This is a genomic window from Bacillus sp. FJAT-29790, from assembly GCF_019039215.1.
Taxonomy (GTDB): Bacteria; Bacillota; Bacilli; order Bacillales; family Cytobacillaceae; genus Cytobacillus.
On record NZ_JAHNZZ010000001.1, the window covers coordinates 108,432 to 211,514 of the forward strand.

Genomic DNA, 103,083 nt, shown 5'->3' on the forward strand with positions numbered 1-103,083 from the left:
TAGCGGAAATCAACGGGCAAACTTTGAAGGCTAAAAACAACAATATATGCGAAAACAGCCTATTTAATAGATTGCCTGTAGTAAATATTTGTTTAATTGAAAAGGCTTTTTAGAAATACATATTCCAAAATTGACTTTTATGGTGTATAATAAGTAATATAAATTACTTTATAAAAGTAATTTTAATCTAGAATCAGCCTTAATGCTCATTATTAAACAAATAACAATCTAAAATATGGGCTTTGAATGTCAAAATTTAGGGGAGTGAATTTGTAAAATGGTCACATTATACACTTCACCAAGTTGTACATCTTGCAGAAAAGCAAAATCATGGTTAGAAGAACATGAAATTGGATATAAAGAAAGAAACATTTTTTCGGAGCCTCTTTCTATCGATGAGATTAAAGAAATCCTTCGAATGACAGAAGAGGGTACAGATGAAATTATTTCAACCCGATCAAAAACATTTCAGAAGCTTGATGTTAATCTAGAGGCAATGCCTTTACAGAATTTGTTCGAGTTGATCAAAGAAAATCCAGGTTTGCTTCGCCGGCCTATTATTATTGATGAAAAGCGATTGCAAGTTGGATATAATGAAGATGAGATTAGACGTTTTCTTCCAAGAAAAGTTCGTACATTTCAGCTAAGAGAAGCACAGCGCTTAGTAAATTAATATAGAAAGACCTTCTCTCTCCGGAAAGAGGGTCTTTTTTAATGTTAAACTGACATCTACGTTATAAGTTTGAGAAAGATAATGAACTCTGATAAAATACAATGAACTTATTAATAACATTAATCAGTCTACTTTCAAATAAGTCGACAATCCGATCTTATATAGATGCACTTTTGCTCTATTTCATAGGGAAGGAAATTCATGCTCAGAGCTGTGTTTGAGAAAAGAAAATTAGCTGTTTCGCAATTTCACCCTTAAGCTCTACCTCTGAAATCTAGGCATTCAATGGTTTTTCAAAAGAAGTGACATTTTAATTCCCTTTATGATCATTTTGTCATAAAATAAAAGTACAAGGTGCAATATCATTTACCTTCTAACTGATAAAGCATAAACCATGTTGAATATGGATAAAGGGATAACACAAACGACTTTACGGGGGTATTTTGTCCCTTCAAGTGCTTCTACAAGGACCAACGTGTACTTTATCGGAATTTGTGTAGATCAGAGGCGCTAACCAAATCAAGAAGGGAGAGTTGCAAAATGGAAATTGAACGCATAAATGATCATACAGTAAAGTTTTATATTTCTTATGTTGATATAGAAGAAAGAGGCTTTGAGCGCGACGAGATCTGGTATAATCGCGAACGGAGTGAAGAATTGTTTTGGGAAATGATGGATGAAGTCCATCAAGAAGAAGAGTTTTCAGTAGAGGGTCCGCTCTGGATACAAGTTCAAGCTTTGGATAAAGGCTTAGAAATTTTAGTAACGAAAGCCCAGCTTTCGAAGGACGGCCAGAAATTTGAACTTCCTGTTCAAGATGAAAGGCTTAGGGATCTTCCTGTAGATGAACGGATTGAAGAATTACTAGATCAGCATTTTAACCCTCATCCTATTGATGAAGATGATGCTGAATATGAGCTAAATCTTGAGTTTCTTTTAACATTTAAAGATTTTGAAGATCTTATTTCCCTCGCTAAACGCGGTGGTTTAGATTCAATTCCGACGAAATTATTTTCTTTTGAAGGAAGATACTATTTATTCGTCGAATTTCCTGAAGATGTATTTGAAGAAGAGGAAATCGACAATATGTTAGCCTTATTACTTGAATATGGATATGAAACCAATATTACTATTCACCGAGTAGAAGAATACGGCAAAAAGATCATCGCTGAAGATGTATTTGAACAATTAAGAACGTATTTTAAATAAAAATGCCGATTTCAGTTATGAAATCGGCATTTTTTTATGGCTCTGTTCAACAATAATAATGCTGCTTGCAAGGCCCTTCAGCATTAGAATTAATTTCGCAAATAATTTTGTCGTTAATGAAATAATTAAGGGATGCCGTTTTGGCAGGTGAAATAGTGAAAAATACAGTCAGGATTTTCTTGTTTATCTGTATATTAGCTGGACTTGTTTATATTTATGACTATTATATTCATTTAAATAGTGAGTATTTTGGATATGCCAGCATTTTAATGACAACGTCTGTTATGTTTATTGCATTTGTAATCTTCCTTGAAAATCGCCATCCTGCTCAAACACTGACGTGGTTAGTTGTATTAGGCAGCTTTCCGTTAATCGGCTTTATTTTTTATCTTTTTTTTGGTCGAAATTATAAAAAGGAAAAGCTGTATCGAAGGAAATATTTTCTTGATAAACAGGCTTTTTTAAGATATGAAGGAGAGTTTGATCCTTCCAATGGGGAGAAAATGAAGCAAATGGGTGACCATCAAAGGAAGCTGTTTAATTTGGCGCAGAATCTCGGAAATAGCCCGATTTCGTTTGCGACAAGGACCAAGGTTTTGACAAACGGTGAAGAGACTTTCCGTCATGTTTTGGAATCTTTAAAGGAAGCAACTCACCATATCCACATTGAGTACTATATTGTACGCCATGATGAGATTGGCCAAGAGATGAAGGAAATATTAATTACAAAGGCAAAGGAAGGGGTAAAGGTACGGTTCCTATATGATGCTGTTGGGTCCTGGGAATTGTCGAAGAGATACATTTCAGACCTTAGACATGCAGGTGTGGAAATAATTCCGTTTGGCCCTGTTAGGCTGCCTTTCCTTAATAGTAAAATTAATTTCCGAAATCACCGCAAAATTATTGTCATTGACGGAAGTATTGGGTTCGTTGGGGGGCTAAACATCGGGGATGAATATTTAGGGCGCGATGAAAGCTTTGGTTTTTGGCGGGATACCCATTTGATGTTGAAAGGGGAGGCTGTCCGAAGCCTTCAACTTATTTTCCTGCAGGATTGGTATTATATGACGAATAATAGTATTTTATCTGCCGAATATTTTTCTCCAAATCTCGAAGAAAACATTTATGGCGGGGTGCAATTGATTGCTGGCGGGCCTGACAATGAGTGGAGCGTAATTAAAAACATTTTTTTCTCGATGATTACATCGGCGGAAAAGTCAGTCTGGATTGCGTCGCCGTATTTTATTCCTGATGAAGATATTTTCTCGGCGCTAAAGATAGCGGCTTTGAGTGGAATTGATGTCAGACTGCTCGTACCGCAAAATCCGGACAAGAAAATCGTCTTTCATGCCTCCCGATCTTATTTTCCTGAACTGTTAGAGGCCGGCGTAAAAATATACGAATATGAAAAAGGATTTATGCATAGTAAAATTATCATCGTTGACGGTGAATTGGCGTCAATCGGGACCTCTAACATGGATATGAGGAGCTTTCACTTGAATTTCGAGGTAAATGTGTTTTTGTATCGGACAAGAAGCACCCAAAAGCTTGTTAAGGAATATGAAAATGATCTCCGTAATTCAAAGGAAATTGAAATAGACAAATTTAAGAACAGGCACATCGGCTACCGAATCATTGAATCAACGTCAAGGTTGTTATCACCCTTATTATAGCTTCAGAATCCCAGCCTTTTGGTTGGGGTTTTTTGTACATATAAGAAGGATAATTATAAAACATGTCGAATTAAGTCAATTAAAAAGAGAGGAGATGATGACGATTTGCTAGTTTCAAAAACAAAGCAGGGGGAATGGTTCAGTTTAGCTGAAAATCGCAATCAAGGGCACTTAAAAGCGATTAGACAAAAAGAAAACTTTTATTGTCCGGAGTGCGGGGAACAAGTTATTTTAAAAATTGGTACAAAGAGAATGACCCATTTTGCGCATCAAAAAGGGGCAGCATGTCATGAAAGCTATGAACGGGAGTCGGAATATCATTTAAAAGGGAAAATCACCTTATATGAATGGCTAGAATCAAAGGGGCTGTTACCTGTTCTGGAACCTTACTATAAAGAGATTGCCCAACGTCCAGATATTGGTTTTAACTATAATGGCGTTCAATTTGCGCTCGAATATCAGTGTTCCGTCATTCCCGAAGAATTATTTATCAAACGCACAGAAACCTATTTGAAAGCGAATATTACACCCATTTGGCTTATGGCGGGAAAAAATATCAAACGAAAAGGTAATACTCGAGCAGCACTATCTGGGTTTGATTATTTATTTTTAGTAAAAGACGCTTTCGGAAATTGGAGACTTCCCGCATTTTGTCCCGTTACAAACACCTTCATAACGATGCACCATATTATCCCCGTATCTGTTAAAAATGTATTAACTCAATTCACAATTACAAATCTGAAATCAGCCAAACTATCCATCCTGCTTGATCCCATATGCAAAACATCTCTACAAGCTGAAGATTGGCTAAGGGAAATAAGAAAAGTGAAACTCTACATTACTCATAGTCAGCAATCACTGCGAAATAAATATCTCCAAGAACTATACGCTCATTCCATTATCCCATCTTTTCTTCCACCAGAAATCGGTTTGCCTGTTCCCCATGCACCTTATATTGAAACACCAGCTGTTCAGTGGCAAAGCTATTTATTTATGGATATTTTAAATCAGCAGGAGTGGATTTCCATGGAGCAAATCCTTATCTCCTTTAGAAGAAGAGTACGGAATAAAGATGTGAGATTGAGGAAATTACCACTAAATTCAAATGTTAATCCACTTATAGCCGTTAAGGAATATATCAATCTGCTTGTCAAAGTAAATATTCTTCAAGAAGTAGGTACAAACCGTTTTAGAAAAATTAATTCGATGATTTTAGCTGAAAATCAGACTCAACAGATGGAATTGGAGAAGGCGTTTTACGGAAAGTACGGTAAGTTCATATTCAAAAGCCTGTTTAAAGACCAATCATAATGAAATAGTTCTTTTGAACATAATATAAGGTGTAGAGAAGGAATTTAGATGTTAGGATAGAAATAACAATTAAGACGATTTCTTCGGAAGTTTGGGTAATCGCTGAATGGAGGATGGATTGATGACAAATGAACAAGCAGTAAAAAAGCTTCCAAGCAGAAGTGAAATAACAGTGGAAGATACATGGCGGCTGGAAGATATTTATCCGAATGATGACGCATGGGAAAAAGAATATAATGATGTTAATGGGCTAGTACCAGGTGCCAGCAAGTTTCAAGGGAAACTCGGGAAAAGTGCTGATTTGCTTTACGAAGCATTACAATATCAAGATCATCTATTAGAACGTCTTGCAAAGCTATATACATACGCACATATGCGTTATGACCAAGATACAACGAATTCTTTTTATCAAGGGATGGATGATCGAATTAAGAATTTGTATTCACAGGCTGGAAGTGCGCTTGCCTATATTGTCCCCGAAATTTTGGCTGTTGATGAACAGAAAATAATTGAGTTTTTAGATGAAAAGGAAGAGCTGCAGCTATATAAGCATTCTCTTGAGGAAATTAATTTGCAACGGCCGCACGTCCTTTCTGCGGAATCGGAGGCACTGCTAGCCCAAGCATCTGAAGTATTGGGAGCTTCCGGAAATACGTTTGGCATGCTGAATAATGCTGATCTGGAATTCCCATCCATTAAAGATGAAAATGGCGAAGAAGTGGAGATTACCCACGGGCGCTATATTCGTTTTCTTGAAAGTGACGATCAGCGGGTAAGGCATGATGCGTTCAAGGCCGTTTACGAAACATACGGGAAATTCCGCAACACGTTTGCAAGTACATTAAGCGGGAATGTGAAAAAGGATAATTTTAATGCGAAAATAAGAAATTATGATTCTGCCCGCCATGCGGCATTAGCGAGTGATAATATCCCTGAAAGTGTGTATGATAATCTCGTTAAAACGGTTAATGATCATTTGCATTTATTGCATCGCTATGTAAAACTGCGCAAAAAAGTATTGGGTGTTGAAGAGCTTCATATGTATGATCTTTATACACCTCTAGTAAAAGAAGTAAAAATGGAAGTCAAGTATGAAGAAGCGAAGGATTTGATATTAAAAGGATTGACACCGCTCGGAGAAGATTACTTAGATGTATTAAAAGAGGGCTTTGAAAATCGCTGGGTGGATGTTCATGAAAACAAAGGGAAGCGGAGCGGGGCGTACTCTTCAGGGGCCTATGGGACAAATCCGTATATTTTGATGAACTGGCAGGATAATGTCAATACTCTGTTTACGCTTGCCCATGAATTCGGGCATTCCGTGCATAGTTATTACACGCGCAAAACTCAGCCGTATCCATATGGAAGTTATTCGATTTTCGTTGCAGAGGTTGCCTCTACATGTAATGAAGCGCTTCTAGGTGATTATTTGCTGAAGACGATTGATGATGATAAAAAACGGTTATTCCTCTTAAATCATTATCTTGAAGGTTTCAGGGGCACCGTATTCCGTCAGACGATGTTTGCTGAGTTTGAACATATTATCCACCAGAAAGCACAAAACGGTGAACCATTAACAGCTGATTCATTAACAAAAGAGTATTACGAGCTAAATAAAAAATACTTCGGTGAAGAAGAGCTTATTATTGACGAGGAAATTGGACTAGAATGGTCCCGGATTCCACATTTCTATTACAATTACTATGTATACCAATATGCAACAGGATTTAGTGCAGCTACTGCATTAAGCAAGCAAATTTTAGAAGAAGGGCAGCCGGCTGTTGAGCGGTATATTGAGTTCTTGAAATCCGGAAGCTCCGATTATCCAATTGAAGTACTAAAGAAAGCTGGAGTAGATATGACGGGTTCCAAACCAATTGAGGATGCTTGTAAAGTATTCGAAGAAAAACTGATTGAAATGGAAAATTTATTAGCTTAATTTTTGAGGGAGGATGGACTTGGGTCTGTTCTCCTTGTTTCTTTTACTTAAAAATTTGGGGGTTGAAGTTTCCGCTTTCAACGATCAACCTGTTGCAATAAATTGAGTACTTCGAAATCGCGTCTGAAATTAATAACCTCTAAATTTTTTCCGCTCATTAATAGATAATATAAAGATAAACAGAGAAATAAAAAGGAGAGGTGAGGTAATAACAACAGGAATTAATTTCATAAGGCCCAATATATTTAGAACAAAGGAAAATACTATAAATAGGAGCATTAAAACAATCTTCATATTGACTTTCCTCCAATCTCACTTCTCATCTCTAGAATATTCAGTTGTCCTTTAGTATATGACAATATTGTGAAGAAACACACAAACTTATTGTTGCTGAAATAGATTCATGATATATTACAGACATGAAGTTAATCACACACAAACATCTACCCCTTTGTTTGAATCGTGAAGAATTTCTCTCATCCCCTTTGTTCGTATATAAGTGAAAAAGACCATGCTAACTTTCACGTTTGCATGGTCTTTTCCATATCCTAGAACTAACATTCATCTTTAGCGAAATCATTATACTTCCAAAACATCCCATACTTTACCGGAATTTGTTCAACAATCTGTTTTAATTGTAGCTTTTTCATTTCCCGTTCTACTTCATTGATGGTCATGTTATAAACAACGGCGATTTCTTTCGAGGCTACAAATTTAAAACATTGTAAAAATTTCTCGACTGAAGGAGGAGTGGAACGCGCTGGTTTTTCCATCAGCATTTCCTCTAAAATTTGTTCATATACCTCATAATCATAATACCCGGCAATCTTGATCCCTTCATCCTCAATATTTTCGTTAAAGAAAACGAGCGTCGGGATTTCTTGAACTTCCATTTCGGAAGTGATTTTTAAATCACATTGAAAAGCCCTGGCCGCACTATCGGAATGAATATCAGAGATAAATTCTGCTACATCAAGACCTACACTTTTCGCACATTCCTTTAACACGTCAAAACTCGAAACATTTTGTTTCTCCAAAAACAATACTTCTTGTAATTTGCGCAAAAACCGAATTCCAGCTCTTCTGCCTTGCAGTTCCGCTGCTTTAATCGCAATGGAGGCAAGATGAGGAGAGGAAATCGGATTCTCAAGCCAAAGACTTCCATCACAAGACATTCCAGAACGACTAGCTGTTTTTTCCCATAGATCAGCCATATTTTCATAGTTCTGCCTTTTGCCGATATTTAAAGTTGCCAGTCTACCGCTTAATACATGTTTAATGGAAAAATAACGGCCATATTCTATCATGAGTTTCTTAATTATGGGTTCAAGTGCCCAGCACTCCGGACAAAGAGGATCGACGAACAAGTACAATTCAAGCGGCTTTTTCTCATTGTTATTACAATGAGGTGATGTCGACTTTAATTCGAATGATTCCTGATTGCTCACAAGTTCTCACCTTTCATCGTATCATTTTCAGCTGTATTGATCATATGCTGTGCAGTTAAAAAGAGTCTGGCAAAAAAGTCTTCTCTGATCGGTTCCTCAAGATTGACTTCGTCCATAGCTTCCTTCATGCACGACAGCCATGCCTTTGCTCTTGTTTCCGTTATTTTAAAAGGCATATGACGGGCCCGAAGCATTGGATGGCCATGTTCAGATGTATATAAGGGCGGGCCTCCCAAATACTGAGTTAAAAATTGCTTTTGTTTTCTTGCAGTCTCTGTAAGATCATTAGGAAAAATAGGGGCAAGATCGGGATGTTGTCCAACCCGGTTGTAAAAAGCCTGCACAAGAAGGTGGAGTTTTTCCTCGCCGATCGCGTCGAACGGTGTATGCATTTTCTCGACCATATGAAAACTCCCTTTATTAGTTGTCATGTAAAATAGCGCTCCAGCTTAACCTATCGGGCTAGAATCTCTCTTTATTCTATCAATGAGTAATTTATATCTCAAACAAACAGCTTCTAAAATAAATTCCTAATTTTCTCCAAGGATATTCTGCTCGCGAAATGGGGGAATTTAATCATATTTTTCATAACGTAATATCAAAAAAAACGCCTATTGGCAAGCAATAGACGGAAAGGGAATTCAGGCGAAGAATGAGCTTGTAATTTTTTGTACATACCTTTGGGTTTCCTTAAAAGGTGGAATCCCTCCATGTTTATCTACATTTCCTGGACCTGCGTTATAGGCGGCAAGAGCTAGTTCGATATTGTCATTATATTTGTTCAGCATTTGGCGCAAATACTTCGCTCCGCCGAAAATGTTTTCCTTCGGATCAAAAATATTTTCAACACCAAGGCCCCTAGCTGTTGCTGGCATCAACTGCATCAAGCCCGATGCACCTGCATGGCTAATGGCGTTCGGATTAAAGTTCGACTCCTGCTTAATGACAGATTTGAGAAGTTTCACCGGTATTTTATACCGTTCCGAAGCTTTTTCAATAATTTCATCAAAATCATTCTTATTGGTTCCTGAAAGTTTTGTTAAATTTACAGGAGGCAGGGATGGGCCTGTTAAAGCTGTAATTGGTTTGTTAAAATAAGGGTCTATGGAAGCAAGCGACCCGGGCTGCTCGAATGGCTGTAAAAATGTTTCTAGTTTATTATCTGATAATAAATTTGTAAGAAGCTCCTGAAATAAAGAGTTTTGACTCGAGTTTGATTGGGAACTGTTGAAATTTTGCAGTGCCTGTAATTCCAGCATGACTTTTATTTGACTAACATCCATCGCTTGTGTCTCCTTTTAAAAGCGGCCTTGCTGATTTTTTTTCTCGTTATAAAAACGTTTAATTTTATTTTCTGTTTCTCGAATCGGAATTTCTAATTGTAAAAGCAAGGCTGCGAATATGGACTGGCCCTTTTTTCGGTTACTTACTTCATATTCTATCTCAAAGTCTTCTTTATTTAAATAGAAACTATTGTCCAGAACGACTAAGCCTTGTTTATATTCAATTTCAGCTCTTTTTGTTGTTAAAGAGCCGAAATATTGAATCGCATTTGGATTAATGTGCATTTTTTCAATGAGGGTCCGTATAGTCTCATTGGATAGCTTTCCGTTTTGGAACATTTCCTCTGCAGATCCCGCATTTAGTGCTTCATTCGTTTCTAGCAAGCCATCCTGATGCGGCTGTTTTAAAGTCAACTCATAATTGTCATTTTTTTGTCTAATTCGGAGGGCGCAGCCGTTTTCTTTTAAGGAAAAGTCAGCAGTATCAAAATAATGGTTTTCTTGTATGAAGAAATCATTGTCGTTTAATTGGAAATGATCGATCAGTTTTATAAATTCATGTTTTGTAATGATATTTTTAAACTCGATTTCAATATTTTGAGCCAATGAATATTCATCCTTTCAAGCATCATTATCCTATTATCTCTTTCATCTATCTTTCCCGCAATTTATTTTAGATTATTGGGATATATATGTATGTTAAATTGGAACTTCCATCAGTGGGTGTTTTTTCATCTGATGGTTAGTGCCGGCCCACGGGATATGCCGCTTTAGTCTGTGTTCCTTAATCGGGCCTTTAAGGGAAGTTAACCCTTCACTTTAGCATCTAAGATTCTACAAATTTACAAGTAGGGGTTTTACTGCCCGTTAATCTGCGATAAAATAGGAACAGAGTTTGGAGGTAGAAGTGATGAAAAATAAAATGACAATTATTAACGCAGATTTTAATGAAATTGAGAAGAAATTATTAATAAGTGCCGGAGAAGAATTCTCCATTTCAGAATTGAAGCCAATGGAGCAAATGCTCGTTGATTCAGATAACCTATCTTTTATTTACATAACAGATCGTAACGATGAGTATACTTATGTAGCCATTCCTGATACATTTTGGCCAGAGGTAAAAAAAGCGCATGAAATGAATGCGCCTGTTTACTTGATCAATCGTATGGAGCAATTGCTTCTTCCTGGTTTCAACGATGAATTGAGCTATTTAATCGAAAATATTAAAGGGAACAGTAATTACGGTGAGGAAATGGTTAAGAAAGTAGAAAGTACATTTTAACTTTATTCAGCTGAAGTCTCTCCCACTTCTATAAGTGGCGAGATGAATGCAAACAGGTATCCAATTTAGTGTGGGTTCAACCCAAGCTGAATAAAGTTAAGCCTTCGGCAAGCCTTTCAATTTTTTAAAGGAATTTATCGAGCAACCTAAGGTGAAAATCTGGGCGCAAAAACGACAAGGCGAATTTGATCAAGTTATTTTCATCCGCCAATGCATTATCTGGCCCGAATATACTTATTAAGGGTTAGGCTGTTCTAATAAAAATCGGATGAGGTGATGTCTATCGTGAAGCATTGGGATCAATTTTTAAGGCCATATCAACAGGCTGTAGAAGAATTAAAGGTTAAGCTTAAAGGCATGAGGAGACAATTTGAACAAGATTCTACCCATTCGCCGATCGAATTTGTTACGGGAAGGGTTAAGCCGATTGCAAGTATTTTAGATAAGGCGAACGAAAAGGGAATTGCCTTAGAAAAACTTGAAACGGAAATGCAGGATATTGCTGGATTAAGAATGATGTGTCAGTTTGTCGATGATATTATGAAGGTCGTTGAATTGCTTAGAAATAGAAATGACTTTGAAATCGTGGAGGAAAGAGATTATATTTCGCATAAGAAATTTAGCGGTTACCGTTCTTACCATGTTGTCATCCGTTATCCCGTTCAAACGATAAAAGGTGAAAAGAAGATTCTTGTAGAAATCCAGATTCGGACGCTGGCAATGAATTTTTGGGCAACGATTGAGCATTCTTTAAATTATAAATATAAAGGGCAATTCCCTAAGGATATCCAAATGAGACTGCAAAGAGCAGCAGAAGCGGCCTTCAGGCTGGATGAAGAAATGTCGCTAATTCGCGGAGAAATCCAGGAGGCGCAGGCTTTTTTTACAAGAAATAAAGAACAATAACAACTATACATAAGTGCACGCCCATTAGGCAACTAACCATCGGTGGGGGATGAAGGCTTACTAAGAACGCCACTTCCTGTGGCAACGTCGGCACTAGAATGTTCTGTACGTCGAAAACTCCCACTGATGGAAGTTTCACTTTATCCCCCTCTAAGTTTGTCTTTATTTTTGACTTATTTCAACTTTATTCAGCAGAAGTCTGTAAACGATATAAGTGGCGAGATGAATGCAAAAGGTATCCAATTCAGTGGGGTTCAAACCCCGGCTGAATAAAGTTAAGCCTCCGGCGGATGCCTCAGATTTTTTAAAGGAATTTATCGAGCAAGCCCGATAAAATCTGGGCGCAAATCCGCCAAGGCGAATATGATATGAAGGAGCTTGAACCCGATGAAATTTGCGATTACTTCAAAAGGGGATGCGAAATCAAATACGCTCATGCATAAAATGAGAACGTACCTATTGGATTTCGACCTTACATATGATGAAGATCAGCCGGATATCGTCGTCTCTGTCGGCGGAGATGGCACATTGCTTTACGCGTTTCATCGCTATACCGGCCGCTTGGACAAAACGGCTTTTGTCGGCATTCATACAGGCCATCTTGGGTTTTATGCGGATTGGGTACCGGAGGAGATCGAAAAGCTTGTCATTGCCATTGCGAAAACGCCATATCAGGTCAGTGAATATCCGTTACTTGAGGTCATAATCCGCTATCAGCATGGCGGTCGGGAAACAAGGTATCTTGCATTAAATGAATCAACCGTTAAAGCGGTTGAAGGCACGCTTGTGATGGATGTGGAAATTCGCGGGCAGCATTTTGAACGATTCCGGGGAGACGGGCTATGTGTTTCAACACCTTCAGGGAGCACAGCTTATAATAAGGCGTTGGGAGGGGCGATACTGCACCCGTCCTTGCCGGCTATCCAGCTTGCTGAAATGGCCTCAATTAATAATAAAGTTTTCCGGACGGTTGGTTCTCCACTCGTTCTTCCAGCTCACCATACATGTATGCTTAAACCTGTGAATGAGCCGGATTTCCAGATCACGATCGATCATTTAACACTGCTTCATAAAGATGTGAAATCTATTCAATTCCGCGTTGCCAATGAGAAAATCCGTTTTGCCCGCTTCCGTCCATTTCCGTTTTGGAAACGGGTTCACGATTCGTTCGTAGCTGATTAAGGTGAAAAGTAGAGGTTTAAAAGAACCTCGAGCTGGTTATCGCTGACCGGTAAACATCTATGGCATCCATTTTGCGGCGGAGCTTGACAACTTAGGAATAGGGGCAAGAAACAGCATGTCGCGATTTCAATTGCAATGGCAGATAACTGATATTGATGAGAAAAAATTCATCATAGACTTTTTAAAAGAAAAAGAGATATCGAAAACAGCTTTGACAGATATCAAATTTAAAGGCGGCTTCATCACAGTAAACGGCGAGGAAGAAACGGTCCGCTATATACTGAAGCAAGGTGACTTGTTACATGTGGAATTTCCTGAAGAAAGTCCGAGTGCAGGGATAAAAGGAGAAGCTTTGCTATTAGATATTTTATATGAAGATGATTTTGTCATAGTTGTAAACAAGCAAGCAGGAATGAGCACAATTCCTTCAAGGGAGCACCCAGCCGGCAGCCTTGCTAGTGCTTTAATTCACTATTATGAACAAATTGGTTTAACTTCAACTTCTCATATTGTAACAAGATTGGACAGAGATACGTCTGGAATCGTGCTAATTGCCAAACATCGGCATGTCCATCACTTATTGAGCAAACAGCAAAAAGCCGGCGAGATTAAACGGTTTTACGAAGCATTTGCAGAAGGACTTTTGACGACTGACAGCGGTGTCATCGAAAAACCGATTGCACGGAAACAGAACAGCATTATTGAAAGAGAAGTCAGCCCTGATGGACAATATGCTTGTACTCGTTATGAAGTCATCCGCAGCTCTGCTGCCTTTACACATTTACAGCTGCAATTAGAAACAGGACGGACACATCAGATTCGTGTTCATTTATCATATTTAGGTCATCCACTCGTAGGTGACGACCTTTACGGAGGAAAAACAGCTTTGCTTAGCAGACAGGCGCTGCATTGCTGCGAACTTTCATTTTTTCATCCATTTTTAGAAAAAAATTTAACTTTCAAGCAAGAATTGCCTGAAGATATGAAACGACTGCTTGAATAGAAAAAAGCCGATATCTCGGCTTTTTTTCTATTCAAGCCTAATATCTGCAAAAAGAGAGCAGTTTTTACAAGATTTAGGTTCTCTTTTAGAAATTTCCTCTGTTAATTAGTAAGTTTAGTCCGCTTAATTGCAAGTTTCCACTGTCTATTAGCAAGTTTTCAGTTTTTATTTGCAAAGCTCACAATTTCCGTTTCATTCATACTATATTTTCTTGAACTTCTCCTCAACTAGCGGCATGGTGGAAGGAACGGATAAAACGTCCAGCTCAGGGTACTTGAGGGCTGTCAGCTTGTTGCCAAAAACGGCTCCAGTGTCAATGTTGTATGTGTTGTTTACTTTGCGCACTTCTTTAACCGGGGTATGCCCATAAACAATCACAGCATCTCCCTTATAGTGCTGTGCCCAGTCACGGCGAATAGGGGAGCCGTCCGGATTTTTTTCCCCCGTAATGTCTCCGTATAGTACGAAGGTTTTGACTCTCTCGGAATGCTGCCCGATATAATCTTGGCGAATACCGGCATGAGCGATGATAAGCTTGCCGCTATCAAGGACTTTGTATAATGGTGCTTTTTCATAAAGTTCGATAAATTTTTGGCGAATATTCCTTTTGCCTTTTTCGTCAAGGGCTTCATACTCTGCAGCTGTCGTTTCTAAGCCATGAGTGAGCTGCACTTTATTGCCTAAAAAATATCGATATAGCTTATTGCAGTGATTTCCCGGAACATAATGCGCGAGCCCCTTATTCACAAGCGTCCATACCGTATCTGCAACCTTTAATGATTGAGGCCCTCGATCTGTTAAATCACCGACAAAAGCTAACTTTCTTCCACTCCGATGAATAGGAAAGCCTTCCACCCATTCATACCCAAGTTTAACCGTCAGCTCCTTGAATTCGTCAAAGCAACCATGAATATCTCCGATAATGTCTAGTTTCATGCGAGACTCCTTTTTTACTATTATCATACCAAAACTTATGTATTATTACATTCATTGGACAATAGGCTCTTTTATTAAAAGCGAAGTTTTGCTAGTATAGTGGAGTATTATAATTGGAAGGGAAAGGAGGAAATCACGATTTGGAGTTATCAAATGAAAAGGCAGACCATCATATGAATAGGGAATTACTAATCGAATCTTTACAAAATGAAGAAATAGAAAAATTCCGCGATGAATTTCTGGAATTGCACCCTTATGATCAGGCTTCATTTTTTAAGGAATTGGATGAAGAAACGAGAGAAAAGATGTATCATTATCTCTCACCCGAAGAGATGGCAACATTATTCGAGAATCTTGAAATAAACGATAATAATTATAAAGAAGTACTCGCAGAAATGAGTCCGAATTATGCGGCAGATATGATCTCAAAAATGTATGTAGATGATGCAGTTGATGTCTTAAATGAGCTCGAAAAAGACCAGGTCGTAAGCTATTTAACGATCATGGATGAAGAGGCAGCACAGGAAATTAAGGATCTGCTTCATTATGAGGAATATACTGCCGGAAGTATAATGACAACAGATTTCATTTCGATTGCCGCAAACCAGACGGTCCGCTCGGCGATGTATATTATAAAAAATGAAGCACCTAAGGCCGAGACCATTTATTATGTCTATGTTATAGATGAGGAGAAGAGGTTAGTTGGTGTCATTTCTTTAAGGGATTTAATTGTCAATGATGATGACACAATGATTGCTGAAATTACGAATGATCGGATTGTTACTGTTTCTGTCGGGGATGATCAAGAAGAAGTTGCTCGAAAAATAAAGGATTATAATTTTTTGGCCCTGCCTGTCGTTGATTTTCAAAATCATTTATTAGGAATCATAACGGTTGATGATATCATGGACGTCATGGATGAAGAAGCGTCAGATGATTATTCGAAACTGGCTGCCGTTTCAGATATGGATACAATTGACAAGAGTCCACTATCAGCCGCAAGAAAAAGGCTACCATGGCTCATCATATTGCTGTTTCTTGGCATGTTAACAGCAAGCATGATCGAACGTTTTGAAGATACATTAAAGGAAGTGGCAATTCTTGCAGTTTTCATCCCTCTCATTGCCGGGATGGCCGGAAATACAGGGACACAGGCACTTGCCGTTGCTGTTCGCGGAATTGCTACAGGTGATTTAGAAAATGAAGACAAAAAGAAGTTAATAATAAGGGAAGCAGGAACTGGACTGATTACAGGTGCAATCTGTGGGGCGCTTGTGTCACTGATTGTATTTATTTGGCAAAATAATTTGTTTTTAGGAATCCTCGTTGGTATTTCAATTTTATGTACGCTCATTGTTGCCACATTGGCTGGTGCTCTCATTCCACTGATTATGCACAAGTTTAAAATAGATCCCGCTGTAGCTTCCGGCCCATTTATTACAACGATTAATGATATTATCAGCATTTTGATTTATTTTGGTATGGCTACAATGTTTATGGAGTATTTAATAAAATAAAGCCTAAAAAACGAGGGAGGAATTGGATGGAAGAGCATGGAGTGTCAGCTGCTTCGCTAGTTACTGTCATTCTGATTGCGTTTTTGACACCAATCCTGCTGCATCGTCTAAAACTAAATTTTATTCCTGTTGTCGTTGCGGAATTTCTGATGGGCTTAGTGATTGGGAAAAGCGGCCTTGATGTTGTACATCCAGATATGTGGCTTGAAACCCTCTCAACATTAGGCTTTATTTTTTTGGTAAAAATCTGGGCGCAAATTCGCCTTGGCGAATTTGATCTAGATTTCTTTTCTTTTTATAACAATTGTAGTAAAATTAGTACTAGGTACTAATAACATGTAATAATATTCAGGAGGATAAAGGAATGACTCTTTCTTTACAAGGAAAAACATTTGTTGTAATGGGTGTTGCGAATAAGCGTAGTATTGCATGGGGAATTGCAAGATCGCTTCACGATGCTGGTGCCCGTTTAATTTTTACTTATGCAGGAGAAAGACTTGAGAAAAGCGTACACGAACTGGCTGAATCGCTTGAAAATGCAAATTCGCTTGTGTTGCCATGTGATGTGACAAGTGATGAAGATATTGCAAAGTGCTTCGCGTCAATTAAAGAGCAAGTTGGAACAATTCATGGGATTGCCCACTGTATAGCATTTGCTAATCGGGAAGAGCTTCAAGGTGATTATATGAACACAACGCGTGACGGATTTTTGCTTGCCCATAATATTAGCTCTTATTCGTTAACAGCTGTTGCGAAAGAAGCAAAGGATTTAATGACAGAAGGCGGAAGCATCGTGACATTAACCTATATTGGCGGAGAGCGTGCGATGCCAAACTATAATGTTATGGGTGTTGCAAAAGCTTCACTAGATGCTAGTGTGAAGTACCTAGCTAGTGATCTTGGAAAAGTTGGCATTCGTGTCAATTCTATTTCCGCAGGACCGATTCGGACTCTTTCTGCAAAAGGAATTAGTGACTTTAACTTAATCTTAAAAGAAATCGAAGAGCGTGCACCTCTCCGCAGAGCAACGACACCTGAAGAGGTTGGCGATACAGCCGTATTCCTGTTCAGCCACCTATCTCGCGGGATTACTGGCGAAAATATACATGTTGATTCTGGATATCATATTTTGTAAAAATCTCAACCTGCTTCCACTAGTGAAGCGGGTTTTTTCTTTGCAACGTAATCCTATGTTTCGCATACACATATAAGGTGAACCCATATGTTTATGGAGGTGACCGAAATGACAGGCATAAAAAAGAAAAACCCAAATGTTTTTATAAATCAACCCGCAATGATATTCCCGAATGCAAAAATGCAAGAATTCTATTCAAGTAAAAAAAACGACATGGAAAAGGAAAAGCAACCCATTTTTCCGATAGAAAAATCAAAGATAGATGAGGAAAGTAGATTGGCAAATTTGGATTTTTTTGAAACAAAAGTGAATTTAAGCTCAAAAGAACAAAAGAAAGTTTCGATAGCATTAAAAGCTAAGGATCCTGAATTAGAACTGCGTGAAAAGGTTCAAGAAGTGATTGAGGCATATGAAAGCCAACAGGTAGAAAAAGAACAAACGTCTACTTTTGCGTTTCGGTCTAAGAGTAAATTAGTTTCTTCTTTTCAAAGAATAAAAAGCTTTAATGAAATGAATACGGTGGAGCGACTTGATTATTTAATTCATTTTCCGAAGCAGCTGCCTCCTATTCCATGTATTTTTGAAACAGAAGGGAATACCTTAATCGGGTTTCTTATTTCCAAAAAAGAGGAAATAATTGAAGTGAAGCTTTTTGATGGGAAAACGGAAGAAATGAAAATTCAAGCATTAAAGGAAGTAAGAATGGTTGGGATAAGAAAAAAAGGATGAACAAACAAATGAGCCAGCCGTATTAAACGACTGGCTCATTAATTTAATCTTTATGAATGGCTAAATCTACATCGGCAATACATTGGACAGCGCAGAAGGAATGTAATTCAACTGTGATGAAGTCATCTGTACTGCGGAAGGAGTCTACCTCACAGATTTTTTCTAAATCAATGGAGTATTCATTTGCTATGTTTACCGTTTCTCCACCTTGTTTCATATTTATAGGTTCAAGGACACGAAGAACCGCACAGCCATTGTTAAATACTTCTTCAACGCGGAAAAAGATTGAAACACAGGCACTGTCATTTCCTGTAAAGAATGCGTGAAATGACGCCCCATCGGCAGTCTTTAATACAAAAACACGTGAATCAGGGGTGACATTTTTACTTTTTGAAGGAGAAATAGCTCCAAGCTGCCGGAGAAAGCTTGTGGCTGGGTATTCATAAACTTCCTCATTGTCTTGAATATTTTTTATCGCTCGGAGGATATCGAATACACAGCCGTTAAAGTTGTCTTTTTCTCTGTAACCCATTTTTACAATACCTCCTTATTGATTCTTATGTTACCTTCCTAATAACATATTGGCATAATGCCTAATGGGATACGGACAAATGCCTTGGTTTTAAAAGTTTTAAAAAAAGGCTGTTTTCGCATATATTGTTGTTTTAGCCTTGAAAGCTTGCCCGTTGATTTCCGCTGCGGGCACTTGCTTTCCGCGGGGAGTGACGGGAGCCTCCTCGGCGTAAAGCCTGCGGGGTCTCCCGCTTCCCTCTATTCCCGCAGGAGTCAAGTGCCCTCCGCTCCAATCAACTCAGATTATTAAATAAAAATTACATTTTAAAAGCAACAAACTTTACAAAACAGCCTAAAAAAATGTTTGGGGGATAGAAGATGGATATATCATTTATGGAACTACTAATATTAGCTTTAGCAAGCTTTCGTCTAACTCGGCTGTTACTCTATGATAAAATTACTGAATTCATGAGGAATCCATTTTTTGATGAAATACAAGAAACAAATGAGAAAGGTGAAACAGAAGTTTATTTAATTCCTAAAAAAGGAGGAATTCGCGGATTTCTCGGTAAACTACTCAGTTGCCATTGGTGCACGGGTATATGGTCATCCCTTCTGCTAAGTATCCTGTATTTGCTAACTCCTTTTATTATTAATCCCGTCCTTCTCGTATTGGCAGTTGCTGGTTTAGCAGCGATCGGAGAAACGCTAATCCAGCATTTTATAAAAGAGTAAAATGGGTGTATTCCCACCAATACCATCCAAAACATAGGCTTTCCATTTACACAAGATTCATAATTCTCCATAGAATATTATAAATTGAACAATACTTGAAAGGGGAATATGGATGAATAAAGATGCTCAACCGGTAAAAATTTATCCACAACAATCCAAGAAAAAGAAAAAAGGATGTGGATGCGGAAAAAAGGGTAAGAAAAATGCTTAAAATCAGCCGGTCATTGCCGGCTGATTTTTGTTTTTTACATTACTTGGAATAATGCTCTGTGGGAATTCATTCATAAATTTACTTTTTTTCGAGGACAATATAGGTAAATGATTTTACGTTAGGAAGGGACCGATTATGAGAACTAAACTTTTGTTGATTATTGCTTTATTACTAGCCGGATTAGCTGGATGTGCTAAGGATGATTCAAAGAAAAGCGGGCTGGCGTTAATAAAAACGACAAATCCGAGCCCAGCATTAATTGAGAAAAACACAGAAGAGAAGCTGGATTTAGTCGAGAATATTAAACAAGACATTGATTCCATGAAGGAAATATATGATGTTGCAATTGTCAAAGGCAAAAAACATACTTTGGTCGCTTATAAAGTAAAGCATTTATCCCGTTTTCAAATGAAAAATATCGAGAAAAGAATGAAGAATATGTTAGAAAAAAAATACCCGGATGTAAAATTTACTGTTTCTAGTGATTATAAAATTTTTCTGGAGGCTGTTAAGTTAAATGAAAAAATGAAGGACCACGATTTTTCTCAAGAAAAAGCAAATAAAAAATTGAATGAAATTATTAAATTGAAACAAGAAACAGCGTAGAAAGGAGATTAAGATGGGGAAGAAACAGAAGAAATTGACACCCGAGCAACAAAAATATCAGCAGCTTGAAAAGAAGCATGAACGAAAGCGTCCAGTTGGAATGAATTGCTTAAGGGCATTCGTTGTTGGAGGCTTAATATGTACAGTTGGACAGGCAATCACTTATTTTTACATTTACTGTTTCAACTTTACTGAACAAACAGCTGGAAATCCAACAGTTGCAACGATGGTTTTTATTTCCATGCTACTTACTGGATTCGGAATCTATGACCATATCGGACAATTCGGGGGTGCTGGAAGCGCCGTCCCTGTAACCGGCTTTGGGAATGCAGTTATTTCAGCAGCAATTGAACATCGAACAGAAGGATTTGTTCTTGGTGTAGGTGGAAATATGTTTAAATTGGCAGGTTCCGTTATTTTATTCGGTGTTTTCTCGGCTTTCGTCGTTGCTTTAATCAAAACAATTTTAGTTCTTTGGGGGGTTTTGTAGTGCTGAAAGGGAATCAATCCTGGGTATTCCAAAATCGTCCTGCCATCGCTGCAACCGGTGTTTCGGGCGGTCCTTTTGAAGCAAATGGAAAATTGGCAGCTGATTTTGATATCCTTCATGATGATTTATGGATGGGGCAAGAGTCTTATGAAAAAGCGCATCGAATTCTGCTTGAGGAAGCTTACCAAGCCGCCCTTGATAAAGGAAAGCTTTTAAAGGAAGATATTCAGTTTTTTATTGCCGGAGATTTAATTAATCAGATTACGCCAACCAGCTTGACTGCAAGAACGAATCAAATCCCTTACTTCGGTATTTTTGGGGCTTGCTCGACCTCGATGGAAGGACTTGCTCTAGCTTCTTTTATCATCAATTACCAAGGTGCAAAACATGTGCTAACAGGTGCATCAAGTCATAATGCTGCCGTTGAAAGGCAGTTCAGATATCCAACTGAATATGGCGGTCAGAAGCCGCCGACTGCACAATGGACAGTAACGGGGGCTGGGGTTGCCCTAGTTACAGCGAATCAAGGAGATCAAACATTGCCGGTAACGACTTCAGCAACAATCGGGAAAGTAATAGATATGGGTTTAACAGATCCATTAAATATGGGCGGGGCAATGGCTCCAGCGGCAGCGGACACAATTATCGCTCACTTTAGGGATATGCAAATGGATCCATCTGAATATGATCTGATCGTGACAGGTGATTTAGGAAGAATCGGACAGAATACAACTTATGAGTTATTAATAAATGCTGGTTTGAAAATGGACAGGGAAAAGTTTCAGGATTGCGGCTTATTGATTTATCAGGAAGATCAGCCTGTCCATTCAGGAGCAAGTGGTGCAGGATGTTCAGCAACCGTACTCTACGGTCATTTGTTAAATCAAATGAGACAAGGTGTTTATAAAAAAATTCTTGCTGTTGCCACGGGCGCTCTTTTATCACCGCTAACCTTTCAGCAGAATGAAACCATTCCTTGTATTGCTCACGCTGTTTCAATCGAAATGGATGAATAAGGTTTTTTTTCATGAATAATGGAGGGAAATATACATGATACCAATGTTTTTTTGGGCTTTTGTCGTAGGAGGTTTCATTTGTGTCATTGGTCAATTATTATTTGATGTTGCCAAATTAACTCCGGGGCATACGTTAAGCCTGCTTGTTGTGATTGGTGCAGTGCTTCAGGGTTTTGGGCTATATGAAAAACTGATCGACTTTGCTGGAGCGGGTGCGACCATACCAATTACAAGTTTTGGGAATGCCCTTGTCCACGGTGCCATGAATGAAGCAGAAAGGCATGGCCTCGTTGGCGTTTTGACTGGTATGTTTGAAGTAACGAGCTCTGGAATTTCGGCGGCGATCATTTTTGGTTTTATTGGTGCACTTATCTTTAAGCCAAAAGGGTGATTATTGTTGGTGTAAGCCTCTAATCTTTACGCACAATTTCCGCCCTTCTTCATACTATATAAAGTAGTTTAAGAAGGAGCGTGACGTTAGACCATGGATAATAATTTTTTTAAAAACATTGAAAAGAAAACTGGCGTCAATATGAAGGATGTATTTGAATTGGCGGCTTCCTTGCAAAATGCGAACTTTAAAGACGAACAAACCGTAAGGAGCGTCATTAAAAGGGTATCAGAAATCGCAAATAAACCAGTCTCAAAAGAAACAGAAGATAAAATTATTCAATCGATCGTTACAGATGGCAAACAGCTTGATTTCACTACACTTTCCAAGATGATTAATAATAAAAATTAATAAGAAAGGACCTGGGGGAACAAAGCCAGGTCCTATTTCTTGATTATATATGCATGGGAGTGTGAATTGGCAAATATATTCGATTTTCCCAACTGCTGAATTTAACTTTTCTCTCCGAATTCGCCATTTTTCTTTATTGGCGAGAGAAATCTTGACGGATAGGCTTTTTTGCCGCGTCTTTTTTCTGGAACCGAGATGTATAAATGCTTCATTGCTCTTGTAATGGCGACATACAAAAGTCTGCGCTCCTCTTCAATAGGGGCAAAATCACCATTTCGATAGGCTTCGAGCGCATGATCGTGAGGCAGGCTGCCATCTACTGCACCGACAATATAGACGGCCTTATATTCCAATCCTTTAGCACGATGGATCGTGCTAAGTGTAATTGCATTTACATTTTTTTTACTGAATTGCTTCATCTCTTTGTTCATGGCTTTCATATGTTCAGCATGGTCCAAAAACTCCTGGATGGATGTGAAGTTTTTTGCCGCCACTTTCAAATCCTTAAGATCATCAGAGCCTTTTTCCAGTTTATTGCCTTCATTGCCTCGTTTTTTTATGAAATCCTGATAGCCAAGTTCCTTTTCGATCGTCTCAATGGCTGCCAGCGGAGACATTTTTGCTAATGAACGGGTGACGGGAATGACCTTTTTTAATTTACTTTCCTGAAAAGAAAAGCCTGTTTTTATATACTTTAAGCATTCAAGAAGGGAGCAGTCTTTTAAAATACTCTCAGCCATTAAATCTTTTAAGACAGATTGCTTTACAAACAAAGCGGGGAGAATATTTCTAATCGCTCCCTGATCCTCTTCATTTAAAGATAATTGTAAAAATGACAGCATACTTTTTACAATAAACCGCTCGTAAAAGGATTCAGCATCCTGGTCAATTTTAAAAGGAAGGCTCGAATTGGCAAGTCGCTCGAACACGGCCCTGCTGCCTGTATGAGTTCGGAACAGAATCGCAAAATCCCTCGGTTCATAACCCTCAGATATTTTCTCCTGAATATCGGTTACAATCGAAGTGGCTTCCTCTTCCTCATCATATGGATAAAATAAGACGGGTGCATTTTCGCTTGTAAATTGCGCGTGCATTTTTTTTGTGCGTCTCTGTTTATTTTGGACAATTATCTGATTGGCTGTTGCAACAATTTCGTGTGCAGACCGATAATTTCGATTTAGAATGACGACTTCTGCGCCTGGAAAATCTTTTTCAAACATAAGCAGGTATTGAGGGTCACTCCCTCGAAATGCATAGATAGATTGATCGTCATCCCCGACTGCACAAACATTTTTTGTTTTGGCAGACAGCATTTTTATTAGTTCATACTGAACCTTATTAATATCTTGAAATTCGTCTATTAAAAAGTGTTGAAAGCGATTTTGATAGACTTCGAGGATTGAAGGCTCGTTCTGAAAAAAAGTATAGCAACCTGTCAACATATCATCGAAGTCAAATAACCCATCATTTTCTTTGGCTTGTTCATAATGCATATACAAATTCGCCACACGTTCCTCCCATGCTGATTCCGGTTTTACTCTTGAAGGGGGAACAAGGGAATTCTTCCAGAACCCAATCTGCTGAAGCGCAAGATCGTAGGCAAATTCTTTTTCGTCTAAATGTAAATCACGGCCAGCTTGTTTAACGATTTGCTCCCGCTGCCAACCTTGGCTTAACAATTTATTTGAATTCCATTTCTCTGGAGAATGAAAGGTTAATATTCGGTAAAAAAGACTATGAAAAGTCCCTGACACAATTTGCTGGATTTTTCCGCGTTCCATATTTGGATACGTGGTGAGCCTCTCTTTCATTTCAGCAGCCGCTTTCGCTGTAAATGTAACGAGCATAATGGATTTCGGATCGATCTCTTTTTCATGAATCATGAAAGCCGTTCGTGTCGTTAATACTCTTGTTTTTCCGCTGCCGGCACCGGCGAGTACGAGAAGCGGGCCATCTGTACGGGAAACAGCATCAGCTTGCGCTTGATCAAGATTCACACCGGATTTTACCAATGTGTGTAAATAGTTGAAAGGATAATGTATTTCATTTTGACTTACTGGAATGTATGGAGGAATGTTCTTCACTGACTGTGCCTTTTTAAAAATGATTACAGGCTCTTTAACCGCAGTGATGGAGCGAGATTTGGGGATTCTGAACCCATTGTGTTCCTCATAAACCGCTGTCTCTACTGGTATAGAAAAAGGACCGTTGCTGGTGGTATCCTTACATGTTTGATTAGGATTCAGAATATGATAAAAGTGCGGTTCTTTATTGATTCCTAAGTATAAACGAACGGTTTCGCCACATTCCGGACATTGCAATCTTCCTTTTTTTCCATCCTCGTAAAGGGACTGAAATCGCTCCCTGTTTACTTTTTCAATATGAATCATTTTATTTTCCAGCATAGCTGTTCTCATCATTGATTCCTCATCTTTGTCCAAATTGATTAATCCCCTAAACGTTTTAATAGAAGAAGGGGCGATGTAATTTTGGCGGATCTTCAATCGTATATAACGTTGCCGCCTTCTTCTGCATTTTAAGTTAGACAAAGTCTATCATATCAAAACCTGGGAAAATACGAAAGAAAATATCAAAAGGTACATAAAGCATAAAATCATAACGTATGTCTATATTAATGAACATTAGGAAAACCAGTAAAAGTAACGCCAAATTGCCTCTAATCTCACTTCTTGCCCTGAGAAGATCAAAACCATTCCAGTTTCCGTTAGCTAAGAATTAAACTTGTGAAAATCAACTCTTATCTAAATAGGAGGGCGTTAACGATGGGCTATATCGCACCAATTACAAATTACCAATATAATCAGTACGCGGAGAGGGAAATTGGCAATGTGTATGATCCTTATCGGTTTGTGCCTGTAAGTAGGATTAAACCGTCAATAAACCCGCCGAAAGAGGAGCAGCCTAACCTACTGCTTAATTTAGGCCGACCAATTAACTCAAAAAAAGGAATTAACCGAGATAATAGAAATAATAGGAATCAAATCGAAAAGCTATACAGTGAAATAACGGGCAAAGGCTGCAATTACAATGAGTGTATTTAATATAGGAAGGGAGGGGTAGCAGAGCGAAATAGCTTACTGGACTCCTTTCTTTTTTTACTTAGAAATGAATTCCTTCTTTAACGCACATAAAAAAACTTCTGCCATTGTGACAGAAGTTTTTTAAAATCAAATTGTTTTTCTCATTGTCCGATGTGGAATGCCGGCATCTAAAAACTCTTCAGAAATGATTTCATAGCCTAATCTGCTGTAAAACGGGATCGCCTGTGTTTGTGCATTTAGTTTCACCAATGAAAATCCTTCGTTTTTAGCATATTCTTCAATTTTCTTCATAATTATTTTTCCGGCTCCGGTTTTGCGATGCTCTTTTAGCACACAGATTCTTTCTACCTTCCCAGTGCCATCAACCGTGCGGAATCTGCCTGCTCCTACTGGGGTATCCTTATCATAAAGGACAAAATGAACAGCATGATCATCGTGCTGGTCGATTTCCTCTTCCTCTGGAACATGCTGCTCCTGAACGAATACTGTTGTGCGGATCGAAAAAGCATCTTTCAATTCTTGTTCATTTGAAACGATTTTTACTTCCATTTATGCACTATTCCCTTCCAAGACGAAATGTTTCGTAAACTGTCCAAGATCCATTATCAAGCTGATAAACAAGGTGGAATCGATCTACTATTTCCTCATTGTCGAAACGATTCATTCGTAAGGAGCCATATACATCTGAATGCTCATCATCGGAAAGCTTTTGACCCACTGTAATATGCGGGACAAATGCATACTCTGGTTTTTCCGAAACAATGACTCGATTTAATTCTTGGTGCAGCTCATTAAGTTCATTTGATTCTTCTACTTTTAAATAAATAACGTTATTGACTGGCTTGAATGAGCTGATTTTTGTCGTTTTAATTGAAAAAGGCTGATATTTGTTTGCAATCTCATCCAACGTTACGGTTAATTGCTCAATCTGATCTTCAGCTAAGTAAAATGCTTCCTTTAAAGTAAGATGTGGAGGAACTAAAGAATAATTTGGATCATACCTTTTTCGATAAGAGTTAGCGAGGTCCTGTAAATTTTTCGATGGGAAAATAACAATACCTAATTTCATAAAATACCCTCCATTTTTCATATTTTGTTTTATTTCGCATTGCATATAAAAATTGGCTGTTTTCGCATATATTTTTGTTTTAGCCTACAAAGGTTACCCGTTGATTTCCGCTGCGGACACTTGCTTCCGCGGGGAGGGACGGGAGCCTCCTCGGCGTTAACTGCCTGTGGGGTCTCCCGCTTCCCTCTATTCCCGCAGGAGTCAAGTGCCCTCCGCTCCAATCAACTCAGATTTATTTATAAAATCACAATAATAAAGCAACAAAGTTTATGGGAACAGCCTAAAAATTAGAAAAATGACAATAAAATTTTCTATATTAAACCATTATAACAAATTATCTTAATTTTTAATATAATAATCAAGGAATAAACAGTAACTATAAATGTGAACTTTTTTGCGTAAATATGGGCTCAAGAAAGAATTAAGAAAACATTTGTTTTAGAGCTCTTTTTAGGTCAGGTTGCCAGTATGTCCAAGTATGGTCTCCATCGAACTCTTCATAAAAGCATGGAAAACCTTTTTCCGAAAACAGCTTCGATAATTCCCGGTTAGGCGTTAGAAAATCTTTCTGTATGCCATCAGTTGTTTGAACCTCAGTTTCCTTTTTGCCTATGACATGATAAACGCTTAGAAGATGTGGCTGTTCCATCTCGTTAACAGCTTCCAATACTTCCTTATTAACATAAGGGGATTGTAGCAGGACTTTACCAAATGTATGAGGATATTGGACTGCCGCCATTAATGAGACTGTGGCAGCGAGTGAATCACCCATTAGTGCTCTCCCCATCCCCATTTGATAGGTTGGAAACTCTGAATCTAAAAATGGGACAAGCTCATGGGCAAGGAAGCGGATATAAGCATGATGCTGTTCCCCATCTGGATGATACTTCCTTCTTCGATCCTCCACATTTTTATATGGAATTCCTACAATAATAATATTTTCTATCTCCCTATTTTTTAAAAGCTCATCCGTCGTTCGGCCAATTCTTCCGAGCTGAAAATAGTCTTTCCCATCCTGAACGATGACGACTGAATATTTATATAAAGTCGAAAAATTAGCAGGCAAGAAAACAAGAAGCTCCACATCCTCTCCCAACTCTTTACTTGTGAATGTTAAATCTTTTATTGTTCCTTTAGGAATATCCATAGTTGATTCCTCCGTATGTTGATATGTAAGGCTTTTCATGACATTTTAACATAAATAGATAAAAACTAAAAAGTGAAAGGGATAAATACTTGAAAGTAAATAAAACAAAGCTAAAAAGGTTTAGTATCATTAAAATATTAAAAATTTTTCCAAAATAATGTTTACTATTTTGGGAATGAATTGTAATATGGTTTAAGAACATGTCAAATGATTGTTTTCTGAAAAGGTAGTTTATCAGATAAGTAAATAACCTTATTGACAGGTCAAAGTACATATTAAAAAAGGATACGTAATGGAGGAATGGCATGATTCGATTTGCATCTGTTAACAAGTATTATGGAGACTTTCATGTACTTAAAGATATTAACCTTGAAATAAATAAAGGTGAAGTAGTCGTTGTAATCGGGCCCTCTGGTTCAGGGAAAAGTACAATGCTTCGCTGTATTAATCGGCTGGAAACAATTACGGATGGAGAATTAATTGTTAATAGCGTAAAAGTAAATGACAAAAAAACGAATATGAATCAATTAAGGCGGAATATTGGAATGGTATTTCAACATTTTCACTTATACCCGCATAAAACGGTTCTTGAAAACATTACGATCGCTCCAACTATGGTATTAAAACAATCCAAAGAAGAAGCAGAGAAAATAGCAAGGTATTATCTCGAAAAAGTCGGAATACCTGATAAGGCAAACTCCTATCCATCTCAATTATCAGGAGGGCAGCAACAAAGGGTTGCAATTGCAAGGGGACTTGCCATGAAGCCTGAAATAATGCTGTTTGATGAGCCTACATCTGCGTTAGACCCTGAAATGGTTGGGGAAGTGTTAGATGTAATGAAAGCGCTCGCAAAAGAAGGGATGACCATGGTCGTCGTAACTCATGAAATGGGTTTTGCAAAAGAAGTAGCTGACCGAATTATTTTCATGGACCAAGGGCAAATTGTTGAGCAGGGAATACCGGCTGAATTTTACGCGAATCCAAAGGAAGAACGAGCTCGCGTGTTTCTTAGCCGTATATTAAATCATTAAAAACTAAGGGGGATTTTTATGTTTAAAGGTAAAAAGAGAAAACTTGCAGGGGCTCTTCTTCTAACTGCATCAATGCTTCTTGCTGCATGCGGAAGCAAAGAAAAAGATGCTGGGTCAGGAGCAGGAACAGAACCGGCAGGCTCAGGTGCCAAAAATGCTTTAGAGCAAATTAAAGAAAATGACAAAATTACTTTCGGTGTAAAGCATGATACGAGATTATTTGGGCTTAAGAACCCGAGCACAGGTGAAGTAGAAGGCTTTGATATTGATATTTCGAAAGAGTTGGCAAAAGAAATTCTTGGCGACGAAAGCAAAGCTGAATTTAAAGAGGTTACTTCCAAAACACGTATTCCAATGTTAAACAATGGCGATATTGATGCAATTGTTGCAACAATGACGATTTCAGAAGAGCGCAAAAAAGAAGTTGATTTCTCAGACGTCTATTTTCTTGCTGGCCAATCACTACTTGTCAAAAAAGGAAGCGCAGTAAAAGGACTTGAAGATTTGGTTAAGGGTACAAAAGTTCTTGCTGTAAAAGGATCAACATCAGCTATTAACATTCGCGAAAAGGCTCCTGAAACAACCGTTTTAGAATATGAAAACTATGCTGAAGCATTTACTGCATTGAAGGCAGGTCAGGGAGATGCTTTAACAACAGATGACTCTATTCTTTATGGGATGGCTGACCAAGATGAAAGCTTTGAATTAGTCGGTGGAACTTTTACTGACGAGCCATACGGAATTGCTGCTAAAAAAGGAAATACAGAATTAGTTGACGCTATTAATGATGCTTTAAAGAAAATGAAGGATAGCGGAAAATACGATGAAATTCACGATAAGTGGATTAAAAAACATTAATTCGAAATAAGTCAGGGTGGGCGTATTAATGCTCATCCTGACTACCTTCTTAAGAAAAGGAGGGAAGATCAATTTGATTGATTTTTCTATACTTATAAATAATATTGATACATATTTGGAAGGTTTTAAGAACACGCTGTTTTCGAGTATTTATGCACTTATTGGAAGTTTTATTCTTGGGATTATTGTAGCGGTTATGAGAATTGCGCCAATTAAACCGCTAAATTGGGTTGGGACTGCATTCGTTGAATTTATCAGGAATATCCCACTTCTTATTATCGCGTTTTTCTTTTATGTCGGTCTTCCAGCAGTCGGTGTAACTTTTTCTGGATTCGTTGCAGGTACGATCGCCCTTGCCATTTATACGGCTGCTTTTATTGCAGAGGCGATTCGAGCGGGGATACAGTCTGTACCAAAAGGACAGATGGAAGCAGCAAGGTCATCTGGTCTTACTTATTTGCAAGCAATGACCACGATTATTTTGCCCCAAGCGATAAAAATCGTCATCCCTCCGATTGGAAACCAGTTTATTAATCTTGTGAAAAACTCATCTATTTTGGGAATGATCGCTGGTTTGGATTTAATGTACTTCGGCGATCTTGTTTCAGCCCATACATTCGTAACGTTTGATGTGTATATTTTTGTAGCAATTTTTTATCTCGTTCTAACTGTCCCGTTAAGTCTGGGTGTTGGCTATCTTGAAAAACGTTTGGCTAGAAGTCATTAAGGAGGGGAATTATGGATTTTGCAGGAGCTCTCTCAGTCGATCATTTAAAATTCCTCGCTGATGGCTTTATGATGACACTGTATATTGCATTTATATCTATTGTATTGAGCTTTATCATTGGGATTATTTTAGGAACATTAAGATATGCAAAAATTCCAGTCTTTTCAAAAGTCGTGGCAGTGTACGTGGAAACCATTAGAAATACGCCGCTTTTGCTCATCATTTTCTTTACCTTTTTCGCCCTTCCGGAAATAGGGATTAAACTTGATAAACCAGTGGCAGCCATAACGGCACTGACGATCTTCACGTCAGCGATGTTGTCGGAAATTGTAAGAGGTGGCTTAAGTTCAATTGATAAAGGACAAATGGAAGCAGCAAGGTCATCAGGTTTATCCTATATACAAGCGTTATCTAGGATCATTATGCCGCAAGCCCTACGGAGAATGGTGCCTCCGATCGTAAGTCAGTTTATCTCTCTATTGAAAGACACCTCATTATGCGTGGTTATTGCTCTGCCAGAATTAATGCATAACGCTCAGATCGTTTACGCTCAAAATATTAATTTTATTATTCCAATCTTCATTCTGGTCGCATGCATGTATTTTATCGTCAACTATGGCCTGTCGTTAATTGCCCGCAGGCTTGAGAGTAGACAAGCATAAAAGGATGAGTTTTTACGAAAAAACCGATTTTCTTTTTTGATGAAGAGAATCGGTTTTTTTGTGTTTGAATTTATTTTTTAGCAAGGGATGAATTAGTGTTGACATTTTCCCGGGATTGTATATAATTATAAATGTATCTTATATAAGGTTCGGTAAAATTTTCAAATTTTGCTAGGCTATTAAAAATTGAAAAGTTTCCATTAAGACTTGTTAGCTCAGTGGGAGAGCACTTCCTTGACAGGGAAGGGGTCGGGGGTTCAAGTCCCTCACAGGTCATCGTGAAATTCCTAATACTATGTGTTAGGAATTTTTTTTGGTTAAATGTTTTTGTGCCTTTTTCTTGAATTTCATTTCATAGACCGAGTTCTCGTTTAGGCTTCGTGAATTCCATATGAGTACCATTTTTTCTCTTTCTATCAGATTTTGTGCCCCATGAATGTATCATGAGTACCGTTTTTTCTCTTTCTAATAGATTTCGGTCCTCATGAGCGTATCATGAGTACCGTTTTCTCTCTTTCTATTAGATTTCGGGCCTCATGAGCGTCTTATGAGTAGCATTTTCTCTCTTTCTATCAGATTTTGTGCCTCATGAACGTCTTATGAGTAGCATTTTCTCTCTTTCATACCGATTTAGGGCTTCGTGAGCGTCTCATATGAACATGTTTCTCTCATTTTCCTTTTTGCGATTCCGAGAATCTTTAATTTAAGGATATAAAAACAGCTTGGAGAGAATATCTTTCCAAGCTGTTTTTTATGTGAATTTTTCTTCTATTAATTCTTGAGCGAAAATCTTATGAATAAACCTGTTATTTGATTAGCGTTTTCCTTTTTTGCATAGTTGGAAAACTCGTTGCCATTAAAGCTCTTCTTTTTCAAATGTTTATCAGACTTATTTTTTAGAAGGATGAGTTGTATTTGTGAAAGAGGGAAGGCCCGTAATATAGCCGACATCTCCCGATTTGTTCACACCGATTTCCTTATCGATCGTTTCTATTAACTTTGCTTTGTCAACAGCTGTGATGCTTTTTCCTTCTAGTTCATCTCCAGGATGCTGATAGTTACTCATAATGTAGGAAAATCCGTTGCGGTCATCTGCTGCCATTAGTCCTGTAGCTTCTGCTCCTGCTGGGACGGAAAGAATGCGCGCAAGTTTCTTAGACTTTGTATCATAAGCCCAAACATAGTTGTTTGTATGCATGCCACTATCTTCGCCAATAAAGAGGGTTTGCATCGCATCAGAATAGGATAGGTTGTCTGGGTTTGCCACTTTCTCAGGATGTGCGGTATTCCCATACTCGTCAGCTTTCGCCATATCTTCGCCAACAATTATTCCTTTCATTGAAGCTGCTACATAGGTACTGTTAATCTTATTGCCACTTTGATCGTTTTGGTCAGCTTGCAAATCCAGTTCATACGTAACGCCAGATTTAATTTTTGGCAGGCGGATATCATCCTGCGGATCACTAGGATTCACTTCCATTCCTTTGCTTTGATCAGAAATGGCCATATAAGCCTTTTTATCTGCAGTATTAAGCGCAAGACCTTCCATTTTATTAAACTCGCTTGTTGCCCCTAGTGTTGCTGCATAGCGGCGGGTTTCCAGGAAGGCTGCTGCTTTTTCCATGCCGGGTTTCACTTTTAAATATTCTACATTTTGTTTGTTGGCGTATGTTTTGATTGCTGTAAACCCTGCTTTTGGTGTTGTTGATGTTTCGAATATATCGCTGAATGTAATACCGCCAGCAATATATTTTTCTATTTCTTTATCTGTCGCATGACCAAGTTTAATCCAAGAAAGATCTCCAGAGCCGCCATTTTCTGTTCCAGTTTGATTGAATTTAGCCGCATATAATGTTCCGCTTGATAGATCCTCCGCTTTATCAGCTATATACATAAACATCATCGTATAAGAGCCATCATCCCCGAAGTAGGCTGTTTTACTGTCAGGCATCATTTTCATTAACTCTTTTGAGAAGCGTCCAGTGCTGAAATGTTTCACAGCTTTTGCTTTGCCGTTTGGATGAACGATCACTTCAGGAACGAATCCATACCAATATGGATTTGCCATTTTTGCTCCTTCTTCTCCAAAATAATAGTTTGCGAATGATTTTACATTAGTAGAATCCTTGTCTGTTCCTTGTTCCAGTTCAAAGATACGTGCATCTGGTTCATATTCTTCTGATCCGAGGTGAGTGTTCCATGGAGAGAGTGAACCATTGCATGGAATCCAAAGGCCATTTGTTCCGGAAAAATCAATTTTTTCAACACCGGCAACTGTAAGCTTACCTGTTTTTTTATCCTGCTGTAATGTTGATAACGTCATCGATGCTGGCACTCTTCCATAAGCGCTTGAACCGGAATGGTCCACCGTTTGATATTCATAATGTGAAACTAAATGAAGCTTGCCACTTGCCCCATTAAGAGGTTCTAATAGGCTGTTGGAATCTGGCGCATCTGAAATAAATGGAACTGGATCGTTTGGAACACTGTTGTCCATGATTGGATTGCCGTTTGCATCAATTGGCGTACCAGCCGGAATTTGTTTTCCATTCTTCCCAAATGTATCTATTGATTTAAAAAGTTTTTCGTATCGGAGTGGGAATGATTTCGTCGTTCCATCACTATACTTTACGTCAATTGTTGCATTAGAATATGCTTTGGACATTTCCTCAATTGTTTTCGGTGCATCCATGCCATTAAATGCAACTGATTTCACAACAGCTTGTTTCGGTGCGGCCTGGATTGCAGCTGCTGAAGGAAAAAGCAGCGAAGCAGCTAGCGTTAAAGCAAGATGTTTTTTCATTCGATTCCAGCCTCCATTTAGTATGATATGTACAACTCAATCATAATCAGTGAAAATGAAGAGGCTATTAATTTTATGTTAACAGATTGTTAGGATTGGCTATCAATCTTGTAAATTTGTCTCCATGAAGGGTGCCAGATCCCGAAATTTCTTGAATGTATGAAAACTGAAGTTATTCCTACCAAAAATGAATTTAGAGAAAAAGATTGTGAAGGTTTTTACTTAAGTGATTAATGCAGTTAATCCAATAAGATGTAATAAAATAAAAGGATATTATCAGAGGGGATTGGTTAAAATTCCCTCAGTATTATTTTTGACAATTCGTTTCAATTTGAGTAACGTAACTTGGTAAGATGCGAACAATAGTGGAGGAACGATCTTTTATCAAATTTCTCATAATAGGGTTAAAAAACCCTTGCTATATAAGAATTTCCCTTAAAATGTTCGTAGTAAGGATGAGTAAACAATATTACTAGGAGGAGTTATTATGTCAAATTCACAAACTATTCAAATGCTCGAACAGCAAATGTTCATCGATGTTATTCGGGATCGTTGCTCTGTTCGTACATATGATCCAACAGTGCGGATTTCACGCGAAGAAATGACCGAAATACTGGAGTTATCAACGTTGGCTCCTTCGTCTTCGAATCTTCAGCCATGGCGCTTTCTAGTCATCGATAAGCCGGAGTTGAAGCAAAAGCTTCTTCCAATCGCGTTTAACCAACAGCAGGTAGTTGAGGCTTCTGCCGTTATTGCTGTGCTTGGCGACGTGGAAAGCTATAAGAAAGCAGAAAAAATTTATGGGCAGGCAGTTGAAGCAGGCTTTATGCCAGCGGAAACGGCTAAATCATTCATCGAGCGTACGGTCGGAATGTACTCAAACTTGCCGCCTGAAGTGGCTCGCCAAATCGTATATACGGATGGAGGCCTTATCTCGATGCAGCTTATGCTTGTCGCCCGATCCAAAGGTTACGACACTGTTCCAATGGGAGGGTATGATAAAGCGAAGTTCATTGAAGCATTCGGAATCTCTGAACAGTATGTGCCGGTTATGCTCATTGCTATCGGGAAAGCAACGAAACCGGGACATCCGACTAAGCGTCTTCCTATTGAGGATGTAGCGTTCTTTAATGAAATGCCATCGGAATAAGCAAGATATAATCACCACAAGGGTGCGATAATCTTAATCCCTTACTTTATTTGTATCAAAACGGTTTTAACCGTATTCTCTATTCAAGTAAAGGGGCTTTTCTTGAATAGAGAATGAGTATCTTTTAATTTGGCTAAATCAGTAGATGGAGACATTATTACTTATAAAGAATTATTCAATGTAAAATAATAAGAACGGTTATCTTTATTGTAATAAATATCCCTTTATAGATCAAAATAATCCTTATATTTCTTTAACTTGTAAATGACAGACGGTTGACTGATTCCCAGGTATTCTGCCATTTCATATGTCGTTTTGCATCGTTGGAATGCTTTTGCAATAAGTTGTTTTTCAACATCTTCCAATGTTTTTTTTAGATCTAGTTTTCCTTCAAACTCCTCTTCAATCATGATCAGGTCATGAGGATCTTTCTTCTGTTCAAAATTTCCTCGTATTGAGTAGGGAATATGTGAAGGATAAATCGTCGGTGCATCTGTCGTAAGGATTAATCGTTCGATTAAATTTTCAAGTTCACGAATATTTCCAGGCCAATTATATTGCATTAATAATTCATAGGTAGACATGTGAACCTTTTTAAGTGTCTTATATTTCTCATTAACTTTCTCAACATAATGTTGAATGAGGATAGGGATATCTTCTTTACGATCGGATAATGGTGGAATATGTATAGGTACTACGTTCAAACGATAGAATAAGTCTAATCTGAATGTCCCTTTTTTTACCATATCATCTAAATTTTGATTTGTCGCTGTAATTAATCGAAAATTAATTTGACGCTCCTTATTTCCGCCAATTCTCAACATCTTTTTTTCCTGAAGCACTTTCAGTAATTTGGCTTGTAAAGCGAGTGGCAATTCTCCAATCTCATCTAAGAATAATGTTCCACTGTCCGCTTGTTCAATCAATCCTTGTTTTCCTTTTTTGTTTGCCCCGGTAAAGGCGCCCGTTTCATAGCCGAACATTTCTGATTCAAATAGATTTTCAGGAATTGTGCTGCAATTTACCTCGATAAAGGGTTCTTTACTTCGGTCGCTCTGATTATGGATTGCCCGAGCGAGCGTACTTTTTCCTACTCCCGATGGACCTAATAATAGAATCGTAGCGTTCGTTTTCGCGACACTATTAATTGTTTTTAAAATTTGCTGCATCGTATTGCTTCTAGCCAAAATAGATTGAACGCCAAACTCCTTTTCCCTAAGGTCCTCAACCTCTGTTTGATAACCCTTTATTTTTCGTTGTAAATGCTCATACTGCTCTTTCAGTTTCCATATCTCTGTTTGGTCTTGACTATAACTGATTACCCTAACTAATTGCCCCTCTTTATTGAAAATAGGGTATCCAGTTGACATAACAACATGTCCCGTTTTCGTATGTTGCATAATGCGAACTGGCTTTTTTTCTTTTAATACGATGGCATTAATAGAGGGGGAGAGAAGACCTTCTTTTTCTAGTTCGTATACAGACTGGCCAATATACGCGTCGGGTTTCATCCCATAAATCGACCAATGACCAGGGTGGGAACGTTGAATAATTCCGTTTTCATCAGTAATGGTAATATTGTTGTTCGACGTCTCAATTATTTTATTCAATTCCATTTCAAATATTGAATCATTCAAAATTTACTCCTCCTTTAAATCATCAAAGACTATGCTAAGTTAATGTATTTTTTAGAATAATAAATAAATTCAATTTAAATTTTAATCAAATATAGCAAAATAATCAATAATTAAATCAAATTTCTGCATTTTGATTTAAAAATAAATCAAAAGGTCAAAGAGTTCTCTAATTTTTCTATCATTTCCTTGAAGGAAAGGTTGGCACAGATATTGCATTAATCTTAGATATAAAAAATTAATAAATTTTATTAAAGGAAAGGGTGTTCATTATGACGAATAGAGTAGATATCATTCAAGAATTAACCGATTTAGATAAAAAGCATTTCTTTCATCCAACCTCACCTATTAAACAGCAACAAGAACAAGGACCAGCCTTTATTTTTACAGAAGGAAAAGGGATTTACCTTTATGATATGGCTGGAAATAAAATGATTGATGGCATGTCTTCCTTATGGAATGTGAATGTCGGGCATGGTCGCGAAGAGATAGGAAAAGCTGCAATGGAGCAAATGTCAAAACTAGCTTATAGCTCATGCTTTGCTACATTCAGTAACGAGCCAGCTATTCGATTAGCGGCTAAGCTCGCTCAAGTTGCTCCAGGGGATTTAAGTGCAACCTTCTTTACTTCTGGCGGTTCTGAAGCAAATGATACGGCCTATAAACTGGCGCGTCATTATTGGATTTTAAAAGGGAAGCCAAATCGAAAAAAGATCATATCCAGATCGCAATCCTACCATGGAGTTGCGATGGGATCAACAAGTGCTACTGGATTGAAGGCTTTTAGAGATTTTACTAACTCTTTGGCTCCTGATTTTCTATATGTAGATCATTTTTCTACTAAATCTTTGCGTGAAGCGATTGAGGCAGAAGGGCCAGATACGATTGCTGCCTTTATTGCGGAACCAGTTCAAGGTGCAGGAGGGGTTCATGTAGCACCAGAAAATTATTTTCAGGAAGTACGACGAATATGTGATGAGTATGGGATTTTATTTATCACCGATGAAGTCATTACTGGATTTGGGCGTACGGGAAAATATTTTGGCATAGAGCACTACGGTGTCGCACCTGACATGATGTGCTTTGCTAAAGGGGTCTCAAGCGGCTATGCTCAGCTTGGAGGGGTAATGATTTCGAGCCGTATATATGAAGAATTTGCGGAACTTTCCAATGGTACGCTTTTGCATGGATACACATACAGCGGCCATCCGACGGCATGTGCAGTTGCATTGAAAAACCTGGAGATTATTGAACAGGAAAACTTAATTGAAAACGCTGAGTTAATGGGGCAGGAATTGCTTAAAGGGTTCCAATGGCTTCAGGAAGAAAGAAAGATCATTGGCAAGGTAAAGGGACTTGGTTTAATGGCAGGTATTGAGTTTGTAAAGGATCAAAACACGAAATCGAGTTTTTCAGCACCTGTTTCCCCTGCAGTTGTGACAGAGGCGGCAAAACGAGGACTTATTTGTCGATCAGTTGTTTTAGATGGTCAAGATATTCTAGTATTTTCACCACCATTAACGATAAGCAAAGAAGAGATTGCGAAAATAATTGAGATTCTAAACGATTCAATCAAGGCAATCGAAGTAAATGTTTCTGAAAGTTTCGCGGCTAAATAAGGATAGAATAATGATAATAATATAGGAGTGAAGGATTATGAAGAAGAAATTATTTATTAATGGAAAATGGATGGAAGCAAAAAACTACACTCCTTTACGCTCTCCCTATAGTGGGGACGTCATTGCGGAGATCCCGTTAGCGACGGTTGAAGAAGTAGACATGGCGTTGGCTGCCGCTTATGATGCTAGAAAAACAATGGCTGCTATGCCAAGTCACCGGCGCGCAATGATTTTGGAAAATCTCGCGAACCTGTTAGAAAAAAGATTTGATGAAGCAGCTGAAATTATCGCCACTGAAGCGGCTAAACCGATTACGACAGCTCGGGGAGAAGTCGCTCGGACTATACAAACGTATAAATTTGCTGCAGAAGAGGCGAAGCGTATTAAAGGGGAAACGATACCGATGGATGCTGCGCCGGGCGGAGAGGGCCGGGTAGCGTATACTGTGCGTGAACCACTCGGAGTGATTGGTGCGATAACGCCATTTAACTTTCCGATGAATCTCGTTGCTCATAAAGTTGGACCAGCAATCGCATCGGGCAATACGGTTGTATTGAAACCTGCTACACAAACACCGCTATCTGCTTACTTCCTTGCTGAATTGGTTCAAGAAGCTGGGCTGCCAGATGGAGTACTTAATGTCATTACTGGAAGCGGCGCGTTAATTGGTGAGAAAATTGTTACAGATGATCGAGTTCAAAAAATTTCTTTCACAGGTAGCCCTGCAGTTGGAATTGGCATCCGAAATAAAGCTGGATTAAAGCGGGTTACACTTGAACTAGGTTCAAATGCTGCGGTTATCATTGACAATGGCGTAAATCTTGATAAATTAATTTCTCGTTGCGTGACAGGGGCGTTTGCTTTTCAAGGTCAAGTTTGTATTGCCTTACAGCGGGTTTACGTTCATGAAGAGCTCTATGAAAGTTTTGTAGATAAGTTCATTGCTGCAACGAAGCAATTGAAAATTGGTGATCCACTTGATCCATCAACAGAAGTTACAGCCTTAATTAGTCCAAACGATGTTCAACGTACGCTCGATTGGATTCAAGAAGCAGAACAAGGCGGAGCGAAAGTGGCATTAGGAGGAACGGCAGAGGGAAATATTTTACTGCCTACCATTCTATTAGAGGCAGACTCTTGTCTAAAGGTTTCTTGCCAGGAAGTGTTTGCTCCGATTGTGTTAATTAATAAAATTAAGTCAGTCGACGAAGCAATCGAGCTTGTAAATGATTCTAAATATGGCCTGCAAGCAGGCGTTTATACAGATAATGTTAACACTGCTTTCGATGCAGCAGACAAGCTCCATGTAGGTGGAGTGATGATTAATGATATTCCGACTTATCGTGCGGATCATATGCCATATGGCGGCGTTAAAGAAAGTGGGATTGGCAGAGAAGGCGTGAAATACGCGATTGAAGAAATGACTGAGCAAAAGCTTGTTGTTTTTAATCGGAATTAAATGAAGTATGTAAGGATAGCCAGAATTCCTAAAGTGGGGGATTCTGGTTTTTTGTTGTCGATCGAAATAAAGGGTTAACAATAGCGATGCCAAACTTTATAAGGGGAGGGATGAAGCTAAAGGTTCCACGAGTTTTATCAGATGTCCAGTTTTACATTGTTAATAATATACAGGGGGATACAAGATGCAAAACGGCATCGATCTCGATGCATGATGTCATTATTAATCTAGTGGATCGGTAAAACACTGTAAAACTGTACTTTTAAAGTTGGTATGCTTTTTGCATATATAAATATATGAGAGCATTTAACAGATAACTCAGGAAGGAGTTGTTTCAAAAATTTAATGATGTAATAGGGGGCAATTATGAAAATTGAGAATGTATTACTTAATGTAAATCAAATTCAAAAAATGTATATTGATGGAGACTGGCTATCTGGTGTTAGCGGTGAAACACGGGAAATTATTAATCCAGCGACTGAAGAGGTAATTGCTATTGTTGCAGAGGGGGATCCCGAAGATGTAAGGAAAGCTGTTGAAGCGGCTTATCGAGCATTTTATGAAGAGGGGTGGATGGAAAGTAAAGCAAGGGACAGGGCAGCACTTCTTTACAAACTTGCTAATCTATTAGAGGAAAGGGTGGAGGAATTCGCTTTAATTGAAACATTAAACAATGGTAAATCCATCCGCGATTCAAAATCTGATGTGGAAGATGCTGTCAACCAGCTACGCTATTATGCAGGCTTAGCTACAAAGCCACATGGGCAGGTTTTCGATGTTCCGGATGATGTGCAATCTATGGTTATTGCCGAACCGACAGGAGTTGTTGGTCAAATTGTACCTTGGAATTACCCGCTGCTAATGGCAACTCAAAAAGTTGCCCCAGCAATTGCAGCGGGCTGCACAGTAGTTATTAAACCAGCAGAACAGACTCCGCTGACACTTATTCGGCTATTTGAACTAATACATGAAATTGGATTTCCAAAAGGGGTTATTAATTTAGTTTTAGGAGCTGGTTCTGTTGTCGGGGCAGAATTAAGCAGACACCCATTAGTTGATAAAATTGCTTTCACTGGGGGAACTGCTACAGGGAAAATAATTATGAAGACGGCAGCAGATACAATTAAAAAGGTAAGTTTAGAATTAGGTGGAAAATCCCCGCTCATTGTTTTTGAAGATGCAGATTTTGATGTAGCTGTTGATTACGCATCATTTGCTATTTTTGCTAACCAAGGACAAGTATGCTCGGCTGGCTCTAGGCTACTGTTGCAGGAAAGTATTTACGAGAATTTTGTACCTGAATTAGTTAAAAAAGCAAAAGCGATTAACATTGGGCCGGGAATAGAAGAGATCACGAATATGGGGCCTCTAATATCGAATGTACAATTAAACCGTGTTCTAGATTACATTGAAGTGGGGATAAAAGAAGGTGCCACATTATTATGCGGCGGAAATAAATTAAATCGAAAAGGATATTTCATTGAACCTACTATATTTACTGATACAACCCCTGAAATGAGGATTGTCCAAGAGGAAATTTTTGGTCCAGTCCTTGTCATACAAACATTTAAAACAGAAGAGGAAGCCATTCGATTGGCGAACGGGACAAATTATGGTCTAGCAGGGGGAGTTTTTACTACCGATTCCGCCCGAGCAATGAGAGTTATCCGTAAATTAAGAGCCGGAATCACTTGGGTTAACACCTATCACAATACATTTAATGAGGCTCCATGGGGTGGCTATAAGCAAAGCGGTATTGGAAGAGATTTAGGTACATACGGTTTCCAAGAATATTTGGAAATGAAACAAGTGAATATAAATCTCAATATTCAACCGAGTGGTTGGTTAAAAGGCTCATAAGAAAATTTCGTAGTTTTGGAAGGGAGTCTTAGGAGAAGCAAGCAAATTATAGCAATAATTATCTGAGTATTCCAAATTAATTTACTATTCCTTAAAACTATAATAGGGGGAACAAAACATGAATAAAGTGGTTGTTTTAGGTGCAACTGGTACGATTGGAAAAGTTATTGTCAAGGATTTAGTGGAAAGTAATGTAGATGTGATTGCCGCGGATTTAGAGCTTCATAAATTAGAAGAATTAAAGAAATGGACGAATAATCGAATTACAATTATTCCGTTAAATATCAAGGACGAAGAGAAAACAAAAGATGTTCTACGTCAAGGAAAAGTATGTGTCAATGCGACTAATTATGTTTTTAATATTGATGTTATGAAAGCGGCGGCTGCTGTTGGAGTGAGTGTGCTGGATCTAGGCGGGCTTTTCACACGAACGAAAGAACAGTTAAAGCTTGATAACGAAATGAAAGCGGCCGATATATTATCGATTGTTGGAATGGGATCTGATCCTGGAACGTCCAATGTGTTTTGCCGTTATGGTGTAGAAATGTTAGATTCAGCTGAAGAAATTCATATTCGTTATGGATCAACAACGTCAGGAGCGACATTTGCCTTTGCAATCGATACGATTATCGATGAAGCCGTGAAAAATGCGCAAGCCGTAAAGGATGGAAATTTGGTTGAAATTCCCCCGCTTGCAGATGAGGAATTTACTGCCTTTCATGAAGATATAGGAGTTCAAAAAACTTACTCTATCATTCACTCAGAACTAGCAACCTTACCAACCAGCTTTCCTAGCGTGAAAAATATAACTTATAAGGATACTTGGGATCCTGACACAATTGAAAAAATCAAAATATTAGACTCCTTAGGTCTTCTACAAACAGAACCCGTGGAGATTGTTGGAAATAGTGTAGTGCCTAGACGCCAAACTGTTTCATTGATGCAAACAGTCCTATCTGCAAAAGAAAAACCACAATGGGGGAAAGATGCATTATTAGTCGAGGTTAAAGGAATAAAGGATGGCAATAAAGCTTCCGTCAGATTAGAGTTAGTAACCGATTGCCAAGACGACTGGGGTGTTAGCGCTACCCAATATGCAACAGCTATCCCTGCTTCGATTGTTGCCCAAATGCTGCTCAATGGTGAGGTAACCGAAAAAGGCGTTAAACCAGCTGAACAGTGCATTGATCCCGAGAAGTTCTTATCTTATTTAAAACAGAAAAATGTTGAGTTGTATATTACGTACAGTGAAACGAAGAAGAATAGTTTAGTTTTTGCGTAATCAAATTAATGTTATTGATCTTTTGACCAATCTAAACTATTAACCTGTTCAATAATTTAAATGGTTTCTTTGATATTACTAAGTGGGAGGATAAAAGGGTTGGGTTATTGAAAAATGACTAGTTATCCTTCTACAAACTAAAGGAGGAATTTCAGATGAAGAAAAACACCGCTTATATCTATGATGAAAGTTATTTCTGGCATGACACTGGTTCCGGAGCATTATTTATTCCATCCGGAGGATATGTTGAACCAGATAGATATGTTGAAAGCCCGGAGTCTAAGAGACGTGTAAAAAATCTTATGGATAGATGTGGATTTACAAAGGAACTTCAGGTAATCACACCTCGACCTGCCACTAGAGAAGAAATTCAATATTATCATACTGCTGAGTATGTTGATAAAATAAAAAAATTAAGTGATGCAGGTGGTGGAGATGCAGGTGATTCAGCTACACCTTTTGGTAAAGGTTCCTACGAGATAGCGTTGTTATCCGCTGGGGGCGGAATTACGGCGGTTGATTCCGTTATGAATGAAAAGGTAAAGAATGCTTATGTAATGTCTAGACCTGCTGGGCACCATGCTGAGGCAGATTGTGGCAGGGGATTCTGCATCTTCAATAATGCCGTAATTGCAGCCGAATACGCAAAACAAAAATATGGTTTAGAAAGAATAATGATACTTGATTGGGACGTTCATCATGGAAATGGTACAGAAACTGCATTTTACAACGACCCGAGTGTGTTATTTGTATCAATTCATCAAGAATATAATTTTCCAACAGATCGGGGATTTGTGGAGCATATAGGAAAAGGCGAAGGAAAAGGATTTAATATCAATATACCGCTTCCAACCGGTACATCAAATGAAGGTTATCTGTATGCCTTTGAAAAAGTGCTTGTTCCTGTTGCAGACCAATTCAAACCGGAATTAATTATCGTTTCTGCGGGTCAGGATCCAAATATTTATGATCCTCTTTCTAGTATGATGGTAACTTCCGAAGGCTTCAGAAGAATGGCTGAAATTACAAAAGGTATTGCTGAAAGACATTGTAATGGGAAAATGATTGCACTTCATGAAGGTGGCTATAGTGCCGCGTATGTCCCGTTCTGCACCTTAGCGGTAATGGAAGCCATGAGTGAATTAGACTCAGGGGTTGAAGATCCTTTTAATGTATTTTTTACAGATATGGTTCCAATTAAACGTCTAATGGAACATCAAAAGTCTGTTGTTCACGATGTAATTGAGATACTTACACCTTATTGGGATTTTTAATATAAATATAATTGGGAAGAAATACGCTATTTTAATAGTATTTAATTGTCATTGGATAAAATTGGTTGATATTAAATTTAACGTGGAGGAATAACTTAATGATAAAACAATTAATAGTATTATTTTCTTTAATAATTGTTTTGGGTGCTTGTAGCTCTTCTAATCAGGCAACAAATAACGGAAGTAATGAAATGAATGATAGCAAAGATAATGTTAGAAAAAGAATTGCCTTTTTTTCATCTGGGTCTAATACAACCTATGAACAGGTAGCCTTCGAACAAGCTAAAGAAACGGCTAAAGAGTTGGAAATGGACTTAGATATTTTTGATGCAAGTTATGATGCCCTTAAACAATTGGGACAGATTCAAAATGCGATTACCTCTAATAAATATAATGGTTTTGTAGTTCAGGCTAATGACGGAAATCAGTTGTGCAAAATTGTTACTGAGGATGCAGCAAAAAAGGGAATTGCTATCTCTACAATTAATATTGAACTTTGTGGTGAACATAATAATGCAGCCAAAAATACAATTACATTTGTAGGTGGTCAAGGTATTGGCGTTTACCAAGGTATTCTTAAAAAGATATTCAGTGATAACCCAGAAGGGGGGAAAATAGCTGCGATCGGTGGACCAGCTACTGGAGCGAACTACTTAAATATGCAGGCGGCATTTGAACTTGAATTGCCAAATTATCCGAATTGGGAGTTAGTAGGAATGCATGCTACCGATTATACTGCTAATAATGCGAATCAGGTTGCGCAAAACGTGTTACAAGCCCATAAAGATTTGAATGTTATTTTTTCCAATTACTCTGGAATGACAGTGGGCGTAGTGTCAGCAAAAGAAAGTTTGAAGCGAGACGATGTAAAAATATATGATTTTGGGGGAGATAAGTGGGCATTTGAAGCTGTAAAAAATGGCAAAATTGAATTGACTGCCACTATGCTCCCAAGAAGGGAAATTGAACTCGGTATCTTGGCTCTACATGATTATTTTAATGGAAAAGAAGTACCTAAGTTTTTTGATTTATCTAAAGAGGATACTTTACCAGGGACACCGTATGTGGAAAAAAGTAATATTGAGGAATTTGAGTCAAGAAGCTTCCCTCAATACTAATAGGAGTGGGGTTATATATGGCCAATATTGTATTTCAATCTGATAATAGCATAGGAACATCCGCTATTAATATAACTAACCTAATAAAAAGATATGGAAACTTTTACGCAAATAATAACATTAATTTAGAAATAAATAAGGGTGAAGTACATGCGTTAGTTGGCCAAAATGGGGCGGGTAAATCGACTTTATTGGGGATATTATCTGGACGTATTGCTCCGACCAGTGGTAGTGTTCATGTATTTGGTAAAGAGTTACACTATGGCGATCCAAGATCTTCTAGGCATTCAGGAATAGCAACCATTTATCAGGAATTAACTATCATCCCTAATTTAATGGCTGTAGAAAATGTCTTTTTAGGGCAGACCATTAGCCGTTACGGTTTCTTATCGAAGGAAAAAATGTATAGCAAATTTAATGAAATTTCTCAAATTATGGGGGTAGATATTCCCCCGTCTATTTTGGCTAGTCGACTTTCTATTGCTGATCAACAAATTTTAGAGATTATGAGAGGGATTCAATCAAATGCAAAAATAATATTACTTGATGAACCCACAGCATCCCTTGCTCCGCCTGAGAGGGAATCTCTTCTTAATACAATTAAATCGCTCCGCAGTAAGGGGATAACTATCATTTATGTTAGTCATAATTTAGAAGAGGTAATTGACATAAGTGACAAAATAACAGTCTTTAGAGATGGAGAAAAAGTCATTACAATGCCAAAAGACTTTTGGACGAAAGAAAAATTAGTCGCCAATATGCTAGGTCAAGAAAATGTAAACGAATATTTGAAATTCGATAAAGATGAGAATAGGGATGTATTAAAAGATAGAAAGGAAATTATTAGTTGTAGAAATGTTACAGTTCCTGGGATCATAGAATCAATTAATCTCAATGTCTCTTCAGGTGAAATTGTTGGCATAGGGGGGCTTGTTGGTTCTGGCAGAAGCACCTTTGTAAGGGCTTTAGCGGGGTTAGAACCTTCCTCATCTGGTCAGTTGGTAATTGGAGGAAAAAAGGAAAAATGGCCAACATCACCAAGAATGTCAATAAAGTATGGTATTGCCTTTGCCCCGGAAGACAGAAAGGGCCAAGGTCTTGTTCTAGGGTTATCTGCCCGTGAGAATATCAATATGGTTAATTTTAAACAAGTAAGTAAATGGGGCTTTTATTTGAATAAGTCAGCAAGTAATATTGCTCAAGATTTTTCTGAACAATTTGGTTTGACCAGATCCATTAAATTGGAGTGTAGAAACCTTTCAGGTGGAAACCAACAAAAAGTTCTTTTGTCAAAGGTTTGTAATATAAAACCAAAAGTTTTAATTGTTGACGAGCCAACTCGTGGAATTGATTTAGGAGTAAAAAAAGATGTAATAAAAATACTAAGAGAACTAGCCAGCCAGGGAATGGGGATAATAGTCATTTCATCCGAACTGGAAGAGGTAGTTGCTGTAAGTGACAAAGTAATTGTTTTCTCAAAGGGAAGAATGGTTAAAGAATTGAACAGTAAAGAGGAAATTAGTGTTAGTAATATTCTGAAATCTACTTTCTAGGGAGGACAAAATAGTGTTAGATTACAAAGTTAATATAGAGCAAAATAAAATGTTTAAGCCCAAAAAAAATATAAACCATTTATTTTTGGAGTATGGTACAGTAGTTGCGTTTATTATAATAATAGTTGCTGCAACAATTCTATATCCTAGATTTCTTGTACCAGAAAATCTTTTAAACATATATAGCCAATTATCAATCATTGGCGTAATGAGTATTGGTATGACCTTCGTGCTAATAACAGGTGGCCTTGATATGTCTGTGGGTGGGATATATGCCGCTAGTGCAGTTCTTGTAGCTAGCCTTGCAGACAGTTTACCATTAGTAATAGTTATGGTAATTACGATACTTTTTGGTTTCACATTAGGCTTACTAAATGGAATAGTCGTAACGAAATTTAATGTACCAGCATTTATTGCAACGCTAGGTTCGGGTTCAATATTTACTGGGATGGCATTGCTGTATTCTAAATCTCAACCTTTTTATGTAGAAAAAACCTCATTTCAATGGATAGGATCGGGTTATGTTAGTGTTATTCCGGTATCCGTGATCCTTTTATTTTTAGCCTATATTATAGCCGGGGTAATACTAACTTTCACAACTTTTGGTCGATCATTATTTTCAATTGGGGGAAATAAGGAGGCTAGTAGATTATCTGGCCTTCGAGTTAATGGGATTACAACCTCTGTTTATGGGATAAGCGGAATATGCGCAGCTATAAGTGGGATTATAATCGCATCTAGATTAGGACAAGGTCAGGCAAATATTGGAGAGACAATAGTCCTGGATGTGATTGCCGCAGTAGTAATTGGTGGGACATCATTATATGGAGGACAGGGTGCAATATGGAGAACATTCATCGGTGGATCGACCCTAATTATACTATCAAATGTATTTGATAGTATGGCAATGAGCCCTTACTGGCAATCCATATTTAAAGGAATAATAATAATAGGGGCTGTAATGTTTGATTTTTATACTAGGTCTAAGCTTAATAAATAAATATAACAAATGGAGGTAATATTAATGGTTGTTAAACCTTATCAAAGTCAAACTGAGATTGATCATTTAGTTGAGTTGGATAGAAAACATTTTTTGCATCCAACGACTATACCAAAAATTCATGCTGAACAAGGACCAAAGATTATCTTTTCAGAAGGAAATGGAATCTACGTTAAAGATGTATATGGCGACACTTATATTGATGGGGTATCAATGCTTTGGAATGTTAACTTAGGACATGGCCAGCAGGAACTGGCTGAAGTAGCGAGAGAGCAAATGGCAAAACTAGCTTATAATTCCAACTTTATCAGTTATTCAAATGAACCTGCAATTCGTTTGGCAGAAAAGTTAGTATCAATTGCTCCAGGTGATTTACAATCTGTCTTCTATACGTCAGGTGGTTCGGAATCAAATGATACCGCATTTAAATTATCAAGGTTCTATTGGGAAATAAAGGGGCTTCCTAAGAAAAGGAAAATAATTGCGTTAGAAAATGGCTATCATGGGGTTACGATTGCTGCTCAAACAGCTACAGCGATTCCGAACTTCCATGCATTCACAAACTCTAGTATTTTAGAAGTATTTCATGCGAAGCCTCATTTAACAAATTGCGAAAAAGGCGATAAGAATGATCCAAATTATGAAGGATGTATAAGAGATATCGTTGAAAAAGAGGGGGCTGACACGATTGCAGCCATTATTCTAGAACCTATACAGGGCTCTGGTGGTGTACATATTCCTCCACCAGGATACATTCAAGCGGTACGTGATCTTTGTAATGAGTTTGATATTCTTTTCCTTGCGGACGAAGTCATCTGTGGGTTTGGCCGCACCGGAAAGATGTTTGGTGTTGACAATTGGGATGTTGTTCCAGATTTATTGTGTTTTGCAAAAGGAGTATCAAGTGGCTATTCACAATTAGGCGGTGTCCTTCTTCGTGAAATAATTCATCAAACCATTGCTGAATATGAGGGGCTATTAAGCCATGGTTTTACCTATAGTGGACATGCGACATCATGCGCAGTAGCGTTGAAAAACATTGAAATTCTTGAAAGAGACAATCTTGTTGAGCATACGAAAAATATGGAAATAGAATTGAAAAAAGGATATGAATACTTAAAGAAAAGTCACAAGATTGTTACAAAGGATAGAGCGTTAGGGTTACTTTCAGCATTTGAACTGTATGAAGACCCTGATTCAGGAAAGCCTTTTGATATATCGGTTCAGGCAGCATCAAAAGTGGGAGAGGAATGCTTTAAACGTAAGCTTCTTATTCGACCAATTAGAGTGGCGGAGGGAAAGAATATTATTGCAATTGCGCCCCCACTTGTCATTCAAAAGCAGGAAATCGAAGACATTATCAATCGATTGGATGACTCTTTAACTGCTTCTAAGAAGACCTTTTAATAAACCGGCCTGCAGGAAAAAGAAGCAAAATGATTAGGGTTAGATTGTTTTTAATTAACAGAAAATTAAGAATAGCTACAAGAACATATCGAAGTGATATTTCCTAATAATATTGATTGTTTATCAAGTCCAGGGATTAAAAGATTCAGATCAATACGAAAAATATGAATTGTAATAGCATTTGAAGATTATTATTCATTGTGCAAGTGCTTAGGCTCTTGAAAGCCCAAATTCAGAAAGGGATGCTTTTAAATGTTAAATAAAATAGTACTTAAAGGCTCTGCAAAAGAAATTGGCATTCAGCATGGAAACCTAGGAAAAAAAGAAGTGATTCAAAGTTTAGAAACGTATGAAAAGCTATTCTATGGCTATCAAAAACTGAAATGGTCTCAAGCAAAAGAAGCAGCATTAAGTCATTTAGACGCCATTGAGAAATTTGACATACAGTATGTGGAGGAAATGGAGGGAGTTGCTAAAGGAGCAGGGGTTGAATTTGAGGATATTTTAGCGCTTAATGCACGGAGTGAAATTGCGCTAGCAAACTATAATGGAAGTTCCTTTTCAGATGGGTGCACAGCAATTGCTATTACTTCCCCACTTATTCAAGACACAATACTCGGTCAAAACTGGGATTGGAAGTCTCAACAAAAAAAGAGTTTGTTATTATTCGAAATTCATAAACCTTCTAAACCGGTTGTCACAATGATTACTGAAGGGGGACTTATTGGGAAAGTTGGGATGAATTCAAATGGAATGGGAATTTGCTTTAATGCCCTATTAACGGACAAAAAAAATAATCAAATACCAATCCATTTTGGTTTACGTTCGGTGTTAGATTCATATTCCTTACCTGAGGCTATCTCTAAAATAAAAGGAGGAAATATTGCCGCGGCCGCAAGCTTCTTAATCGGAAGTGATGATGGTGAAGGAAATGGAATGGCTGTTAATATTGAAGTTTCACCATTTGGCATCGACATGGTCGGCGACAATGATGGAAGACTTGTACATACAAATCATATCCTTTCTGAAGCAATAAAAAAGAATGTAAGTGATCGGAATGAATTTGTATTTGAAGATTCAATGCTTAGAAAGAAACGAGCAGAACAACTGATTAACTTGAGTATAAAAAATAAAGAGAATATTAATATGGATACATTTAAAGAATGGTTTTCAGATCAATTTAATGCACCAAACTCAATTAATCATTTTGAAAATGAACAAGCGCCTGAGCATCGAAGAATGGAAACTGTTTTTTCGATCATTATGAATCTTTCTAAAAGAAAAATGGAAATTTGCGTAGGAAAGCCATCGGAATCAGAGTATATAGAAATTTAATGTACGAGGGGGAACAGCATGCTGTATATAAATGGTGAATGGAAGCGCTCAAATACTGGTGAAACGTTAGCAGTTTTCAATCCAGCTACTGGGGAAAAACTTGCAGATGTCGCTTCATGCAATCGAGAAGAAGTAAAGGAAGCTATCGAAGCTGCTCACAATGCTTATCAATTATGGAAGAACACAATTGGCCTGGAGCGTGCAGAGCTATTAAAAATAGTGGCAAATTTAATTAGAGAAAATAGTGAAGAAATTGCAAAAACAATTACAAGGGAAATGGGAAAACCAATCAATGAAGCAAGACGTGAAATAATTAGTGGCTCAAATTATATAGAATGGTTTGCGGAAGAAGCAAAGCGCATATACGGTGAGACAATTCCAGCCCCTTCTGCCGACAAGCATTTAATGCTCATTGATCAGCCGGTTGGGGTCATTGCGGCAATTACACCTTGGAATTTTCCGTTATCAATGATTACCAGGAAAATTGCCCCTGCCTTAGCAGCTGGATGCACTGTGATATTAAAACCAGCCCCCTCCACACCACTTACAGCGATAAAGGTGTTTGAGTATATACATAAGGCAGGATTTCCAAAAGGGGTTGCTAATTTAGTGATTGGCCCTGCTGAAGAAATTGGAGCTGAATTTACAAATAATCCTCTTGTACGCAAATTAACATTTACAGGTTCAACAGCTGTAGGAAAAAAACTGATGAGAGACTCGGCTGATACAGTTAAAAAGATTTCAATGGAGCTTGGGGGTCATGCCCCATTTATCGTCTTTGAGGATGCAGATATTGAAGCTGCTGTTAATGGTGCGATAAGTACAAAATTTGTAAACAACGGTCAAACGTGTATTTGTACAAATCGGGTATATGTCGCTGAACAAATAGCAGAGGAATTCGGTAAAAGACTCGCAGAAAAAGCAGCACAATTAAAAGTAGGAAATGGAATGGATGATGATACACAAGTAGGTCCGCTTATAAATGAGCAAGCTTTAAATAAGGTTAAAAGCCATGTTGAGGACGCCATTGTACATGACGGTCAGATAATATGTGGCGGAGAAACGCTTGAACCTCCTGGTCTTAATGGTTGTTTTTATAAACCAACAGTTATTAATCATGCAAATGAAAAGATGAAGATTGCAACAGAAGAAACATTTGGACCTATTGTTCCGCTATTTACATTTAATTCAGAAGAAGAAGTTATTAAACGAGCAAATAATTCGAACTATGGTCTTGCTGCATATTGCTATACAAGCAATCTTGGCAGAGCAATGCGTATGATGAAGGAATTACAATATGGAATTATAGGTATTAATGATCCAGCTCCTATTGCAACACAGTCTCCTTTTGGAGGGCTAAAAGAGAGTGGCATTGGAAAAGAAGGGGGAAAACAAGGAATACAAGAGTTTCTAGAGAAGAAATTTATTTCCATCCAAATTTGATTTTATTTTGACTTTTATTAGGGATAGTTACTGATATGTGAAGTTTGATAAGTAAACTAACCATTCTTTGAATAAAAAAACAATAGAAATTTCACTTAAATAAGGGGTGGAGGGAATATGGGAAATAAGGGCAATAAAGTGGAGGAACTTAGTAATTTAACAGTAGACCATCCTGATTTTTTTGTTCGAAATAGTAGGTTAGAAGATGTAGAACGGCTTGTAGAACTTGCAAGATTGAGCTTTAATCCTTCAGAAATAGCGTTTACTAAGGGAAATTTTTGCAGACAAATTGAAACCTTCCCAGAGGGGCAAATATGCGTAGAATACAAAGGAGACATTATTGGTTCGTGTTCAAGCGTCATTGTAAATATAGAGGATTACCCAAAGGAGCATACATTAAAAGAGATTTCAGATAACGGAAATATCCAAAACCATAATGTGAATGGCAAGCATTTATATGGCATTGATGTTATTGTTCATCCTAACTTCAGACAGAGGAAGATTGGAAAAAGACTATATGAAGCAAGAAAACAAGTTTGTAAGAAACTAGACTTGCAATCGATAATATATGGCGGACGGATTCCGTATTATCAAAAGTATGCTGAAACTATGGCTGTGGAGGACTATGTAGATAAGGTTATTGAAGGAAAAATTTATGATCCAGTGCTTACATTTCAGTTAAAGAATGGATTTCAATTCAAGCATATTATGCCTAATTATTTGCCAACGGATAGTGAATCGATGTTTTATGCTACGTTTATGGAATGGAAAACGGGCTCAATTAAATAGCTTCCTAATTTTAGCCGGTCAATCTATGGTACTGAATGGTAAAGTAGACCAGTATCGTATCCGTAGTTTGGAATTCAATAAAGGATCGAATATCCCTAACATGGAACTAGCTTATGTGTGAGCGGTTTCTATATGCATTACCAATATCAATTCCTAAAAATATGATTTCTATATTTATACATTAAATACCATGATATGGGGTAACAACCAGTAGGTGAATTATATAAGTGAATTAGAAAATTTCCTATACAATAGGGGGAAGCTCATATGGGTGTAAGTGGCCAAACTCGAGTGGTTTCAGATATTGGTAAACATATTTCTGAAATAAACGCACGTATTGATAGATTACCTGCATTAGGACTTGGTAGATTTACTTTTTTGGTGATTGGTTTATCATATTTTTTTGTATATTTCGACATCAGTGTTATAGGATTCACATTACCTAAATTAACTGAAGTGTTTAATTTAACAGCGACACAGGCTGCTTATCCAGTTACCTTGTATTTGCTTGGATATGTAGTCGGGGATTATTTATTATCACTGGTTGCGGATCGTCTAGGGCGACGAAAAGCCCTGTTATATACTGTATTAATTGTTGCTGTAGGAGGATTGTTTTCAGCTTTTGCTTGGGATCTATGGTCATTAGCAATATTCCGATTTATAACAGGTGTTGGAACGGGTGCTGAAATAGCTATAGCATCTACGATTGTTACTGAATTTTCTCCTTCAAAAACTAGAGGAAAATACCTGCAACTAATGTATTTTTGGGGGGCTGCAGGACTAACGATTACTCCATTTATTTCCTTGGCTTTAATAGATCTAGATAATGGCTGGCGAATTATATTCGGTTTAGGTGCATTAGTAGCAGTGATTTTGATTTTTATGAGATCACGTTATCTTCCGGAATCGCCAAGATGGTTAATACTTAATGGCAAATCAGAAGAAGCTGAACAGTTAGTTTCTGAAATGGAACATAATGTTAGACGAAAAACTGGTATGGAATTGCCTCCTGTCCCTGTAGTTCCACCAGAGGAGGAAGCTCGCGGAAGTATAACTAAAACTTTGTTTTTACCACCATATTTAAATCGAACTGTTGTTACATTGGCATTTTGGTTAGTTTGGCTTATAACTACTTACGCTTACCTCAGTTATGCACCAACAATATTAATTGAAGCTGGGAACACTGCGTCCTCTGGACTCCTTTTCACTGCTTTAGGTTATTTGGGTACACCGGTTGGGGCACTGATTGCACTGCTTCTAATAGACAAAATGGAAAGAAAGTACTTTATGTTTTTGGTTACATTGGCGTTTGCAATTGGATTATGTATCATGACAATAACTTCAAGTAACCTCTTTGTAATATCTGGTGCGTTTATATGTTCAATGATGGTCGCAGCAAATTCCGCAGGTTATGTTTATATGGCCGAGATATATCCAACACGTGTAAGGACTACTGGTGTGGCCATTACTGAAGGTGGAGGACAAATAGGCGGAATCATCGCTCCTTTCTTAACAGTTGCCTTATTGGCCCAAATCGGTGGGATAGGAACATTATATGTACTAGCTGCGATAGTTTTATTTTCAGGATTTATAATACTAATTGGTGGGATGAAGACTACCGGTAAAGAACTAACAAAAATTGCAGATTAGTGGTATTAGACAAAAAGATTAATATGGGGGGGTTCCCACTTTAATGCCTTGATGGATTGAAAGAAAGGAACTCCTTCTTTTTTAAAGTTATTTAAAAAAATATATCTTTTATAGGAACGTAAACAAGGATATATATTTTTTGATACTAAATATTCATTACCTATGGGTAATAAACCTGGGATGAAAAGACACTTTAATTGGGTAATTCCAGGTCAGTGGTACTCATATCAAAATATTTTTTGAAATTATAAAGTGAGGGGAAAAAATGTCCCGTTTAAATGGAAAAGTTTCAATAATCACTGGAGCGGCAGGAGGCATTGGAAAAGCAACAGCAAAAAAGTTCGCACAAGAAGGATGTAAGGTAGTCCTTACAGATGTTGATTACGAGTCAGTTCTTAAGATAAAGGATGATATTGTCTTCGAAGGTTTTGATGCAGTGGCTGTTGTTCATGACGTTTCCTCTGAGAAGGATTGGAAAAATGTAATTGATAAAACGCTTCAACAATACGATTACGTTAACGTATTGATAAATAATGCAGGTATAGGAGATATTGAGGGAATATTAGATACCAATTTAGATCAATGGGAGAGAGTGCAGGCAATTAACTTACGCAGTGTTTTTCTAGGGATGAAATATGTGATACCTGAAATGAAGAAGGTAAAAGGTGGATCGATAATTAATATCTCCTCAATTTACGCAATGATTGGGGAAGGAAGAAGTGCTGCATATCATGCTTCAAAGGCTGGTATCATGGGATTAACGAAAACGGCTGCCGTTGAACTAGCAAAAGACTACGTTCGAGTAAACACTATTCATCCAGGTGTAATTGAAACTCCAATGAACAAAGAAATAATTGAAGATAAAAAAACAAAAAATGAACTTAATAATTTAACACCTTGGCCTATTTTTGGGGAACCAAAAGACATTGCTTATGGAGCTCTTTATCTTGCATCTGATGAATCAAAGTTTGTTACTGGAAGCCAATTGGTTATTGATGGTGGATATACTGCTAAATAATATCGACTTAATGTCACATTACTTTAAAGACAGTATCTTAAAGCTAGATTATGATTAAATCTCCGTTAAGTTAGCGTAAAAATATATAGTCAAGGTGAATTACCTATTAAAATATGGGAGGTTTTTTTATGCAAATTTCAGGTAAAGTCAAACTGCCAAAAGGAAAACGTGTAGCGGTAAACATTGGATGCGATTTTGATGCAGCATCAGTTTGGCTAGGAGCCTATAAGCTTTTTTCTCCTGCCTATATGTCAAGGGGGGAATTTGGAGCCGAAGTTGGTACACCCCGGTTGCTTAAATTATTTGACAGGTATCATATAAAAACTTCTTGGTGTATTCCTGGCCATACAGTAGATACACATACAGATATTTGTAAGGAAATTGTTGCTAAAGGTCACGAGATTTGTCATCATGGTTACGCACATGAGAGCGTCACGGAATTATCCTACGATGAAGAAAAAGCTGTTATGGAAAAAGGCTTAACAGCCCTACAAAGTATAGGGGTTACTCCTAGAGGGTATCGCTCACCTGATTGGGATTTTAGTCAAAACACACTTGCGATATTGGAAGAATACGGTTTTAGATATGATAGTAGTTTAATGGGAAATGATTTTTATCCATATCGAATTCGTCCTGTCAATGTTAATTTAGAAAAAGGAAATACTTACGGACCACCAAGTGAAATATTAGAAATACCAGTATCGTGGTATTTAGATGACTTTCCAACACAGGAACATATAAGTGACAGAGGAGCAGAAGGCTTAAGATCCGTTCATGAAGTTTTTGACCGATGGAAATCGACATTTGATTACGCCTGTAATATTGAAGGCGCAAGTTTTGTCTTAACACTTCATCCACAAACTAGTGGTCGAGCACATTTTATTAAAGAGTTAGAACAGTTTATACAATATATGGAGTCAAATGGTGCGTGGTTTACCACTTTAGGAGAAATATACGATACTTTTGAAGAAACTAGCGTCGGGGCGAATAAATATTTTAATAATGTGTAAGAAAATCATGACTTGTGAGCACATTGAATAAGAATTCCAAGGATTGTACGTAAATGTTTTACGTTTAATCGATAGGTCTCAAAATATCTGAGTATCAGGGAATCTAGGATAAACATGATGATTACGGATAACGTGGCTATCGGCAAGGGGAAGAGAATAAGTTGTGAGATAGCACTCATTTCAGCACGCCGTAGGAAATTAATATGGGTTTCAAGGTTTCTGGAATACAGTTTCCATACTCCAGTGCCTTTTTGATGATTATTCAAACTTTTTTAGAATTTCAAATTTGTGGAGGGATTTAAAATATTGGTTAGGAGGGTATAAAAGTGAGTTTTAAAGGAAAGGTAGTGGTAGTTACGGGAGCCGCGGGGGAAATTGGAAAGGAAACAGTAAAACTTTTTGCGGAAAAAGGAGCAAAGTTAGTTCTTGTTGATTTAGATGCGGAGAATCTAAAAAAAACAGCTTTTGATTTAGCCCTACAAAAAGATAAATATCTTATTGTAAAAGCGGATGTTACAAAAGAAGAAGATGTTCAAAAGTATGTAGAAGAAAGTAAAATAAGGTTCGGGAAAATTGATGTTTTTTTTAATAATGCAGGTGTTATTGGAAAATTAGCGAATTTAACAGAGCAAGAGGCAAGTAATTTAGACTTAGTGTTAAACGTCAATGTTAAAGGAGTTTTTTACGGATTGAAACATGTTTTAAAAGTAATGATTGATCAACAGGATGGCTCGATAATTAATATGTCTTCAGTTGCAGGTTTAGCAGGTTCTCCAGGCCTATCTCCGTATGTCGCTTCAAAGCATGCGGTTATTGGTTTAACCAAAACGGCCGCTTTAGAAGTTGCTAGCAAGGGTGTTCGTATAAATGCAGTATGTCCAGATCCAGTTAATACTAAAATGGCAAAAGAAGTAGAAAAATGGTTAGCTCCAGAGGATTCTTCAAAAAATCAAAAAGAAAAATATACTTCAACATTACCTTTGAAGAGATATGCTGAACCAAAAGAAATAGCCGAGCTGGTGATGTTTTTGGCCTCCAATAAAGCATCCTATATCAATGGAAGCTGTTATACAATAGATGGTGGTACAACGGCGGGCTAAATATTACAAATAAGTAGTTTAGAATGCACATTCCTTAGCGTAAATTTTATTTTGAAAAGAGGAAACTTGCGCATTCCGTTTGTTTCCTCTTGAATAATATATCCGGACAGGTGTTATCGTGAGCTTTCGGTGATTGGATAATGCTATATTCTAAAAATGTTCACCCGTAAATAGTATATCTTAAACAAGATTACAAAAAAATTAGCGCAGGAATTACTTTCCTATTTGGCCTGTTGCAACCACTTTTGCGAGTCCGGATACTATGTCTTAATCCGATAAGATAATTTCATACCTTCTAACCAATTGGTATTTTAGCTGTTTTTCAGGGGTGTCTTCCTTGCCTTGGTTAAATGATTTTGGGGTTTATCCGAGATACTTGTAAAAATATGTACCGACAAAACATCAGATATACACTAATACAACTTTTGGAAGTAAAACCTTGAATTTTTCACTTTGAGCGGAAAATTCAAGGTTTTATTTATGTAAACGAAAACCCTAGGCTAGGCCTAGAGTTCCAAACTAGGCAAGTGGCTAAAAGCATCTCTGTGCGTCCGTATCCTACCTAAGTTAAGTGTGTCCAATTTTGTAAGTTATTTAAGGGGAAGAAGTAGTTTAATGATTTTTGATCGACATGCGATCTATCGATTTAAGAATGCTGTTTTAACTTTTTAAGCAGATTGTTTACTAAATCTATCGACAATTAATTATTCAATAGAACGAGAAAAAATTCCTTTGGATTCTTTTTGTCCAGACTCTAACAGGAAGAGAGGAGTTAGTTGTAGAATAATATTATTGGGAAATTTGTTAACTCTGAATATTCCACCTATAAACTTTTCCTTCAATTACTGATCCAATGAGCCTTTCTAAAAAAGGAGTGAACTAAATGAATATAAGAGATTATTTCATCAGAGATGCGATTTGTGTTCAATGGCCTGCGACATTTCAGCAAATTTTAATGGAGGCTGTTAAATCAAACTATAATTGGTTTGTGCTATGTTCAAACCAGGAGATTGTCGGTTGCATTAGGCGTGAAGCGTTTTATGAAAAATTAAAAGAGATCGATTTGACCAAAATACATATGGTATCAATTGATAGTTTAACAACGGACGTTTCAGTTTTATATAAAGAGGATTCAATCCAACCGCTTTATCAAGATAATAAGATAATTGTTATTAAGAACAAAAATGATGAGGTTCAAGGGGTAATTGATTGGGAGTCTGACGGAAATATTCACGATCTTACGTCAAATGATGAGTGGTTTATGAAAGAGATGCAGACCATTTTTGAACAGTATTATGAAAGTGTGTTTGTCACAGATAAGACAGGAAAAGTTATTCGGGTTACTTCTAACGATGACCAACAGCATTTGGGGGAAAATGTGTTTGACCTTGAAAAGAAGAAGATCTTCTACCCGTCTATCACTGCTAAAGTTTTAAGGTCGGGCAAGCGCGAAAATGGTTTGCAGTATACAAATACAGGTGAGATTTTTGATATTGAATCGATACCTATTAAAAATAACGAAGGAGAGGTGGTTCGGGTTGTTTCTATAACAAAGGATTCATCTGAAATTAATGATCTTAATCAGAAATTAAAGGAGTCAATTAATTTGATAGAAAATTACCAAAGGGAGGTTGCGCGTTTTCACCAAGAAAAATACGAAGAAAAGCAATTTATTTATAAAAGTAAGAAAATGGAGAAGTTGTATGAACTTATTAGGTCTGTGTCGTCTGTAGACGCCTCTGTTCTTATTTTGGGTGAAACAGGTGTAGGGAAACAAGTGATCGCAAATCAAATCCACCTAAAAAGTAATAGAAATGATAAGCCGTTTATTACAGTCAATTGTGGGGCAATTCCAGAAAACCTGTTGGAATCTGAATTATTCGGATATGAGGAAGGGGCTTTTTCGGGGTCAAGAAAAGGTGGGAAATTGGGGATATTTGAGCTTGCAGATAAAGGAACGCTCTTTTTGGATGAAATTGGTGAGTTGCCACTATCGCTTCAGGTAAAGCTTCTACGAGCCTTACAGGAACGTGTAATTATGAGGGTTGGTGGTACAAAAGAAAAGAAAGTAGATGTAAGAATTATTACAGCTACAAATAAAGACCTAAATCAAATGGTTAAAGATGGAGCCTTTCGTGAAGATCTGTACTATCGCATTAATGTTGTACCTATCCAAATTCCTAGCCTTAGAGATAGAAAGGAAGATATAGAAAAACTGGCTTTTCATTTCCTTGCTATATTTAATCAAAAATACCGAAAAAATATCATTCTAAATCCTGCACATTTACAAAAATTATTAGCGTATTCATGGCCCGGGAATGTAAGGGAGTTGGAAAATACGATAGAACGATTTGTAGTAATGGAAAAGTCTATTTTTTTTGATGAAAAGGAAACGGGATCGTTGCAAATGACTCCTATTGAAGTGGACGACCAACATCTTCCCAATTTATTAGAATACATGGAAAGGGTTGAAAAAGAACTTTTGTTAAGGGTAATGAGCCGTCATCACACAACAAGGGAAATGGCGCAAAGTCTTGGTGTTAACCAATCTACTATCGTTAGAAAGTTACAAAAGCATGGCCTTGAAAGAAATATGCTAAATAAGGTAATTAGATAAAAGACGGCATTTTTCTTTCATTTTGTGTACGACCTGTAAAAACATATTTTTTGAATGACTCATTATTTATTAAAAATTGATGCATACAAGCATTTTCTTTGATGCAGGATGCCATCATTCGAGTCTGTGTTTATAATGAAGATTCAGTAAAATCAGTTTACTTAGGGAAGTTTAAATTGGCATACTTCTTGCATTATTTTTAAGAAGAATAATTAAGTTTATCAGATTAATAAGAAGAGAGAGGAAATCCTAGATTTGTAATATCGAATTTGGAAGGTGTAAATGTAAGCGCTGCAAATTAAGCAAATACATTGCAGTACGAATAAATCATGACGAGGTGTTAAAAGATGAACTCAATTGAACTACTAAATAATGTACGCGTTGGAATTGACACTGGTGGAACTTTTACAGACTGTGTTTTATGGAAAGATGAAAAGCCGCTAATCGTTATTAAGGTTCCTTCAACTCCGTCAAATCCAGCAGAGGCAATAATGAACGGGCTAGAGCGTCTTTGCGATATTGCGGGAATTCAAGTTCAAAACGTTAGGCTTTTAGCACACGGGACAACAGTTGCAACAAATGCGATGCTACAGGAGCAGTGGGCAAAGGTAGGACTTATTACAACAAAAGGTTTTCGAGATGTTTTAGAGATCGGCACACAAATGCGCCCAGAGCTTTATGGGCTTCAGCAGCGAAAGTCTGCCCCAATTGTCCCTCGTAATCTTCGAATGGAAGTAGCAGAGCGGATAGATCCAGAAGGAAGGGTAGTTGAAAAGATTAATAGGGAAGAAGTACAGGAAGTAATCAAGGAAATAATCGCAGGTGAAATAGAAAGTCTTGCAGTCTCCTTCCTATTTTCTTATGCGAACCCAGAACATGAAGCGGCTATTCGTGAGGCGGCAGCAGAACTTGCTCCTGATCTTTACCTATGTATTTCCTCTGAAGTAAGTCCTGAGTTTCGCGAGTATCCGCGTACATCCACAACTGTAATTAACGCAGCATTGGCACCAGTTGTGCGCCGGTATATTCGAAATCTCCGTCAAGAATTAGACGTAAAGGGAATAGGAAATAAATTAAATATCATGCAGTCAAATGGTGGAATTGTTTCCGGGGAGGAGGCAGAAATGTCCTCCCATAACCTTATCCTAAGTGGGCCGGCTGCTGGGATGGTTGCTGCAGCGGAAATTGCTCAGAAGTCTAATTTTCCGAATGCCCTGACTTTCGATATGGGGGGGACGAGTTCTGATATTGGAATCATTATCGATGGTAAACCTCAGGTCGTTCAAGGGACTACAGTGAACAATACGTATCCGTTACAAGTCCCAACTGTTGATATTCATACGATTGGAGCGGGTGGAGGTAGTATTGGCTGGAAAGATCAGGGCGGTGCATTAAAGGTTGGTCCTAAGAGTGCGGGTGCTGTTCCCGGGCCAGCTTGTTATGGGCTAGGTGGTGTTGATCCTACTGTGACAGACGCGAATCTTTTTCTTGGTCGCCTAGATCCGGAAAACTATCTCGGCGGTGAATTTACGGTTTATCCCGACCTCTCATTTGAATCATTAAAAAAGCTTGCTAATGAGCTAGATCTTGATGTGGAACGAGTAGCTTCCGGAATTTTAGAAGTGGCTAATGCGAATATGGCAGGGGCCCTTCGTGTAGTATCTAGCCGTCGCGGGTACGATCCAAGGGACTTTGCGCTGATAGCCTATGGCGGTGCCGGTCCACTGCATGCAACAGCACTCGCTCGAGAGCTTGGAATTAAACGGGTGATTATCCCTGCCTCACCAGGTGTTCTATGCGCTAAAGGCCTGCTACTAAGCGATGTCCGCCATGATTTTACACATACTGAAGTTGTATCAATAGAGTATGCTGATTTAGTAAAACTAGAAGAAAGTTTCATAGAACTTGAAAATCGCGGGATAAATCGCCTTGATAAAGAAGGAGTTCCATCTAACAAGATACGTTTAAAACGGACGCTAGATATTCGTTACAAAGGGCAGGAGTACTATTTAAACATTCCGATCGACGGAAGGATCACTCCTCAACAACTTAAAGAAGTGACCGATTTGTTTCACGAAGTTCATAGAAGTACTTACGGCCATGCCGCAACAAATGAACCTGTTGAAATTGTAAATTTACGATTATCTGCGATTGGAGAAATTGACCGGTTAGAAAATGAGCAGTGTTTTGAAGCGATGGATCTGAATTCAATCATGCCTACGAACTATCGGTCAGTGTTTTTTAATGGATATGGATGGATGGACACACCTATTTATCGCCGTGAAGATTTCAATTTAAATACTAGGATTGAAGGACCAGCAATCATCGTCCAAATGGATACGACCGTCATTATAGAGCCGAAACAAAACGTAACAACTGATGAACAAGGAAATCTAATTGTATTATTGGAGGGGATCGAATGATTAATCAAATTCAGACTTCAATAAATAAGTCGCGGTCAGATCAAGAAATTGACGCAATTACACTTGAGGTTGTTTATAGCAGTTTGCTTTCTGCTGCAGATGAGATGAGTGGTGTACTTGGTCGAAGTGCGTATTCGCCAATCATTCGTGAGATGATTGATTATTCATGTGGGATTTTTGATGCGACAGGGAATCTAATTGCACAGGCAGAAAACATTCCAGCCCACCTTGGTTCGATGGGTACGGCGCTGCGTGATCTTTTCAATGATTTTCCTTTAGATTCATTTAAACCTGGGGATGCATACTTAGTGAATGATCCTTACCGTGGCGGGCAGCACACACCTGACCTGCATGTATTTACACCAGCTTTCTATGAGGGGGAACTTATTGGAATATGTGGAACGATTGCACACCATGCGGATATGGGTGGAAAAAACCCTGGTACTGAAGGGTTTGATAACCGGTCGATTTTTGAGGAGGGACTTCGGATCCCACCTGTAAGGCTTGCCACAGCAGATGGAATAAATGAGGCAGTCACAACGATCATTGCTGGAAATGTTCGCGAGCCTAAAGCCACAATGGGGGACCTGCGTGCCCAAATTGCTGCTTGTCGTTTTGGCGAAGGACGTTTGAAGGAACTGGCGAAACGATATGGAATTAGCATTTTAACGGAAGTAATGAAAAAATCCATGGATTACTCCGAATTACGCATGAGGACAGAGTTAGCTAGAATGATGGATGCGGAGACGACTGTTAGCGGATGGCTTGATGATGATGGTATTGGGGGAGCCCCCGTAGAAATCCGAGTGAGGGTTGTTAAGAGGGGGAAAGAAATTGAAATTGACTTTACAGGTACGAGTGAGCAAATGGCAGGAGGGATGAATGTTCCGCCAGCGGCAGCCACTTCAGCGGTTCTATATGCAATAAAGTGTGTAGTTGATCCCGGAACACCGCAAAATCAAGGGTGTTTTCGCCCAATAAAAGTAGTGCTACCTGAAGGAAGTCTTGTTAATCCTCACTTTCCGGCAGCTGTAAGTTTACGTCATCTCGCTGTTCAGCGAATAGCTGATACGATCTTAAGAGGACTTTCTGAGTTATATCCGAACCGAACGGCTGCAGGAACATTTGTCGGCTTCTCAAGTTTAGCTATTGACAGTTGGCATCCTGTGAATAAAACCCCAAGGGTCATTCAAGATGATCTTGGTGGAGGAATGGGTGCTCACGCTAACGGTGATGGCATTGACGCAGTTGATACCCACTGTGGAAATGTTGCTATTTTGCCTGCTGAGGTATGTGAGCTATCCTATCAAATTCGTGTTCGCTCAACGGAACTAATCCCTGATTCAGGTGGACCAGGACAATGGCGTGGTGGGCTGGGGATTAGACGGGAGTATGAAATTCTTGAACAGCCGCATCAAGGATTAGTTTATACTGAACAAACCAACCCAAACTTTGCCCCTTGGGGATTAGAGGGAGGCGGTACGGGTACAGCAGCAAAGATAAGACATGTTAACAGTGCCGGGCAAGAGGTAGAAATGTGTAAAGGCTATTTTCGAGCGCTCCCGGGTGATCGTATTATTATAGAAACATCAGGCGGCGGTGGTTACGGCGATCCAAATTCTCGTGACTTACAGCTAATCTTAAAAGATATACGTGAAGGCAAAGTAAGTATTAAAGCTGCAGAAAGCATTTATGGGGCTGTTGTTAGAGGGATATTATAAATTCTAAGGGTAATCATGTTAATGATTCATCATCTATTTATAAAAAGGTTAAAGCTAAAATCACAACTAACCGGTTTCAAAGGCTAAAAAATGGTAGAGGTAGGTGGCGACGATTTCCCAGCACCTACCTCCACCAAGAAACGGCGGTTTATCACTCTAAAAATCTAGACAAATCTTGATTCATAAATGACCTAGTATCACAGAATAATTGAATATAAGGAGGGGCTAGATCTATGGAGAGTGTAGCAAGGAAGAACCAAGAAGTGATGACTGGTGAGATAGATACTACTTTAGAGGAATTTGGATATAAACAGGAGTTAAAACGGTCTCTAACCTTCTGGGATTTATTAATTTACGGCTTATGTTTAATGGTGCCGATTGCTCCATTCGCTATATATGGTTATGTGGCACAGGCTGCAAGTGGAATGGTTGCACTTGCCTACCTAATTGGAATGATTGGAATGATTTTTACAGCTTTAAGTTATGCACGAATGTCAGAAGCCTTCCCGATCGCTGGATCCGTTTATTCGTATGCTCAGCATGGGATTAACGAACTTGTTGGATTTTTTGCCGGATGGATTTTCCTTTTAGATTACATTTTTGTACCGACATTAATTTATTTGGTTGCAGCGGCGGCTCTGAGTGGTGTTGTTCCAGGTGTTCCGATGGTTGCTTGGATCGTATTTTTTATTGCGATTAATACGGTTTTGAATATAGTTGGTGTAAAGATTACAACGACAGCGCTTAGAATTATATTATTTCTAACAATGGCTGTATTACTAATTTTTGTAATATTCGGAATTATGGCGGTTGCGAATGGTGTAAATGGCGCTGAGTTTTCAATTAAACCATTATATGATTCTGAACACTTTAGCATGGGCCTAGTAATGGGAGCTGTTTCAATTGCCGTCTTAAGCTTTTTAGGATTCGATGCTGTTTCTACACTTTCAGAGGAATCTAAGGGAGAAAGAAAAGCAATCGGAAAGGCAATTATTTTCTCTTTACTTGCGGTGGGGGCTTTATTCATTACACAAACTTGGATTGCTGCACTTATTTACCCCGATTTTAATGGGTTTTCAAATGTAGACACAGCCTTTTATGAAGTTGCAGGGTTAGCTGGTGGAGCTTGGTTAAAGTGGACGACTGCTGTAACTGTTGCGATCGCCTTCGGTGTTGCCGATGCCATGATCTTCCAAGCAGCAATATCACGTCTATTATTCAGCATGGCCAGGGATAAGAAATTACCATCATTTTTTGCAAAGGTACATCCAAAATATAAGACACCTTATACAAGCACCATAATTGTAGCGATTATTTCTTTAGTAGTTGCTACGCTATTTTCAACCCAGATGGATAACTTAACTTCAATCGTTAACTTTGGAGCCTTAACTGGATTTATGCTACTTCATATTTCAGTCATTAATTATTTCATTCGTAAAAAGAAGAGTAAAGATTATCTAAATCATCTCTTTTTTCCTATTGTTGGATTGATTATTATTGGCTACGTATGGATTAGCTTAGCCCCGTTGGCCAAACTTATTGGCGGGATTTGGATTGTAATAGGTGCTGTGTATATGGCCTTTTTGAAACTTAAAAAATGATAGAAAGATTACTATAAACAACGGATAGTAAATTAAATGAGCTTGGAGAAGTATTCCAAGCTCATTTTTGATGTGAATGTATTGGTGAATATTTTGCGATTTTGCTTGTGTATTAAGGTATTTTACTGCTTTATACTTTCAGAATTCATACCGATTTTATTTTTTATTTCACGATTTGAAGTCATGTATGAAGTAACAACCATCACGATGAAACTAGTAGCTATGCCGTACACGATAGGATTTGTTGATGAAATGCCTTCAATAGCAAGACCAGCCAAGATAACAATTGTACTTGCAATAATGGAGTAAAAAGCGGCTCTAGCTGTCGCTCTCTTCCAGAAAAATCCGAAAATGACAGGGACGAATATACCACCTGACAATAATGAATAAGCAACATCTAGTGCGACTAGTACATCTTGAATCCATAAAGCGAATATCATCGTCAATATACCTACAACCGTTGTTACAATCCTTGAAATCATCAAATATTGTCGGTCGGAACAATCTTTATAGAAAAATTGCTTAATAATATCGTTAGAAATTAAGGTGGAAGATGCAAGTAATGTGCCTGAAGCAGTAGACATTAAAGCCGATAAAACTGCTGCTACTACTAAACCTAACACTCCAGTTGGCAGAATCGCGATTGCCATGCTAGCAAATGTATTTTGTGTTGCTCCTAGATTCGGCAAAACAATGAATGCACACATCCCGATTATGCTGGCAGCTACGCCGTAAAATATGCTGTAGATACCAGCTGCGAAAGTACCTGATCTTGCAATTTTAAGGCTTTTTGCGGTGGAAATACGTTGCCAAATATCCTGTGCCACAACCATACCAAGGGCGAATAATAAGAAGAATTGGAAAATTTGCCCTGCACCAATACCAGAAAGATCAAAGTGAGCATTCGGCAGATTTGTTTGCAAAGCTACCCAGCCCCCCGCATTTGAAAGACTCAGTGGTAGCATAATTAGAAAAATTCCGACCGTCATAATGACAAATTGAACAATATCTGTCATAGTAACCGACCACATTCCGCCGAGGATCGTATAAAATAATACAATACCTCCCCCGACGAGCATGGATACTTTTAAATCCCAGCCAAGTATTACATTTAAAATCGTTCCCATCCCAATAACTTGTGTAACAGACACCATCATAGCGTAAACAGCTGCAACCAGTGCACTCACGAGCCCTGCTTCTACACTGAATCGTTTGCTGAGGTACTCACTGATTGTCATTACGTTTTCGTTCGAAATGCGCTTAGCAAGAAAAATACCAAGCAGCATAATGCCTAATCCTAGCATTACGACGAGCCACATACCTGAAATACCAAATTCATAGCCAAGCTTTGTTGTACCGATTGTTGATGCCCCCCCAAGAATAACGGCACCAAGACAGCCAAAGTACATGAAAAATCCTAAATTTCTACCTGCCAGCACGTAGTCTTCCGACGTTTTAGCTTTTCTTGAACCAATAATGCCAACAACAACTAGCATCAAAAAGTAACCTATCATGATAACGACATCAAGAGTATTCATTTACTTCCCCCTTCTTCTAAATTTATTTACCCTCTTGTTAATTCTTGCTCCTGCAGACTACTAACTTTTCCAAGTTGACGACGCTTTTTCAAAGCAGTCAAAGTAATCATTTCATATATAACGGAAGAAGCGAGAACAGCTGTAATTTCATTTGCATCATAAGTTGGCAGTACTTCTACGAGATCAAACCCAACTACATTCAACCCATCAAGTCCCCTTACATACTCCAACGCTTCATAACTTGTTGGTCCCCCTACTTCAGGCGTCCCTGTTCCTGGTGCATATGCCGGATCGACAAAATCAATATCGTAAGAAACAAAAACTGGTCGATCTTTTGCCCGCTCATGAATGCGCTCCATCACTTTTTCAAAACCAATTTTTCGGGCTTCTTTCATGGGGATGACTTCAAATCCTAATTTTCGTGCATCTTCAATATCATCTGGGCTGTACAGTGGCCCTCTCATTCCAACTTGAATGGAGTGATCGACATCGATTAACCCTTCTTCGACGGCACGGCGGAAAGGAGTCCCATGCATGTACTTTTCACCATAATAGTTATCCCATGTGTCGCCGTGTGAATCAAAATGTACTAAAGAAACAGGTCCGTATTTTTTGTGAAAAGCCCGCAAGTTCCCCAGGGAAATGGAGTGATCCCCACCCATAATGACAGGTGTAATATCCTTTTCTAGAAGGGGTTCTAATCCTTTCACAATATTGTCGTACGTACGGTGAATGTTTCCGGGGATAACGTCAATATCACCATAATCAACACCGGAACAGTATTCAAAAATATTAATGTCCATGTCAGGGTTATACGGACGAAGCAGAACAGAAAAATCACGGATATGCTGTGGGCCAAGCCGCTGTCCTGTCCGGTTAGATGCGGCTGTGTCAAAAGGTACTCCAAGAACAACAAAGTCTACATTGTCAGTCGTTTGGATTTGTTCTAATCTCATGAATGTGCGTACCCCGCAAAAACGCGGAGATTTAGATGAATCTTTTGGTTGATACATATAAATTTCCTCCTATGTAAATGAAATATAAATATTTTTTTATAATTATTGCAAAAATTGTGCCAACTCGTTTTGACACAGAAATGCCATTTTTTTAAAAAATCCAATTCATTTTTGCATGAAAAGGAGGAATTTTAATGCAAAAATGACTCATCATGCAATTATGAATTAATTTTATACTTATGTAGCTTCCTAACTACGCTTGATTGACTAATGCCCAGATATTCTGCCATTTCGTATGTTGTTTTATATTGTCTATAGGCTCTTTTCAACCAGCGCATCTCCACTTCCACTAAAGCTTCTTGCAAATTCATTCCCTTTTCCGTCAATTTTTCCATCGTACCTTCATGCTTATTTATATGTGAGTTGAGTGCTGTGTAAAAAGGAAGAGAGTGTGGATAAATAATCCGGCTCTCTGTTGTGACGACAAGCCGCTCCACTAAGTTTTCTAATTCCCGTACATTCCCGGGCCATTCATAAAGAAGCAATTCATTAATAGTTGTTACATGAAACACCTTATCTGTAATATACTTCTTGTTGAATTTTTTTAAAAAATAATCACTTAGCATTAGCACATCATCATTTCGTTCTCTTAATGGCGGAATGGTAATTGGAACTACATTAAGGCGATAAAAAAGATCTTGTCGAAATTTGCCATCCTTCACCATTTCCTCTAAATTTTGATTGGTGGAAGCAATAAGGCGAAAATCGATGCTTTTCGAACGGGTGCTGCCAATTCTCATCACTTTTTTTTCCTGAATGACTTTTAAAAGCTTTGCCTGAAGTGCGAGTGGCAGTTCTCCTACTTCATCAAGAAAAAGAGTGCCTCCATTAGCAAGTTCAATTAATCCTGGTTTGCCTTCTTTGTTGGCTCCAGTAAACGCACCGCTTTCATAGCCAAACATTTCTGATTCGAAAAGTGTTTCCGGAATCGCCCCGCAATTTACTTCAATAAACACTTCATGCTGTCTCTGACTGCCGCCATGAACGGCACGGGCGAAGACGTTTTTTCCGACTCCCGATTCACCCAGAAAAACAACTGTGGCATCTGACTTTGCTACACGCTGAATAAGTTGCCATGCATGCCGAATCTCTTTACTCTTCAGCACCACTTCATCAAAATTCTGCTCCTTTTCTCTCAAATCTTTGATCTCAGATTGGTAATACTCCATTTTTGTTCTTAGTTCTTCGTAATCTACCTTCAAGTTCTCAATTTCCGTTAAATCATGTGAAAAGCTAATAACACGAATCATTTCCCCATTTTCGTCAAATAAAGGTAAAGCAGTTGCCATCACAATGCGACCAGTTGATGTGTATTGCATCAATTGTACTTTTTTGCGACTGCTCAGCACTTTTTTCGTGATTGATGGTGAAAAAATATTTCTCCGTTCCAATTCATCAACCGTTAATCCAATCAAATCATCTGCACTCATCCCGTAAATGGTTAAACAACTTGGACTCGCCTGAAGTACCTTTCCACACCCATCCGTAATAACAATATTATTGACATCTAAAATGGCCATTAACTCCAAATCGCGAATATCTTCCTTGTTCTTCATGAACTTCCACTCCTTAGATTTTAGAATATTCTTTCTATTAATATAGCATAATTAAGTAGGCGGTATCAGCGCCTGTCTGTTGATATGGAGGAATATACTAGTTCAAAAAGTGCGGTCTTATGTTTAAATAACCATACTTAATAGAACAAACAATTTAGCGACCAATTATACAAAAGACATTCAATTCTAGAAGATCCTTTTAAGTGAAAAAAACAATTAATACAAACAGAAAGGAATAATAATTCTATAGAGTCAGGTCCCTAAAAACGAATGTATATACTCGGAAATAAATTAGCCACCCTTTTTATTTAAGAGTGGCCAATTTATTAATCTTCTTCTAGCTCTGAGATTTCCACATTTGATCTTTCCTCAAGAGGACCCCGTAAATGGACTGTTGCCGTTCTGCCATCTTCATTTAATTGATCGATCCAAACAGAAGTACCATTGTATTTTACGTCTATTTCCGCTGGTGAAGAAAGAATTTGTTTCACTCGATTCACATCCATGCGATTCACTCCTTGTCATTTGTCATTATATTTTTTGAAAGAAGGTAAATTTTATGCTCGAAATTTAATAAATGCCAATAATCCCCCTACTGGAGTAATTCCTATCTGAAAATACCAACTACAATTGTTCTAAATTACCCGCTGCTCCTTTCAGAAACCTACCACTTTCCCACAATATTTTATATTAGAGAAGATAAAGATCATTTCCTTTGAAGTGCCAGATTCGAATTCTATGCGTTTGATTTAAGTGCCTTCATGGTACATTGGAGAAAATATTCGCAGAAAGTTAATGTTCAAAAACCATCAAGAACTACCATGGCTGAAGATGCTTCTGCCGCTGATTATCGGAAGAAAAATCAGGACAGCGAACTATTGGCTGAATTGTAGGAATGAGCGATGAACGTCGAACAAGTAAGAGGATAGAAAAACATCTATGTAATCAACCTTAATCCATTCAAGTATAAGGTACCATTCAAAGTGATCGATCCAAACGTGTCATATGATACGATATTGGTTCGAATTTTTTATTTTTTGGTTATCCTAAAAGAGAAGCCGGAAACGAACCGGGCGTTTATGTTCCCGTAAGTCTGTATAAACATTGGGATGAATTGCCTAAAAAAAACTGACGTTTAATAAAAATCTCCTTGTTTTTTCTACTGTATCCGTCTATAGTAAACTAGTAATGACAACTGTCAAGACAATGGAGGTAAACACCGTGGCAGAAAAAACAATTTCTCAGAAAAAGCTGCTTGGCATCGCAGGGCTCGGTTGGATGTTCGATGCAATGGATGTCGGCATGCTTTCGTTTATTATCGTAGCACTTAAAGCGGATTGGGGTTTGACACCGGAACAGATGGGCTGGATCGGCAGTGTTAACTCAATCGGGATGGCCGTTGGTGCGCTCTTTTTTGGGTTGTGGGCAGATCGAATTGGCAGAAAGAATATTTTTATTATTACATTGCTCTTGTTTTCACTTGCAAGCGGATTTTCTGCATTGACAACAACACTTGCTGCATTTCTTATATTGCGCTTCTTCGTCGGTATGGGGCTAGGTGGGGAATTGCCTGTCGCCTCTACACTCGTTTCGGAAAGTGTGCCTGCTAAAGAACGCGGACGCGTTGTAGTTCTACTTGAAAGCTTTTGGGCGTTTGGCTGGTTGATTGCTGCACTTATTTCATACTTTGTGATTCCATCATTTGGCTGGCAAATCGCACTTATACTTAGTGCACTTCCTGCTTTTTATGCAATTTACTTGCGTCTTAACCTGCCGGATTCACCGGCGTTTTCACCAAAGAAAGTAGAAAAACGAACGATTGGACAAAACGTGCGTGAAGTCTGGTCGAAAAAATATTCCCGCTCCACCTTCGTACTTTGGATAGTCTGGTTCACTGTCGTTTTTTCGTATTACGGAATGTTCTTATGGCTGCCGAGTGTCATGGTCATGAAAGGGTTCAGTATGATCCAAAGTTTCGAATATGTGCTGATCATGACTCTTGCTCAGCTCCCAGGTTATTTTACCGCTGCGTGGCTTATTGAACGAATGGGACGAAAATTTGTGCTTGTCACCTATTTACTAGGTACCGCTGGTTCGGCACTTGTATTCGGGAACGCCGAAACGACTGCTGTACTTATCGGCTCCGGCATTTTATTGTCGTTCTTCAACCTCGGAGCATGGGGTGCGTTGTATGCTTACACACCTGAACAATATCCAGCCGTTATCCGCGGAACTGGCGCCGGAATGGCTGCATCCATCGGAAGGGTAGGAGGTATCCTTGGACCACTTCTCGTTGGCTCACTTGTTGCTGCAGGTTATTCAATTGGTTTCATTTTTGGTCTATTTTGTGCGAGCATTGTTGTCGGTGTTATCACACTTGCTTTCTTAGGCAGGGAAACACGTCAAATCGAACTCACATAGAAAAGAAAGACAGCTCAGAAAGCGGTACTGCCCGCTTACTGAGCTTTTTTTACGCATTTTTTGATGCTAACTGCTCACTGTTTGTTTTAGATAAATACATGAAAAATCATAACCCCCAAAAACACAAATGCCATTATATAATGAAATCTTCTTCTTTTTCCCGAGGCTTTCCATCTTCGCAATAATCCGCTGAATAACAGAATGGTCAGGATACCGGTCGGGCATTGAGACCCTTAACGAAAAGACTCACTTTATGAGTCCGATACCGGGCAATAATGAATATATTTTTATATTGCTTAATCTATAAAAGTAAATTTTTAAAAATCGTTTCAAAATTTCAAATTAATAGAGTATAATTAACTTAAATAAAGGAATTTATGCAATAATTTAAAAAATGAGAAGTATTTCCTGCATCTTAGTAAAAGGCAATGGATACTCTTGTCTGGTAAGAAAATCTTTACAAGTCTGCTAGATTAGGAAGCTTCATCAAGTAACAAAAATTAGAAAAAGAGGGGTATCAATATGAAAAAGTTTATGCTTGGCGTATGTATGATCGTTCTTGTCCTTATTACGGCGGCGTGCGGCGGTAACAAAGAAGGTGGCGATTCAGCCGGGGGGGCAACACTTAAGGCTATTAAAAGCAAGGGCGTAATTCAAATTGCAATGGAAGGAGCTTATCCTCCATATAACTTCATCAACGAAAGTAATCAATTAGAAGGCTTTGATGTGGACATCGCACAGGAAATAGCAAAAAGATTAGATGTGAAAGCTGAACTTTTACCAATCCCATGGGATAGTATGATTCCTGCATTAACAGGCAAGAAATTTGATATTATCGTGTCTGATATGGCTATTACAGAAGAAAGAAAGAAGAAAGTCGATTTTAGCAACCCGTATTTCACTACTGGAAACCAGTTGTTTGTTCCACAAGATTCTGCTATAAAAGTGCCAGAAGATATGAAGGGGAAAAAAATAGGTGTAACGATTTCAACGACCGCTGCAGAAATGGTTACAGAGCATGAAGCGGACGTAAAATTATACAAGAATGATTTCCTCGCATTTGAGGACTTGATTAATGGTCGCCTTGATGGTGTTTCAACAGATCAAGGTGTTGGTGCCAAGATTATTCTTGAAAGAAACTATACACTTCTAGCAGTTGACGGTCTATTGAACACTGAGGAAGCGGGGATAACAATCCGTAAAGAAGATACTGACCTTCGTGAAGAAATCAATAAGATCATTGCAGATATGCAAAACGACGGAACCTATGAAGAAATTAGCAAAAAATGGTTCGGAAAAGACATCCGATAAGGAGATATAAATGATGTTAGACTTTTCTCTTGTCAAAAAATATATTCCATTTCTTCTCGAGGCATCTGTTACTACGCTGGAGATCGCGATCCTTTCATTAATATTAGGATTAGTTCTGGGAATTATAATCGTTGTTATGAAAATTTCGAAGTTTAAACCATTGTCTTTGTTTGCAGACTTTTACATTTGGACTCTACGAGGGACACCCCTTTTAGTCCAACTATTCTTAGTCTACTTTGGACTTCCGCAAATCGGTATAGAATTGAGCCCATTCGTTGCCTCTGTATGCGCACTTGGAATTAATGCGGGAGCATATATTGCCGAAATATTGAGGGGAGGAATATTGTCCATCCCTAAGGGGCAAATGGAAGCAGCTCAGTCCTTGGGATTGAGCTATCCAACCATTATGAGAAGAATTATTCTTCCACAGGCATTAAGAGTAAGTATACCGGCTATTGGCAACGAATCGATTACTTTACTTAAAGATTCATCTCTTGCTTCCCTTGTAACCGTATCGGAATTGATGATGACTTCACAGAGGTTTGCATCGACAAATTATGCATTTATCGAATTCTATATTACCGCTGCTATTTTTTATTTATTCATGACAACGATTTTCACATTTGTCTTAAGGAAGGTAGAATTTAGAATGTCTATGAGTGAGCGTTAAGGGGGAAAGATTGTGTCAAAAACAGTGAAGGATCAGCATAATCCTATTATTGAGATTGAAAATGTTCATAAAAGTTTTAACGAGCTGGAAGTTTTAAAGGGCATTGATTTACAAGTTTTTCCTGGAGAGGTAGTCGCTCTTATTGGCTCCAGCGGTTCAGGGAAAAGCACACTCCTTCGCTGCCTGAATGGACTCGAAACCTTATCTAGTGGGCGAATTATGATTGACGGAACGGATTTAAACTATTCGGCGCGAAGTATTCAGCAAATTCGCCGTGAAGTGGGTATGGTGTTTCAACAGTTTAACTTATTTCCCCACTTGACAGTATTAGAAAATATTATTGAAGCCCCTATCCGGGCTTTAAAGAAAAATAAGAATGAAGCAGTTGAAAATGCATTATCCCTACTAGATAAAGTGGGCCTTAGAGATAAAAAGGATGTTTATCCACGAAAGCTTTCCGGAGGACAACAGCAGCGAGTAGCGATTGCTCGAGCATTGGCGATGAGTCCCAAAATTATGCTGTTTGACGAGCCTACTTCTGCACTTGACCCTGAACTGGTAAGTGAAGTTCTCGCTGTTATGAAGACATTGGCTGAGGAAGGAATGACAATGCTCGTTGTGACTCACGAGATGTTGTTTGCTAAAGAAGTCGCCGACAGGGTGATTTATATGTGTGATGGTGTGATTGAAGAGCAAGGGTCACCTGTTCATCTTTTTAGCAATCCAAAAAGTGAGCGATTAAAAAGTTTTCTAAAAAGGGTTATCTAAACAAGGTTTTCAGGGAAGATACTGTTATTAAAGAAGAATTAAAAAAGAAAGCTCAAAAGGCGGCATTGTCCTTCTATTGGGCTTTTCCTTTTTCTTCTTTTCAACAGTAATATTGTCTTGATCTTCGGCCGGTATTTATATAAATACATGTAAAATAGGAAAAAATTCAAATGTCATTAGTATAACTCATCTTCTCTTCCGCAAGGCTTTTCTTTAAAGTCTTATATTTGGATATTTAGAATTATAGGAATAATCTTGAGTATGAAGTAAGTGCTTTATAATGTTAGTTATGAAGTTTTCCCTTCTTTATTTCCGAAAGGAGATCATATGAACCAAAATACATTAACCCGAATCATTAAAGAAAACTTTTCTTCTTTATCTGCAGGTCAGAAAAAAGTGGCTGAATTTTACATGAAGCACATGGATGATATGTTATTACTTACTGCTTTTCAAGTTGGTCGAAAGGTTGGAGTAAGTGAAACGACCGTTATTCGGCTAGCATATGCGTTAGGTTTTAGCGGTTATTCCCAAATGCAGGAGGTGGTTCGCCGAGAGTGGTTATCAAACAAACAGCCTGTAGTAGGTGTGAGTAACCCATCACAACAAGAAGATGTTGAGGAAGAACAATTATTCAATAAAGTCGTTGATAAAGAACGATTAATATTGGAGCAATTATTGCAACAATTAAATGCGAAAGAGACATGGGATGCAGTGGATGAAATTATTCAGGCAGACCGAGTCTATATTGGCGGTTTTGGCAGTTCTTATGCCGCCGCTTATTGGTTTTATTTCACATTAAAGCAGCAGAGAGAAAATGTGTTAATCTCCAGTCCAACCGGTTTTTTACCAGAGGATTTATGTGATTTAACAGAGAAATCTGTTGCTGTGATTTTTTCCTATCCTCGCTATAGAAAAGAGACTATTAAGCTAGTAAACTTAGCAAAAAAGCAAAAAACTCGAATTGTTGTGATTACGAATAGACAATTGTCACCAGTCGGCCAACTTGCAGATATCACATTAACGACCGAAGAACTGATGGAATCAGGCGATCACTCGATTGCTTCCGTTGTTAGCTTGCTTGAGGTCATCATTGCAGGTATACAGCACCGGGATCATAAAAGAATCAGCAAGCGTCAGCAAAAATTGGAGCACTTGTACACAGGCCAAGAGTTATTTCTAGAATAATTGTAAATAAGATTAATAATCATTCTAATATCTACAAATAGTGAATGATTAAGGGAGGTACAATTAATTGAAGAAGGACCCTATTAGCTATATCAATCAACAGCGAGAATTTATTTTTCAAACATATCAAGAGCTTCATCAGCTTGCTGAACCTAGCTGGGAAGAGGAAAAAACCTCTAATTATATTCGGAAGCTGCTTGTAAATGCCGGGTTAAAGGTGCAAACATTTGAAGGACATTTTGGTTTGATCGCAGAGATCGAAGGCGATAACTCGGAAGTGATTGCGCTACGTGCAGATATGGATGCCTTAGTTCAGGAAGTAGACGGAGTGGTACGGCCGAACCATTCATGCGGACATGATGCCCATAGTACGATGGTGTTGGCTGTGGCGCTTGCATTAGTGAAATCACAGCAAACACTTAAACATACGGTTCGATTTATTTTCCAGCCCGCGGAAGAAAAGGCGGAGGGTGCGCTGAAGATGATGGAAGAAGGGGCCATGAGGAATGTAAAGTTTCTTGGTGGGATTCATTTGCGCCCGGCAATTGAAATCCCTTTTAATAGGGCTGCACCGGCTATTCTCCATGGGTCTACGGTAAGTTTAAAAGGGATTATTAAAGGGTTGCAGGCACATGCGGCAAGGCCTGAACAAGGGAATAACCCGATTGAGGCAGCGGCCTTTTTAATTCAGGCGATACGTCAGATCCGTTTGCGTGATGATCATCATTATTCTATAAAAATAACGGAGCTGCATGGCGGTGTAGCGGCGAATTTAATTCCGGAAACAGTAAACTTTACATTCGATTTAAGAGCAGAAACGAATGAAACGATGGATAAGTTAATCGAGAAAGCCCAGCATACGATTCAAAAAATCGCCGAACTTACAGAAACAGAAATTGAATCAAGCCTAGTGGAATTTTCACCGGCTGCCATAAAGAATTCAAAAGCGATGGAACTTGGCAAGCGGGCAATCATTTCCGTTCTCGGAAAAGAGAATTTTGAACCAGTATGTAATTCACCGGGTGCGGAGGATTTCCATTTCTATACATTAAAGAACCCGGAAATCACAGCTACAATGATTGGATTAGGCTGCGATCTGGCGCCTGGTCTTCATCATCCGAAGATGACATTTAACCATGAAGCATTGATATATGGAACACAAATCTTAACGAAGCTAATATTGGAAGCTGATCAAAAACAATGGTAGCATCGTCATCTTACTTTAGTGAGATCGTGAGGCAACTTTGAAATAGCTAGACATCAGAGTAAAACCAAACTGATGTTAAATTCACTTTATTCAAAGTGGAAATTCCCCTGTCAATTTAAGTGGCAGGGGAATTTTCATTGTGTCCGGTATTACGGGAACCAACCATTATTTATGAGCAACACCGATTAAGGCCGGAGAGTCGGGCGTATATTCAGCTCCTTTAAAATCACCGAATAACTGAACTTGCTTAAAACCAGCTAATTTTAGACCTTCATTAAGCTCATCTGAAACGAATGGATACAATTCGACACTATTCGTGAAAGTCTGTGTTTCGGTGGGGGAATTGACCGAAAGTATTCCATTGAATTTGATTTTATCCTCGAAATGGTCATACGTTCTCTTAAAACTAATTCCCTTGTCCGGCAAATCAATAACTGGCAATTCTGTGATATTCTGTTGAAGGATGCGATCATAATTGACAGTTTGAATAATGAAAACGCCATCCTCAGCTATTACATCCATATTTTATATAGGGTCTTCTTTATTTCTTCATATGATTTTAAATGAACAATGGAGTTTCCAATACAAATGGCAGTATCAAAGGATTGGTCATTAAAATGATCGATGTCCCTCATATCTAATTGCAAGGACGATAAATCCACTTGATAATCCACCCGTTTTTGTTCTATTTGGCCGATCATTTTTTTATCTAGGTCAATGGCTGTTACTTTATATCCAGCCTTTGCTAATTCAATCGCTTGGTTACCAGCGCCAGCTGCAATATCGAGTAATTTGATTTTATTTTTTGTAAATGTTTTTATAAAATTCATTTGTACAGGATTACTAGGAAAAAGATCATCATAATATTGGCTTAGTACTTTATAAAATGTCATCTCTAAACCATCCTTTCTTTTATGCCAATTCAGTCGATCCCTAATTAAATATGTCTCTGAAATGACCCTTCAGCCGTAGCTAGAAATGTATTGTTGATTATAATAACCGCTTACCATTCAATAAATAATTTAACATGAAAATATATTTTGTATGTGATAAAAATCATGAATAGTAGGTAAAATGGATTTCTTATGGCAAGAAACATTGCCAAGGCAAGATACTTGATAAAAATGGGCTATTTTGTGATTCAAATCACCGAGATATTGTTTGTTTATTGATAATATAGTTTCAATATTAATACTAACGGAATAATCGGAATATTATATCTCGCGAAAGTTTTCCTTTTAAGGAGGCAAATGTATTGAAAATAAACCACTTGGCATTCGTAACGATCATGATTACATACGCTTTAATTGTATTTGGAGGTTATGTAGCTACGTCCAATTCAGGAATGGGATGTGGTCCCGAATGGCCCTTATGTAATGGAGAAGTTGTTCCTGTATTAAAAGGGGATACGCTAATTGAATTTGCACATCGAGTGATCGGGGCGATTCTAGGTTTAGTGGCTATTCTTTTATTTATTAAAATATTACGTGCAGAAGTTGATACTACCACTCGGTCTGTAGCATGGGGCATGATTTCTTTGCTTATTGGCCAGGTGCTTTTAGGAGCAGTCGTTGTTGTTCTAGATTTGCCGGTTACGGTCGTTTCAATTCATTTATTAATTGCAATGGTTTTCTTGGCCTGTGTGATTTGGATTTGGAGAAAGTTTTCGCTGGAGGAAACCGGATATGCCATTCATTCCTATCACTCTACTGTTAATGAAGGCAAACGCAAAACGATCGTTTTTCACCTTAACGTTATTATTCTTCTATTATTCTTAACACTCGCTTTTGGGGCTTATATTAAGCATGAGAATTACGGTTTGGCTTGCGGGTGGCTTGATTGCCAGTCGTCTTTCTTTCCCGTTACAATTCCCGAAATTCTTCAAACCATTCATCGAAGTTTAGCCGTAGCTTCGGCCATCTATATCTTGCTGCTTATGTTTTGGGCATTTTCAAAAAAATGGGGTGTACCTATCCAAAGACGATTTATGGTTATGGCAATGATCGTATTCGTTCAAATGTTGATTGGGTTAGTCACAGTAGGAACACTTATTGATATTCCGTGGGCAGTGCTCCACTTAGCTGTTGGTACTGTATTATTTGCTTTTGTTTATGAAGCTAGAGTATACATAGGTTTAGATAAAGCTAGTATGCAAATTCAAGGATTTTTAAATGAAAATAAGCAATTTGACCGGTAAAAATCACTTTGTTTTGCGAAAGGGCCATTGGAAAAGAGACCCCTAAAAAGGGTCTCTTCGAAAAAAATCAACATTACTGCCCCTGTTGATTCTTCAGTTGTTGTTGTCCCATGGCAACAAGTCGCTTAGTCATTTCGCCGCCGACAGAACCATTTGCACGTGCGGTCGTATCAGCACCAAGTTGAACTCCAAACTCTCCCGCAATCTCTTCTTTCATTTGATCCAATACATTTTCAGCACCGGGAACTAAAAGTTTGTTTCTTGCCATGATACATCACTCCCACCACGATTATTTGAGCAATTGTTAAATTGCTCGTGTTTAACTTAACCGATATGGGGGCGCTTGATTCATCGATTGGCATTTGCGCTTTTGGTTTTATATCCCATTTTACATAGAATCAAATTCGCCATGGCGTATTTGCGCCCAATTTTCACCTTAGCTTGCTCGATAAATTTCTTTAAAAAATCTAAAGGCTCGCCGAGGTGAACTTTATTCAGCCGGCGTTTGAACCCCCACTGAATTGGATACCTATTTGCATTCATCTCGCCACTTATATCGTTTAGAGTTTTATGCTGAATAAAGTTAAACATAAATAGAGAAGGCATTTGCCATCCCTGCTCGAATGCTTTATGTTTTCAATGTAATTAGTTGTTGTTATTTTCATTATTGTTTTTTTTATTACTACAGTTGTTGTTCATAAAATCTTGTGCATCGTTTTCAGCTGCGAACTCAACGTTTGCATTTAAATCGTTTAATTCATTGTTGTTATTGTTATCTTTATTACGATTTTTGTTATTATCGTTATTCATTTTTGTTTCACCTCCACCCACATTAACATATCCATTCATATGAAACTTATTCAAAATAATAAAGGAAGGTTTATTATTTTAATGAGTATAGTTAAAGGGAGTGAGGAATAAAAATAATTTGTTGGATAACTAAACGGCTTGGTTCAATAGCTAGACTTGCTAAATTTGGATAGCATCCCTCACATAAACGGAGGGACCCCTTTACTGATTTCAGAAACGACAGATGCAATGGATTCAAGCTGTTGATCGTCCAAATCGAAAGCTGTTTTAATCTTATCCTCTAGAGCTGAAGTCACCCTTCTTTTACCGACTTCTACTAAAGCGATAAGTGAAAAACTGCAACTGACAATCTTGGCAAAATCGCGTTGCGTCATATTATAGCTTTCGCGCAGGAATTTAATAATTTCTTTATTCATTGTCTCACCTATTCCGATATTGGCCTATTTTTTATATAAATTATCATTTACATAGGACCTTTGTCAAAGTAAATTGCTTTTATCCAGTAAAGTTGAAAGTAAGAAAGGCCGAATGATTATATTCAACTTAAATTTGGAACCCTCCAGCCTACCAACCCATAAGGTAAAATAAGATCCTTTTTGGGGGAGGGGAACAAGGTGATTGTTATCACCAATTATGAGCCAATACCAAATATTAACCGTTTTCAAGGAGTGCAGCGGGAAATCTTTCTTGCGTTAGAGAATAGTCCTTTCCCACATCAATACGAATCTCTTCATGTATTGCTATTCGACATCCAATTAAGAGAAAATATTATTAAAGCGGCAAGATTGCTTAATGGAAGTCAGGCAAAATTTGCGCCATTTACAACTTCCAAATTTAATCCGCAAGTTTGGACGAAAATCATATATGGCTATTTGTTGAATCCATACGTTTTACCTTCAGATTCAATTAGGGATATTTTCAAAAATAGCAAGGAGTATGCATTTGAATGCTCGACAGCGATTATAATCATATATTATAAAGCGGTTCTAGATTCGATTCCTACAAGCTATTTCAATACATTATTCCAGAGATTATTAGTCTGGGATTGGAACTATGATCATGATTTGGGGATAATTACGAAGGAAGGCAGGGATTTCATTCCGGGTGATGTCGTCTATTTCTATAATCCTGATTATGGTCATCCGGTATGGAGAGGAGAAAATGCTGTCTATTTAGGAGGCGGGCTGTATTTTGGCCATGGGATTGGGATTCAAACAGAAGAAGGCATGGTAAAAGCCCTTAATACATTGAGACGACCATATTCAACTCAAAATGCTTACTTAATATCTCAGCATAGCAGGTTAGACGCTCACTATTTGTCTCGATTCGCAAAACCGTTGTTCGTTTGATAAAAACATGCGAGAGCGTCTGTTTAAACTTAGTAGGTAAATATTGGTCGGCCTACTTTACTGCACCGGTTATTCCTTCGTCATTAGGCTTGTTCAAGTAAGCGCACCGATAATTTATTAGTTTTGAAAAATAATGTTTTGTCTTTTATTAAGAAAATATGATCAAGCCTTCTTATCTTTTCTTAGGTTAATCACCCAAGAAATTAGATGGTCATTTGCATATCATTAAATTGGGTACTAAACCAAAAAAGGAAAATATGAGGAGGCTGGAAATTTTGGATATGAATGTATTGCCCTATTCCATAAATCCAATGGATGAGAGAATTAGATCATTTGGCTTCGGTGGATTCGGCAGACCGTTCTTTGGAGGTTTTGGATTTGGTTTGCCATTTTTATTAGGAGGATTGGCCTTGGGTTCAGTCCTTGGCGGCGGGTTTGGTTATGGTTATGGTTATCCATTTTACCCTCCATTTGCTTATCCGTTTTATCCTTTCTATTGATTTCTTGGAAAAGCTCTGCATCATGAGGTACAGAGCTTTCATAATTGTAAGTCTCTTAATCCCATTCCTCTATAAGCACGATTCCGCCTGTTAAATCGACCGTATTTCTATCGCCTTTGTAATATAGCTTTCCATCCTCATTTACAATTAAGTTTTCATAGGTAAACACTTGATCTCCAGATGGGAGCTTGATAATGATTTTCTGACCCAAGTCTTTTTTAGGGGCTTCGATTTTTATCAGGCTTTTAGAATAGAAATATAATGCTGTAATGGCTGAAATACAGAAGAGAAACAGGATTAATAAACTTTTTGAAAACCATTGTTTCGGTTGAACAAGGTGCCTCTCGGATCTACTCATTTCCCGACAATACCTCCATATCCACTTTTAACCGCTAATTTCTAACACTTGAACATGGTATGCTTGAAAAGTGGCAGTGATGACAGAAATGGGCCGTGAATTATTCCTTGAATATTCCTTTCCTGAATTTTGAAACATTTCCATTTTCCATCCGTATATAATGTATGCTGGAAATATGGGACACGGTAAAGGAGGGGATGATATTGAAATTTAAGAGTCTGAATGAAAAGGATCAGCGAGATGATGTTCCAAACGAAAGTATTTTAGATTTAACAAAAATGAAGATGATGAGGGAAATAGCCTTACATCTGGATAGGACTGCATAACGATGGAATTATTCGGTTTGCACATTGAAACGATTTATTTATACACACTGATTATTTCCGGCATTTTAATCATCCTTTATTTATTTTTTGGCGATGTCATGGAAGGAATTTCAGAAGCAACTGGGGTAATTAATCCTGTTCTGGTACTCGCATTTTTAACCTTTATGTCTGCAATTGGGTACTTACTGGAATTACTTACTTCCATGCAAAGTGTATTAATCATGGTAATCGCTGCAGTAGCGTCATTAATTTTGGACACACTGCTGAATGTATTTGTACTTATTCCATTAGCAAATGCGGAAGAATCGCTTGTTTACACAGAGGAATCATTAAAAGGACGAATAGGCACTGTAATCATTCCGATCCCTGAAAATGGTTTTGGTGAAGTCCTAATTGAAAACATTAGTGGAAGAATTTCGAAGCCTGCTACTAGTTTTGATGATAGTATAATAGAAGAAGGAAAAAGAGTTCTTATCATCGATGTGAAAAATGGGGCTCTTTATGTAGTTGCCCATGATGAATTTTAGATTGGAGGAAAAAGTATGCTCACGATTTGGATTGTCATTGGAATTGTTGCATTTTTATTAATTGCCTTATTGGGAGTTTTTATTACGAAGTATCGTACGGCTGGACCGGATGAAGCATTAATCGTTACGGGCAGCTATCTTGGTAGGAAAAATGTCCATGTAGATGAATCAGGTAATAAAATAAAGATCATCCGGGGTGGAGGAACCTTTGTCCTGCCTGTATTCCAGCAGGCACAACCATTAAGTCTCTTGTCTAGTAAGCTAGAAGTTTCTACTCCAGAGGTTTATACCGAGCAGGGCGTTCCTGTCATGGCAGATGGGACGGCGATTATAAAGATTGGCGGATCAATCGGAGAAATTGCAACTGCAGCTGAACAGTTTCTAGGAAAGTCGAAGGATGACAGGGAAAATGAGGCGAAGGAAGTTCTTGAAGGACATTTGAGATCGATTCTGGGCTCAATGACAGTAGAGGAAATTTATAAAAACAGGGATAAATTTTCTCAAGAAGTTCAAAGGGTTGCTTCACAGGATTTGGCAAAAATGGGTCTTATTATTGTATCCTTCACGATTAAAGATGTTCGCGATAAAAACGGCTATCTTGACTCATTAGGGAAGCCGAGAATTGCACAAGTTAAACGGGATGCAGATATCGCGACCGCTGAAGCGGAAAAAGAAACACGTATTAAGCGTGCGGAAGCAGCTAAAGATGCTCAAAAAGCCGAGCTTGAAAGAGCAACTGAAATTGCAGAAGCTGAAAAAGAAAATCAAATGAAAATGGCCGATTACCGCAGGGATCAGGATATTGCTAAAGCCCGTGCTGACCAGGCTTATGATTTGGAGACCGCCCGTGCAAAACAGGAAGTTACCGAGCAGGAAATGCAGATTAAGATTATTGAACGACAAAAGCAAATTGAGCTTGAAGAAAAAGAGATTTTAAGAAGAGAACGTCAATATGATTCCGAAGTGAAGAAAAAGGCAGACGCTGATCGTTATGCCGTCGAACAGGCTGCAGAAGCTGAAAAGAAAAAGCAATTCGCTGAAGCAGACTCCAATCAATACCGGATTGAATCCCAAGCTCGCGCAGATGCAGAACGTGTCAGGGTGGATGGTTTGGCGAAGGCTGAATCTCAACGTGCACAGGGTGAGTCTGAAGCTGATATCATTCGCTTGAAAGGTCTTGCCGAAGCAGAAGCGAAACGGAAAATTGCAGAAGCCTTCGAACAATATGGCCAGGCAGCCATTATGGACATGGTCTTGAAAATGCTTCCTGAATATGCGAAGCAAGTTGCGAGCCCGCTTTCGAATATTGATAAGATCACAATTGTTGATACTGGCAGTGACGGAAAAAATGGCGGAGCCAATAAAGTAACCGGCTATGCGACAAACTTGATGTCCACTATGCAGGAAACCTTAAAAGCTTCTTCCGGCATTGACATAAAAGAGCTTTTAGAAAACTTTTCAGGTAAATCAAATATCCGCCAAAGCCTTGACCAGTTAACCTTTGAAATGAAGGAAAACACGAAGAGACAAAAGGATGTAAGTGACGAAGAAGAATAATAATTTGATTCATAAATACCTATTTTTAGTCTTTTTTTGGAAGGCAAAAAACTAAATATCATATTAAAAGCTGAGGTCACTTAATGAAGTGGCCTCTTTTTATGTGGTGAATTGACCTAAAAATTGTGTGTTCGTCTATCGCACAATTTGGGTTAAGTGAATAGGATATATGGAATCAAAAAAAGGAGGTATTAGAAAATGGGAGACGGATTTGCTGGTTGTGGCGGAGGCTTCGCCCTCCTAGTTGTACTGTTTATCTTGCTAATAATCATTGGTGCTTCTTGGGGATTCGGAGGCTTCGCGTACTAACTATATGGAAAACAGTTTAATCTAGAAAGGAGGGGATATTTTATGTTCGGATACGGTGGCTATGGCGGCTGCGGATACGGAGGAGTTGGATTTGGAGGATGCGGCTTCGGAGGAGGTTTTGCGTTAATCGTTGTTCTGTTTATCCTTCTTATAATCGTAGGTGCATCTTGTTTTAGTTTTTGCTAAAGGGTAAAGAAAAGCAGGGGTCTCTCCTGCTTTTCTTTTTTGACATTAAATAGAATGTCAAAATCTAGACATGCTATTTTAATTTATGGCTATGTTAAAGCTTAATGTTGATAATTGCACTTGTTGATTGTAGAGGAAGGCGCGAGATCCTCGAAAATGCATTCGCATTTCCTTCGTGCGGTGTTTATTCGCGGATGATTAATCAAAGTCCTGCGGGAGAAGCGTGTCAGGAGAGACCCCGCAGGAGCGTTAGCGACGAGGAGGCTCCCCGACCGCCCGCGTTTGCTGAGTGCCTGCAGCGGAAATCAACAGCTACATTTAACACAGCCTAATTTACAAAACGGGTAGGGAGCTAGAACTCATGTCACCTTTTAATCTAGAATGAATGGTTCTTTTGCATTCCAAAAATTGATTATCTAGCAGGAGATTTTCATTCCTAGGCTTTGGAAACGGGACTGTAAACTGAAAAGCGACATGAGCTGGCTTATGTGATAGCACTAAAACCCGGTCAGATAGGAAGAGAGCCTCTTCGACACTATGTGTGACAAAAAGAATCGTCTTCTGATGAATCCCCCAAATGTCTAGCAGCCATTTTTGCATATCAAGCCTTGTTAATTCGTCTAATGCAGAAAATGGTTCATCAAGAAGGATGACACGCTGGGGGCTTAAAAGGGCTCTAATAAAAGCGGTACGCTGTTTCATTCCACCAGATAATTCATGGGGGAAGGCATGAATATATTCACCGAGGCCTGCTTTCTCAATCATCTCTTTCGCTACTTCTTTATCTGTTTTCCCTTGGATTTCTTGACCTAGCATGACATTTTGCAGAATAGTTCTCCATGGAAGCAGCGAAGGGGTTTGCGGCATATAACTAATTGACCCCCGTTTTCCATTGATATTTTTCCCATGTAATCGAATCGCGCCTTTGTCCGGGGATAACAATCCGCCGATTAAATGAAAGATTGTGCTTTTTCCGCTCCCGGACGGCCCCAAGATTGAGACAAACTCACCTTCATTAACCTGTAAATCCAGCTCTTTTAGGACTTCATTTTGTCCAAAACGTTTAGAAATATTTTCAATGGAGAGTAAAGTCATCTTTTATCGTCCTCCTTTGCTTTCCAGCGGACAAGCAAATATTCTGCGAGTAATATCATGACAAAAAATAGTAAACTTAAAGCCATTATGGCAAAAATAGCGACAAAAACCCGATCTGTTCTAAAGGAAGAAGAAGCAAGTGTCATATATACCCCGATTCCTGCTTTGGCGCCGAGCCATTCTGAAATGACTGCGCCCATCACACTATATGTAGCCGAGATTTTTAAGCCGGAAAATAAGGCAGGCAATGAAAAAGGGAGTTCAAGCTTCCAAAAAAGCTGTTTCCTTGAAGCACCCGCCATCAACATATAATGTTTCAGCTCATTCGGAGTTTGCCTAAAGCCATCAAGTGCAGCAACGGTTATCGGAAAGAAACAAACAAGTGTGATAACGATTAATTTTGGCAGCAGACCAAATCCAAACCAAATGACCAATAAAGGAGCAAGGACAATAATCGGTACGTTTTGTGAAAGGATCAGCAGCGGGTAAATCGCTTCCCTTATAATAGGAAGAAGATGGAGCAGAATAGCTGTTAGCAGGCCGATGCTCGTTCCAATCGCAAATCCAAGCAGTGATAGCTTAATGGTTGATAGCAGCTGGGGATGAAAGCTTATCCAGCCGGTTATCACTTCCTGAAAAATGTCTGTTGGCGGAGGAAGGAGCCAGCCCGGAATATCCGCCAGCTTAACAGCCACTTCCCAAATAACGAATAAAAGGAGGAGAACCAGCGTTGGTCTCCACCCTTTTAATAAAAATTTCCTCATGGACGGTATTTCTCTGTTAAGCTATCCATTTCAATCCCGGACGGCTGATATAAAATTTTCACTTGTGAAATTACATTACTGCTGCCGATTTCAATCATTCTTTCGTTCATCTTTGCTATCACTTTAAATAGATGCTCTAATTCGCCTTCCATTGTTGTTTCTAAAGGATGGACTTCATATTTCACACCTGACTCGGCGATAATCCGTATAGCTTCGTCCACATACGGGATCACGTCTTCCCCTGCTTTTGTTTTAGGAATAATTTGAATGCTTACTAATGAATTAGCCATAATAATTTCTCTCCTTACTCAGGTAAAAATTCATTTGTGAACGCTTTTTCTGCGTCTAATTCTTTTTCTAATAACCCATTTTCCAACATCCAGTTTGCATAGTTTTCCCAAATTTCTCGTTTTTGTACTCCCCATTTTTCTGCATCATCTTGATAACGCGGAGCTAACCATTCCTGGCTTTTTATCACGAGCTTCTGATCAAGGTCAGGGACTGCCTTTAAAAGGATATCAGCTGCTTCTTTTGGATTTTCAATTGTAAATTGATACCCCTTTGAAGCAGCCTTAATAAATGCCTTCACTGTTTCGGGATTTTTTTCAATCATTTTTTCATTCGTTGCTAATACTGGAGTGTAATAATCAAGCTTATCGGAATAGTCGGTTAAATACACCATATTAATCTTTTCCCCGCGAAGCTCGGCTTCTACACCTGTCCAACCGTAGTAAATCCAAGCGAAATCAATGTCTCTTTTTACAGCAGTGAAGAAGTCGGCATCTCCCATATTAATAAACGACACGTCTTCAACATTTGCCTTTTCTATTTTCATTAAAGAATCAAGCACTGATTTTTCAACAGGTGAGCCCCAGCCGCCGTATGTTTTGCCTGCAAAGTCTTTAGGAGAAGTAATATTTTTCTCAGCAGGTGAAGCAAATCCAGAAGTATTATGCTGAATGACAGCCGCGATGGAAACAAGTGGAACCCCCTGAACACGAGCCTGGGTAATGCTTTCCTGATAGCTGACCCCAAAATCAGCCTTTCCTGATGCAGTCAGCTGATCGGCACCAGCTTCACCCGGCATGATAATTTCAACATCAAGGCCTTCTTCGGCGAAATAACCTTTTTCCTTCGCAACATATAGGCCGGTATGGTTTGTATTTGGCGTCCAATCAAGAACGACGGAAACATGTTTGAGCTCCTCTTTATTTTCCACCCCATCCTTTGACGGAGCTGCCTGATCATTGCTACTGCCGCAGCCCGCTAACAAAAAAGCGGAAAAAATGACTGCCAGCCATCTTTTCATACGTATTACCTCCTGATGATTAATTACTTTTGAAAAAATAAAAACGCCCTGGGTATGAACCCGGGCGCATATTAACTAAACAAAATTTGGTTTAGAATATGTTCCCTACGCTGGTATAAACCAGATCAGGTTCAAAGGGTCAACATCTTTATCGGATGAAGTCTCAACCGGCTGTACCGGTTCCCCTACAATTCTTGACTATTTAATTGAATAATATGAGCGTTTTTATTCTCCCTTATTATAGCAGATGTAAGTCATTTGCCTAGTAAAATGTCCTTGATGGAAAAAATACCTATAAATCCCTGTAAAACCATGGAAGATATTGAGGTGTGGTCGTTCATTATAATCTATGTTACGGTTATTATGTTGCAAAACAGAAGTCAATGATCAGAAGTCAATAATCAGATGCCAGAAGGCTATGCGCGTCTATTCTAAGAATATTAAGCCATCGCTAATAAAATAGAGGAGGAGATACAATGAAGAAGCTTGCAACAATTATTGCTGGACTCATGGTGCTCTCATTCCATTTTGTTCATTCAGATGCTAACCATGCTCATGCAAAAACATTAGATAATATTGATATATATATTGTACAAAAGGGGGACTCCCTTTTTAATATCGGTGTGAAATTTGGTGTTTCTAAGCTTGAATTAAAAAAGCTTAATGATAAAACATCGGACAAGATTCTTCCGGGTGAGAAGCTGATAGTGCCTAAATCCATTACAAAAGCAGAAAAGGACCTTCTTGCAAGACTCGTACATGCAGAAGCAAAAGGGGAGCCGCATGCCGGCAAGGTTGCTGTCGCATTAGTTGTATTGAATCGGGTAGAAGACAATCGCTTTCCGGATAAAATTAAGGATGTCATTTATCAAAAAAGACAATTCCAGCCAGTCGATAATGGAGCCATAAACGATCCAGCTGATAATGATTCAAAACAAGCAGTTATGGAAGCACTTGCCCTCGAAGGACAAGGGGATGACTCCGTATTTTTCTTCAATCCTGATCAAACAAGTAGTAAGTGGTTAAGAACGAAAACAGTCACAACTGTAATCGGAAATCATCGCTTTGCGAAATAATGTAACCCTTCTCCAGCTTTCGCAGGAGGGGGTTTCTCTGTTTTGATATTTTCACTTTGGTGTTTGGGAATAATTATATTATAATATATGGATTGAACCCTTTTGGGTATTAAAGATCAATCATTCATTTCCAGAAGTCAAACTTGTACTAATACCAAAGGAGGGATTTAGATGTTATCAAATATAGGTGTACCAGGACTAATCCTTATTCTGATTCTCGCACTCATTATATTTGGGCCGAAAAAACTGCCCGAGATTGGAAGAGCATTCGGACAAACATTGAGAGAATTTAAGAAGTCAACGAGTGAAATAACAAAGGACTTTGATGATACAGAAAAGAAAAAAGACGAACTTTCAGATAAATAAATTAAAAAACTGGCTTCGAAGACAGAAAAAGTCTTATCGGGCCAGTTTTTTGTTTAGGCTGTTTTCGTAAACCTTGTTGCTATTTAAGTATGATTTTATATAAAAATATGAGTTGATTGGAGTGGAGGGTACTTGACTCCTGCGGGAAATGGAGGGAACGGGAGACCCCACAGGCGGTAACGCCGAGAGGCTCCAGTCACTCTCCGCGGAAAGCAAGTACCCGCAGCGGAAATCAACGGGCAAACTTTTAAAGCCAAAAACAACAAACTATGCGAAAAGAGCCTTTGTTTAAGTAGAATTCAGGAAGCTATCTCAGGAAAAAGTCATGTTAATGTTTTTTTGAACCATATATAAAAATGATTCTATTTCTTTATATTTTTCTCGATATATTCAAACAAAAAGGACTGGCCATTCCGATAAAAGCGAGGATCGAACAGACCGAGCCGGTCGTTGTCATCAACAAGAACAACAAATGGGGACCATTCATATAGTGTTCTTGCTTGTGGGAGTTCAGAAAACAATCTATCCAAATCTGCCTCTGCATTTGATTGTAAAACATATTGCACAAGTCTCTCTTGAAAAAGATTATCTTGAAAGATCGTAACGGTTTGATCTTTTTTCGCAACTACCGAAAATGTCCAGGGTATAAAGCCTGCTGAAAGGGCAATTTGATCATAATGATCTTCATATTGTTTATATAGCAGAAAGCCCTGGCTGCTTTGCATAATGAAGTGAAGGACGATAAATGTCCACGCCGCTTTAAAATAAAACGGTGACCTTTGCTTATTTCTTTTTGAGAAAAAGAAAGCAGCTGCCATGATGATCCAAATGACAAAATCAATAATTGGGATCGTACCAAATGTAATTCTCATCTTGGAAAACGGCTCTAAATACCCCGTTCCCCATGCATTGAAAAGATCACTCGTATCATGGATAAAGACAGCCAGCCAACCAAGCAGAAAAAGCTTTTTATCTTTCACCCCAAAAAAGAAGTAGCAAATAAGAAAAAATAGCAGTGCCCATACTGGTGTCAAAAAGATCGAATGGGTAATGCCTCGATGCCACATTTGATAAAGCCCTTCTGTATCCCATAAACGCGAAATTACATCTATATCTGGAATTTGGCTGGCGCCGACCGCTGTTACAAGATAAGCTCTTTTGTGTTTACTGTCCATATCTTTCTTATCGATAGCCCCATACAGCGCCAAACCGAATAAAGTATGAGTAATTGTATCCAAAGGATCACCTCCGTTTTGCAATATTAACAAGCCGTTATGTTCACTCATCTAATTATAATCGTGGACGAAAATTTAAAAAAGCAATAAGATGTTTAAATGCACCATTGCAATCTGTTTTTCCGAGCGATAAAATTAAGGGTATGATTAAATTTGAGAATCAGTGAGGAAGTAACATGGCAAATAAATTTAAAGAAGAAGTATTATCAAGACGTACCTTTGCGATCATTTCCCACCCGGATGCTGGGAAAACAACATTAACCGAGAAATTGCTTCTGTTTGGCGGAGCTATTCGGGATGCTGGAACGGTGAAGGGGAAGAAAACAGGGAAATATGCGACAAGTGACTGGATGGAAATTGAGAAGCAGCGTGGAATTTCGGTAACCTCCAGTGTAATGCAATTTGACTATAATGGAGCACGTGTAAATATACTTGATACACCAGGTCACCAAGATTTCAGTGAAGATACGTACCGAACGTTGACAGCTGTCGACAGCGCCGTCATGATCATTGACTCAGCGAAGGGAATTGAGGAGCAAACGCTGAAGCTTTTTAAGGTTTGTCGGATGCGAGGAATTCCGATTTTCACTTTTATTAATAAGCTTGACCGCCAAGGGAGACCCCCGTTAGAGCTTCTTGCTGAACTGGAAGAGGTAATGGGAATTGAATCGTACCCGATGAATTGGCCGATTGGAATGGGAAAAGAATTCCTTGGTATTTACGATCGTTTTAATAATCGAATTGAGCAATTTCGTGTAGAAGATGAAGCCCGCTTCATTAAATTAAATGAAGAAGGTGAGATTGAAGGAAACCATTCATTAAAAAGTTCCGGTTTGTATACCGATACACTTGAAGAAATCATGTTATTAAATGAGGCAGGAAATGAATTTTCAGTGGACCGTGTGAAAAATGGCGAATTAACACCTGTTTTCTTCGGCAGCGCACTGACAAATTTCGGGGTTCAAACCTTTTTAGAGTCCTATTTACAGTTTGCCCCGCCACCGCAAGCTCGTAACTCAACAGTAGGTGAAATTGATCCGCTCTCAGAAGATTTTTCCGGTTTTATTTTCAAAATTCAAGCAAATATGAACCCGGCCCACAGGGATCGAATTGCTTTCTTAAGAATATGTTCGGGCCAATTCGAGCGAGGTATGTCTGTGAATATTCCAAGACTTGGAAAACAAATTAAACTCGCGCAGTCCACGCAATTTATGGCTGACGACAGAAGCACAGTGGATCTAGCTGTAAGTGGAGATATTATCGGGATCTATGATCCAGGAACATACCAAATTGGAGATACACTCACATCTGGAAAAGGAAATTTTCAATTTGAGCGCCTTCCGCAGTTTACACCAGAGCTCTTCGTCAGGGTTTCTGCGAAAAATGTCATGAAGCAAAAGCATTTCCATAAAGGAATCCAGCAGCTTGTTCAAGAAGGTGCCATTCAGCTATATAAAACAGTCAAGACAGAGGATCTGCTGCTCGGGGCAGTTGGCCAGCTGCAATTTGAAGTATTTGAACACAGGATGCGCAATGAATACAATACAGAAGTGATTATGGAAAGAGTCGGTTCAAAAATCGTCCGTTGGGTTGAAGGTGAGGTAAGCGAGAACCTTTCAAGCTCCAGGAGCATGCTTGTAAACGATCGATTTGAGAAGAAAGCCTTCTTATTTGAAAATGATTTTGCGCTTCGATGGTTTCAAGAAAAGAACCCGGATGTGAACTTATATAATCCGATGGATGAAGAACACTAACAAACAAACGGTTTCCGTAAAGGGAGCCGTATTTTTTTGCCATTGACATTATGGGGGGGAAATATTATATTAGTATCGCATTTGTTTTTTACTTTAATGCTAAAAAGCGTTTAAGTTAAAAAGTGAATAATTACATTTATCCGTAGATTCATAAATAGAATGTTTTTAGCAATACGGTTAAAATGGGGAGGAAATAGTTTTGCAGCAAGAACAACCATTATTAGTACTTAAACCTTTGGAGGCATTTATCATTACCTTCATTATTCTGGGCGGCATCAGCTATGCGATTATTTTTGCCGGTGTCGTTCCCCATATACCGATTGTTTTGGCCATCATGTGTTTGTTTGCTTATGGACTCGTAAAGAAGGTAAGTGTGAAAGATTTGGAAGAGGGTCTTACAGATGGTGCAAAATCAGGCCTTGGGGCTGTTTTTATCTTTTTCTTTATCGGCATGCTTATTAGCAGCTGGATGGTGAGCGGGACGATTCCTACTTTTATTTACATGGCTTTAGAAGTAGTGAATGGGAAATTCTTCTATGCCATTGCCTTTTTCGTCACTGCGATCATTGGCATGAGTATCGGAAGCTCACTTACAACGGCGGCAACCATTGGCATTGCGTTTATGAGCGTCTGTACCGCACTTGGTTTATCAGAAGCAATCACAGCGGGTGCTGTTGTTTCGGGTGCTTTCTTCGGTGATAAAATGTCGCCTCTTTCTGATACGACGAATCTTGCATCCATGATCGTAAATGTCGATTTATTCGACCATATAAAAAACATGACATGGACAACCGGGCCTGCATTTGTAATTTCCTTGATTATTTTTGGTATTTTATCGCCTGGAGAGGCTTCTTCAAATTTTACGAAAATAGTATTTTTGAAGAATACGCTGAATGAGCTTGGATATGTACATTGGCTTTCTCTTATCCCTTTTCTTATTTTGACTTATCTGGCCATTAAAAAGGTATCAGCTATTATTACTCTATCAGCTGGGATTTTATCTGCACTTTTGATTAGCTTCTTTCTACAAAAGGGCTTTAGTGTCGAAAAAATGATGAGTCTATTATTTTTTGGTTTTAAGTCGGATAGTGGTGTTGAAGAAGTGGACTCATTATTATCAAGGGGTGGAATGGAAAGTATGATGTTCCCCATTGGGATTGTTTTGCTGGCACTTTCAATGGGAGGCTTGTTTTTTAGACTAGGAATCTTGCCAGCATTGCTGGATGGGATCAAAGAATTTTTGCATAAGGTGCCTGCCTTGATCGCTTCAACCGCTGGAACCGCAATCGGCATTAACTTTCTGCTTGGCGAGCAGTATCTTTCGATTTTATTAACAGGCAGTGCTTTTCAGGAATCCTATGATCGTGCTGGCCTGCATCAGAAAAACCTTTCGAGAGTCCTAGAGGATGCAGGGACGGTCATTAATCCATTAGTTCCTTGGAGTGTGTGTGGTGTATTCCTAACCGGTGTATTAGGAGTTGCAACTATTGATTATCTACCATTCACCTTTTTCTGTCTTTTATCTCCTCTTATTACAATTGTTTATGGGATTACCGGCTTTACAATTTCGAAAAAAGATGAAAAAGCAGCCGCTTAATGGCTGCTTTTTTCGAATTAGCGGAAAAATGTCGAACGTTTGAAAGGCACACTATTGAAAGTTAAATGCAAAGCAGCACCCATAATAAAACCTTCACTTTATTGGAAGGATCAATAAAAAACTTTAACACACTGTTCTTTGCAGTATTGTTAAAGTTTTTTGTACGTTTGTCCTTTTTACAATTATATTTTTTTGAAAACCCCCAAAAACACCTCGTGCATATCCGTACACTTGTAATGAACAGCGGCCGCTTAAAAAACATAGAGGTGATTGAAATTGAAATTCTTATCAAATAAAGAAATGAACAAAATCGCAAAAAGTACATTAGCAATTGTATTAGCAGGAACTTTCACATTCTCTTCTTCCCTAGCTTACGCATCTGAAAAAACAGATGAGAATGAAAAATATGAAACCGTAGTATTAGAAAACCAAACATCTACTGAATCAGATGTTAAGTCAGTTGAAGTGATCGAAGAAGGAAAAGATCAAGTTGAAGAAATCGAAAAGAATGCTCCATCCCTAGTGGCTGGTAACTTCTTTTATTTTGCAAAAATAGCATTAGAAAAAATTAAACTTGCCTTTACTTTCGACAAAGTTAAGGAGTCAGAATTATTGGCTACATATGCTTCAGAGCGTCTAGCAGAAGCTGAAATTCTGTTTGCAGAAGGTGATGAAGAAAAAGCATTGCAAACAATTGAAAAAGCAATTGAATACATGCAAAGCGTGGAGATACTCGTTGAAGATGAAGATAAGGACGATGCAGGTCTTAATGATGAAGTGGAAATAGACGAGCCAGTAACAGATGAAGAAAAAAATACTGATACTAATGAAACAAAAGTAGATGAAGTAAATATAGAAGATGATGGAACTAAAGATGATTCAGCTATTGATGAAGTAACCCAAGATGATTCACCTATTGATGATGTGAATGCAGAAGAGTCTGTATCAAAAGATGAGCCGATGAAGGAAGTGAAGGAGCTAATTTCACAAAATATTTTAGCCCTTCAAGCTGCATTGAATAAAGTGAAAAATCCAGTTGCCAAGGCGGCCTTGCAAAAAAATATTGAAAAAAGTTATGCAAAATTGGCAAAAAAAATAGCGAAGATTGAAAAGAAATATGCGGAACTTGATCAGCATAAAAAGGATGAAGTAAAAGAAGGAACGGAATTGGTTAAGGTTGAAGAAGAAGTGATAGTTGATAGTGGAACAGATGCTGAAATCCCAAATGATGTGAAGACCGAAGTTGATAAAGAAGAAATAGTAACTCCAGTTAAGCATCATAATGAAGCAAAGTCTGAATTAAAGCAGCAAAGAAAAGAAGCTAGAGAAGAATATAAAGAGAAAAAAGCTGAAATTAAAGAAGAAGCAAAGCAATCAATTAAAGCTATAAAACAAGAAGAAAAACAATCAATTAAAGCTGTAAAACAAGAAGCAAAACATGCAGATCAAACTGCAAAACAAGAGGCAAGAGTACAACGTGATGAAAAAAAGGCTGAAATGAAACAACAAAAAGAATCAAAAAATCAGCAAGTGAAGAAACATCAAGAAAATTGGAAGCAACAAGGGAATGATGATAACCAAGGCAACGAAGATAATCAATACTAAAAACCCATATGAACAATTTTAGAAAAGAGAGCCATTGGCTTTCTTTTCTTTCATACTTAATGGCCAACCCCTAAAAAATCAAAAATGACTTCGTATGTTATAATGTGTTGGGTAAAGAGGTGAGGCAATGCTAAGTATGCTGTTCATGGCTAAAAAACGAAAAAGAACACTTGAAGAAACGGTCCATTTAATCCAACAAGGCGATGCACCATTGCAAAATGACCTAATTCATTCATACAAGCCTTTTATTGCAAAAACGGTTTCCTCGGTATGTAAAAGATACATACATGAATCTGATGATGAATTTAGTATTGGACTTATTGCTTTTAATGAAGCAATTCAAAAATATAGCCCGGAAAAAGGGAGTTCTTTAATTAGCTTTTCTGAGGTTCTTATTAAACGGAGAGTCATTGATTACATTCGGACGCAGTCTAAACATCAGGGACTGAGCTTTGAAATCGGCAGCGATCTGAGTGAGGAAGAGTCTAGATCTTCCATAGAAGATGATTTGTCATTGGAGGATTATCGGAAGAAAACCGATGAAGAATTGAGAAGAGAAGAAATTACTAAATTTACCGAAGTTCTTCAACAATTTGATCTGTCTTTCATAGATCTAGTCGAGCAATCTCCCAAACATGCGGATGCTAGAAAAAACGCGATGACAGTGGCACAAATACTAACTGAAAATAGTGAGCTTAAAAAAACCTTGCTCGAAAAGAAGAGACTTCCAATTAAACAGCTGGAGAAGTATGTTTCAATCAGCAGAAAAACAATTGAGAGAAACAGAAAGTATATTATTGCGATCTCCCTTATTTTAATTGGAGATTATGTTTACCTAAAAGATTATATTAAAGGGGTGTTGGAGACGTGAAAAAGGGAATTATTATGGAAGTGAATGAACGTTTTTTAACGCTATTAACCCCAGAAGGCGAATTTCTCCGTGCCCGCAAGCAAAATAGTCAATATCAAATTGGGCAGGAAATTGATTTTTTTCCAGTAGATCAGATGGAAACAAACAAGCCTTCCTTTTTATCTATTTTACAGACCATTAAAGGAAAGACCGCAATTGCAGCTACTCTCGCATTCATGCTTGTTATCCTGTCATTTATACCTAGGTCACAAAGTAATGAAGTGTATGCGTATATGTCCATTGATATTAATCCGAGCATTGAATTAGGTGTCAATCGTAAATTCCAAGTGCTTGAAATGATGCCATACAATGAGGATGGGGAACGAATCGTCCAACAAATCCACGACTGGAAAAAGAAAGATATTCAGGTAGTGACAAAAAATATACTCAATGAGATAAAAAAACAGGGATATATCAAGAATAAACATGAAGTTGTAATTGCTACCGTCTATGCACAAGAGGAGAAAAAAGAGCGAGATGAACGCTGGGAACAAGAAATGACAGAAATTAAACATGTCATGGAAAATGAAAATCTTGAACTTAAAGTTGTAGAAGGAACAAAAAAAGATAGAGAGCAAGCAAAAGAAAAGGGACTAACAACGGGTTTATATAAAGAAAAGCAAATGAATACGAATATTTCGAAACCAGCTAAGAAAAATGAGCTAGTGACGACGGAACAGCCAAAATCAGAAATTATGCAGGAACAAAGCAAAATACAAACCTCTCCTAATAAAGATACATTTATCCCACCTGGACAGCTGAAAAAAGAACAAAATCGTGGAAATAAAAATAATTCGGAGCAAGGAAAAACTTTCGAGAAGTGGGAAGATAAACAAACGCTTCGGGACAGGGAAAAGAAGGAAAAAGAACATATAGAAAATAATTCGGACTCGTCTAAGAAGAAATTAGAAGAGAAGTCGAATCATGGTGATAATCGAAGCGAAAAAGCAAAGTCGAATTCGGATAATCAACGAAACGAAAAAGCAAAGTCGAATTCGGGTAATCAACAAAACGAAAAAGCAAAGTCGAATTCGGATAATCAACGAAATGAGAAAGCAAAGTCGAATTCGGATAATCAACGAAACGAAAAAGCAAAGTCGAATTCGGATAATCAACAAAACGAAAAAGAAAAGTGGAATTCAGGCAACAACAATTATAAAAAAGAAAACCACGATAACGAAAAGAGACAAAATGATTAGTAAGAAAGTAATGAAAAGTCCGGAGAAATCCGGACTTTTTGCCATTTATTATTCACCTTTTCGTTGATTCGAAAATTATCACAAATATTTCAAAGTTTATGACTGCTTATTTCCAGCCATTTGAGCTTGTGCTTGTTTCACAAGTCTTTTTGTAATTTCTCCACCAACTGATCCATTTGCCCGGGAAACGGTGTCGGAACCTAAATGAACGCCAAATTCTTGGGCAATTTCATATTTTACTTGGTCTAAATATTGCTCGATCCCAGGAACTAATAGTTTATTGCTGCTTCTAGCCAAAGTAATTCAACTCCTTTTTTGATTGGATATATGCCAATATTCGTCATCCTTCGTCACGGAAATCCGCCAATCCAGAGTCTAATCATCCCTGTTATTTGTATTATGGTTAACCGAGCAAAATTTCATAAGTGGTAAATTCTTCGGCTCGAAAGAATCCTTTCCTTGTAAAAACACCCCATTTATTTGCCTATTCGGCAATTCAAATGAAAATCATAAAAGATCACACTTTTAATGTGATTGTACTCACTATAAGTGAGAACGTTCTCATCTATACTGAATGTAAACTTACTCACAAAGGGGGAATAACCTGTCATGGAAATGGTGAAATCAAAGGATTCTAAAACACAAGAAGAACAGAAACACGAATCTGTTAAAGGTACAATGTTTTCCGTAGGAGTGGTTGGTGCAGTAATTTTCATTACGTATGTAGTACTTTTCGGGCTATATATGGCTAGAGTATAGGGGGGAATAAAAATGAAGATGCATCTTTCAGAAAAAATATGGCTTACCTTAAGTTTCGGTATGATAATGATATTCATGCTAATTACTGGTTATCAAGGATTTGCCTTGGGAATGGCACCGCCAAGTCATAAAGAAACAATTGATCCGCAAAAGGTAGATCAAATCGCGCCATTTAATGAACCTGGTATTAAACAAATTGGTGAAAATGAATATGAAGTAGTCATGACTTTACAAATTTTTAGTTTTAATCCAAGTAATATTGAAGTGCCTGCTGGATCAACGGTACATTTCACAATGACTTCTAAAGATGTTGTGCACGGATTCCAAGTGGCAAATACGAATATTAATGCGATGGTAATGCCGGGACATATTCAAAAGATTACGCAGAAATTTGACGTACCGGGTGAATATTTAGTGTTATGTAATGAATACTGCGGTGCTGGCCACCAATTAATGAGTACGACCATTACAGTTAAATAAAGGAGGGACGTTCAATGGAAACTGTCATACAACAAAAGGGAAAATCAACAGCATTTAAAGAAAAAGCAAATAAAGCGCTAGGGATTAGTTTAGAAGATGCTAGAATAACGAAATCATATTTATCTGTTGCTTTTATAGCATTACTTCTAGGCGGATTGTTAGGATTATTGCAAGGATTAAACCGTGCAGGTCTTCTTGAACTACCAACATGGCTTAATTATTATCAAGTATTAACAGCACACGGGTTATTATTAGTTGTTGTGCTTTCAGCATTCTTTACAATTGGTTATTTTTATGCAGGACTTTCACATACATTAGGCGGTCTTCTGCCAAAGGTTAGAAAGATGGCATGGATTGGTTTTTGGATGAAGATCTTCGGTTTTGTATTAGTAGTGATACCGATCTTAATGAATGAAGCATCTGTTATGTTTACCTTCTATCCGCCATTGGCGGCTCACCCAATATTTTATTTCGGTTTAGTGTTTATTGTATTGGGTGTGTGGATGCTTTCAGCTGGAGCATTTATGAATGTTGCTCATTGGCGAAAGACTCACAAAGGGCAGCATATTCCGATCCTTACGTTCTTTGCTACTGGTGTATTTGTCTTATTAGTCGGCGCAACTGCCTTTGCTGCGGTTGAAGTACTATTCATGATTATTCCATGGTCACTTGGATGGGTGGATACAATAAATGTTATGGTTGCTCGAACACTATTCTGGGCTTTTGGGCATACAGCAGTTAATATCTGGTATTTAACAGCAGTTTCTGCATGGTACGTCATTGTACCAAAAGTAATCGGAGGAACACGCTTTAATGACTATTTAACTCGTGTTGTTATTATCGCATTAGTAATAATGAATATTACAGGCGGATTTCACCATCAAATCGTTGACCCAGCTATTTCAGAACCAGTAAAATTCATGCACGTGTTTATGAGTTTAGCAATTGGATTCCCATCCTTAATGACTGCGTACGCCATGTTTACCGTATTTGAACGTACCGGCAGAAGGAAAGGCGGAAAAGGACTTTTAGGCTGGTTGAAAAAATTACCATGGGGTGACGTTCGTTTCCTATCACCATTTATCGCAATGGCTGCCTTTGCTCCAGCTGGAGCAGGCGGGATTGTTCAAAGTACGAACCAATTAAACCAGGTTGTTCATAATACGATGTGGGTTGTTGGCCACTTTCACTTAACGCTTGGTATGTCCGTAATGATGACATTCTTTGGTGTTAGTTATTGGTTAGTTCCATATGTATCCAAACGCGTTTTAACACCGAAAATGAATAAAGTAGGTGTGATTCAAACGATTATTTGGACAATTGGTATGGTCATCATGTCTTTTTCAATGCATACAGTTGGATTGTTTGGTTCACCACGCAGAACCTCCTTTACAACCTATGGCGACTTTTCAACAACATTAGGCTGGGATCCATATATGACAATGATAGGAATTGGTGCAACACTGCTAATGATCGCAGTAATTATCCAAGTATTTGCCGTATTTAATCTAATGTTCTTTGCACCAAAAGGTGAAACAGAATTCCCTATTGCTGAAGTGGAAGAAGGAGAAGCTAGAACGCCATATATGACAGAGCGTTGGGGAGTTTGGGTTGTAATCATGTTAATCGTTATTGCCATGGCATATGTTTTACCACTGACAGATATGATCGTTAATGCACCTCCAGGTTCACCTCCATTCAAAACTTGGTAATTCTTTGACATAAAGAGATAGCTCGATTATTCGGCTATCTCTTTATGCACAATTAAGACTAGCAACATACAGCATGTATAAATGCTGCCGTTGCTGTATTAGTATGAAATTCTTTACGGAAGGACATCACACGACTGAAAGTTCCGCTTTTAAGTGGACATTGCGGTCTTACATTAAGATATGGGGAGTGATCTCCGTGATCAAAAATCAGCATAATACAATCGCTGTCATTTTGGTTTTGTTGTTTGGATGTGTATTGTTTTATATCGGTACCGATGGATTTAAAGCATTTACTGCAGAAACCGCGAGAGTGAATCAGCTAATGGAGGAAAGGCCTGTATTCCCTGATGTCACTTTGGAGGATAACAAAGGGCGGAAATATCCAATTTCTGAGTTTGAAGATAAGTATGTATTTATTACATTTCTTTATACATCATGTGGAACGGTCTGCCCTCAATTAGAAATGAATATGGCTAAGGTTTATGATTCATTGCCCAAAAAATATATTGGAGAAGACATTGTTTTCTTGAGTATTAGTTTTGATCCAACTAGGGATGACCCGGCTACTTTAGAAACATACAGAAAGGCTTTTAATAGCGACGGAGAAACATGGAGGATGGCAAGAATACCTAATCAAACTGAATTAGCTTCATTATTGGAGAAATTTGGTGTGATTGTGATTCCTGATGGACTTGGGAATTTTACACATAATTCTGCTTTTTATTTAGTTGATAAAAATAGACGTTTAGTTAATGTTATGGATTTTACGAAGATTGATGAAGCTGCTGAAAAGGTAATAAGCATTCTTGAAAGTGATGCGAGGGAGTAATTATGACACAAGTTCTATATGCCTTTCTGTTATATATTTTCCTAATGCTTCCACCTGTTGCCCATTTAGTAGAATCAATTATGATTACTCATATGCATATGCAAATGCCCTTGCTTGTTATCTCGGGATTTTTTATGGCACATTTTTTTCAAATACGCTTTCCTCGTTTTTTCGAAAAATGGAATAGTAATGGCATACCGGGAATTATTTTATTTATGATCATAATCATATACTGGACAATCCCGCGAACAATGGATGAAGCCTTGACGTTACAAAGTGTAGAAATTTTTAAATTTATTAGTTTGCCTTTTTTAGCTGGTGTTCCCTTAAGGGATAGTTGGAAAAAACTTAGTTCGGTTGGAAAAAATGTGATTATAATCATTTTTACGATTAAGTATTTTGGGATGGGATTGTTATATATTTGGTCACCTGATCAATTATGCAACAACTATCTATTAATTGATCAATTAACCCTGGGCTGGGGATTCATAACGACTGCCATTGCACTCGTAATCTATTTAGTGTACTTTTATTTTGTTGACCATTCGGCATATGAATAATACAAGTTCAGCAATGTTATTAATTTTTACTTGTCAAAATAAAATGAGTCTTTTTTCAGAAATATTGTAGTTTTAGCG

The 103,083-nt window shown here is 38.2% G+C and carries 100 protein-coding genes, 1 tRNA gene, 2 pseudogenes and 1 riboswitch; of the genes and pseudogenes, 74 read left to right on the forward strand and 29 right to left on the reverse strand.

Going from position 1 to position 103,083, the window contains the following annotated elements; all coding sequences use genetic code 11:
* Positions 1-277: 277 nt before the first annotated feature.
* The 5 genes from spxA (at position 278) to pepF (ending at position 6,805) form a co-directional block, all read left to right on the forward strand.
* Positions 278-673, forward strand: coding sequence for a transcriptional regulator SpxA (spxA, locus tag BGM26_RS00520; RefSeq protein ID WP_217037782.1), 396 nt, complete (start codon positions 278-280; stop codon positions 671-673).
* 540 nt (positions 674-1,213) lie between these two features.
* Positions 1,214-1,882: an adaptor protein MecA gene (gene mecA / locus BGM26_RS00525; protein ID WP_217037783.1), complete on the forward strand. Its 669-nt coding sequence runs from the start codon at positions 1,214-1,216 to the stop codon at positions 1,880-1,882.
* 155 nt (positions 1,883-2,037) lie between these two features.
* A complete protein-coding gene (gene cls, locus BGM26_RS00530) occupies positions 2,038-3,555 on the forward strand; it encodes a cardiolipin synthase (RefSeq protein WP_217040575.1) in 1,518 nt (505 codons plus the stop codon).
* A gap of 105 nt (positions 3,556-3,660) precedes the next feature.
* Entirely contained in the window at positions 3,661-4,866 is a 1,206-nt protein-coding gene (locus BGM26_RS00535; RefSeq protein WP_217037784.1) for a competence protein CoiA, read from the forward strand.
* A 121-nt stretch (positions 4,867-4,987) separates the two neighbouring features.
* Entirely contained in the window at positions 4,988-6,805 is a 1,818-nt protein-coding gene (gene pepF, locus BGM26_RS00540) for an oligoendopeptidase F (protein WP_217037785.1), read from the forward strand.
* A gap of 554 nt (positions 6,806-7,359) precedes the next feature.
* On the opposite strand, the gene BGM26_RS00545 is transcribed toward pepF, so the two are convergent.
* The 4 genes from BGM26_RS00545 to BGM26_RS00560 all read right to left on the reverse strand — a co-directional run bounded on the left by BGM26_RS00545 (position 7,360) and on the right by BGM26_RS00560 (position 10,142).
* Positions 7,360-8,253 (reverse strand): ClpXP adapter SpxH family protein, encoded by an 894-nt coding sequence (locus BGM26_RS00545; RefSeq protein ID WP_217037786.1) that lies wholly within the window; start codon positions 8,251-8,253, stop codon positions 7,360-7,362.
* Positions 8,250-8,657, reverse strand: a complete 408-nt coding sequence (locus BGM26_RS00550) for a globin domain-containing protein (RefSeq protein WP_217037787.1) — start codon at positions 8,655-8,657, stop codon at positions 8,250-8,252. Before BGM26_RS00550 ends, BGM26_RS00545 begins: the two co-directional genes overlap by 4 nt.
* Before the next feature lie 237 nt (positions 8,658-8,894).
* Positions 8,895-9,536: a lytic transglycosylase domain-containing protein gene (locus BGM26_RS00555; RefSeq protein ID WP_217037788.1), complete on the reverse strand. Its 642-nt coding sequence runs from the start codon at positions 9,534-9,536 to the stop codon at positions 8,895-8,897.
* 15 nt (positions 9,537-9,551) lie between these two features.
* Positions 9,552-10,142: a CYTH domain-containing protein gene (locus tag BGM26_RS00560; RefSeq protein ID WP_217037789.1), complete on the reverse strand. Its 591-nt coding sequence runs from the start codon at positions 10,140-10,142 to the stop codon at positions 9,552-9,554.
* Between the two features lie 304 nt (positions 10,143-10,446).
* On the opposite strand from BGM26_RS00560, the gene BGM26_RS00565 reads away from it, so the two are divergent.
* The 4 genes from BGM26_RS00565 (at position 10,447) to BGM26_RS00580 (ending at position 13,909) form a co-directional block, all read left to right on the forward strand.
* Positions 10,447-10,818, forward strand: a complete 372-nt coding sequence (locus BGM26_RS00565; protein ID WP_217037790.1) for a UPF0738 family protein — start codon at positions 10,447-10,449, stop codon at positions 10,816-10,818.
* Between the two features lie 285 nt (positions 10,819-11,103).
* Positions 11,104-11,724, forward strand: a complete 621-nt coding sequence (gene yjbM / locus BGM26_RS00570; protein WP_367949252.1) for a GTP diphosphokinase — start codon at positions 11,104-11,106, stop codon at positions 11,722-11,724.
* A gap of 387 nt (positions 11,725-12,111) precedes the next feature.
* Positions 12,112-12,906, forward strand: coding sequence for an NAD kinase (locus tag BGM26_RS00575; protein ID WP_217037792.1), 795 nt, complete (start codon positions 12,112-12,114; stop codon positions 12,904-12,906).
* A 115-nt stretch (positions 12,907-13,021) separates the two neighbouring features.
* The gene (locus tag BGM26_RS00580; protein WP_217037793.1) at positions 13,022-13,909 is read left to right on the forward strand and encodes an RluA family pseudouridine synthase; all 888 of its coding nucleotides are present in this window, start codon (positions 13,022-13,024) and stop codon (positions 13,907-13,909) included.
* Positions 13,910-14,110: 201 nt separating this feature from the next.
* Here the strand turns inward: BGM26_RS00580 and prpE are convergent, their stop codons facing one another.
* Positions 14,111-14,845 carry a bis(5'-nucleosyl)-tetraphosphatase PrpE gene (prpE, locus tag BGM26_RS00585; RefSeq protein WP_217037794.1) on the reverse strand — a complete coding sequence of 245 codons (735 nt, stop codon included), beginning with the start codon at positions 14,843-14,845 and terminating at the stop codon, positions 14,111-14,113.
* Between the two features lie 173 nt (positions 14,846-15,018).
* On the opposite strand from prpE, the gene mgtE reads away from it, so the two are divergent.
* From mgtE to BGM26_RS00605, 4 genes and pseudogenes are all read left to right on the forward strand, one after another.
* Positions 15,019-16,362, forward strand: coding sequence for a magnesium transporter (mgtE, locus tag BGM26_RS00590; RefSeq protein WP_217040576.1), 1,344 nt, complete (start codon positions 15,019-15,021; stop codon positions 16,360-16,362).
* A gap of 26 nt (positions 16,363-16,388) precedes the next feature.
* Positions 16,389-16,658 (forward strand): annotated as a pseudogene (locus tag BGM26_RS00595) (cation:proton antiporter domain-containing protein); the annotation flags it as partial.
* A 68-nt stretch (positions 16,659-16,726) separates the two neighbouring features.
* Positions 16,727-17,497 (forward strand): enoyl-ACP reductase FabI, encoded by a 771-nt coding sequence (fabI, locus tag BGM26_RS00600; RefSeq protein WP_217037796.1) that lies wholly within the window; start codon positions 16,727-16,729, stop codon positions 17,495-17,497.
* A 108-nt stretch (positions 17,498-17,605) separates the two neighbouring features.
* The gene (locus BGM26_RS00605) at positions 17,606-18,226 is read left to right on the forward strand and encodes a CotO family spore coat protein (RefSeq protein ID WP_217037797.1); all 621 of its coding nucleotides are present in this window, start codon (positions 17,606-17,608) and stop codon (positions 18,224-18,226) included.
* 43 nt (positions 18,227-18,269) lie between these two features.
* Here BGM26_RS00605 and BGM26_RS00610 read toward each other — a convergent pair whose 3' ends face one another.
* Positions 18,270-18,758: a CotY/CotZ family spore coat protein gene (locus BGM26_RS00610; protein ID WP_217037798.1), complete on the reverse strand. Its 489-nt coding sequence runs from the start codon at positions 18,756-18,758 to the stop codon at positions 18,270-18,272.
* Between the two features lie 359 nt (positions 18,759-19,117).
* On the opposite strand from BGM26_RS00610, the gene BGM26_RS00615 reads away from it, so the two are divergent.
* The 6 genes from BGM26_RS00615 to spoVIF all read left to right on the forward strand — a co-directional run bounded on the left by BGM26_RS00615 (position 19,118) and on the right by spoVIF (position 22,539).
* Positions 19,118-19,474 (forward strand): DUF1360 domain-containing protein, encoded by a 357-nt coding sequence (locus BGM26_RS00615; protein WP_217037799.1) that lies wholly within the window; start codon positions 19,118-19,120, stop codon positions 19,472-19,474.
* A gap of 346 nt (positions 19,475-19,820) precedes the next feature.
* Positions 19,821-20,291 (forward strand): sporulation protein, encoded by a 471-nt coding sequence (locus BGM26_RS00620; protein ID WP_217037800.1) that lies wholly within the window; start codon positions 19,821-19,823, stop codon positions 20,289-20,291.
* 13 nt (positions 20,292-20,304) lie between these two features.
* Positions 20,305-20,781, forward strand: coding sequence for a stage V sporulation protein AC (gene spoVAC / locus BGM26_RS00625; RefSeq protein WP_217037801.1), 477 nt, complete (start codon positions 20,305-20,307; stop codon positions 20,779-20,781).
* The gene (spoVAD, locus tag BGM26_RS00630; protein WP_217037802.1) at positions 20,781-21,797 is read left to right on the forward strand and encodes a stage V sporulation protein AD; all 1,017 of its coding nucleotides are present in this window, start codon (positions 20,781-20,783) and stop codon (positions 21,795-21,797) included. The genes spoVAC and spoVAD overlap by 1 nt, the downstream gene beginning before the upstream one ends.
* 34 nt (positions 21,798-21,831) lie before the next feature.
* Positions 21,832-22,188 carry a stage V sporulation protein AE gene (gene spoVAE / locus BGM26_RS00635; protein ID WP_217037803.1) on the forward strand — a complete coding sequence of 119 codons (357 nt, stop codon included), beginning with the start codon at positions 21,832-21,834 and terminating at the stop codon, positions 22,186-22,188.
* Positions 22,189-22,281: 93 nt separating this feature from the next.
* Positions 22,282-22,539 carry a sporulation-specific transcription regulator SpoVIF gene (gene spoVIF / locus BGM26_RS00640; RefSeq protein WP_217037804.1) on the forward strand — a complete coding sequence of 86 codons (258 nt, stop codon included), beginning with the start codon at positions 22,282-22,284 and terminating at the stop codon, positions 22,537-22,539.
* 101 nt (positions 22,540-22,640) lie between these two features.
* Here spoVIF and BGM26_RS00645 read toward each other — a convergent pair whose 3' ends face one another.
* Positions 22,641-24,956 (reverse strand): UvrD-helicase domain-containing protein, encoded by a 2,316-nt coding sequence (locus BGM26_RS00645; RefSeq protein ID WP_217040577.1) that lies wholly within the window; start codon positions 24,954-24,956, stop codon positions 22,641-22,643.
* Positions 24,957-25,322: 366 nt separating this feature from the next.
* Here BGM26_RS00645 and BGM26_RS00650 point away from each other — a divergent pair, with 366 nt between their 5' ends.
* A complete protein-coding gene (locus BGM26_RS00650) occupies positions 25,323-25,601 on the forward strand; it encodes a hypothetical protein (protein ID WP_217037805.1) in 279 nt (92 codons plus the stop codon).
* Between the two features lie 126 nt (positions 25,602-25,727).
* On the opposite strand, the gene BGM26_RS00655 is transcribed toward BGM26_RS00650, so the two are convergent.
* From BGM26_RS00655 to BGM26_RS00665, 3 genes are all read right to left on the reverse strand, one after another.
* Complete coding sequence (locus tag BGM26_RS00655) at positions 25,728-26,150, reverse strand: GNAT family N-acetyltransferase (RefSeq protein ID WP_217037806.1); 423 nt, start codon at positions 26,148-26,150, stop codon at positions 25,728-25,730.
* A gap of 7 nt (positions 26,151-26,157) precedes the next feature.
* Complete coding sequence (locus tag BGM26_RS00660; protein WP_217037807.1) at positions 26,158-26,670, reverse strand: YjcG family protein; 513 nt, start codon at positions 26,668-26,670, stop codon at positions 26,158-26,160.
* 421 nt (positions 26,671-27,091) lie between these two features.
* Complete coding sequence (locus BGM26_RS00665) at positions 27,092-27,817, reverse strand: alpha/beta hydrolase (RefSeq protein WP_217037808.1); 726 nt, start codon at positions 27,815-27,817, stop codon at positions 27,092-27,094.
* 305 nt (positions 27,818-28,122) lie between these two features.
* On the opposite strand from BGM26_RS00665, the gene BGM26_RS00670 reads away from it, so the two are divergent.
* From BGM26_RS00670 to BGM26_RS00690, 5 genes are all read left to right on the forward strand, one after another.
* Positions 28,123-28,851, forward strand: a complete 729-nt coding sequence (locus tag BGM26_RS00670) for an amino acid ABC transporter ATP-binding protein (protein ID WP_217037809.1) — start codon at positions 28,123-28,125, stop codon at positions 28,849-28,851.
* Positions 28,852-28,869: 18 nt separating this feature from the next.
* The gene (locus BGM26_RS00675; RefSeq protein WP_217037810.1) at positions 28,870-29,709 is read left to right on the forward strand and encodes a transporter substrate-binding domain-containing protein; all 840 of its coding nucleotides are present in this window, start codon (positions 28,870-28,872) and stop codon (positions 29,707-29,709) included.
* Positions 29,710-29,782: 73 nt separating this feature from the next.
* Positions 29,783-30,436 carry an amino acid ABC transporter permease gene (locus BGM26_RS00680; protein ID WP_217037811.1) on the forward strand — a complete coding sequence of 218 codons (654 nt, stop codon included), beginning with the start codon at positions 29,783-29,785 and terminating at the stop codon, positions 30,434-30,436.
* An 11-nt stretch (positions 30,437-30,447) separates the two neighbouring features.
* Complete coding sequence (locus tag BGM26_RS00685; protein WP_217037812.1) at positions 30,448-31,098, forward strand: amino acid ABC transporter permease; 651 nt, start codon at positions 30,448-30,450, stop codon at positions 31,096-31,098.
* A gap of 204 nt (positions 31,099-31,302) precedes the next feature.
* A tRNA-Val gene (locus BGM26_RS00690) sits at positions 31,303-31,374 on the forward strand.
* A gap of 613 nt (positions 31,375-31,987) precedes the next feature.
* Here BGM26_RS00690 and BGM26_RS00695 read toward each other — a convergent pair.
* Positions 31,988-33,901, reverse strand: coding sequence for a PhoX family protein (locus BGM26_RS00695; RefSeq protein ID WP_217037813.1), 1,914 nt, complete (start codon positions 33,899-33,901; stop codon positions 31,988-31,990).
* Between the two features lie 487 nt (positions 33,902-34,388).
* Here BGM26_RS00695 and BGM26_RS00700 point away from each other — a divergent pair, with 487 nt between their 5' ends.
* On the forward strand, positions 34,389-35,051 hold the full coding sequence (locus BGM26_RS00700) for a nitroreductase family protein (protein WP_217037814.1): 663 nt from the start codon (positions 34,389-34,391) through the stop codon (positions 35,049-35,051).
* Between the two features lie 224 nt (positions 35,052-35,275).
* On the opposite strand, the gene BGM26_RS00705 is transcribed toward BGM26_RS00700, so the two are convergent.
* Positions 35,276-36,667 (reverse strand): sigma-54 interaction domain-containing protein, encoded by a 1,392-nt coding sequence (locus BGM26_RS00705; protein ID WP_217040578.1) that lies wholly within the window; start codon positions 36,665-36,667, stop codon positions 35,276-35,278.
* A 290-nt stretch (positions 36,668-36,957) separates the two neighbouring features.
* On the opposite strand from BGM26_RS00705, the gene BGM26_RS00710 reads away from it, so the two are divergent.
* The 22 genes and pseudogenes from BGM26_RS00710 to BGM26_RS00810 all read left to right on the forward strand — a co-directional run bounded on the left by BGM26_RS00710 (position 36,958) and on the right by BGM26_RS00810 (position 65,964).
* Positions 36,958-38,304 carry an aminotransferase family protein gene (locus tag BGM26_RS00710; protein WP_217037815.1) on the forward strand — a complete coding sequence of 449 codons (1,347 nt, stop codon included), beginning with the start codon at positions 36,958-36,960 and terminating at the stop codon, positions 38,302-38,304.
* Positions 38,305-38,341: 37 nt separating this feature from the next.
* Entirely contained in the window at positions 38,342-39,763 is a 1,422-nt protein-coding gene (locus tag BGM26_RS00715; protein WP_217037816.1) for an aldehyde dehydrogenase family protein, read from the forward strand.
* A gap of 86 nt (positions 39,764-39,849) precedes the next feature.
* Positions 39,850-40,005 (forward strand): hypothetical protein, encoded by a 156-nt coding sequence (locus BGM26_RS00720; RefSeq protein ID WP_217037817.1) that lies wholly within the window; start codon positions 39,850-39,852, stop codon positions 40,003-40,005.
* A 124-nt stretch (positions 40,006-40,129) separates the two neighbouring features.
* The gene (locus BGM26_RS00725) at positions 40,130-41,623 is read left to right on the forward strand and encodes an aldehyde dehydrogenase family protein (protein WP_217037818.1); all 1,494 of its coding nucleotides are present in this window, start codon (positions 40,130-40,132) and stop codon (positions 41,621-41,623) included.
* A 118-nt stretch (positions 41,624-41,741) separates the two neighbouring features.
* Positions 41,742-42,905 carry a saccharopine dehydrogenase family protein gene (locus tag BGM26_RS00730; protein ID WP_217037819.1) on the forward strand — a complete coding sequence of 388 codons (1,164 nt, stop codon included), beginning with the start codon at positions 41,742-41,744 and terminating at the stop codon, positions 42,903-42,905.
* Positions 42,906-43,060: 155 nt separating this feature from the next.
* Complete coding sequence (locus BGM26_RS00735; RefSeq protein ID WP_217037820.1) at positions 43,061-44,179, forward strand: class II histone deacetylase; 1,119 nt, start codon at positions 43,061-43,063, stop codon at positions 44,177-44,179.
* A 98-nt stretch (positions 44,180-44,277) separates the two neighbouring features.
* Positions 44,278-45,297: a sugar ABC transporter substrate-binding protein gene (locus BGM26_RS00740; RefSeq protein WP_217037821.1), complete on the forward strand. Its 1,020-nt coding sequence runs from the start codon at positions 44,278-44,280 to the stop codon at positions 45,295-45,297.
* A gap of 17 nt (positions 45,298-45,314) precedes the next feature.
* The gene (locus BGM26_RS00745; protein ID WP_217037822.1) at positions 45,315-46,850 is read left to right on the forward strand and encodes a sugar ABC transporter ATP-binding protein; all 1,536 of its coding nucleotides are present in this window, start codon (positions 45,315-45,317) and stop codon (positions 46,848-46,850) included.
* A gap of 13 nt (positions 46,851-46,863) precedes the next feature.
* Positions 46,864-47,850 (forward strand): ABC transporter permease, encoded by a 987-nt coding sequence (locus BGM26_RS00750; RefSeq protein ID WP_217037823.1) that lies wholly within the window; start codon positions 46,864-46,866, stop codon positions 47,848-47,850.
* Between the two features lie 24 nt (positions 47,851-47,874).
* Complete coding sequence (locus tag BGM26_RS00755; RefSeq protein ID WP_217037824.1) at positions 47,875-49,257, forward strand: aminotransferase family protein; 1,383 nt, start codon at positions 47,875-47,877, stop codon at positions 49,255-49,257.
* A gap of 252 nt (positions 49,258-49,509) precedes the next feature.
* Positions 49,510-50,592 (forward strand): C45 family autoproteolytic acyltransferase/hydrolase, encoded by a 1,083-nt coding sequence (locus BGM26_RS00760; RefSeq protein ID WP_217037825.1) that lies wholly within the window; start codon positions 49,510-49,512, stop codon positions 50,590-50,592.
* An 18-nt stretch (positions 50,593-50,610) separates the two neighbouring features.
* Positions 50,611-52,035: an NAD-dependent succinate-semialdehyde dehydrogenase gene (locus BGM26_RS00765; protein ID WP_217037826.1), complete on the forward strand. Its 1,425-nt coding sequence runs from the start codon at positions 50,611-50,613 to the stop codon at positions 52,033-52,035.
* A gap of 117 nt (positions 52,036-52,152) precedes the next feature.
* Positions 52,153-52,824, forward strand: coding sequence for a GNAT family N-acetyltransferase (locus BGM26_RS00770; protein WP_217037827.1), 672 nt, complete (start codon positions 52,153-52,155; stop codon positions 52,822-52,824).
* Positions 52,825-53,091: 267 nt separating this feature from the next.
* Positions 53,092-54,474, forward strand: coding sequence for an MFS transporter (locus BGM26_RS00775; protein ID WP_217037828.1), 1,383 nt, complete (start codon positions 53,092-53,094; stop codon positions 54,472-54,474).
* Between the two features lie 265 nt (positions 54,475-54,739).
* Complete coding sequence (locus BGM26_RS00780) at positions 54,740-55,492, forward strand: SDR family NAD(P)-dependent oxidoreductase (protein WP_217037829.1); 753 nt, start codon at positions 54,740-54,742, stop codon at positions 55,490-55,492.
* Between the two features lie 128 nt (positions 55,493-55,620).
* Entirely contained in the window at positions 55,621-56,502 is an 882-nt protein-coding gene (locus BGM26_RS00785) for a polysaccharide deacetylase family protein (protein ID WP_217037830.1), read from the forward strand.
* A gap of 326 nt (positions 56,503-56,828) precedes the next feature.
* Positions 56,829-57,602: an SDR family NAD(P)-dependent oxidoreductase gene (locus tag BGM26_RS00790; protein WP_217037831.1), complete on the forward strand. Its 774-nt coding sequence runs from the start codon at positions 56,829-56,831 to the stop codon at positions 57,600-57,602.
* Positions 57,603-58,145: 543 nt separating this feature from the next.
* Positions 58,146-58,253, forward strand: a pseudogene (locus tag BGM26_RS21310) (IS200/IS605 family transposase); the annotation flags it as partial.
* A gap of 232 nt (positions 58,254-58,485) precedes the next feature.
* Positions 58,486-60,219: a sigma-54 interaction domain-containing protein gene (locus BGM26_RS00795; RefSeq protein ID WP_217037832.1), complete on the forward strand. Its 1,734-nt coding sequence runs from the start codon at positions 58,486-58,488 to the stop codon at positions 60,217-60,219.
* Between the two features lie 347 nt (positions 60,220-60,566).
* Positions 60,567-62,642 carry a hydantoinase/oxoprolinase family protein gene (locus BGM26_RS00800; protein ID WP_217037833.1) on the forward strand — a complete coding sequence of 692 codons (2,076 nt, stop codon included), beginning with the start codon at positions 60,567-60,569 and terminating at the stop codon, positions 62,640-62,642.
* Positions 62,639-64,363 (forward strand): hydantoinase B/oxoprolinase family protein, encoded by a 1,725-nt coding sequence (locus BGM26_RS00805; RefSeq protein WP_217037834.1) that lies wholly within the window; start codon positions 62,639-62,641, stop codon positions 64,361-64,363. Before BGM26_RS00800 ends, BGM26_RS00805 begins: the two co-directional genes overlap by 4 nt.
* A 233-nt stretch (positions 64,364-64,596) precedes the next feature.
* Positions 64,597-65,964: an APC family permease gene (locus BGM26_RS00810; RefSeq protein ID WP_254118883.1), complete on the forward strand. Its 1,368-nt coding sequence runs from the start codon at positions 64,597-64,599 to the stop codon at positions 65,962-65,964.
* A gap of 122 nt (positions 65,965-66,086) precedes the next feature.
* On the opposite strand, the gene BGM26_RS00815 is transcribed toward BGM26_RS00810, so the two are convergent.
* The 4 genes from BGM26_RS00815 to BGM26_RS00830 all read right to left on the reverse strand — a co-directional run bounded on the left by BGM26_RS00815 (position 66,087) and on the right by BGM26_RS00830 (position 70,580).
* Positions 66,087-67,502 carry a sodium:solute symporter family protein gene (locus tag BGM26_RS00815; RefSeq protein WP_217037835.1) on the reverse strand — a complete coding sequence of 472 codons (1,416 nt, stop codon included), beginning with the start codon at positions 67,500-67,502 and terminating at the stop codon, positions 66,087-66,089.
* A 26-nt stretch (positions 67,503-67,528) separates the two neighbouring features.
* The gene (gene speB / locus BGM26_RS00820; RefSeq protein WP_217037836.1) at positions 67,529-68,515 is read right to left on the reverse strand and encodes an agmatinase; all 987 of its coding nucleotides are present in this window, start codon (positions 68,513-68,515) and stop codon (positions 67,529-67,531) included.
* A 161-nt stretch (positions 68,516-68,676) separates the two neighbouring features.
* Entirely contained in the window at positions 68,677-70,074 is a 1,398-nt protein-coding gene (locus tag BGM26_RS00825; RefSeq protein WP_217037837.1) for a sigma-54 interaction domain-containing protein, read from the reverse strand.
* A gap of 326 nt (positions 70,075-70,400) precedes the next feature.
* Positions 70,401-70,580, reverse strand: coding sequence for an H-type small acid-soluble spore protein (locus BGM26_RS00830; RefSeq protein WP_217037838.1), 180 nt, complete (start codon positions 70,578-70,580; stop codon positions 70,401-70,403).
* 682 nt (positions 70,581-71,262) lie between these two features.
* Here BGM26_RS00830 and BGM26_RS00835 point away from each other — a divergent pair.
* The 6 genes from BGM26_RS00835 to BGM26_RS00860 all read left to right on the forward strand — a co-directional run bounded on the left by BGM26_RS00835 (position 71,263) and on the right by BGM26_RS00860 (position 77,636).
* Positions 71,263-72,495: an MFS transporter gene (locus BGM26_RS00835; protein WP_217037839.1), complete on the forward strand. Its 1,233-nt coding sequence runs from the start codon at positions 71,263-71,265 to the stop codon at positions 72,493-72,495.
* Positions 72,496-73,017: 522 nt separating this feature from the next.
* Positions 73,018-73,806 (forward strand): transporter substrate-binding domain-containing protein, encoded by a 789-nt coding sequence (locus tag BGM26_RS00840; RefSeq protein ID WP_217037840.1) that lies wholly within the window; start codon positions 73,018-73,020, stop codon positions 73,804-73,806.
* Positions 73,807-73,819: 13 nt separating this feature from the next.
* Positions 73,820-74,476, forward strand: coding sequence for an amino acid ABC transporter permease (locus BGM26_RS00845; RefSeq protein WP_217037841.1), 657 nt, complete (start codon positions 73,820-73,822; stop codon positions 74,474-74,476).
* Between the two features lie 45 nt (positions 74,477-74,521).
* Complete coding sequence (locus BGM26_RS00850) at positions 74,522-75,244, forward strand: amino acid ABC transporter ATP-binding protein (RefSeq protein WP_217040580.1); 723 nt, start codon at positions 74,522-74,524, stop codon at positions 75,242-75,244.
* Between the two features lie 327 nt (positions 75,245-75,571).
* Positions 75,572-76,429 (forward strand): MurR/RpiR family transcriptional regulator, encoded by an 858-nt coding sequence (locus tag BGM26_RS00855; protein WP_217037842.1) that lies wholly within the window; start codon positions 75,572-75,574, stop codon positions 76,427-76,429.
* 67 nt (positions 76,430-76,496) lie between these two features.
* Positions 76,497-77,636: an amidohydrolase gene (locus tag BGM26_RS00860; RefSeq protein WP_217037843.1), complete on the forward strand. Its 1,140-nt coding sequence runs from the start codon at positions 76,497-76,499 to the stop codon at positions 77,634-77,636.
* A 165-nt stretch (positions 77,637-77,801) separates the two neighbouring features.
* On the opposite strand, the gene BGM26_RS00865 is transcribed toward BGM26_RS00860, so the two are convergent.
* The gene (locus BGM26_RS00865) at positions 77,802-78,158 is read right to left on the reverse strand and encodes a hypothetical protein (protein WP_217037844.1); all 357 of its coding nucleotides are present in this window, start codon (positions 78,156-78,158) and stop codon (positions 77,802-77,804) included.
* Entirely contained in the window at positions 78,149-78,529 is a 381-nt protein-coding gene (locus tag BGM26_RS00870) for a class I SAM-dependent methyltransferase (RefSeq protein ID WP_217037845.1), read from the reverse strand. Before BGM26_RS00870 ends, BGM26_RS00865 begins: the two co-directional genes overlap by 10 nt.
* Before the next feature lie 362 nt (positions 78,530-78,891).
* Here BGM26_RS00870 and BGM26_RS00875 point away from each other — a divergent pair, with 362 nt between their 5' ends.
* Positions 78,892-79,833: a COX15/CtaA family protein gene (locus BGM26_RS00875; RefSeq protein ID WP_217037846.1), complete on the forward strand. Its 942-nt coding sequence runs from the start codon at positions 78,892-78,894 to the stop codon at positions 79,831-79,833.
* Between the two features lie 73 nt (positions 79,834-79,906).
* Here BGM26_RS00875 and BGM26_RS00880 read toward each other — a convergent pair whose 3' ends face one another.
* The 4 genes from BGM26_RS00880 to BGM26_RS00895 all read right to left on the reverse strand — a co-directional run bounded on the left by BGM26_RS00880 (position 79,907) and on the right by BGM26_RS00895 (position 81,059).
* Entirely contained in the window at positions 79,907-80,101 is a 195-nt protein-coding gene (locus BGM26_RS00880) for an alpha/beta-type small acid-soluble spore protein (protein WP_217037847.1), read from the reverse strand.
* Between the two features lie 80 nt (positions 80,102-80,181).
* Positions 80,182-80,439, reverse strand: a complete 258-nt coding sequence (locus tag BGM26_RS00885) for a hypothetical protein (RefSeq protein WP_217037848.1) — start codon at positions 80,437-80,439, stop codon at positions 80,182-80,184.
* Positions 80,440-80,478: 39 nt separating this feature from the next.
* Positions 80,479-80,643, reverse strand: a complete 165-nt coding sequence (locus BGM26_RS00890) for a hypothetical protein (RefSeq protein ID WP_217037849.1) — start codon at positions 80,641-80,643, stop codon at positions 80,479-80,481.
* A 179-nt stretch (positions 80,644-80,822) separates the two neighbouring features.
* Positions 80,823-81,059, reverse strand: a complete 237-nt coding sequence (locus BGM26_RS00895) for a helix-turn-helix domain-containing protein (RefSeq protein ID WP_217037850.1) — start codon at positions 81,057-81,059, stop codon at positions 80,823-80,825.
* Positions 81,060-81,257: 198 nt separating this feature from the next.
* Between BGM26_RS00895 and BGM26_RS00900 the strand changes: the two genes are divergently transcribed.
* Positions 81,258-81,992, forward strand: coding sequence for a protein-glutamine gamma-glutamyltransferase (locus tag BGM26_RS00900; RefSeq protein WP_217037851.1), 735 nt, complete (start codon positions 81,258-81,260; stop codon positions 81,990-81,992).
* Between the two features lie 281 nt (positions 81,993-82,273).
* Positions 82,274-82,492 carry a hypothetical protein gene (locus BGM26_RS00905; RefSeq protein ID WP_217040581.1) on the forward strand — a complete coding sequence of 73 codons (219 nt, stop codon included), beginning with the start codon at positions 82,274-82,276 and terminating at the stop codon, positions 82,490-82,492.
* A gap of 55 nt (positions 82,493-82,547) precedes the next feature.
* Here BGM26_RS00905 and BGM26_RS00910 read toward each other — a convergent pair whose 3' ends face one another.
* A complete protein-coding gene (locus BGM26_RS00910) occupies positions 82,548-82,850 on the reverse strand; it encodes a hypothetical protein (RefSeq protein WP_217037852.1) in 303 nt (100 codons plus the stop codon).
* A gap of 203 nt (positions 82,851-83,053) precedes the next feature.
* Here BGM26_RS00910 and BGM26_RS21625 point away from each other — a divergent pair, with 203 nt between their 5' ends.
* The 5 genes from BGM26_RS21625 to BGM26_RS00930 all read left to right on the forward strand — a co-directional run bounded on the left by BGM26_RS21625 (position 83,054) and on the right by BGM26_RS00930 (position 85,755).
* Positions 83,054-83,176, forward strand: a complete 123-nt coding sequence (locus BGM26_RS21625; RefSeq protein ID WP_302053208.1) for a hypothetical protein — start codon at positions 83,054-83,056, stop codon at positions 83,174-83,176.
* Positions 83,177-83,178: 2 nt separating this feature from the next.
* Positions 83,179-83,703 carry an NfeD family protein gene (locus BGM26_RS00915; RefSeq protein ID WP_217037853.1) on the forward strand — a complete coding sequence of 175 codons (525 nt, stop codon included), beginning with the start codon at positions 83,179-83,181 and terminating at the stop codon, positions 83,701-83,703.
* 15 nt (positions 83,704-83,718) lie between these two features.
* On the forward strand, positions 83,719-85,260 hold the full coding sequence (locus BGM26_RS00920; protein WP_217037854.1) for a flotillin lipid rafts scaffold protein FloT: 1,542 nt from the start codon (positions 83,719-83,721) through the stop codon (positions 85,258-85,260).
* A 198-nt stretch (positions 85,261-85,458) separates the two neighbouring features.
* The gene (locus BGM26_RS00925; RefSeq protein WP_217037855.1) at positions 85,459-85,569 is read left to right on the forward strand and encodes a YjcZ family sporulation protein; all 111 of its coding nucleotides are present in this window, start codon (positions 85,459-85,461) and stop codon (positions 85,567-85,569) included.
* Positions 85,570-85,611: 42 nt separating this feature from the next.
* The gene (locus BGM26_RS00930; RefSeq protein WP_217037856.1) at positions 85,612-85,755 is read left to right on the forward strand and encodes a YjcZ family sporulation protein; all 144 of its coding nucleotides are present in this window, start codon (positions 85,612-85,614) and stop codon (positions 85,753-85,755) included.
* Positions 85,756-86,088: 333 nt separating this feature from the next.
* Here BGM26_RS00930 and BGM26_RS00935 read toward each other — a convergent pair whose 3' ends face one another.
* The 4 genes from BGM26_RS00935 to BGM26_RS00950 are packed head-to-tail and all read right to left on the reverse strand — an operon-like array spanning position 86,089 to position 88,923.
* Entirely contained in the window at positions 86,089-86,850 is a 762-nt protein-coding gene (locus BGM26_RS00935) for an ABC transporter ATP-binding protein (RefSeq protein ID WP_217037857.1), read from the reverse strand.
* A complete protein-coding gene (locus BGM26_RS00940; protein ID WP_217037858.1) occupies positions 86,847-87,614 on the reverse strand; it encodes an ABC transporter permease in 768 nt (255 codons plus the stop codon). The genes BGM26_RS00935 and BGM26_RS00940 overlap by 4 nt, the downstream gene beginning before the upstream one ends.
* Positions 87,611-87,904 (reverse strand): thiamine-binding protein, encoded by a 294-nt coding sequence (locus BGM26_RS00945; RefSeq protein ID WP_217037859.1) that lies wholly within the window; start codon positions 87,902-87,904, stop codon positions 87,611-87,613. Before BGM26_RS00945 ends, BGM26_RS00940 begins: the two co-directional genes overlap by 4 nt.
* A gap of 14 nt (positions 87,905-87,918) precedes the next feature.
* Complete coding sequence (locus BGM26_RS00950; protein ID WP_217037860.1) at positions 87,919-88,923, reverse strand: ABC transporter substrate-binding protein; 1,005 nt, start codon at positions 88,921-88,923, stop codon at positions 87,919-87,921.
* 85 nt (positions 88,924-89,008) lie between these two features.
* Positions 89,009-89,120, reverse strand: a riboswitch (TPP riboswitch).
* Positions 89,121-89,399: 279 nt separating this feature from the next.
* Between BGM26_RS00950 and BGM26_RS00955 the strand changes: the two genes are divergently transcribed.
* Positions 89,400-89,999 carry a cell wall hydrolase gene (locus BGM26_RS00955; RefSeq protein WP_217037861.1) on the forward strand — a complete coding sequence of 200 codons (600 nt, stop codon included), beginning with the start codon at positions 89,400-89,402 and terminating at the stop codon, positions 89,997-89,999.
* Between the two features lie 171 nt (positions 90,000-90,170).
* Positions 90,171-90,365, forward strand: a complete 195-nt coding sequence (tatA, locus tag BGM26_RS00960; RefSeq protein WP_217037862.1) for a twin-arginine translocase TatA/TatE family subunit — start codon at positions 90,171-90,173, stop codon at positions 90,363-90,365.
* 362 nt (positions 90,366-90,727) lie between these two features.
* On the opposite strand, the gene BGM26_RS00965 is transcribed toward tatA, so the two are convergent.
* Positions 90,728-91,603, reverse strand: coding sequence for a metal-dependent hydrolase (locus BGM26_RS00965; RefSeq protein WP_217037863.1), 876 nt, complete (start codon positions 91,601-91,603; stop codon positions 90,728-90,730).
* A 173-nt stretch (positions 91,604-91,776) separates the two neighbouring features.
* Between BGM26_RS00965 and BGM26_RS00970 the strand changes: the two genes are divergently transcribed.
* The 5 genes from BGM26_RS00970 to BGM26_RS00990 all read left to right on the forward strand — a co-directional run bounded on the left by BGM26_RS00970 (position 91,777) and on the right by BGM26_RS00990 (position 98,665).
* Entirely contained in the window at positions 91,777-93,354 is a 1,578-nt protein-coding gene (locus BGM26_RS00970; RefSeq protein ID WP_217037864.1) for a peptide chain release factor 3, read from the forward strand.
* 199 nt (positions 93,355-93,553) lie between these two features.
* Positions 93,554-94,951 (forward strand): Na+/H+ antiporter NhaC, encoded by a 1,398-nt coding sequence (gene nhaC / locus BGM26_RS00975; RefSeq protein ID WP_217037865.1) that lies wholly within the window; start codon positions 93,554-93,556, stop codon positions 94,949-94,951.
* A gap of 270 nt (positions 94,952-95,221) precedes the next feature.
* On the forward strand, positions 95,222-96,556 hold the full coding sequence (locus tag BGM26_RS00980; RefSeq protein ID WP_217037866.1) for a DUF5667 domain-containing protein: 1,335 nt from the start codon (positions 95,222-95,224) through the stop codon (positions 96,554-96,556).
* A 127-nt stretch (positions 96,557-96,683) separates the two neighbouring features.
* On the forward strand, positions 96,684-97,427 hold the full coding sequence (gene sigI / locus BGM26_RS00985; RefSeq protein WP_217037867.1) for an RNA polymerase sigma factor SigI: 744 nt from the start codon (positions 96,684-96,686) through the stop codon (positions 97,425-97,427).
* A complete protein-coding gene (locus BGM26_RS00990; RefSeq protein ID WP_217037868.1) occupies positions 97,424-98,665 on the forward strand; it encodes an anti-sigma-I factor RsgI family protein in 1,242 nt (413 codons plus the stop codon). Before sigI ends, BGM26_RS00990 begins: the two co-directional genes overlap by 4 nt.
* Before the next feature lie 96 nt (positions 98,666-98,761).
* Here BGM26_RS00990 and BGM26_RS00995 read toward each other — a convergent pair whose 3' ends face one another.
* The gene (locus tag BGM26_RS00995; RefSeq protein WP_217037869.1) at positions 98,762-98,962 is read right to left on the reverse strand and encodes an alpha/beta-type small acid-soluble spore protein; all 201 of its coding nucleotides are present in this window, start codon (positions 98,960-98,962) and stop codon (positions 98,762-98,764) included.
* 312 nt (positions 98,963-99,274) lie between these two features.
* Between BGM26_RS00995 and BGM26_RS01000 the strand changes: the two genes are divergently transcribed.
* The 5 genes from BGM26_RS01000 (at position 99,275) to BGM26_RS01020 (ending at position 103,005) form a co-directional block, all read left to right on the forward strand.
* A complete protein-coding gene (locus BGM26_RS01000; RefSeq protein ID WP_217037870.1) occupies positions 99,275-99,424 on the forward strand; it encodes a cytochrome c oxidase subunit 2A in 150 nt (49 codons plus the stop codon).
* 12 nt (positions 99,425-99,436) lie between these two features.
* Entirely contained in the window at positions 99,437-99,904 is a 468-nt protein-coding gene (locus tag BGM26_RS01005; protein ID WP_217037871.1) for a cytochrome c oxidase subunit II, read from the forward strand.
* 14 nt (positions 99,905-99,918) lie between these two features.
* Entirely contained in the window at positions 99,919-101,616 is a 1,698-nt protein-coding gene (locus BGM26_RS01010; protein WP_217037872.1) for a cbb3-type cytochrome c oxidase subunit I, read from the forward strand.
* Between the two features lie 196 nt (positions 101,617-101,812).
* Positions 101,813-102,445, forward strand: a complete 633-nt coding sequence (locus BGM26_RS01015) for an SCO family protein (protein ID WP_367949253.1) — start codon at positions 101,813-101,815, stop codon at positions 102,443-102,445.
* 2 nt (positions 102,446-102,447) lie between these two features.
* Positions 102,448-103,005: a hypothetical protein gene (locus tag BGM26_RS01020; RefSeq protein ID WP_217037874.1), complete on the forward strand. Its 558-nt coding sequence runs from the start codon at positions 102,448-102,450 to the stop codon at positions 103,003-103,005.
* The last annotated feature ends 78 nt before the right edge of the window (positions 103,006-103,083 follow it).

Excerpts from the sequence above, each read along its gene's own strand:
- spxA (WP_217037782.1), top strand. The coding sequence starts at position 278 with ATGGTCACATTATACACTTCACCAAGTTGTACATCTTGCAGAAAAGCA.
- mecA (WP_217037783.1), top strand. The coding sequence starts at position 1,214 with ATGGAAATTGAACGCATAAATGATCATACAGTAAAGTTTTATATTTCT.
- pepF (WP_217037785.1), top strand. The coding sequence starts at position 4,988 with ATGACAAATGAACAAGCAGTAAAAAAGCTTCCAAGCAGAAGTGAAATA.
- BGM26_RS00550 (WP_217037787.1), bottom strand. The coding sequence starts at position 8,657 with ATGGTCGAGAAAATGCATACACCGTTCGACGCGATCGGCGAGGAAAAA.
- BGM26_RS00555 (WP_217037788.1), bottom strand. The coding sequence starts at position 9,536 with ATGGATGTTAGTCAAATAAAAGTCATGCTGGAATTACAGGCACTGCAA.
- BGM26_RS00565 (WP_217037790.1), top strand. The coding sequence starts at position 10,447 with ATGAAAAATAAAATGACAATTATTAACGCAGATTTTAATGAAATTGAG.
- BGM26_RS00575 (WP_217037792.1), top strand. The coding sequence starts at position 12,112 with ATGAAATTTGCGATTACTTCAAAAGGGGATGCGAAATCAAATACGCTC.
- BGM26_RS00580 (WP_217037793.1), top strand. The coding sequence starts at position 13,022 with ATGTCGCGATTTCAATTGCAATGGCAGATAACTGATATTGATGAGAAA.
- prpE (WP_217037794.1), bottom strand. The coding sequence starts at position 14,845 with ATGAAACTAGACATTATCGGAGATATTCATGGTTGCTTTGACGAATTC.
- mgtE (WP_217040576.1), top strand. The coding sequence starts at position 15,019 with ATGAATAGGGAATTACTAATCGAATCTTTACAAAATGAAGAAATAGAA.
- fabI (WP_217037796.1), top strand. The coding sequence starts at position 16,727 with ATGACTCTTTCTTTACAAGGAAAAACATTTGTTGTAATGGGTGTTGCG.
- BGM26_RS00605 (WP_217037797.1), top strand. The coding sequence starts at position 17,606 with ATGACAGGCATAAAAAAGAAAAACCCAAATGTTTTTATAAATCAACCC.
- BGM26_RS00610 (WP_217037798.1), bottom strand. The coding sequence starts at position 18,758 with ATGGGTTACAGAGAAAAAGACAACTTTAACGGCTGTGTATTCGATATC.
- BGM26_RS00615 (WP_217037799.1), top strand. The coding sequence starts at position 19,118 with ATGGATATATCATTTATGGAACTACTAATATTAGCTTTAGCAAGCTTT.
- BGM26_RS00620 (WP_217037800.1), top strand. The coding sequence starts at position 19,821 with ATGAGAACTAAACTTTTGTTGATTATTGCTTTATTACTAGCCGGATTA.
- spoVAC (WP_217037801.1), top strand. The coding sequence starts at position 20,305 with ATGGGGAAGAAACAGAAGAAATTGACACCCGAGCAACAAAAATATCAG.
- spoVAE (WP_217037803.1), top strand. The coding sequence starts at position 21,832 with ATGATACCAATGTTTTTTTGGGCTTTTGTCGTAGGAGGTTTCATTTGT.
- spoVIF (WP_217037804.1), top strand. The coding sequence starts at position 22,282 with ATGGATAATAATTTTTTTAAAAACATTGAAAAGAAAACTGGCGTCAAT.
- BGM26_RS00645 (WP_217040577.1), bottom strand. The coding sequence starts at position 24,956 with ATGAGAACAGCTATGCTGGAAAATAAAATGATTCATATTGAAAAAGTA.
- BGM26_RS00650 (WP_217037805.1), top strand. The coding sequence starts at position 25,323 with ATGGGCTATATCGCACCAATTACAAATTACCAATATAATCAGTACGCG.
- BGM26_RS00655 (WP_217037806.1), bottom strand. The coding sequence starts at position 26,150 with ATGGAAGTAAAAATCGTTTCAAATGAACAAGAATTGAAAGATGCTTTT.
- BGM26_RS00660 (WP_217037807.1), bottom strand. The coding sequence starts at position 26,670 with ATGAAATTAGGTATTGTTATTTTCCCATCGAAAAATTTACAGGACCTC.
- BGM26_RS00665 (WP_217037808.1), bottom strand. The coding sequence starts at position 27,817 with ATGGATATTCCTAAAGGAACAATAAAAGATTTAACATTCACAAGTAAA.
- BGM26_RS00670 (WP_217037809.1), top strand. The coding sequence starts at position 28,123 with ATGATTCGATTTGCATCTGTTAACAAGTATTATGGAGACTTTCATGTA.
- BGM26_RS00675 (WP_217037810.1), top strand. The coding sequence starts at position 28,870 with ATGTTTAAAGGTAAAAAGAGAAAACTTGCAGGGGCTCTTCTTCTAACT.
- BGM26_RS00685 (WP_217037812.1), top strand. The coding sequence starts at position 30,448 with ATGGATTTTGCAGGAGCTCTCTCAGTCGATCATTTAAAATTCCTCGCT.
- BGM26_RS00695 (WP_217037813.1), bottom strand. The coding sequence starts at position 33,901 with ATGAAAAAACATCTTGCTTTAACGCTAGCTGCTTCGCTGCTTTTTCCT.
- BGM26_RS00700 (WP_217037814.1), top strand. The coding sequence starts at position 34,389 with ATGTCAAATTCACAAACTATTCAAATGCTCGAACAGCAAATGTTCATC.
- BGM26_RS00705 (WP_217040578.1), bottom strand. The coding sequence starts at position 36,667 with ATGGAATTGAATAAAATAATTGAGACGTCGAACAACAATATTACCATT.
- BGM26_RS00710 (WP_217037815.1), top strand. The coding sequence starts at position 36,958 with ATGACGAATAGAGTAGATATCATTCAAGAATTAACCGATTTAGATAAA.
- BGM26_RS00715 (WP_217037816.1), top strand. The coding sequence starts at position 38,342 with ATGAAGAAGAAATTATTTATTAATGGAAAATGGATGGAAGCAAAAAAC.
- BGM26_RS00720 (WP_217037817.1), top strand. The coding sequence starts at position 39,850 with ATGCCAAACTTTATAAGGGGAGGGATGAAGCTAAAGGTTCCACGAGTT.
- BGM26_RS00725 (WP_217037818.1), top strand. The coding sequence starts at position 40,130 with ATGAAAATTGAGAATGTATTACTTAATGTAAATCAAATTCAAAAAATG.
- BGM26_RS00730 (WP_217037819.1), top strand. The coding sequence starts at position 41,742 with ATGAATAAAGTGGTTGTTTTAGGTGCAACTGGTACGATTGGAAAAGTT.
- BGM26_RS00735 (WP_217037820.1), top strand. The coding sequence starts at position 43,061 with ATGAAGAAAAACACCGCTTATATCTATGATGAAAGTTATTTCTGGCAT.
- BGM26_RS00740 (WP_217037821.1), top strand. The coding sequence starts at position 44,278 with ATGATAAAACAATTAATAGTATTATTTTCTTTAATAATTGTTTTGGGT.
- BGM26_RS00745 (WP_217037822.1), top strand. The coding sequence starts at position 45,315 with ATGGCCAATATTGTATTTCAATCTGATAATAGCATAGGAACATCCGCT.
- BGM26_RS00755 (WP_217037824.1), top strand. The coding sequence starts at position 47,875 with ATGGTTGTTAAACCTTATCAAAGTCAAACTGAGATTGATCATTTAGTT.
- BGM26_RS00760 (WP_217037825.1), top strand. The coding sequence starts at position 49,510 with ATGTTAAATAAAATAGTACTTAAAGGCTCTGCAAAAGAAATTGGCATT.
- BGM26_RS00765 (WP_217037826.1), top strand. The coding sequence starts at position 50,611 with ATGCTGTATATAAATGGTGAATGGAAGCGCTCAAATACTGGTGAAACG.
- BGM26_RS00770 (WP_217037827.1), top strand. The coding sequence starts at position 52,153 with ATGGGAAATAAGGGCAATAAAGTGGAGGAACTTAGTAATTTAACAGTA.
- BGM26_RS00775 (WP_217037828.1), top strand. The coding sequence starts at position 53,092 with ATGGGTGTAAGTGGCCAAACTCGAGTGGTTTCAGATATTGGTAAACAT.
- BGM26_RS00780 (WP_217037829.1), top strand. The coding sequence starts at position 54,740 with ATGTCCCGTTTAAATGGAAAAGTTTCAATAATCACTGGAGCGGCAGGA.
- BGM26_RS00785 (WP_217037830.1), top strand. The coding sequence starts at position 55,621 with ATGCAAATTTCAGGTAAAGTCAAACTGCCAAAAGGAAAACGTGTAGCG.
- BGM26_RS00795 (WP_217037832.1), top strand. The coding sequence starts at position 58,486 with ATGAATATAAGAGATTATTTCATCAGAGATGCGATTTGTGTTCAATGG.
- BGM26_RS00800 (WP_217037833.1), top strand. The coding sequence starts at position 60,567 with ATGAACTCAATTGAACTACTAAATAATGTACGCGTTGGAATTGACACT.
- BGM26_RS00805 (WP_217037834.1), top strand. The coding sequence starts at position 62,639 with ATGATTAATCAAATTCAGACTTCAATAAATAAGTCGCGGTCAGATCAA.
- BGM26_RS00810 (WP_254118883.1), top strand. The coding sequence starts at position 64,597 with ATGGAGAGTGTAGCAAGGAAGAACCAAGAAGTGATGACTGGTGAGATA.
- BGM26_RS00815 (WP_217037835.1), bottom strand. The coding sequence starts at position 67,502 with ATGAATACTCTTGATGTCGTTATCATGATAGGTTACTTTTTGATGCTA.
- speB (WP_217037836.1), bottom strand. The coding sequence starts at position 68,515 with ATGTATCAACCAAAAGATTCATCTAAATCTCCGCGTTTTTGCGGGGTA.
- BGM26_RS00825 (WP_217037837.1), bottom strand. The coding sequence starts at position 70,074 with ATGAAGAACAAGGAAGATATTCGCGATTTGGAGTTAATGGCCATTTTA.
- BGM26_RS00830 (WP_217037838.1), bottom strand. The coding sequence starts at position 70,580 with ATGGATGTGAATCGAGTGAAACAAATTCTTTCTTCACCAGCGGAAATA.
- BGM26_RS00835 (WP_217037839.1), top strand. The coding sequence starts at position 71,263 with ATGACAACTGTCAAGACAATGGAGGTAAACACCGTGGCAGAAAAAACA.
- BGM26_RS00840 (WP_217037840.1), top strand. The coding sequence starts at position 73,018 with ATGAAAAAGTTTATGCTTGGCGTATGTATGATCGTTCTTGTCCTTATT.
- BGM26_RS00845 (WP_217037841.1), top strand. The coding sequence starts at position 73,820 with ATGTTAGACTTTTCTCTTGTCAAAAAATATATTCCATTTCTTCTCGAG.
- BGM26_RS00855 (WP_217037842.1), top strand. The coding sequence starts at position 75,572 with ATGAACCAAAATACATTAACCCGAATCATTAAAGAAAACTTTTCTTCT.
- BGM26_RS00865 (WP_217037844.1), bottom strand. The coding sequence starts at position 78,158 with ATGGATGTAATAGCTGAGGATGGCGTTTTCATTATTCAAACTGTCAAT.
- BGM26_RS00870 (WP_217037845.1), bottom strand. The coding sequence starts at position 78,529 with ATGACATTTTATAAAGTACTAAGCCAATATTATGATGATCTTTTTCCT.
- BGM26_RS00880 (WP_217037847.1), bottom strand. The coding sequence starts at position 80,101 with ATGGCAAGAAACAAACTTTTAGTTCCCGGTGCTGAAAATGTATTGGAT.
- BGM26_RS00885 (WP_217037848.1), bottom strand. The coding sequence starts at position 80,439 with ATGCCTTCTCTATTTATGTTTAACTTTATTCAGCATAAAACTCTAAAC.
- BGM26_RS00890 (WP_217037849.1), bottom strand. The coding sequence starts at position 80,643 with ATGAATAACGATAATAACAAAAATCGTAATAAAGATAACAATAACAAC.
- BGM26_RS00895 (WP_217037850.1), bottom strand. The coding sequence starts at position 81,059 with ATGAATAAAGAAATTATTAAATTCCTGCGCGAAAGCTATAATATGACG.
- BGM26_RS00905 (WP_217040581.1), top strand. The coding sequence starts at position 82,274 with ATGAATGTATTGCCCTATTCCATAAATCCAATGGATGAGAGAATTAGA.
- BGM26_RS00910 (WP_217037852.1), bottom strand. The coding sequence starts at position 82,850 with ATGAGTAGATCCGAGAGGCACCTTGTTCAACCGAAACAATGGTTTTCA.
- BGM26_RS00915 (WP_217037853.1), top strand. The coding sequence starts at position 83,179 with ATGGAATTATTCGGTTTGCACATTGAAACGATTTATTTATACACACTG.
- BGM26_RS00920 (WP_217037854.1), top strand. The coding sequence starts at position 83,719 with ATGCTCACGATTTGGATTGTCATTGGAATTGTTGCATTTTTATTAATT.
- BGM26_RS00925 (WP_217037855.1), top strand. The coding sequence starts at position 85,459 with ATGGGAGACGGATTTGCTGGTTGTGGCGGAGGCTTCGCCCTCCTAGTT.
- BGM26_RS00930 (WP_217037856.1), top strand. The coding sequence starts at position 85,612 with ATGTTCGGATACGGTGGCTATGGCGGCTGCGGATACGGAGGAGTTGGA.
- BGM26_RS00935 (WP_217037857.1), bottom strand. The coding sequence starts at position 86,850 with ATGACTTTACTCTCCATTGAAAATATTTCTAAACGTTTTGGACAAAAT.
- BGM26_RS00940 (WP_217037858.1), bottom strand. The coding sequence starts at position 87,614 with ATGAGGAAATTTTTATTAAAAGGGTGGAGACCAACGCTGGTTCTCCTC.
- BGM26_RS00945 (WP_217037859.1), bottom strand. The coding sequence starts at position 87,904 with ATGGCTAATTCATTAGTAAGCATTCAAATTATTCCTAAAACAAAAGCA.
- BGM26_RS00950 (WP_217037860.1), bottom strand. The coding sequence starts at position 88,923 with ATGAAAAGATGGCTGGCAGTCATTTTTTCCGCTTTTTTGTTAGCGGGC.
- BGM26_RS00955 (WP_217037861.1), top strand. The coding sequence starts at position 89,400 with ATGAAGAAGCTTGCAACAATTATTGCTGGACTCATGGTGCTCTCATTC.
- tatA (WP_217037862.1), top strand. The coding sequence starts at position 90,171 with ATGTTATCAAATATAGGTGTACCAGGACTAATCCTTATTCTGATTCTC.
- BGM26_RS00970 (WP_217037864.1), top strand. The coding sequence starts at position 91,777 with ATGGCAAATAAATTTAAAGAAGAAGTATTATCAAGACGTACCTTTGCG.
- sigI (WP_217037867.1), top strand. The coding sequence starts at position 96,684 with ATGCTAAGTATGCTGTTCATGGCTAAAAAACGAAAAAGAACACTTGAA.
- BGM26_RS01000 (WP_217037870.1), top strand. The coding sequence starts at position 99,275 with ATGGAAATGGTGAAATCAAAGGATTCTAAAACACAAGAAGAACAGAAA.
- BGM26_RS01005 (WP_217037871.1), top strand. The coding sequence starts at position 99,437 with ATGAAGATGCATCTTTCAGAAAAAATATGGCTTACCTTAAGTTTCGGT.
- BGM26_RS01010 (WP_217037872.1), top strand. The coding sequence starts at position 99,919 with ATGGAAACTGTCATACAACAAAAGGGAAAATCAACAGCATTTAAAGAA.
- BGM26_RS01020 (WP_217037874.1), top strand. The coding sequence starts at position 102,448 with ATGACACAAGTTCTATATGCCTTTCTGTTATATATTTTCCTAATGCTT.